Below are 115,343 nucleotides of genomic sequence, written 5' to 3'. Positions count from 1 at the left end.
TGTCTGTAATGGTCGAAAGCTCCTCGATGCCAATCGTCTCGAAGCCCCAGTAGTTCGATTGGCGGGTCCAGGCGTTGCGTATGCCGATGCGCTCCAGCGCGTTGTGGAACAGGCCGGGAGCGGAGTAGATGCGGGCGTGCCGGGCATCCATAAACGACGCCAGTGCAACCGGTGGAAGGGTTCTCCCCGCCAAACGTGCGCGGCAGGTCTCGAAGAATGCATCCGACCGCGTCAGGAATTGCTCCGCCTCCTTCTCGCGGCCGAGCCCTGAGGCCAGCGTGCGCGTCGCCGAAATCGCCGCCGGCAAGACGGGACCGCCGTTGGGCGTGAAGATCTCGAGCCGCAGGATTTTCGCGATCGGCTGGAGCCTTGGCAGAAGTTGGTCAAGATAGGGCGTCGTTAAGATGATGTCCGGCTTCAGCTGGATGAGGATTTCGAGATCGACCTCGTGCGAGCTTCCGATATCCACGACCGAGCTCGGCATTTCGGGCTCGACGACCCATTTGTTCCAGTCGGCGAGATCGGAAATGCCGACTGGCTGCACCCCGAGCGACAGCAATGTGGACGCCAGCCCATAGTCGAGGCTTATGATCCTCTGGCCGCCGGCATCCGCCAGCAGCTGTGCCGGCATGGAGACCGCTGCGGCCGCCGCCGCTGCACCATTCAGCAATGAGCGCCTTGAGATCTGCATCCCGTTGCGAACCTCAGCAGGCATAGGCAAGCGGATGCGACAGGTGAGGAGCGGAAATTACCTCCATCTTAATCCCGTAAATGGTATAGAGCAGTTCGGGTACCAGGATTTGGGCGGGGGTTCCGCTTGCGACCAACCGTCCACCTTTCAGGGCATGGATGCGGTCGCAAAAGCGTGTGGCCATGTTGATGTCGTGCAAAACGATGACGACGCTGCGACCGTTCTCACGCGCGAGACGTCGCACCAGCGACAACACCTCGATCTGATGCGCGATATCGAGTGCCGCGGTCGGCTCGTCGAGTAGCAGGCAGCGTGCGTCCTGAGCGATCAGCATGGCGATCCAGGCCCGCTGCCGTTCTCCGCCGGAAAGCGTTCCCACCATGCGATCGGCAAATTTGTCGATATGCGTGGCAGCGATCGCTCCCTCCACCTTCTCGCGGTCGACGGCAGAAAAGCGACCGAGCGCGCCGTGCCACGGGTACCGTCCGCATGCGACCAGTTCACGGATAGTCATATCCGACCCGGTGCCCAGATCCTGCGGCAGGTAAGCGACGCAACGCGGAAATTCATGACCGTGATAGCGCCAAACGTCGCGGCCGGCATAGGCGACAGATCCGGTAGTTGGCGTCAGCTGCCGCGCAAGTATTTTGAGGAGACTGGATTTGCCTGAACCATTGTGGCCGACAAGGGCCACCACTTCGCCTTCCGGGAAATCGAGGCTTACATCCGAGAGGATGGCATTGCCGTCGATTACAAGAGTGACCCCGTCGACTGCGAAGGCTTTCTGCGTATCAGGCGCGTCCTGCGCGCTTTCTATCATGACCATCTCGCCTGTTCCTCTTGTCACGAATTCGGACGCCGGAAGGCGATGCCAATGGCGCGGTTGACCGCGGGTCCGACCACGGACATATGGGTCTCGCCGGCGAAAAGCTCGAATTGCGTCCGGATGCCGTCCGCCGCTCCATCCAGCCGATCGGCCATTTCCTGCGCCAGCGCGACCGTTCTTTCGGCTTTCTTCCGAACCAGGCGGACGGCGGCATCCTCGTTCAAATACTGGAACGGCGCGAGTTCCTCCCCCTCATATTCTCCCGCGGAAAGATGCAGCATCACCTCGTTGCCAGCGACCGTTTGGCGGAGCGCCTCGTTTTTGAGGATCTCGCTGCCTTCCCAGTAAATGGTCGGGCTCGCTGCAATCCAGTTGGCAAACAGGTCCGGCTTTTCAAACAGGGCGTAGAGCGTGAAGAGGCCGCCGAAGGAATGCCCGAAGAGCGACCGCCGTGTCGCATCGAGCAGAACCAGTTCGGCGAGCCGCGGCAGCAATTGCTTGTCGATGAAAGCAAGCAACTCACCTGATCCGCCGATGCGCACAGGAGGTCCCCCCTCGACATAGGGCGGATAGGATTTGACCGGCGGGGGCCCAAGATCCCACGCCCGTCGCATGGTATCATAGGGGTCGTCGGTCGGATAACCGATCGCCGCGATGACGCCCCAGTCGACCCCGGTGCCCGATGGATAAGGCGCCTGCGTCACCAGGCTTGCAAAAGCGAAGGGAAAGTTTGCGTTGCCGTCGGTCATGACCAGAAGCGGCCAGCCCCCGACGGGCGCCTCGACAGCCGGCCTGAACAGGAAAATGCGATAAGGATCGCCGCCGGTCTCTGGCGCCAGGTCGAAATAAGTCGTGCCGGGCAGGCAATAGGCCTGTTCAGTCATGCTAATCTCGCAAATTGTATGACGCTTGCAGGCCGGGGAACGCATTGCCCGGCTCTGACGGATAGTCCGCGGACCGACCCGCGCAGGCTGCCCTGACCTCTCGAGAGCAACGAGGAGACCCTGAGCGGTTTGGTCGGGTCGTATCTGACGCCGATCACCATTTGTACTTCAACGAACCCACCACCGTTCGCCCCTGACCGAAGTAGCAATAACCGCCATTGCACACCTGCTCCTCGCGGTTGGCAAGGTTCGTTGCGCTGACCATGAGCGAGAGCCCCTTCAGGTCCGGCGACTTGGCACCGAAGTCGTAAGAAAGTGAAGCATCCAGGTAGCCAACGCCCCCATTCTTAGCCGTGTTGTAGTCGTCGGTGTAAGACGTACTGACGGCACGAACACCCCCGCCGATGCTGAGGCCGCCGATGACGGAATCTTCCGGCACATCATAATTCACCCAAAGCGAGGCCGTATGCCGCGGTGTTGTCGTCGGCGTGTTGCCGATGAGCGAACCATCGAGATTGTCGGTGATTTCCCCGTGGGTATACGTGTAGGCGGCAATCACGCTGATACCATTGTCGAACGCCCTCCGGCCCTCGACCTCGAACCCGGTATAGGTATTTTCGCCCGAGTTCTCGTAGACATAGAGCGGGCCGGAGACGCCGGCATACTGGGGTTGGCCGGTTTCAACGAGGTGATAGACAGCGCTGCTGAGCGAGAAATTCCCGCCGTCCGGCTGGTATTTTATACCGGCTTCGACCTGGCGGCCTTCCGTCGGATCAAGCACACCACCCCCGGCGGAGCGCTGGGTCGAGGGCACAAAGGAAGTTCCGTAGCTCACGTAAGGGGCAAGACCATTGTCGAAGAGATAAAGGAGCCCGACCTGGCCGGACAGTGCACCTTCACTTTTCTCGGCACCCGTACCCGCCACTTTGTCCGTGGTCTCCTGATGCAGCCAGTCGTAACGCAGACCTCCCACGAAGCGCCAGTTTCCGATCTCGGCTTGCTCCTGCGCGTAGATCCCTGTCTGGCGAAGGTCGTTGCCGGTAAAGCCGGTCAGAGCCGGAGACGGTGCGCTGGTTATATCCTCCGGTAGCGTGGATCCATATCCATCGGCAAAGTCGGAAGTGACGCCCGTGTAATCCAGTCCCCCAAGAACAGTATGGGACACAGCACCAGTGTCGAACTTGGCCTGTAGTTGGTTGTCGATTTGGTAGGCCCGCACATCTTCAGTCACCGCGGCGGTGCCCCAAGGCGCGGCCGACGCGCTGAACATCGTCGTACGGTCAACATAGCGCGCTTCGAGGTCGAGGTCGCTCACGCGTGCGTTCTGCCGAAACGTCAGACCGTTTTCGAACTCATGTTCAAACTGGTAGCCAAGCTGGTACTGGCGAACCTTTTGATAATCGTAATCCGGATCGCTTACGCGGAAGATCTTGCCGTCGTTTTTGAAGGTCCAGGCACTGGCCTCTCCCTCGCTTTTCTGCGCCAGTCCGTAAACCGTCAGCTTCGTGCTGTCGGTTGGCGCCCAGGAAAAGGACGGCTGGAGCAGGTAGCGGTCGTCCGCGATTTCATTATTGGTTTCTCCCTCACGGGCCAGCCCAACGACGCGGTAGAACAGATCGTCACTTTCGCCAACCGGACCGCCAAAATCGAAGGCGGCTTGCTTGCGACCAACCGTGCCGTATTGCACCTCGACCTCGTGATGGGCTTCCTCAAGCGGCAATTTGGAAATCTTGTTGACGATGCCCGCCGCGCTTGCGGCTCCATACATGACGGATACCGGACCTTTGAGCACTTCTACTCGATCGAGCGTATAGATTTCGGTTGTGAACGTGCCGTAGGTCATCACCGGCTGGCGCAGGCCGTCACGGAAATCGCCGCTCGTGGTCGTCTCGATACCACGAATATAGACCTGATCGAACCGCGGATCGAAACCGAATCCACCCGTGTTTACGCCGGAACTGTAGCGCGTTGCCTGGATCAAATCGGTTGCGCCACGTTGTTCGATTTCCTCGCGGGTCACCACCGAAATCGAGCGGGGTGTTTCGACGAGCGGCGTATCTGTCTTCAAGGCAGACATCGCACGCGTCGGTACGATCGTATCATTGTCTTCGCTGATGGTTTGCCCAGCGCCTGTAATGACAATTGGGGCGAGGGTCGTATTAACAGGAGTATCTTGCGCAAGAGCCGCACTCGGTGCCCATACAGCCACCAAACCGAAAAAGGCAGTAGAGTGTTGGAGCATGCGGCAAAAAGGATGCCGAGTGAACAAGAACGCCATTGCCTGACCCTTTGTCTGAAAACTGAAAACTTTCGCAGCGACCCAAGAGGTTGCGGATTTGAAGGCGTCGCGAAGACAGCACTACGCTGCCAGGGGTGACACCTATAAAAGCCAGATTTCGCGCAATCAATAAATGTGGAGAACAATTGTCATGTATTGTGGGATCGTTGTCAAAATTGCAACAGGCCTCCGCAGATCGTATTGCGTCTGAGATCCGCTCACTGACAACGGACTTTCAGCCAGTGTCGTCGTAATCGAAAATAGCTGGTCAGCTCGCAGATCTCGAAAAGATTTGAACTACCAAACCAATATCTCTGGCACTAGGAGATGACGGCGAACAATGCCACTTAGCTTTCGAGCAAGCGGTATGAGCCGAAGCGCCTCAAGCTGGCTGAAGATCTCTAAGTTAACTCTGCCGTATATCGCTCCGCAGTATCGCTCATTCATTCCGAGCCTACTGGACGTGGCATGGCCTATTCACCAACGCTCAGTCCCAGGCGGACCTTTGAACGGGCCAGCAACGCCTGAGGTGATCCATCCGCCGTAGAACGTCCCGGCCTGGGGCACTACGGCCTCGCCGTCTACGAGGCACAAGTCCATGGCCTGCGGATAGAAGGCAATGAAATCATTAATCAGGGCAAAGGATGGCCTGGGATGCGAATAGGCCCAGGCCGCGCTTCGGCTCCTTGTAACCTGATTGAATATCGAAATAGCGCGCCTGTCCTTTCCACTCGCAGATCGACCTGCTGCTGCCCTCACGGAGCATAGAGAGATCTACGTCGGCGGGCGGAAAATAATAGGTCGGCGGGTGGCTTGTTTCGATCGTGCGCACTGCGGCCGTGGTCTCCGCGAGAAATTGGCCGTTGTAGATGATCTTCAAATAATTGCGCACCGGCTGGGCGATGCTCGGCCTCGGGAAGGACCAACACTCTCCTGTCCGGGCAGGTTGGGTCTGGAACCGGATGAGTAAGCCTTACCATGATGTCCTCCAGTCCGAGCCAGCATGCGGTAGCAGCGGTTAACTGCAAGGCTGGAACAGCTTCGCAGAATGGCTATATTTCTCGTTCTCATGCCTCGCCGTCGCAACAAGACGCCTTGAACCAATTCGAACCGCGGACCCGTTGCTCTTTGCCGTGACGACAAATTTTAGCTCGTTGGCAAAGTGTCTGGCCATTCCTGCGCTCCATGGAGGACGCGAAGAATACGGACCGCTGTTTCGGAAATTGCATATGCCGCGACGTACGGCGTGCCGCTAATGACCAGTTCGCGGGTGCCGGCAATTCTGCCAACACGACCGCTCGCGGGAAAATCCCTCAACCGGCGGACGGCGGCAACGATCCGCTCATCGACCAGAATGGCCGCTGACGGACTCTCTAATTCGATATACGTAAAGATGGCGTCGCGATCGGATAGCGCGAACGCAGACCAGGTAAGCTTCACGCTTTGCGCTCACCTGCGTTGAGACGGGCTGCCGCTCGGCGTTTAGCGAAATGCAACTCGACTTCATCGTCCGAAACGTCCGGTCGAGTATCGTTTAGCGCTTCAAGTACCTTGGTGCGAAACCAAGCGTCATGCGCCTCACTGCCAGAAAGAAGTTCCAGCGGCAGCGCACCCTCGTTGGCCGTCCGGGTGAGTAATATACGGACCGCGTCCGAGACGGTCAGTCCCATATTTCCAAGCACCGCTGAGGCACGATCCCGGACCTCGGCGTCAATACGAGTTTGTACCAGTGCATTTGCCGCCATAACCAATCTCCACTTTGGCCAAGATCATAATTCATATGAATGACAAACGCCATAGCTAGTAGGGCTGCCGTCGCCAGTTCTCGTTTCACTCACTGCTCTTGAGCACCTGGCCCCAAATGCTTGCAGCTGTGGCAAAACCATTTGTTAAATATCCGCTCCTATTCCGGCCCGCCCTCGGCACTGGTGTCGAGAAAATGGAATAAGAGCATGGCAAAAAACAATCTTTCAACTCATCACTTTCAACGAAAAATCTCTGATTTCTGCGAAGTGCGCCTTGCGCCAATCGCCTCAAAGCGGATGCTGGAATGCATTCGGCCCTACCTCATAAGTCTCGTCGTCCACCGCCAGCCGCCCCCGATCGCGAACGGCCGCATTGACTGGACGATCATTGGCCAGGCATGCGGGATTGAAGGCGAATTGACGGCTGAGTTGAAGAAGGCGCTCCGTCCGGGCCTGGACGCTATTATCCGCTGGCTCGGAGCGCCACCTGCCGCTGAGGACATACGGTCCACAAGACAACGTGCGAAATCGAACAATGCTGTTCGCCGCAAGCTGGAAACTGCGACGTTCTCCAAACCACGAAAGATCCTCTCCGATACGCCCCCTGTTCAATCTTCGTCGGTGCCCAGAGGGCCAGAACCGAAGCCGATCAGTCCCTTCCCTGAGCCATTGTTCGAGGCGACCAATGATCCGGCCAGCTTTCACGATGCGCTCATTTATCAGATGCGCCGGTTCGGGGAGAGTTATTGGCAGCTCTATCGCGCCGTGGTTCGATTGGGCGAGACCTTCGATGAAAAGACGCTACTGTCCTGGATACAGGGCAAGCGCGTGCCGCGATCTCTGACAAGCTTCGAGATTCTGTCCCGCATCGAACGGCGTTATAGGCTGGCGCAAGGCTATTTCAAAGCGAAGTTGCCGCACCAATCCCGCTCCCTGTATGGCCATGATATGGGTGACATCAGCGCTGCGGAACGTCGACGGCTTGCATGGCATCTTCCGGACGATTTCAGCAGCCTGACGTTCTCCAAGCGGGAGGAGATCATCGAGTGGGTGCGCAGGGTCATCATCTCGGGCTCAACAGACTATCGCCGCTATCAGGCGGCGGCGAGTAAGCAGCGTTATGCAATTCGGTTCCCAGGCGTGACCTATGGCGGAGGAGCTCTGTCCCCACGATCGCAAATCAATCCAAACAGCACGGGCCACAATTCGGAAACCTTTGAAGATCCAGATCTCCTGTCAGGCGTCGTCGATGCGCCACCACGGCTGGCTATGGAGATGGCCGATCTGATCCGCTTCAAGACATCGACGCTGACAGCTATCGGCTTTCAACGAAATGGAGTTTGGGGAGAGGAAACCGCGTCTCAGAAGGTCGAGCATCTCGGCCTCATGTTCGGCGCGCTCGCCGCCTCGCCTGCCGGCGTCGTCAAAGGGCGCGGCGTGCCCCTCAGCCAACTGACCTTTGGACTGCTGATCTTCCCAGGCGTCTGGGATTGGTACCTGCAATGGCGCGAGCAGCGGCGTGGCTTTTATACAAAATGGGAAGAAGACATGTTGATGGTGGCAATGGCACTGACCCGTGCCGAAGTCGGCTGGATACGACAGCATCCGGAACTTTTGAAGAAAGTTCAGCCAATCGAAGGGCTGATCGCGTCCGAGGAGATAGAGTTTGCGGCGCGCGACTGGCACGGCGCATGCGATGCATTCCATCGGCACGCCGCCAATCGCTCGAAGGAAATTCAGCGGGTCATGCGTGTGCATCGCGACCCGTTCGAGCCGATCATGGTGATCCTAGAGGCGGACAGCCCGCTGGCAGAATATCGCAGGATCACAGACGAGATCCTGAAGCGAATGCCGGACGAAAACCGCTATCCTCGGCCGGCCGCAGAGGCCGTACGATCGTTCCTGTTGCTCCGTCTCGGCCTGCATCTGGGACTTCGGCAAAAGAACCTTCGACAGCTTCGCTTGTGCCCGCGCGGGCATTTTCCTACATCAGAGCGACGGCTGGAAGACATGAAATGCGGTGAGCTACGCTGGAGCGATCGAGAGAACGGATGGGAGGTACTCATTCCATCGGTCGCCTTCAAGAACTCAGGCTCATCCTTCTTCGGACAAAAGCCGTTTCGGCTGATCCTGCCGGATCTGCTCGACCTCTACAAATACCTTGAGGCCTATATCGATCGACATCGCGGTGTTCTGCTCGGTCCGGCAAAGGATCCCGGCACCTTGTTCGTCAAGACGGTGAAGACAACCAGTCTGGACGCAGCATACGATTCCACTAAATTCTACGAAGCCTGGCGAACAGTGATCCAACGTTATGGGATTTACAACCCCTACACCGACCGCGGCGCCATAAAGGGCCTGCTGCCGCACGGACCGCATAACCTTAGAGATATTCTAGCAACGCATATCCTCAAACAGACCGGATCCTACGAGCAGGCCAGTTATGCCATACAGGACACACCGGATGTCGTTCAGCAGCACTACGGTCGCTTCCTACCCCAAGACAAGGCGGCACTTGCGGCGAAAATTCTCAATCAGGTTTGGGAAGCTGCATAACTAGTAAGTTGAATAGCTGATCCACATCGCCCAGGCAGATGCGGAAACGATCTCCGCGTCTGCCTGGGCGTCAGTCGTCTTCGCCTTGATGAGGTTCGAAGTTTTGGGAGCCGCGTTATGATGTTCGAACCGTTCCGACGCGTTGAACGGCTCTGACCCCATGACCGGTCGATTGGACTGCTCATCTAGATCAACAAACCAGTATCTACTGTAACTTCAGCTTCCTCCCAGATCTGCGTGCTGCTAGGACAGTCGGAGCGACTTTTGACTGCTGTGCAATCTTGACGTCGACTTCTGTCTGCATGATCAAGCGCTGGTGAAGAGCTCGCCGGTGTAGAACTTCTCCGGCGCCAGCGGGTCCTTGACCGTGCCGAAATCCTGGAACATCTTGTTGAAATCAGCCAGCCATCTGTTGACCGTGCCGTCCTTGGTAAAGCCTTCAAGTTCCTTGGATGTCAGCATCTTGCGGCTGCGGGCAACCTTGTCGGTTGCTTCCTTCGGTGCGTTGAGAAACGCCGTGGTGATCTCGATCGAGTGATCGAGATTGGCGACGCGGTAATCCATCGCCTTCTTCATCACCCGCAGGAATTTCTTCACCAAGTCCGGGTTCTGTTCGACGATTTCGTTGCGTGCCACAAACGTGTTGATGAAGGACGTCTGCGGATAGAAGTCCTGGTTAGAGGCTAGTTCCTTCATGTCGGGCACGCGCGGCTTGATCGTGTCGATCAGCGGGTACCAGATGCCTGCGCCATCGATTTGTTTCGACGTGAATGCCGCGACAACCGTCGACGGGTCCATCGGCACCATCTGGATGTCGGCGATCGTCATGCCGGCTTTTGTCAGCGCCATGCGCAAGATCATATCGCCAGACGTTCCCTGAGGAACGCCGACCTTCTTACCCTTGAGATCGGCCATCGACGCGATACCGGCCTGGGCGATAACGCGGTCAGAAAAGCCGATATCGTTGACGCCAACCACCTTTGCGCGGCCACTCGCTGGCAACCAGAGGGCGCCGGGGCCGATCGTCCCGAAATTCAGGCTGCCCGCACCCATCGCCTGGATCTGTATCGGACCATTGGTAAACACCTTGACCGTCGGCTCAAGACCTTCCGCCTCCCACAGTTTCTGGTCCTTGGCAATTGCCAGCACACTGGCATTCGGGAAATCGGCGATATAACCGATCGTCATCTCGGCGGACTGGGCACGGGCCCGGCCGCCTATGGAAAATACGCTGGCGCCGGCAAGTGCGGCGCCCGTTACCATAAGATTTCGTCTCGTCAGCATGGTCATTCCTCCTTTGACGGGCTGCAACGCTTCATAGGCAAGGATCAGGCGGCTGCGGCAGGGTGATACACCGCCCGCCAGACCTCGTTGCGCAATTCGGAAAATTCAGACGACAGACGCATGTCCTCGGTGCGAGGATAGGGCAGGTCGACATTGACGATCTTGTGAAGCCGACCCGGCCGAGCTGCCATGACAACGACACGGCTCGCGAGATAGACGGCCTCGTCGACATCATGGGTAATGAACATCACCGTGCGCCGTTCCTTGCTCCACATCGTCAGCAACTGATCCTGAAGCTGCACGCGGGTCAAAGCATCGAGCGCTCCAAACGGCTCGTCCATGAGCAAGATCTTCGGATTGACCGCATAGGCACGGGCAATCGCGCAGCGTTGCTTCATGCCGCCAGACAGAGTCTTCGGCAGTGAATTGGCAAAGTCGGTCAGCCCGACAAGGGCGATGAAATGATCGGCGATCCGCCGCCGCTCATCCCGTTTGTGGCCGGCAATCTTCAGGCCGAACTCAACATTCTGCCGCACAGTCAGCCACGGAAAAAGCGCATATTGCTGAAAGATCACGCCGCGTTCCGGTCCCGGCCCACTGACTGGCGTGTCGTCGACCAGAACCTGTCCGGAAGACGGCGCGGTCAGGCCGGCAGCAATATTCATCGCCGTCGACTTGCCACACCCGGAGGGTCCGACGACGGTGATGAACTCGCCATCCTTGATATCAAGGTTCAGACCTTCGAGTGCCGTAAACGCTGGCCGACCGGCGATATCAAACGTCTTGTTGACGTTTTTGAATGAGATTTTCGGGGTCATAGCTTCTCCTGCCAGGCGGTCAGCACACTGTCGATCGCCATGACGATGCGATCCATGATCAGTCCAAGAAGACCGATCGAGATAAGGCTGACGAAAATGGTCGCCAGGTCGTAGTAGAGTTGTGCCTGCTGCATCCGGAAACCGAGGCCCGACTGTGCTGCGATCAGCTCGGCAGCCACCACGGTCGACCACGAAGAACCAAGACCGATACGCACCCCCACCATGATATAAGGCAGCGAAGCCGGCACAATGACGCGTCGGAAGATGGTAAAATCGTTGGCGCCCAGCACCCGCGCCGCGTTGATCATCGTCCTGTCGACGCTGATGACGCCCTGATAGGTGGCGACGACGGAAGACAGGAAAGACGCGAGGAAGATGACGAAGATCTTCGGCGTCTCGTCGATGCCCATCGTCACGATTGCCAGCGGAATGATGGCAAGTGGGGGAATGGTGCGGAAGAACTGGACGTAGGGCTCGATGATGGCGCGGGCGACTTTGTACCAGCCCATCAGGAAGCCGACCGGAATTGCAACGAGAATGCCGAGCGCGAAACCGGTAAAGACGCGGCCGAGGCTTGCCAGCGCGTCGGACCATAGAAGGCCGCTTTGCGCTTGGATCACAGCTTGTCTGGCGACCGCCAGCGGTGTCGGTAGCCCGACAACGCCATAGGCTGTTACCAGGGCCCACATCGAGATACCGAAAACGACGGCAACGATGTTGATCATCAGCATTGTGAGTGGACCCGAACGCCGAGGCACAACACCTGCTCTATCCGATGTGTTTTCGTTCTCTATAACTGCCAAGACCACTCCTCCCGAGCATTCGGCCAGTCCGTCATCCGGTCAGCGCGCCGCCGCCATAACATCCCGAGTCTTGAAATTTGATTCGATTAGCCAGTCGCGCATCACGTCCAAAAGCTCGCGCTTGCGATCCTGATAGTCTGAATCGCTCCAGAGGTTTCTAACCTCCTTCGGATCATTCTCGAGGTCGAACAACTGTCCGTCGGTCGAGCCCTTGAAATGAACCAGTTTCCATCTGTCGCTGCGCACACCGGTCATGAATTCGACGCCGCCGGCCATTGCCACGTCGCCGATCTGCTCGCAGAAGACGTGCGTGCGGGGCGTCCAGTCCCTGCCTTCCAATGCAGGCCGCAGGCTTTTCGCTTCAAAAGTCTCCGGCGGCGTGATGCCGGCATAGTCGAGAATGGTCGGCCCCAGGTCGAAAAGCTGGCAGAGCCCGTCCACGGTTCGGCCGCCCTCGAACCGGCCGGCAGTCGACCAGATGACCGTCGGAACGCGGGTCACGATATCGTACATCGACCATTTCTGGATTAGCCCATGTTCGCCAAGGCACTCCCCATGATCCGAGGTGAAGATGACGATCGCGTCCTCGAGATATCCACGCTCTTTCAATGAGGCGAGCAGTTCGCCGACCTTTTCGTCGATCAGCGTCACATTGCCGAGATAGTGAGCCCACAGCCGCTGCATCTGGTCTTCGCTCGGATCCAGGCTCCAGACGACGGAATCATGGTCAACCTCGACATCGTGCTGACGCTTGTCCTTCAGCTCCTGATGCAGGCCTTCGAGTTCCTCTTTCGTCGGCTTCGGCAGCGGCAGGTCGTTGCGCTTCAAATAACGCTCGGTATAGCGCGCCGGCGGATCGAACGGCGGATGGGGGCCGGGGAAGCCGACCTGCAAGAACAATGGCTCTGTCGGCGGATAGGTCTCGACCCACCACTTCGCCATGTCGCCGACGAAGGCATCGGAATGCATGTTTTCTGGAAGCTCCCAGTCAAAACATCCAAGCCGCTCTCGATAGTCCGCACGCTCGCGGTAGAATTCGCGCTGCTGCTTGACGAGCCCTTGAGCGGCGAGCGCCTTGTCCCACTCGTCAAAGTACCAACGTCCTTCCATGTAGCGGTCCTTGTTTTCCACGACGTAACGCTCGTGGAAACCGCTGTCCGAATTATAGGGGATGGTGTGCATCTTGCCGACATTGACGCAGCGATAACCGGCGTCGCGCAGGCTCTCGACCCAGGTCCGCTGCCATTTCTGACCGTTGGCGAGAACGCCGGTCGTATGCGGGTAATAGCCGGTAAACAGGCTTGCGCGTGACGGCACGCAACTCGGCGCGGTGATGTGGCAGTCGGTCAGCGCCACACCTTTCTCGATCATCGCATCGATATTCGGCGTGTGTGCGTAAGGGTAACCGAGCGCCGAAATGGAATCGTAGCGCTGCTGGTCGGTCATGATCAAAATGATGTTCGGCCTGTCAGCCATCAAACAGCTCCTCCCCGCTGCAGCGACACCGCGCGGCGGACATTTCCGGCAAGCGAAGGATCCTTCTCCCTCTTTCGCTTGCCTCCAAAACCAATAGATGACACAAAGTTATCGATAACGCAACGATCACTATCGTTGCTCGAATGACGTAAGTTGGGAGGTTTTGGACCCATGACGATCAACAGCAATGCCGAAGACGGTGACGACGACCGGGGTGCGAACGGGAGGACGGATCGCGGCTCCCCAACGCTCGCCTCGATCGCGGAACGCGTGGGCGTTTCCGTCAACACGGTATCGCGCGCACTGCGGGCGCCTAACACGGTACGGGTCGAACTGCGCAAACGCATCAAGACTGCAATGGAAGAGCTGAATTACGTTCCGAACCGTCTGGCCGGTGGCCTGTCCGGCGCGCGCACCGATATCGTCGGCGTCGTGGTGACCTCGCTGTATTATTCAGAATTTGCCAGCATCATCGATACGCTGCAGTCATCCCTGCTCGAACACGACCTTCAGGTCATGCTTGCCAATACCCGCTACAATCCCGACCAGGAGTTGAAACTGGTCCGCTCGATCCTGAGCTGGCGGCCGGCGGCCGTGGCAATCATCGGCATCGACCATCCGCCAAAAGTGGTCGAGCTCCTGAAGTCCTCCGGCATTCCGATCATAGAGATGTGGGATACCAGCGGCCCGGTAATCGACACGGCGATCGGTTTCGACCACCAGGCGGTGGGGGCAGCCCAGGCCCTCCATCTGATCGATCGCGGCTACCGAAAACTCGCCTTCGTCGGCAGCCTGCGTGAAAACGACCGGCGCGCGCGAAAACGTCTTTTCGGCCTCGAAACCGAAGCGGTCAAAGCCGGGATTGCACCGGTCGTCACCTGCACAGAACCGATAGGTGGCAGCCCCGATCTCGGCGAAAAGCTGGCGCTTGACCTGCTCCAGACCCATCCCGGCATCGATGCCATCGTCTGCAACAGCGACGTCGTTGCTTTCGGCGTGATGCGCAGCCTGAGAAAGCTTGGCAAACGCGTGCCCGAGGACATCGGCGTGATCGCCTTCGGCGACAACGAAGCCGCCGCCTGCATCACTCCGCCGCTGACCACCATCCGTCCCGATCGCGAACGGATCGGTCGCCTGACCGCCGATGCCATCGTCGCCCGCATCAACGGCGGCGAACCGCAGACGACGATCGTCGACTGGAAACTCGTTGCCCGCCAGAGCACACAACGCGATACGGTTCGGGCAGAGGAGAAAGACGGCTAGGCGCCGTCCTGCCGCGATCTGTTTTCTCGCGTGCGACTGGAATTGGCGCCAAGGCGCACACTCGCAAGCGTCCACCCTTGCGTCTTCAGCGAGCTTTCGATGCGCCAAGCCAAGATCGCGTTGATCAGTTCCTGCTTCACGGCCTGGTGCGCTGGGTTGGACCAGAGATTGTTGACCTCCGTCGGATCGTCGTCCATGTCGAACAACTGGCCTTCGTCGCTGTCGACGAAATGCACGAGCTTGTGGCGCCGGCTGCGGATCATCGTCATGAACGTCGTTCCGCTGAATATGCGGTCGCCGGCATGTTCGGAAAAGACGTATCGTCGGGGCTCGCACTCCTCACCGCGCAGATAAGGCATCAGCGACTGTGCCTCCATCCAGTCCGGCACCGGCACGCCAGCCATGTCCAGAACAGTCGGAGCAAAGTCAAAGAGCGAGACGAGATCGTCGACCACCCTGCCCTCGGCCACCCGCCCCGGCGCCCAGACAATTGCCGGCACGCGGACACTGTGCTCGTACATCGACCATTTCTGGCTGTGTCCGTGATCGTTTAGGCTGTCGCCGTGGTCCGACGTGAAGATGATGATCGTGTCGTCCAGTACGCCGCGCCGCTCGACGGCCTCAAACAGTTTGCCCATCTGCGCGTCGATCATAGAAACATTGGCGAAATAGTGCTGCCGCTGGCGGCGCGTCTGTTCCCTTGTCGGCTCGGCTAGATGCACGACGGCATCGTGGTCGACCGCCAGATGCTGATCGCGCAGCACTTTCAGCGCCGCCGGCTGGGCCGCGATGTCATCCTTGCTGAGAATAGGTTCCGGCAGCTCGGCATCCGCATAGATGTCGAGAAATTCCTGGGTCGGATCATAGGGCGGGTGCGGCCCGGGGATACCGATCTGCAGAAAGAAAGGTTCATTGCCGGTGTAGGTATCGAGCCACATCTGGGCGAGCGCCGAGACGAAGTTGTCGGAATGCAGGTCCTCGGGCAGGTTCCAGACGAAGGCGCCGAGCGACGAGCGGTAATCCTCCCGCCGACGATAGGTGACACGGCTCGGCTTTTCAAAGCCGCGCGTCCAGATCGCCTTGTCCCACTGGTCGAGGAAAAACGGGAGCCGCGGCGTGGCACGGTCTTTGTTTTCCACTACGTGCCGCTCGTGAAACCCGAACGAATCCTCGAAGGGAGACGTGTGCATCTTGCCGACGTTGACGCAGCGGTATCCCGCCTCGGCCATCAGTTGCACCCAGCTGAACGCCCACGGCTCGTCATTGCGGAACACGCCGTTGGTATGCGGATACACACCTGTAAACAGGCTTGCGCGCGACGGCGCGCAGGAGGGCGAGGTGACGTAGGTCTGGCGGAAATAGGTGCCTTCCCTGACCATCCGGTCGAGATTGGGCGTCTTCATATAGGGAAAGCCGCCGGCAGCAATTGTGTCGAACCGCTGCTGGTCGGTGATGACAAAGATGATGTTCGGCTTTTTCTTCTCGTTTGACATGATGTTTCTCCCAGTCCGACACCCGCTTACAGCCCGAGCGACCGCAAGCCTTTCACTCTCAACAAGCAGCTGTTCTCATCTGCCGAAAACTCTAGTACCAAATATGATGCTGCGCCCGATGCGGACGCAAGCAATGCCGGCGAGCAGGAGGAGGACCAATGGCGACCGTTCTGATCACCGGGTGCGATCGCGGGCTTGGCGAAGAATTCGCGCTTCAATACGCGGCCAAAGGCGATCGTGTCATCGCCACTTGCCTTGATCCCGACGCTTTCGGCGAACGGCACAAACATCTCCGCACTTTGGAAACCGTCAAGCTGGACGTGACCGACGAAGCATCGGTCCTCCGCCTTGCTGCGGAGCTGGACGGCGTTGCGATCGACGTGCTGGTCAACAATGCCGGCATTCCGGGCCCGCATCCGGACTTGCACGAAACGGACCTCGTGCTCTGGCGAAACATGCTGGAAGTCAATCTGATCGCGCCTTTCGTCGTCACAAGGGCCTTCACCGAGCACGTTGCCCGCAGCGAGCGCAAGGTGATCGCTTTTATAACAAGCCGCATGGGGTCGATCGGGCTCAACAATACAGCTAGCGCCTACGCCTATCGATCCAGCAAGGCAGGCCTCAACATGGTCATGAAGAGCCTTGCCATCGATCTCGCGCCCCGCCAAATCTGCGTGCTTGGCCTTCACCCCGGCAAAGTCGCCCGTCAAGGGGACGGCGGACTGAGCAAATCCGAGAGCATCGTGCGGATGCGCGAGGTCATCGATCATTCCGGCCCGCACCAGACAGGCAGCTTCTACAATTACAATGGCCAGATCCTCCCTTGGTAAAAGTCACGGTTACGGCAGCACGTCATAGGCGACACGGAAACCCGTATTGCTCGAAGCACTGTCGGCCGATAGGCCCATGCGGGCAGCTATTCGATAGCGATAGCAGTAGCTCTTGTGGCACAAGAAAGAGCCACCTTTCAGAACCTTGTCAGCGGACTTTTTCGCCTGGTCGTTGCGAAGCTTCGCAGCCTTGGAGAGCGACCGCACTTTGAAGGCATCCGCGGTCCATTCCCAGACGTTACCGGAAAGGTTGTAGAAACCTGCTTCTGATGGTTCGAAGCTGCGTGCCGGCGCCGTGCCGAAGTAGCCGTCAACCATCGTATTGTGGTTCGGAAACCGGCCCTGCCAGATATTGCAGAAACTCAGATCGTCGCTCGGCTCAATGTCGCCCCAGGGATACCGGCGCCTCCGGTTGCCGCCGCGTGCGGCATGTTCCCATTCGGCTTCGGTAGGCAGTCGGCCACCTACCCATGCGGCAAATGCCATCGCATCATGCCAGGAGACGTGCGTTACTGGATGATCCAGACGGTCCTCGATCGAGCTGCCTGGCCCTTCTGGTTGATTCCAGGTCGCGCCGTCGACGCGTGTCCACCAGGGGGTGTTGACGACATCTCCAGTAGCGAGGGACTGGTTTTTGAGGAGTGGGGAGAACACCGCCGACATGCCGAACCGCTCCGATTCCGTCACATGGCCCGTCGCCTCGATGAAGTCGGAAAACCGGGCGAGCGTGACGGTTTCGACCTCAAGATGGAAATCCTGCAGCAAGACCCTCCGCTCCGGACCTTCACCATCAGCGGCGATGACGGGATCATGGGTACCGACGAAGCTCTCTGCTCCCTTCACCGCAATCGTCTGGCCAGGGCAACCTCGAACCGTGAAACTTTTGGCTCCTGCCGCCGCCTGGCCGTCCCCGGCTCGCGCCGCTACCGAACAACATCCACTCATGTGTCCCTCCTAGAAAGCGGTTCGACCCGCCTTAAACTGCGAAACCTGTATCAGCCCTTGAGGCCGACAGCGCAATACTCATCCAGAGCTGGCTCGGGCAGTTTGCATAGCCGGGAAAAGTGGAATGTCTGCCTGTCCTCGCCCTAAATGCCGGGAACAGGACATATCGATACGAGACGACCGCGCGGGGACCATAGCCCGGCTTTCAAGGCAAAGATGGCGCTCGCTGCGATCCGTGGCGAGCAGACGCTGGTGGAATTGTCCCAGCAGTTTGACGTGCATGCGAACCTAATCAAGCAATGGAAAGACCAGACTGCGCGAAGAGATCACCAGCACCATCGTCACAGCAGGAAAGCAAAAGATCAGCTTTACCACCAGCGTTGGGTGCAAATTGGGGACCACTTCAGCACGCGCTTTGGAGGATGTCATCCATCGTGCAGATACTGCTCTATACGAGGCAAAGACAAGCGAGCGCAACTGTGTGACAATGGACGGCGTTGCTGCCGAAAGCCAACGAACGGCCGCTTGAGATCATTGCACCTCATTATCGGTGTGAAAATAGTGACTTAATTTCGGGTGGACCGCCACCCTTCCAGCGTAGTGAACATTCACGATTGCAGTGCGAGGGCGTGGCGTCACCCAAAAGGCAGGCCTCTTGCCGCGCCCGCTGACCTGCTCATCTTGAATTGCGAGCCTGTTTTGGTTTGTCAGATGGCGATGCCTGTAAAGTTGCTTCGAATAGCGGCGAAAGTGCCGCCCAGAACGAAGCGTCGTTGGTTATTGCCGTTCGGACAGCCTGCGTCATCCTGTGTGTGCCAGTTCCCTGACGCATCACCCCCCCGACTGAGAGACACCATGCAATTGACTCACCAACGTCCGGTGAAAAAATTGTTTCTAGTGGAACGTGACAGACCTTCTCGCCTTGAGGGGGTTCGACACACGACCCTCTTATTTGAATATAGCTGACGCGCTGAACTTCCACAGCGGGACCGTCGTTTGTCTTAAAAGGGTCGGCGGATATGGGGCCGCAAGCGTACTGTCCGATGATGGGTGCCGAACGGCGAAAACCGGACATCTACGTAAGCGGTGATGTGTTCCGCGTTTGGCCCAAAGCGGACATTGCGCATGATAAATACGCTATATCATTGATAAAATCTCGGAGACACATTCAACCGGCGAGGAACGGTACACCGGCGATGGTGTTTGTTTCTCGAAGCCTGGAACTTCCCACCGTCCAAAAAGACGGTGATCTTCCAGCGTTGTTAAGGTGGTGCGGATCGGCACCATTGCTCAAATGCAGCGCTACGATTTCAAAAGATGGTTCCGCGGCGATCGCCAGGCTTGCCTATCTGCTCGCAGTCCATAATGGACCGTTTCCACGTCGGTCCACGGCATTGACCTCCGCATGTGCCGCGATAAACCTTCCCACAATCTCAAGGTGCCCGTTTTGAGCGGCAACGTGCAGAGTGGTAAACCCATCTTGGTCTGAGGCGGAAGGGCTGTCAGCACAACGCAACTCGGCGTGTAACGCTTCATAGTTCCCCTCGGTAGCGTGATGCCAGAGGGCATTTCTACCATACTCATCGACGTTAGCCCGTGTTTTTCTCCACGGCCAGATCGCCATTTTTACCTCTAAAATACATTCATGTGGAGTGTGCACATTGCGTCGCGACTGTGGCCCATAAAGTATCAGCAATCCTCCACTAAGCAGGCGGCTGCATTAGCTCTATGGTGATACCATCCGGGCCGGAGATGTACGCGACCATTGTTCCGCATCGGGGGCCGGCTGGTATCGGCTGCGGCGAACCGATCACTGCCCACCCCGCCGTCTCAACCCGCGCGATCGCCGTGCGGATATCCTTAACCGTGAAGGCGATATGAGCGGCGCCGATCGCACCCGCGCTACGAGGTGTCTGGCCCAGCGTACGGCCTGTCGAATACTCGAGAAGCTCGATAGGGTAGCCATTTGGAGCCGTCACCAGCGCCATTCGGCAACGGGGGTCGTCAACCCCCGTAGCCTCCCGTAGAAACTCCCCACCCATCTCTCCTCGGCGAGCAAGGTCGAAACCCATCGCCTCAGTCCAGAACTGGATCGCCTCCTCCAACGAGGCGACCGAGAATCCCGTGTGGTCCACAGCTATTACGCCGGCATCTTCGGCCATCTTTAATCCTCACATATCTACCAGTTACGTCTGCCCGATCTAGCGACGGCTCGATAGCCTTGCGAACTTTCTTTCGTCTCTCGACACCGTTCGGAGCATCACTTCACGTCAAATAATTCAGCCAACTGAAGATAATAAGTCGCATGTTCCGCCTACCATCGAATTGAGAATTAACCCAGCCAGCAAAAGCAGGGACGGAGTATCCACCGGAGGGCTTTGGCGGGAATTCGTTATGCCAGGCCCAAAAACTACTCCTTTTGTCCTTCAGCAGGTCCAAATTTCTTTCTTCGGTGAAAGGCGGAAGATATCGTTCTTTTTGACGAGCGAAACTCTGATGTTCCCGCTCAGCCTTGTGCAGGCACCATCGTATCAGTGGTGGCTTTCTCTTTCCTCTGCTGCGTATCCAAACACCAGAACACACGACTATCTGTGCGACGACCTTGCAAATTAATGAATATCGAACGGTCCCGTTGGATAGCCGCGAGTTTCGTAGACACCCTCCGGTTACGTTTTCTGCTGCTTTTCGAACTCGACGGGCGACAGCATCCCGTTTCTGACATGTTTGCGCTTCGGGTTGTAGAACATCTCGATATAGTCGAACACGTCCTGCCTGGCTTCGTCTCTTGAGCGATAGACCTTCCGGCGTATCCGCTCCCGCTTCAACAGATTGAAGAAGCTCTCAGCGACGGCATTGTCATGGCAGTTGCCCCGTCGGCTCATCGAATGAACCAGATTGTGGTGCTTCAGGAACGCTGCCCAGTCCATACTGGTGAATTGCGATCCCTGATCCGAATGCACTAGAACCTTTTCCTTTGGCTTTCGCCTCCAGACAGCCATCAGCAACGCCTGCAGCACGACATCCGTTGTCTGACGGCTCTGCATCGACCAGCCGATAACACGGCGGGAATAGAGATCGATCACCACCGCGAGATAGGCGAAGCCTTCGTTGGTCCGGATGTAGGTGATGTCCGTGACCCACGCCTTGTCCGGAGCAGCAACGTCGAATTGACGGTCCAGAGTGTTGTCGACGACAATGGAAGGCCATTGTCGCCGAACGTTTCGGTGATGGCGTGACCCGACCCGTGGCCCGCCGGACGGCAGGCCTAGAGACCTTAGTTTGGTGAGGACGACTTAAGACCTGGAGGCCCCGACAGCTGTAAGGCTTTAGCAGTTAACTAACGCTGCCGCGCCTTGCGATTTGCGTATCGGCGATCGCGCTCGGCTTTCCGTTCAGCTTCATCTTTAACAACGCGCGCAACGAGTTCGTCCTCAGTCGCTTTACGTGTCTCTATTTGTGCTTCCGCGGTAGCTTTTGCGTCGGAAGCCACTGCCTCTAGCCGGAGCCGCTCTTCGAATCTGATGCGATCTCGTTCAACGCGGCGAGCTTCACGAGCTTCAACAATGGAGACACGCTCAGCCTGTCTGGCAACTCGCGAAAGTTCGATGGAGCTCTGCGCTTCACGGTAGGCATTGAGGAGGGATGCCTTCGCGTCAGCCGCTGCTGAGCGACGGTCGGCAAGCTCGTTGTTTCTTGAGTGTTTCAAATCGTTTCCTTATTGGGTATTAAGCGTCTGTCAGCTTACTGCCATGCATTCGTAAACAGGAATGGACTCTAGTGGCCAAAGCTCGATCTAATACAGGCTATGTATAGTAACGGTTTGCCATCGCTTCCTGCATTACCTGCTGAGAAGAGCGTTGAGCGAATCGACGCGGCACCGGCAAACGCCGAAGGCGATCACGTGCTTCTGGCACATTTGCTAGATCTTTTTTCAGTGGTGATGGAGTCTGACAGATGAGGCAAGCCGCAACGCCTGGCTTTAAGCTAATAACGTAGTTACAACAAAATCCGAACAGTCCGTGAACGACGAAAAAGGATTACGTGGACTGCAAGTTGCAAGCCGACATCTTACCGGATTTAGCATCGCGCTCGAGCTCAAAAGAGACCTTTTGACCTTCCACGAGTTCGCGCATACCTGCACGTTCTACAGCCGAGATGTGAACGAAGGCGTCAGCGCCGCCGTTGTCGGGCTCGATAAAGCCGAAACCTTTGGTGGAATTAAACCATTTTACTGTGCCAGTGGTCATAGCGAAGCCTTTCAAAGCAAAGAGTGAGCCGCGCAGCAGGTGCTGTGCAGATGAGGACCGAATATTTTTGAAAGAGAAGTTCGCTCAAAGCGCGGTGCCAGTCGCGCGGTAGACAAAGCTCGGCAAGCAAAAGATCGATCAGTCATTCCTAAGGGCTAGAAGCTTTTGCGTCAACATTTAGTTTCCGGCAGCGGACCGGTACAGTGCGGAAGGCGGACAAGGATTCCCCTGCTGGACACGTTCGGCGCTTCCATGTGAGCAGCGGCTTCGTTCTGACCCTTATAAGGTGGCGGACGCCATCCTTGCATGCGCGACCGAAGGATACCCTCCGCTGCGGATAACGCGCGACTCTACCGCCTACATCGGTTTGTGATCCGTCCTACAAACTTGACTTGCCTAACTAGAGGTCCTGAAGGATGTCACAACGGCTAGCGACAGCCTGACCGGATGCGAGGCTAGACAGGGGCAGTATGCCTACTGGCACAGATCAGTGCGTGGCAGTTCTCCTTCACAAGATGCCTCTCTCCAGTGCTGCAAACGGACTGGCGGCAGCAACAGTTGGATAGGGTTTTCCAATGGCGGTTATCTCTGCAGCTGCCGCTTACACAGCCAACGGTAGGCTCTACGTCACTGTATCCATGGAGAACGTCGCGGCTCAGCTCAGTGTGGGTCACGACGATCTAACCTTTTAAGAAGTACTGTCCGCGCATTCGGCTCTCGCGCATGACTATTACTAAAGCAGTTATCTGAGGTCATTTGGTCATTTTTAGCTTATGAGCTCGGCATATTCTTGATCCTCTGCCACCGTTTTGGCGAAGCAATCGTTGCTAATACCAACGGCTGCACAATCCTCCCAAGCCGCTGAGACGACAGCGTACTTTAGAATTTCGTATTTTAGAGTGTCTTAATGTTTCTTAAACCTCGGCGTATCAATGTCTAAACGCTTCGAGTCGTGAGAGGTAAGAGGCAGTTGGTGGGCTGGCTTCAATCAGCACGGGCGAGCCTACCTTCTTAATCAATATCTACGTCCTTAAAGAACTTGTCCCTGCCAGGCTCATTGGCTCTTCCCGGCGTTTTCAGGCGAGGATCACTGTGGCCGCAACATGGGCCGCCGAGGCCCGCTGGTCTTGAATGACTCGTCCCCCTGCGGAGACCGATATGGTCGTCGAGATAGCGAAAGGAAAGTGCCACGGCTCGAGGAGGCATGTAAGGCCTCAATCTCATTGCCACCGAAGCATTTGTTTTGATTTGGTGGCAGGGGTAGCATGACGCGCAGTCAAATAGGTGAGGCGCCATTGGGTGATTATCAAGGAGCATGTCCGCGAGGGGTATAGCACGTTCTTGGTGCCGGGTCGGGTTTGCGTTGAACGACAGAATTGCCTGTGAGGCTAAGACTACTATCCACAATGCATGGTTAAGGATCTGAGCTGGCAGCCTTCCAGCCTCCGAGAAAGCAATTGCGATGATACTAAAACTGCAGAACACCATTTTGGAAATGATCGCCCGCGGCGAAGCTTTGCAGGCAACGATCGAGCGGCTGTGTGTCGAAACTGAAGCCTTGCTCATCGGGACGGTGTGTTCAGTGTTGTTAGTTCGCGATGAACGTCTTCAAGCTCTCGCTGGCCCATCACTCCCGCAATCTTTTCAAGAAGCCTTGGATGGTTTGCCGATCGGGGGTTTTATTGGGTCCTGCGACACTACAGCTTTTCAAGGGGAAGCGGTGACCGTCACAGAGATCGAACATGATCCTCTTTGGGCAGGCTTTAACGCCATAGCACTCCCGCTCGGCTTCAAAGCACGCTGGTCGACGCCGATTTGCAGTGGCGGCCGCGTCGTCGCGACGTTTACTTTTTACTTTCAGGACTGCCGAGGCCCAAACGAGCTAGAACAGCGCATAGTCAACGCGTGCACTCATCTTTGTTCTATCGCCATAGAGCGAGATGATAGGGTTCGGGAGCGCCAGCGCCTGACTTATACTGACGTACTGACCGGGCTTCCTAACCGGGCAGCGTTCAATCAGGTTCTTTCAGCGCTAGCCGGGCGCGCAGGGGGCGGTTGGGCCGTAATCCTAGCGGACCTGGATAATCTCAAAGTCATCAACGATACATTCGGACACGGCGCCGGTGACGAACTCATACAGATCGTTGCAAAAAGGATAGACGCTGTAGCCGGCACGGGTCGTGCGTTCAGGATCGGTGGCGACGAATTCGCAGTCGTTGTTGAGAGCGACACTACGTCTCCGCTTTCGACTTTAGCAGGGAGGCTCCTTGAGGCCATCAAGGGGCAAGCGCATTGCGGCGACCACGTTGTCCTCCCCAGCGCCACGCTAGGCGGGTGTGTCGCGAGCCGAGATGAGCCTGCCGATCAAGTGCGCCAAGGCGCTGATGTCGCGTTGTACCATGCTAAAGAGCGCAGTCGCGGCCAATTCGTCGAACACCGACCTGGGCTTGGAACGGCACTAACGCGGCGCTTTCGGGCGATCCGAGACGTTAGTCTCGCACTCGTTGAAAAGCGAATACATCCTTACTACCAACCAATCGTACGGCTCGATTCGGGTGAAGTGGTAGGGTTCGAAGCGTTGTGTCGGATGTCGAAAGCCTCAGGTGACATCATCGCGGCTGCCAATTTCCACGAAGCAACCAAAGATGCCCATGTCGCTGCCGAACTAACCCAGTGCATGCTCCAACGTGTCGCGCGTGATATGCGCAGCTGGCTCAACAGGGGCCTTCCTCTCCAGCACGTTGGCATCAATCTTTCTGCTGCTGATTTTCATGCGGGTCGGCTACAGGAGAGGATCTGTACAGTCTTCGCGGACGCCGGCGTCCCGCTTGATCATGTCATCCTTGAGGTGACCGAGTCCGTCTATCTCGGCCACCGCGATCATGTGGTTGCCGACGAAATCAAACTGCTTCGCAGCTGCGGAATGCGCGTCGCGCTCGACGACTTTGTCACAGGGTTCGCATCACTCACTCATCTCCTGACGGTCCCGGTCGACATCATCAAGATCGACAAATCTTTCGTCGACAGGTTGACGCCTGATGACGGGGCTGTCGTTATAGTCGAAGGGCTGGTCAGCATAGCAAACAAGTTGGGTCTGAGGGTTGTCGCTGAAGGGATCGAAACGGATCTCCAGCTCGAGCAACTCGTGTCGTTCGGCTGCAAACTTGGACAAGGATACTTATTCTCCAGGGCCGTTGATGCAGATGCTGCTGCAAGCCTAATGGCCCTCTACGGTCAGCATGGAGGAAATGATCACGAACCGCTTAGAGCCTGATTGGCCGTTTGCCGTCAGTTTGCAGAGTGAGTAGTGTCCATATTTCTTCGAAATAGCCGGTTCCAGTATGCCTGACCGAGACGGACCAAAGCACAAAGTGCAACTGTGTTGCAGACAAAAAGATCATCGGCAACATCAACGAGCGCGACGCCGGCACGCCATTCTTGTTGACTGGCCACAAACAGACTTACCGACCAGGATGTCGCAACGTTGCGCCATCTAGTAAATGAGGGAATGAGGAGAAGACCCTTTTGTGCCCTAACGTCTGATCTTGCCTATCTGCAAGCATGGTAGCTGGCGGCGATTGGTAGACTTCTGCCTCGGCCGGCCCGAAGCTTTGCTCCTAAAATTTGTCGCACATCATTTGTGGGACCCGGAGAAGCGCGAAACCGATCCGGATCACGGGATGCCAGCAGAGGTCGAGCAGAATCTCCGTAGCCAAGGTTTCTAAAGTCGGCAGGCCCGCATCCCCCGATACCGAGCGCCGGCCCCTCGCAACGTGGGCGACGCCCACGAAGTGGCGCGGACTAACCCACGTCTTCGCCTCCCCTGCCCTTTAGCTCGCGATACGGCCCACCCCGAGACAACGTCGCCGAAAGAGCAACAAGGATGTCACCGGCGATGTCGTCGGCAAGATTTTGGCAACCCGCATCGCCGACTGGCGACTAGCCGAAGAGGGCAGGCCACCGAAATTTCGTCGCGCATTGAGACGATCCGCTTGAAAGCCACCAGGATGTCGCTGAGCCCCTTCGCGACAGTGCTTGAGACCCTCGCTCAGAATGGCCATTGCGGCGTTCCTATGAATCCATCATAAGAGCTTAAATGCCGGGCGGGGCTAAGTGTCCTTACCGTACCGTTGAGACAGCGAAACCAAGCCGATGACACTCAGCATGATGGGCAGATGACCGAAAAGATCGTGATCACCAGTGACCGCACTGCTCAGGTGACGGATCTTGAAACCGGCAGCGAATTTATCCTCAACAAGGGGGTGACGCTAAGCACAGCCGCGACGGCGATAGTGGCGACCGGCGTGGCGACGCAGCGCGACTTCTACATCAACGGCACGGTGCTTTCCGCTTCCAGCTATGCCTTCCAGTTCGGCACAACCGCGGTGACCGACAGCCAAAGCCAGTTCGTGGTCGGCGCGTCCGGTGTGGTCAACGGCCAGGACTACGGCCTGAAGATCGACAGCGGCGGACTGGAGCTCATCAATGACGGCACGGTGGCGGCACGCCTGACCGCGATCGCAGTTGCTGCAACGGCGACGACAATCGTCAATACCGGCCTGATCGAATCCTCTGCCGGTATCGGCATCGCCGTGTCCGGCAGCGACGCGGAAATCATCAATCACGGCACCACGCATGCGGCGCTGGATGTGGTGCAACTGCGCGGCGCCTCGGCCATTCTCACCAACAATGGCGAGTTACGCTCCGACAAGGGCTCGGCGATCGTGTCCAGCGGCAAATCGGCGGTTTTGACCAATCACGGAACCGCGACTGGCACCGGGACCACCATCGCATCATCCGGAGCCAACGCTGTCATCACCAATGACGGCACGGTCATCTCGACGAAGGGCGGCGCGATCACGGCGACCGGCGCTGCGGCGATCATCACCAATAGCGGCGAGATCACCGCTCTGAAGAACGCCATCACGCTCACCGGAGATCACGGCAAGATCACCAATAACGGTCTGATCAAGGCCTCCGGCTATGCGATTGCCGTTTCGGCCGACGATACGATCGTTACCAACAACAAGACCATGACGGCGGCGGGCGGCATCCAGGTCGGTGGCGCCGGTGAAACCGTTACCAATTACGGTACGATCACAGGCACCCAGGCATCTCTGGCGACGATCGATTTTTCGGGTGCGAGCAACGCGGCGCTGCAGAACAGCGGCCTGATCAAATCGGCGGGCACCGCATTTCTGGGCGGCAACAGCGCTGACACGCTCTTCAACAAGGGCACCATCACCGGCGACATCAAGCTGGGCAATGGCAACGACTATTTCGACGGCACCGGCGGCAAGGTCAACGGCACGATCTATGGCGGCAACGGCAACGACGTCTATGTGATCAGCGACGTGAAGATCAAGCTTTCCGAGAATGCCGGCGGCGGCACCGACCTCGTCAAATCGGCGGTGTCGTTAACGCTGGGCAACAATTTCGAGAACCTGACGCTGAACGGCGCTTCGGCCATCAACGCCACCGGCAATGCGCTGGCAAACCAACTCCACGGCAATAGCGGCAAGAACGTCATAGACGGCAAGGCAGGCAACGATATCATCTGGGGCCATGGCGGCGCCGATACCCTGACCGGCGGCGCGGGCGCCGACCAGTTCGTGTTTGCCACCAAGGACGGCAGGGACACGATCATCGATTTTGTCGCGACCGGCTCGAAGCACGACATCCTCGACCTCACTGGTCTTGGCAGCATCATCGACTACAAGGACCTGGTCCAGCACCATATGAAACAGGTCGGGCACGATGTTTACATCGATGGCCTGAACGGCGACAGCATCCTGTTGCAGAACGTAAAGCTCGCGGCCCTCGATGTGGGCGATTTCCTGTTCTAAGTTGTGACGGTCCGCGGCAGCGGCGCAGCCAAATTCTGTGAGTAGCCACCGGTATGCACCGATGGCTCAATAAGGGCCTCTCATTCCAGCATCTCGGAATTAACTTGTCGGGCGCGACTTCCATGCCGGCGCCAGTTTGATCCATATTTGTCGATGCAAATGTTCCACTGCGGCAGGTCGCTTTGTAAGTTACAGAGATCGAACCATTGTAGGCCTAGTTTGGGCCGTGGCTTGGAGCGGCTGATTTGATGTCGTCGGTCCGGCATATCCTGTAGTTACTTGGTGACGTGCCCAGCCTCGCCATGAAGACTTGGCGCATGTTCGCTTGGCTCCCGAGACCGCTCAGCTGCGCGACTTCCTTGATCTTCCGGTCGGTGGTGGTCAGAAGGTTGCATGCACGATTGAGGCGTATGCTGAGAATGTAGTTTCCGATCGTCTGCCCCGTCTTTTCCTTGAAGGTGCGTGAGAGTGTTCTTTCCGTCATTGACACCATCTTCGCCAGAGTGCCGACGCTGAGGTTTTCATTCGGGTTTTCTTGAACCCAATCCTGAACTCTATCAATTGGCGTCTTACGGCGCGTTGCCGGCGTCGGAGCGATGAGTTTTTCCATCCGCTCGATCACGCCCAGCCGGCGGGCCAGTTCATGTGCGAATGCCGGCCCAAAATCCTCCTCGACAAGTGTAAGAACGATGTTGCGTGCTTGGATTGACGAGGCCCAAGTCGACAGCGAGCCGGAGTGACAGCTATCCGCAAAGGGCTCGATGGCTATGCTGTTTCCGAGCATCATGACCTTTGGAACGTCTGCGGCTTCGCAAGCGACTTTCCCTCCCGCAGCAAGGCCACAGGCCGCCGCCAGCACTACACCATTGCCCCATGCCAGGACCCGCTGAAGATGGGGGCGGGCCTTAAACAATCCAGCATATCCAGCATCAGTTGTTGGACGGGAGTTGCGGTCTGCGGGTGGCATTAGGATAGCGCCGACCTCTTGGGGGAGATCCTCAATACCGTGTGCCGGGGTGCAGCTCAACCAAGTGGCGAAGGTGAAAATATCGTTCGCCGAGAGTGAAAAGCTTACCAGCTTATAGATTTCACCCTCCGCCAACAGGTTTGCCATATCGAAACACCTCGCGAGGTCCGCTATCTCCTGAAGTAAGATTCTGTCTCGTAATAGTACACCCACATACCGAGTCATTTAAAACCCCAACATCCTCACTCGGCATAGAACACGTTTTGCCTAAATACTGTTCACCTCGTGTCTAAAAATGTAACCATCATGAACTTTGGCTCCATTCAAAACAAAATGCGATATTGATTCAAAATTCTATCGACTTATTAAAGGAACTTGCTCGGGATGACTTGTGCGTTTGACATATTTAGTAATTGACAATCAGTCAATAACTTTCGTCGCGACGCACGAATCAAGACAAACTGCGCCGCGATCCGGCCATCTGCGCAATTATCTTGCTGCGCCACTTCCAAGTCGCGTTAATAGTTTCCTAACCATGCCAAGTATGGCCGCGGGTTGGGTCATGTTGTGCTTACTCAGTGCAGGCGCCCGCGACTGAAGAGATAGCGAAGGAGTGCACGGTCATGGTCAGGCTACTTACATACGGATTTTGGTTAAGCTTAGCCGTCCTGATGTTGCTGCTTGTTGCACAACCTGTAGGTCACGGAACCCGGCTCGGCGTTTCGCTGATCGTCATCGGAATACTAGCGGTGATCATGGTTTTCAGACTCGACGGGGTATGGCGCCACGTCTTCTTGGCATTGTCGAGTATCGTCATTCTACAATATGCCTACTGGCGCACGACGAGTACAATTCCGCCCATTGATGACCTCTATTCGTTTATCCCAGGTGCGATCGTCTACGCCGTAGAAATGTACTGCATCGTGATGCTCGCAATCGGCCTGTTCGTTATTGCCGATCCCATTGAGCAGCCGGAAGCTGCGGAATTCGATCCGGAATCCTGTCCAACCATTGACGTCTTCGTACCCAGCTACAACGAGGACAGTGAAATCCTAGCCCTCACCTTGTCTGCTGCAAAGGCGATGGACTATCCGGCCGACAAGTTCACGGTTTATCTGCTCGACGACGGCGGTACCGACCAGAAGCGATTCAGCGACGACGTGGTCGTTTCATCCCGGGCCAAGGCGCGGGCTGAGGAACTGATGAGCCTCTGCAGCGATCTTGGGGTCGTATACCTGACCCGCACGGAGAACTCCCATGCCAAGGCGGGCAATCTGAATGCGGCCCTCTGGCGCACCAAGGGCGAACTGATCGTCGTGTTTGACGCCGACCACGCACCCGAACGCAGTTTCCTGCGCCACACGGTTGGTCATTTTTCCACCGATCCCAAGTTGTTTCTCGTGCAGACCCCGCATTTCTTCTCCAATCCGGATCCGATCGAGCGCAATCTGGCAACTTTCGGACGCATGCCGTCCGAAAACGAGATGTTCTACTGCAAGATCCAGAAGGGCCTGGACCGCTGGAATGCCTCGTATTTCTGCGGCTCTGCTGCCGTGCTTCGTCGCGAGGCACTGGAAGAGGTTAACGGCTTCTCGGGCATTACCATTACCGAGGATTGCGAAACTGCTCTCGAACTCCATTCGCGCGGCTGGAACAGCATCTACGTCGACAAGCCTTTGATCACGGGCCTTCAGCCCGAGACATTCGCCGGTTTTATCGGTCAGCGCTCGCGCTGGTGCCAGGGGATGATCCAGATCCTGATCTTGAAGAACCCGATGTTCAAGCGTGGTCTCAGCCTGCCGCAGCGGCTCAGCTACTTGTCAAGCTCGATGTACTGGTTCTTCCCGTTCATCCGCGCGACGTTCCTGATCGCTCCAATGCTCTTCATTCTGTTCAATATGAAGATTTTCGTCGCATCGCTGGACGATTTCATCGGCTATACGGTGATGTACATCATCGTCTGCGAACTGGTGCGCGGCTATCTCTACGGAAATGTGCGCTGGCCCTGGGTCTCCGACCTCTACGAATATGTGCAGAGCGTCTTTCTGATCCGGGCTATTGTCGCCGTTATTCTGAGCCCGCGTAGCCCGACATTCAACGTCACCGCTAAGGGCGCATCACAGAAGCATGATCGCATTTCGGAACTCGCGCTTCCCTTCGTCGGCATCTTCGTCTTGCTTCTGGTTACGCTCTTCGTGGCAGCCTATCGCTACAATACCGAACCTGAAATCGCGAACCTTCTCCTCGTTGCCGGCATCTGGAACGTGCTCAACCTTGCCATCGCAGGCGCTGCTCTGGGTGTCGTGACCGAACGCGGCAATAATGACGTCGGTGTCGAACTGCCGGTTCGGGCCAATGTCGAGCTGGAGTTTGGCGAAACCATTCTCAAGGGCGCGATCGTCACCGCATCGGCCCGTCAGGCCAGGCTGATACCGGCCGAAAGGACGACCCGCCAACTCCGCAAGGGCGAGTATGGCCGGCTGCATCTTCTCAATCCTTCCTCGAACATCTTGATCACGAGCATGCCCATTCATATCGCGGCCTCGTCAACGTCCGACGATCATGCGCTTGAGTTGCGGTTCGAGCCCGAAGCCCATCACTTTCCGATCATCGCGGAACTGATGCTGAAGGACATGAAGGTCGTTCGTGCAGAGCGGGAAGTACGGCGCAAGAGGAAGGGGCTGATCTCGGGGAGCATACGTCTCGTCCGCTGGGCGATCACCTGCCCGATTTCCGCCCTGTCCGTCGCCCTCAGCCCTGCGCCGAAAGAGCGGTCGGAAGAGCGAAAGCAGATCGCCAAGCAGCCGCTCGCCATTGCCGCCGCACCTGCACATCACAAGGAGTTCGCAGAATGACCCTCCACAAAGCAGGTTTCCTAACCACATCCGCTTTGCTGTTCCTCGGCTTGGCAGCCACGACCTCGGCCGCCGCCAGCGACACGGGCTTCATCCTTGCACCAAAAGCAAAGCCCGAGGCTCCCGCCAAACGGACGCCCGAAGACACCCGGCAGATGCGTCGGCTGATGGCGGATCGGAACGACCTGTTCATGGGAGGCGAAACCGTCAATCGCGAGTTTGCCTTTCTGGTCCTCCCGTCGGAAATGACCGGCAGCGCGAAGATCGTTCTTGATATCCAATCGGCGATTTCGGTCGCGCCCGAGCGTTCGACGTTGCGGCTGTTCATCAACGATCAGGATCTTGGCACCATTCCACTCGTCTCCGGCGCGCCGCGGCAGGTGGAAATTGAAATTCCCAAGGGGCGGCTGCAACCTGGGTATAATTCGCTGGTGATGCTTGCGGACCAGTTCCATCGGGTCGACTGCTCACTGGATGCAACCTATGAGCTCTGGACGCAAATCAATCCCACCAATAGCGGTGTGTCATTCTCGCGGCGCACGGGTGACGGCAGCAGCGACCTCTCGTCGCTGCTGACCTTTGGCAATGTCAACGGTCGAACAGCCATTCGCATGATCTTGCCGAGGACCGGCACGACCAATGATATCGATCGCACCATGGCCATGGTGCAGGCTCTGGCAATTGCGGGTCAGCTCGACCGACCGGCAATTTCCATGGTTGAGCAACCCGAATCGACCCCTGGCATCGAGATGCTGGTCGGCACCTTCGGCCTGGTCCGTCAGGCTCTCGGAAGCAATGCCGGCGAGCTTAGCGAAGGCGTTCACGTAAAAACCGATCCGGACACCGGCAAATCCCAGTTGATTGCGACAGCAAGAACGGAAGAAGATCTCGACCAGATCATCGCCCGTTTCGAAGTGGATGGTCGCGACCATTATCAGGATGGCACGAGCCAGGGACGGCGGGCCATCGAGAACCGGCGCGGCCGTCTCCTCGAGCCGGCCAGCCGCACGGCGCTATCAGCGCTGGGATTTATCTCACGGCCCTTTCTCGGCCGACACTATGATCAGTCCGTGTCCTTCAACCTGCCGGCCGATTTTTATCCCGGCGACTATGGCGCTGCGACGCTCAATCTCAGTGCCGACTACGCTGCCGGGCTTTCCCCGAATGCCAAGCTGATCGTACGCGCAAATGACGAGACGGTCGCGAGCGTCCATCTTGGGGACGGACGGACGGGTCGCATCACCAATCAACATCTCCCGATTCCGCTGAACAAATTGCGCCCCGGCAGAAATACAATCCGTCTCGAAGCGGACTTGACCGCTTCTGCCGATGCAGCCTGTGACGCCCAGACGTTGACCTCCTCGACGCCGCGCCTTCACGTCAAGGCGGATAGTTCGCTCGACATGCCAGTGTTTGCACAGGTCGGACATTCTCCGGATCTGGCAGTCGCCATGGCCGGCGACTTCAAGGCTGGTGCAAGTGATAAAGAGCCTCTACCGCTTTTCGTCGAGAATCTGCGTCCGGCTTCGCTCGGAGCGGCGGCAACGCTTCTCGCCCGCACGGCTTATCTTTCAAGCCATGTCACGCCGGTTGCCACGACCAACCAATGGCCTTCGCAGCGTGACAGTGCGTTGCTGGCGCTCGGCACGTTTGCCGGCATCGGCCGTCACTCTCAATCCGATATGATGGTTGATCTCAGTCCATCGCTGGACATGGCATCCTCGGCCGCATCCAAGCTGCCGGCAGCGCAGTCGACAGCAAGCCTGGCCTTCGGCACCGACCAGCCAGATTCAACCAAGTCTGCAGATCCGCAGACCAAGGTCGCAGCTTACATAAAGTGGACGGAGGGTCTGGGCATTGCTGCCTTTGAGCGCCTTCGCACGCAGGCCGAAATTCTGAACCTCGTTCCCAACCCGCAGGTCCTTGCTGCTGACCAGAGCTACCAAATCCCGGGCAATACCGATCTGCTTGTCACCCAGCGGATGGCGGGTGACCGCTCGCCCTGGACGGTCATTGTTGGACGTGACGAATTGGTGCTGCAGGAAAGCGTCAACGCCATCAGCCAGCCGCATGTCTGGAGCGGCATCGGCGGCACGGTTCAGGCCTTCGAGCGGACTGGCAAACAGATCGAGCGCAAGGAAGCTCTCCATCAAGAGCTTTATGAGACCAAGCCGCTGTCGCTCAAGAACGGTCGCCTTATCGTCGCGGGCTGGTTTGCCAACAATTCATTGCAGTTCACGATTTCCCAGATCGCCGCCGCAGTGTTGCTTGGCATGTCAACCTTCGTCGTCCTTCGCAAAGGACGCCGGAAGCCATGACATTTCCAAAGACGAAAGGTGCCCTCCTTGCGGTGCTTGCCCTCTTGTCCGGGGAAGCGGAGACCGCAAAAGCACAGGTAGGCGCCGATATCGAGAGCCCTGCAGCGGATCTCGCTGCGGGTGCATGGTTGCTCTATCAGCACAAGTTCATGACGCCGGACGGCCGCATCATCGACAACAAGGCCGGTGACATCAGCCATAGCGAAGGCCAGGGCTATGGCATGCTGATGGCGGTGCTCGCGAATGACAAACGTGCCTTCGACCTCATGTGGAAATGGACCCGCGCCAATCTCATGATACGTGAGGACGGACTCATGGCATGGCGATGGGATGCCAGGGAGAACCCGCATGTCAAAGACACGAACAACGCGTCCGACGGAGACCTCTTAGTCGCCTGGGCTCTACTGAGGGCTTCGCAGAAATGGAAGCAGTCAGATTACAGCAAGGTCGCGCTGCAAATGGCTCAGACCATTTCCAAGCTGGCGACGGCCGAGACAGCGTTCGGCAAGGTGCTGATGCCGGCAATTTACGGCTTCAAAGCTGGCGAGCAACCAGACGGTCCGGTCGTCAATCTGTCCTACTGGGTCTTTCCGGCCTTGGAGGAGCTTGCTCAGGCTTCAAGAGCCTTTCCAGGTCGGGCGCTCGTCAAGACCGGCTTGTCGCTGGTGCGTGACGCACGTTTCGGGCCAGCACAACTGCCCGCTGACTGGATCGGGCTTTCGGCAAGCAGTCCGAAGCCGGCTCAGGGATTTATGCCGCAGTTCGGCTATGAATCCATCCGCATTCCGCTCTATCTCGCTTGGTATTCGACGGATCATCCGGACCTGCTGGAAACGTTTTCCAGACAGTGGAAGCGTTCAGCTGGCACGAAGGGGCTGGCCGTCATCGAACTGACAACAGCGACCGCAACCGCCGCCATGCCCGATCCCGGCTACCGGGCGGTCGCCAATCTTGTCGAATGCAGTCTTGGCCGGCCTGTGAAAATCGAGGAGGTCTCGAACTTCAGTCCGACCGATTATTATCCTTCCACCCTCCACGTTCTCAGCCTCATGGCTATCGCTGAAAGGTACCCGACATGTTTGACCGGCTCTCTCTGAAGTCCGTTCTCCTCGCTGGCTGCTGCCTTGTCGTGCCCATCAGCTACGCGACTGGCGACAACGCCGTCACCAGCCCGCTCGGCACCATTCTTCCAGCCACCGCTCCTGCTCAAACCGTCGCTGTCATGCCGCCGAACATGGCAAGCGTGGGGACAGCAGCGGGGCTCCAGCAGGGCGCCGCGCCAGTCACGCCGGCATCGTTAGGCCAGGCTCAGATCCCGACAGCAGCCGTCGTTCCGGCTGTAGCGTCGCCGCAGGGGCCGGTCACGGCTGTGGTTCCTGCCAGCTTTGCCGTCGCGGCGGCGACGGTCGCGCAACCTGTTGCCGCCAAAGCTGGCGAGAACCCTTTCGCGGCCTCGACAGCGCCACTGCAGGCACCCGCCGCCATAACGCATCCGACGTCCTTCGGCTCAACCTCGTCTGGCGCGTCACAATCGGCGCCAGCGGCTTCGGCTCTGGAGGACACGCTGACCATCGACGAGACGGCACTCCGTTATTACGCGACGCAACGCGACCTGAAGAGGCTTGGCGCCGAGATCCGGCGTTTGAAGGCGCTTTATCCGAACTGGGATGCGCCCGAAAACCTTTTCGACCCGCCGACAAACGTTTCCGAACAGCAACTATGGGAGATGTTCGGTCGCGGTGACTATGCCGGCGTCCACAACGAAGTGGCGCGGCTCCAGGGCGACAATCCGAACTGGAAGCCGTCTGCAGACCTGCAGATGAAACTGGGACTGGTCGAAATCCGCACGCTGATGCAGCGCTCATTTGCACAGCGCAACTGGTCTCAGGTGGTAGAACTCGCTGAATCGACGCCGGCCCTGATGGTTTGCCAGGATATGAATTCGATCTGGCTGACCGCGGAATCGCTGGCGCGCACGCAGGATCTTGCACGGGCTTTCGAACTCTACAAATATGTGCTGACGACCTGCACCAACGGCGACGAAAGGCTGGCGACGGTCCAGAAGGCAAGCCTTATCCTGCCAGAAGCAGGGTTCGCAAACCTTGTGGCCATGGGTCGTTCGCTTCCCGATGGAAGCCTCGAATTCGAAAACGTCTCGCTCGATCCCCTGCGTAGCCGCATGGGTAGCCTAGCGCAGGGCAATCCGGCTGCTGGTGTGGTCACAACGGATCAGCTGCAACGTCTTGCCATTCTCGCCCAGAAAACAAACTCGGCATCGGATGCCGCATTGTTCGGCTGGTATTACTACAGCCAGAAAAGCTGGGAAGCGGCTTACCAGTGGTTTTCTTTCGCGCATCAGGTCGCCGCTGACCCAAAGAGCTTGGAAGGCATGATTCTTTGCATGCGCAATCTCGACCATGAGGTCGAGGCGACGGTGCTGGCTAAGAAAAATGTCGAGCTAACCCCAGAGATCACCAAGATCTATATCGAGCTGGTCGCCGACCAGATGACGGACGAAAAGCCGGCGGTGATGGGGAGCGAGGACCTGAAGCAGTTCGAGCAGCTTGTTCTTGAACATGAGTCCGCGTTGGGCACTCAAGCGCTAGGATGGTACCTATTGTCACAGAAGAATACTGCCGATGCGAGCCGCTTGTTTGACAAATCAGTTTCCTTCGAGCCAACCGAAGGGGGGGTCGTCGGCCAGGCAGTACTAGCCGCGCGCGCAAAGCGCTGGTCAACAGTGTCGGCCATCAAGAAGAAATATGGCGATCGTTATAGTGGACTAGCGGACGTCAACGTATATCAGGCAAAGTACGTGCCGAAAAAGGTACGACCTGTCAGAAAAAAAACACAGCCCGATATGCTTACCAAGCTCTTCGGAAACTACGAGAAAGACGGAAGGGGCAGCAATCGACATGTTGAAAACTGACGCCTGGATCTCGGGCTCGGTACCTAAACGCCCAACGTTGCATTCAATTTGAACTTATTGGATTAATCAGAACATTTTGAGCAAATCTTGTTCCGAGAGCACACGTAGGTCATATTTTCTAGCCAGCCGCTTTTATTTACTCGAGTATCGTATATGGGTGGGTTCGATTCCGAATACTTAGAGTGTCGCCATGGCTCCTCACATCGATAAACGGCAGGAAATAGACCGGAACCTACTTTCTCTATTGCAAACCATCGATCAGGAAAATGGAGCTCTACTCCTGACTGACGAAGAGCTTCTGGAGCTCGAAACTACGGATCATTTCAACAACGCGCGTGAACTCGGACTTATTCGCGTTGATGCCGGCAGCGAATGGAGTTGTGGTGCCGTTGTGTTCCTCACACCCGAAGCTCATTCAACGCTGGGCAAGCCGCACCCTGCGCAGGGCTGGACGGACGTCGTTAGGGCTCTTCTTGGTAGACGGGGCGGAAAGCTTAGGCAGCGATAAGAACCGCCGCCCTGCTCTGAGTCCCAACCGGCCTAATCGGGCTCGGCTATCTGGAGATCTAGACCTATGGGAGCGAAAAATCCAGGTGGGTCGCTGCCGTCCACATAGCACTAGCAGTTCTGCTAATCGATCATGCTGCTCTTAGCCGCTAGGTTCGACTGCGAGAAGGAGGTCACGATGCATAAAATGAAACCTGAAGAAATTCCTGCGTTCGTTGAGGAGGTCGCCGCTACCGGCTGCAACATCACGGGGATCGCCGGCGTAGGCTATGTAATCGGCGATGCCGACCTTCCCAATGATCAGCTCGAGGAGGTCATGCCGAAGCTATCTGCGATCACAGAATACTACGGAAAACGAGACCACCTTCTTAATGACATCATGGAGTATCTCGTATTGATCGGGCGGAGCTATCCGCTTCCAGAATTGCAGTAGCGTATGATCCAACGTCATAGCATGAGGTTAGGGAGGATATGCATGTCGGTATTTACATGGTCACGATCGACGAATCGGGCGCCAAAGCCATGATTATAACTTCATTGCTGCTCTGATCTCCGTTGCGCTGATCGCTAGCGCGACCACATTCGGCGGCGCCGTTGAATACCCAGTTCACTAATATGTCAAAGATGCTGGACTGCAGTCTCGGCAGGGTGGATTTACCATATACCCACCGGCCGAATTGATATGGCTGGCTCGCTAGGGAACGAACAACAACCGCGAGCGGACATCAGATCACCACAGACACCCGCCTCGCCATCAGCGGCATAGGCCGAATTACATTGAATAGCCCCGAGATTTGTAGACGCCTTCTTTCCTAATTTTGAGGCAAGAAGATCACCATGAGCAAATCGAATTTCAGCGAAGAGTTTAAGCGCGACGCGGTGCGTCAGATCACGGAACGGGGCTATCCGGTTGCGGAGGTTTCGCAGCGGCTCGGTGTAAGCCCGCACTCGCTTTATGAGTGGAAGAAGAAGTTCTCCTTAGCGTCTGGGAACCAGGGTAACGACCAGTCCGAAGAGATCAGGCAGCTTAAAAAGGAACTGGCGCGGGTCACGGAGGAGCGCGACATATTAAAAAAAGCGACCGCGTATTTCGCCAGGGATGCACCCCTCTCGACGATGTAAACATCGTCTGCCGGGCAATGAGTGAAGTACGCGTTCGTTGCCCAGCATCAACAGCGGTTCTCGGTGCGAATGATGTGTCGCCTGTTCCGCATCCATCCCAGCGGGTTTTATGCCTGGCTTCGGATGCCCTTGAGCAAGCGTGCCTGTGAGGACAAGCGGCAGATTGATCTGCTCCAGACGGCTTGGGAAGAGAGCGGCAAGGTCTACAGGTATCGCAAGCTTCATGACGACCTGCTCGATCACGGCGAGACATGCTGCCCCAACCGGGTTGCGCGTCTGACGCGGATTGCCGGGATAAAGGCTCAGATCGGCTACTAGCGCCGTCCCGGAGTTTATGGCGGCAGGCCTTCCATTGTCATCGACAACACTCTGGACCGTCAATTCGACGTTGTTGCTCCGGACAAGGCGTGGGTCACGGACATCACCTACATCCGGACCAACGAAGGCTTCGCCTATCTCGCGGTGGTGATCGATCTCTATTCCCGCCGTGTTATCGGCTGGTCGATGCAGAGCCGTCAGACAACGGATGTCGTGCTGCAGGCGTTGCTGATGGCTGTCTGGAGGCGAAAGCCAAAGGAAAAGGTTCTGGTGCATTCGGATCAGGGATCGCAATTCACCAGTATGGACTGGGCAGCGTTCCTGAAGCACCACAATCTGGTTCATTCGATGAGCCGACGGGGCAACTGCCATGACAATGCCGTGGCTGAAAGCTTCTTCAATCTGTTGAAGCGGGAGCGGATACGTCGAAAGGTCTATCGATCAAGAGACGAAGCCAGGCAAGACGTGTTCGACTACATCGAGATGTTCTACAACCCGAAGCGCAAACATGTCAGAAACGGGATGCTGTCGCCCGTAGAGTTCGAAAAGCGGCAGAAAACTTGACCCGAGGGTGTCTAGGAAACTCGGGGCTATTCTGACACTACCGAAGCTCAATAAGGATTAGTGCTCCGTTAGCTAACGAAGTTTACGCTCCCGAAATCGATTGGTTGTAACTTCCTTTCATAATATACGGAGATTACCCTTGATCGAGTTTCGTTCGTGGCTCCAGCGGATCCGCGACACGTTGACGATACGTGTCCAGACAGCGCTGCTAGTAGCTTTTGTCTGTGCTGGCGCCGTTGCACTTGCCGCGGCCGGCGCAGCTTACATTGCTCGAAGCGGAGTGATCGCTGCGGCTGACCGCGAGCTTCAGGCCTTGGCAAGAAACATGGCCGATCGCCTAGATCAACACATGTTCGAACGCTACCGCGAAATTCAGAACATCGCGCACTCCCCGACCCTAAGAGGCGTCTGGCAAGACAATCCTGCAGTTATCCGGGAAACGCTGGAACGCGTTCAATCGAGCTTGCCGGAATATGCATGGCTCGGCTTCGCTACCATGGACGGCAATGTCAGAGCCGCAACCAAGGGAATGCTGGAAAGCGTCTCAGTTAGCAGCAGGCCTTGGTTCGTAAACGGAAGCAAGGCGGCAACTGTCGAGGACGTCCATGACGCAAAGCTCTTGGACAAGCTGCTTCGCACGTCGCCTGACGAAGCCCCGTTTCGATTCGTCGATGTCGCAGTACCCGTGGTCTCAACCGACGGAATTGCCGGTGTGTTGGGCGCCCATATGAGCTGGGCATGGGCTGAAGACGTCAAGCGCACCGTGCTAAGTGGCAGACAGGCCGATGATGCTGAACTCTGGGTGATCGGGCGTGACGGTACGATGCTGATAGGCCCCCGCGACCGTACCCTGACACAAGATCCGGCGCAGGAGGATGTCCAGACCTTTACAGAGGCTGCTTCGGGCGGCGACATGCGCACCTCCATTGTTGCAACGAAGGGGTATCAAACCTATCCGGGCCTTGGCTGGAGAGTCGCAGCGCGCAAACCTGCGCAGGTGATCTACGGTCCAGCCAACGCGCTGGTTTTCAAAATTCTTATCGTTGGCGGACTAGCAGCATTGCTGGCAAGCGCAGTCGCCTGGTTGCTGGCTGGCACGGTTACCAAACCGCTGCACAAGTTGTCGCACGACGTCGATCAGATCGGTCGTCAGCCGGGCGTAACGACAGTCGAAAGACAGCATGGGTCGCGCGAAGTGCTTCATCTATCTGCGGCTATTCGGTCCTTGGTCCGCCGGGTTGGGGTGGCAGAAGCGGATCAACATGCGTCCAGTAGTGCCATGGCGGCGCTGCAGCTTGAATTGGAAAACCGCACGAAAGAGTCTGAAGAAAAAGCGATGCGCTTCGGCGCCGACCTTCATGCGCTGCGGGCATTGGCAGATACAGATGGATTGACGGGCTTACTCAACCGCCGGGCGTTTCTACCTTTTGCGGAGGATGCGCTAAGCTATTTCGAGCGCTACGATCGTCCATTCAGCATTCTAATGTTCGACATCGATCATTTTAAGCGCGTCAACGATACTTATGGGCATGCAGTCGGCGACGAGGTCATCAGAGCGGTCGGCGCTTGCATAAAGGACGAAATTAGAACCACTGACAAAGTCGCACGTTTTGGTGGCGAGGAATTTGTCGTGCTCCTGAGGGAAACTGACGAACTTGTCGCGGAAAAAATGGCGGATCGCTTAAAAAGGAAGATCGCCGCGCTCGAGGTTGTCTCGGGCGACCAGACGGTGAAGTTTACGACAAGCGTCGGATGCGCCGTGAGTGATGAACGCAGCCGTGATGTTGAGGATATCATTCAAAGGGCGGACAAGGCGCTCTACACCGCAAAATCGGCGGGGCGTAATCGGGTGCGAGTAAATCGAGAGATCTCTACCAACAGCGCTGCGGCTTAAGGTCTACCCAGCATTCGTCAAGAACTACCATGCAGACCGGTGGTGCTCGTCCGATTCCATGCCGCAAGGTTCAAATCTGCGTAGTGCTTACGGTGGTAGCGCCGCCCACAAGCAAGCCCACCGCGTATGAATCCGAGACCGAAACATGTTCGAAAATAGAACGGGAGTAGCCCGATCTAAGCATACAGCTCACAAGTTCCGTGACGCGATCGAACGCTTCTTGGTCAACCAGCCTCACACCATCATTCAAAACCTTACGCCTGCCACTCGAAACGACAGCGAGGGTATAACCTTGAAGTAGTCTGCGTCCGTCACGACCCACGTGAGGGATTTATATGAATAGTGATAAAGCCGTAAATCATCTATGGCACGGTTCCAGAACCGCCAAGACATGGCCTTGTCACTCGACTGACTTCCAATACGCTGACAATCGCCTTGGTGTCAGGGGTCTGCCAACTATAGCCGGTGCCTGCAACGGATGTTTCTCGCGCCGCTGGTCGCAAAGCTGCACCTCGTCGTCCGGCGCCCGCTTGAGCAGACGATGTCGCAATATCTGATCGACCGCATCAGATCTCTGCCCAATATCGAACTTCACATGGACTGCGAGGTAAATGCGATCGCTGGCGATCCTGCGACCGGCCTGACCTCTGCAACTATTCACAATCGGGTCGATGGCAGCGAACAAAAACTGCCATTCCACCATCTTTTCCTGTTCATCGGCGCCGATCCCAATGCAAGCTGGATCAGCAATCGCGTCCACACCGACGACAAAGGCTTCATCATCACCGGCCAAGCTTTTGACAAACTCTGCAGCTTGCCCCGCAGTCCCCTGCCCCTCGAAACCAGCCTGCCGAATGTCTTTGCCATCGGCGATGTCCGGGCCGGCTCAACCAAACGTGTTGCAGCAGCGGTTGGTGAGGGTGCAGCCGTCGTCTCGCAGATCCACGCTGCGCTCAGCGTTACGAACGCTTCTGGGTAACGCGTCCTATCTTCCCGAACGCAAACCATCCGCCGGATGCCGGCGGATTGTTCTTTTACCCGGATGCCTGTCCGGCGCTAACGAGATCCCGTCAAAACGATGGTTCTGTAAGTGTTTTTGCATGATGATCGAGCGACATGCGAGCCTAAGATGGTGCCGATACATAGGAACGAACGACCGGCTCGGCGCGCCGCGTCGGCAAGACCTCCAAATTGCTGACCCGTGAAAATTACAACGCCTTGAACCAATTCGAACCAACGACCCGGTGAGAGTTGGTCGTCATCCCCCAAGTTAAGGGGTCTAGCTGGATTCGCATCGCAATCGTAGAGCGGTCCGAGCCATCGATCCGCTCAAGTAGCTCTGCGATCATGTTGACAGCGAAAGGCAGCTCTAGTCCAATATCCTCTTGGAGATATCGGTGGCTCATCCAGGAGTGCGATCGACTAGAGCCATTATGACCATCCCCGCTGCTACGCCGGCTGCGAACAGGCTCAGTCCAAGAGTAACACTCCTGGCTGACAGTCGTCTCGGCTTGGAGACACCGGTATGGGCCTGATTGACAGCTGAGGCCTGAAGCATGTTGTCTTCCTGCATCTGCTCCGAGGATGGTAGGGACTCTCGGGCAGCCGGTTGCGCCACTTCCGAGGCCGGGACGTTGGCGACCGTCACGTGCTGGATATTTTCTTCATCGTATTTCATGGTGAATCCTACGGCGCCATCTGACTTTAACTTCGTGAGGACTTTCCGAGCTGCCTCGACTTCATCCGCGCCTTCCATGAGCGATGTCTGGGTGACGAGGTAATATGGCATGCGGGACTGCTTTCTATTCGCGCGATTGCGGTGTGATCAACCAGAATGACTTGCGCCGTCAAGCGCACCGCAGTCAGTTACCCTGCTCCTCTTCCCAAATCGGCATGGCAGGCAAAGAGCGGGCAGTCGCCGACCGAGCTGCGACCCGTCGTGCGCGCTGATGAGCAAGGGAAACGAGGTTCTGAGAGAAAGAACCCGATCCTTGCTGTGAGTTTTTGAGCGGGTAAGAACATGGCCTCGTCGTCCAGAAGATGGCGTCACCGTTTTTAGTAGTGTTTGGTAGCAAGCCGCGCTCAATGTAACGAGTATGGGGCCGGGAGCAGACTATCCGATGTTAGGGTGTAGCAGGCGACGAGCCGACTTCGGGCATCATGCGCTACTGTCCGAGTTCGACCCCATTGAAGTCAATCCTACTTGATGTCCTGCCATTCGCCGCAATGAAATCGCGTAAGCCGGTCCTATCGAACGGAACGGCGTCGCGGAGAGCTAACGAAGCGCAAGCAACGTCTAGCTCCCGCCTTTTTGATACACCGATACTGGTCGGAAGCGTATCCAATTACGTGGTCTCAATTATCCGCTTACTTCTCGATGACGGTTCCAAGGCTGCTCGCTGGACCCTTCAACGCTGTACATGCTGAGGACCAGGCATTGGCGTCATCGCTAAGGGCAGTTCTCAACCAGGCCAGCGTCATGCGCTTCGTCGCCTCGAGCGCATCCGGCGCCTCGACCTCCGTCTCCTTGGCGTCGAGCCCGGCGATGCCGCCAAGGCCGTGGCCTACTCCGTGAAGGGTCAGAAGCGCATGCGCACCAACCGCGTCATGGTAGGCATCGGCGTGCCACTCCGGGCCACGGGGCGTAAAATGCGGATTGTCGTCTGCCCCGCAAACGACCAGGCTCGGTGTCGTCAGGTGTGAGAAGTCGAGGTCAAAGAATGGAAAGCGCGCGGCGTTCTCTTCTGTCAGATCCTTTCCACCACGTCCGGGAGTGGTGAGAAGTATCCCAGCCTTGATGCGTGGATCGCTAAAAGTCTCTCCGTGGAGTTGCGCGCCCAGGAGCAGGCTCACGGTGTGGCCACCGAAAGAATGTCCTGCCGCAGCGATGCGGTCTTGGTCAAGCCGGCCGGAGACGGCCGGCGCACGCTCTTCTATCTCTGACAGCCGATCGATGACTGTGCGTATCTCCGCGACGCGCTCGCGCCAGAAGAACGGCGCTCCTTCGGCGTCTTCATGAAAGCCGCCGACGCGGGAGCTCGCGTGGGTGGGCTGGATGACAGCAAAGCCGCGCTCCGCCCAGAAGTGTGCCAAATGCGCGTAGCCGTCCTTCGACGGAACGTAGAATGACGGTCCGAATCCATGCGAAAGAATAACGATGGGGAGGCGATCGCCTTCTTCCGGTGCAGTCAAACGCAGTTCCAGAGGCTGCCGCCCAACCATGTCGAGGCGGATCGGCGAGTAGGCTATCGTGAGAGCGGCATCCGGCGTTGAAATACGGCGCGCGGTATCAATCAAATTGTTCGTTGTCATGTGTGGTCTCCTTGTTCGCTGCCAGGATGGACGACGAGAGCAGGATTATCTATATCTGAACGTCCGCACCTGTTTAGTGAAAGTCCGGAAATGTCCGATCCACTCGCCGAGATCGTCTCGCTGCTCAAGCCCATGCCATCGATCGCCAAGCTGGTTACAGCGGGCGGAGCCTGGTTGGTCGAGCGTCGCGAGCTTGGAAGTCCGTTCTATTGTGCGATTGTGGAAGGACGCTGCCTGCTGACGATCGCCGGCAGATCGCCGATCATCCTCGAATCCGGGGATTTCGTTCTCGTGCCGCAAATCCACGCATTCACCATGAGCAGCTTTCAACAGCCTCCGCCAGGCACGTTACCGCGACGGCTGGAGACCGGTCCCGGCGTGTTTTGCCTCGGCGATCCGAGCGCACCGGCCGACGTCACGGCCATGGTGGGTCACTGTTCCTTCTTGGCGAACGACAAGCAGTTGCTGAGCTCGCTGCTGCCGGACATCGTTCATGCCCAAGGTGAACGCCGGCTCATGGATCTCGTCAGGATGATTCACACAGAGATGGTCGGCGGACTTGCAGCGCGGGACATGATCCTCAGTCGGTTGCTGGAAGTTCTCTTCATCGATGCTCTGCGGAGTACAGGAGGGGCTGAGACATCTCCCGGATTGTTGCGTGGGCTTTCCGACATCCGCCTGGCTCCAGCGTTGCGACGCATTCATCAGGACCCCAGCACGGGCTTGTCCGTCGAGGAACTGGCAGAGACCGCCGCAATGTCGAGGTCGGCATTCTTCGACCGCTTCCGAAGGCAGGTGGGCGTCCCTCCGATGGAATACGTGACGGGCTGGCGCATGGCGCTTGCAAAAGACCTTTTGGTTCGGCAGGAGGCGCCGCTGGTCGAGATCGCAACACGGATCGGTTACGCTTCCGCCAGCGCGTTCAGCGTCGCATTCACACGGCATGTCGGCGTGACACCGGGCGTTTTCGCCCGAACAGACTGACCTCGACAGCCCGCCTCGCCGTCCATTTTGCGCTGCTCCTGCGCTGCGATGTCCGCTTCGAAGGCGCACAGGCGACATGAGGCCGCTGTGGAGGCATCCCCGCTTTTGGGGACCCTGACTTGTTGACCGCAACGTCCGCAATGAAGGCGGGATCCTTCGTTGAGCGTGGACCGTAGTTGGCCCTGAGCACGATGTCGACACAGAGTAGTTGTACTACCCTGGGTTCGCCGGAGTTTGCTTGCTTCAATTTATCGGCTACGCCCTGCGAAGCCGCTGGAGCGAACGTCGATGCGCAGGTTCGGACTTGTAGCTGACCACAGATCCTACCCCTATCTGGCTGCATGCTAGAATTGTCGTGGCTGCCCGCGCATCATTTGGTCAACCGAACGAATTCACCATCCGGCGCGCAAACGGATGCGGCAGTGTAGAAGAAGTCTTGACGCTCAAACCCGCCGCCGTCCTCCCACGCGTGGTTGACCTTCTGATCGCACTCCAAGATCTTATCCAGCGGGCTAGACGCGTTCTTGGGCATCTGCACTTTATCCACAAACAGGTAGTGGCTAGTATTGGGATCGTCAGTGCGCAATACGGTGTCGTACTTCAGTGAGGCGGTGTACCCAGCTTGACCCTTGCCTAACTTTTCGCAGAAAACGTCCTTGTTCGGGTGCACTTTCGCCTTGTACTCAAGCGGACATCCGTCTTGCTTAACTTCCATCTGCAGCACGAGCTTGGAGTACTTTCCTAGCTCGAACTCCTCTCCGGGAGATATCGTCATATCCCCTTGACCGGAATTTTGCTGTGTCTTTGGTTGATAGATAACAGTTCCGATGGCTTGCTCTGCGGAGCTGCCAGCCCGTGTAACAAGGATCGATACTTTCTTGTACCAAAAGCCTTGGGCTTGCGTGGGTGTGAAAGTGACTGACTTTGGTTTCATCGGCGCTATGGCCGAGGCAGCGACACCAATAGGAATGGTCTTCAGGCCGACCATCCCCAAGAAAGCATTTTGCGAACTACCGCTAACGGTCACCAGCACTGTCTGCCCGGTCATGGAAACGTTATATGTCATACCGGCCGGCAAGCTCTTTGCGTAACCCGCTAGAAAACGTTCAGCTGCAACCTTGGCGGCACCTGCATTCGTTCCGTTAAAGACGCGTGCGCCAGCGAGCGCCGCGCTATCGGCAACACCCTGTGCGCTAACTTTCTCGCGGGTTGCCAAGGTGTAGTCGATCGCTCCACCGGCAGCTATGATCAGCGGCGTCGCCACAAGAGCCGTAATCATACCAAAGTTGCCACCGCGATCCTGTAAGATATTTCGTATAGTCAAAGTCGTCCCCCCAGCGTGTTCGTTGTTTTTAGAAGTGGGAGGTAAAAACGAACGTAAGGAACACGGTATATTAGACGTCAACACTTGGCGTTGCTTATTGCGGAATTGCTTTATTAGCATTTACTAACTAATAGACCGCCCTCGTAGTCTCGGCCGATCCGCAACTTAGCGAAGATCGCCCTCCCCGACGTCTCACCTGATCCATAACTGCTAGGGAGAGGTCTTCTCCGGCTCCGCGCAACGGCAGTCGTCTTGACGACGGAATGGCCGCAAGTTAGCATCCTGCCGTCTAAAACAGGTTAGGCTCGGGAAGGTTGGCCCAGCCCCCATCAATATGGGTCCTTCCGCTGTTCTCTTGCGGCCCAAGACTACAATGCGCGTGCATGGTGCGCGCGACAATGTGGGAGTTTGGGCATGGAAGCTAGAGTAACAGTGTTGACGCTTGGCGTTAAGGACCTTGAGAAATCTGTTTCCTTCTACCGCGACGGCCTTGGCCTGCCAACGGAAGGCATCATTGGACGTGAGTTCGAACATGGCGCAGTAGCTTTTTTCGATCTTGCTGGTGGCTTGAAGCTCGCGCTTTGGTCGCAGGTAGACGTCGCTCATGACACAGGCTTGCCGCTAGATCCTCCTAGCTCGACGTCTTTCACCATCGGGCACAATGTCTCGACCAAAGAAGAGGTCGATGCGGTTACAGACGCCGCAGGGCGAGCGGGAGCCGAGATCGTAAAAGCCCGGCGACAACTTTTTACGGCGGCTACGCTGGCTATTTCCGTGATTTGGACGGACATCTATGGGATGTCGTTTGGAACCCTCACCTGCTTGCTCCCGCTGACTAGAACTTCGAATATTTATCCACTGTCTGAGACAGCGGTACCGATCAACCGGATGTTCGTAATCTTAATCAACGGGACCGCATCATCAGCTTTGGCAATGCGGCACTAAGGTTCCACGGCAGAGCCATAAGCTACATTCGGGCTAGAACCTTCAACACGCGGAGGATAGCAATCTGATGGTAGATATCGAGATGGTTGGTGGGGTTGTCGAGCAGCAGGATTTAATGCTCGTGAGCTAGGGCCCGGACGATGTGGCCTGTCTGCCTCTTCCCGGCCCGCCCTCGGATACCCATGCGCTGCATAATCCAGACATCCGATCAGTCATGACCGGATGTCTGGAAAGGCTCGATCGATTAGTGAGCTTTCATTTCACTGACGATCTCGTCTGCCTTCAATGAAGACGGGTAATAAGTCGGCCAGTTGGTGACTTCCTTCAGTAGCGCGGCGCGGTCGTTGCCCCAATACAGGTGGTAGTGGTCAGCCTTGTTCGGAGCAATTCCGTGATCGCTGAACTCGATGAACTGAGGAGCGCTGGCATCGCCTTTTGTCTTCTTGTAGATAAACCGGACGCCGCGATTGCCCTTCTTGTAGGTCAGGATTTCCTTGCCGTCATAGGCATAGGTGCCCTTGGACCCCTGGCCCCCCTTGAAGAAGGTGACAACGTCGCCGTCGATAGTAATGCGGTCCACATCCGTCTTGTAACCGACTTCGTACTCGGCGCGGATCTCTTCTACACTTGAAGTGCCCTTTTCAGCCTTATGCTTCCATACTGGATCAAGGGTGCCGTCCTTAAGGTAAGGATAGACCGACTGCCAATCGCCAGCGTAATCACCCAGCGGGCGATCCTTGACCTGACTGTCCTCAAAATAACCGGCGTAGATCTTGGGATCGCCGTGGCTGTGAGCGTGCTCGTGCCCGCTATGGTCATGAGCATCACCGTCAGCGTGCTCGTGGACCTTGCCGCTGCCACCGGCAACCGCAATGTTATAAGGTTTGCCTTCAACTTTGATCGTGCCGACTTCCTTAAGTTCAGTCTTGGAGATGCGACGCACCAATCCGGCATTGGGATCGGTCATGACAATGTCATCGCCCGCCATGGCGATACGCGGACGCGGATCGTTCCAATGCCCATCCATCGAGTAGGGATCTGTCACCTTAGCGCTTTTAGCAAGCTTCCCATCAAGGACGTCGATCTGATGGAGAGTGCCATCTTCCGTCAATGCGTAACCAAAGCGGGCATTGGCAGGATCAAGCGCAAAGTCGATACGGCGGAAAGGAAGCTCGATGTAGCGAAAGTTCGGCTCGTCCGCGGGGTCAACAACGACAAGTCCCTTGGCGCCATAGTTACCGAGAAACACCTGCATGCTCTTGGCACCCAGCAACGTGCCGGTCGTCTCGCCGCTCGGCATGTCGGCAGGATAGTTCAGCATCTTGGTCACTGGGCCATCGGCGCTCACCATCACCGTCAGAATGCCTTCCTTGCATCCCGCTGCGAGGTAAGCGCCGGAAAAGGCTTCGCCGTGAATACCTGTGCAGGATGCGACATCACCTGTGGGCGTGCCGTCTTCCTTCACCGCACGCAAACCGACGCGCGTCGGAGCAGAATCGCCTTCGACCGGAGCATCGGAAGCGACCGTCGTTACCCAGCCGTTTCCGACAGGCGCCGCAAAACCATGATGAGCTCGGGCCTGCTTCAGGCGTATCGATCCAATCTGGCCATCGGTCAGCTCATGAGCGTCGACGATCTCGTTGTAGCCACCCTTGTCGAAGTTGATGACGATCTTGCCGTCATGGTCGATGACGTGAAATGGGCGCGGGCCGGTCAAGGCTTTTTCCACGGCCGACGGATCGGTAATCGTGATGTCGGAATGGTCACCATGCGAGTGAAGGGAAATGCCGCTATTGATAAAATTGACGGCATCATTGTCAGACTGAACCGCGACAACGCTGGCGCCTTCATTGACGCTGTAAAGCTTATTTTGGCCGACTGTGTCGAACGTCCAGCGCTTCTCGGGCTTGCTCAGGTCAAACGCCGTGACCTTCGGATCCTTATGGTCGCCGACGAACACGCGGTAAAGTGTTACACTGTCCTCATCATCCTGAGCGAGCGCCGCCGATCCCAGCAAGGCCGTTGATAGCGCCAACGCAGATGCGCCTCGGATTAAATGTCTCATTCATCTCTCCTATTTATGATATTACATAACATTCAAAAGGCGGCTTTTCCGTCAGTTGGACGGTGACTCAGCCGCGGTTGATCGCAGATGTGAGGGTTTGGACGTTGTGCCGCATCGTGTCGATGTAGGTCGACGCGGGTCCGCCGGCTGGCGACAGGGCGTCCGAATACAAGGTGCCGCCGAGCGTTAGTCCGGCTTCTGAAGCGATCTGCTCGACGAGGCGTGCATCCGAAATGTTTTCTGCAAATACGGCAGCACCACGCTTCTCGCGGATCTCACGAATAAGCGAGGCGACGTCTGCGGCAGATGCCTCAGATTCGGTAGAAACGCCCTGGGGCGCTAAGAAGGTCACGCCGTAATCCCGCTCGAAGTAGCGAAAGGCGTTGTGCGCGACAACCGCTACACGCCGCTCTTGCGGGATCGCGCTCACAGCTGCCTCGATCTCCTTGGCAAGAGCCGCCAACTGTTCTGTGTACGCGGCAGCATTTGCGTCATATGTCGAGCAGCCCTGTGCATCTGCTGCACAAAACGCTTTGGCAATGTTCTGGATGTAGATCTTGGCATTGCCTACAGACTGCCACGCATGGGGATCGTTCGGCGTTGCATGAAAGACCGCCTTTCCATCGACATAGTGATAATGGCCACCCGCCGGATCATTCAAGATGTCCGCGCCCTCGGTCAAAACGGTCACTTTTGCTGTAGCTTCGCTTGCTTGTATCAGGCGGTCCATGAAGCCTTCAAAGAGCAACCCGTTGACTAAAATGACGTCCGCTTTGGCCAACGCCAAGGCATCCGCTGGCTTTGGTTCGTAAACATGGGCATCACTGTTCGGACCAACCAGTGTTCGCAGAGCGATACGCTCGCCGCCGACAGCTTTCGCAAAATCGCCGATGATCGAGAAACTGGCGACGACAGATAGCTTTTCCGCACGCGCGAGCGCTGGAACAGCCAATGACGCAAGTGACATGACGGCCAACGTGGTGATGAACTTATTGAGGTTCTTCATAATGTTTCCAGTGCAGTTCAAGCGCTACGGTGAGCGGTGCGCCGCAGGCGCGACAGAAGCAGGCCGCGAGGGCTCGCAATGACCGAGATAAAGTAGACAAAACCTGCCGATAACATGATCGCTGGTCCGGATGGCAAAGATGCGTGGTAGGACAACAGGAGGCCCACGGCCGAGGAAACCAGCCCGATAGCAACCGACAACAGACACATTGTTGCAACGCTTTGCGTCCAGAAGCGTGCGCCAGCCGCAGGCAGTATCATCAAGCCGACCGCAAGCAAGGTGCCAAGCGCCTGGAAGCCGGCGACCAGATTGGTGACGACCAGGCCAAGAAACAGAAAATGTACCCGCGAACCGAGGCGTGACACGGAGCGAAAAAACAGTGGGTCCATACATTCAGCCACCAGCGCACGTCCAAAAATTCCGAGGGCGCAAAGCGTGGTCACCGACACCATGGCGATCAGGATCAATGCATCATTGTTCAGCGCCAGCACCGTTCCGAACAGGACGTGCATAAGATCGACACTTGAGCCCCGCAAAGAAACCATGAGCACGCCAAGCGAGAGTGAAATCAGATAAAAGGCGGCCATAGAGGCGTCTTCTTTCTGAATCGTGAACCGGGCGACGGCGCCGGCCCCCAGTGCTACGACCACGCCGGCAATCAAACCACCAATGGTCATAGGAATGATCTCGAGGCCGTAAAGCAGAAAGCCAGCAGCCGCACCAGGCAGGATCGCATGCGCCATTGCATCGCCAGTCAGGCTCATGCGGCGCAACATGAGGAAGACGCCGACCGGGCAAGCGCTGAGCGACAACATGAACGCACCAAACAGCGCCCTCTGCATGAACCCGAACTCTACGAAAGGCTGGATAAAAGTTTCATACAGCATACTGATCACACCCCGCCACGCGCCGATGGCGCTGCTACGCCGTCATGACCATCCGGCGTCCCATGATGAAGATTGCGAGCTGATTGCCCACACCACGGGGCATTCTCGTCCCATGCCTCGCCGAATTGGCGTGCGCGAAGCAGATTTTCGGCAGACAATGTCTGGCGCGCCTCGCCCCATGCGACCGGGCGCCGCGCCAGAAGAAGCGCCTCGGGAAAATGCTCGCGCACCAGATCAAGGTCATGCACCACGACCATGACTGTGCGATCTTGACCCTGCCAGTGCTTGATGAGACCGATCAGGTCAGAAAGCGTCCTGGCATCGACAGCATTGAAGGGTTCGTCGAGCAGGATCAGGTCAGCATCTTGCACCAGAACACGAGCAAACAACGCGCGCTGCATCTGGCCTCCGGAAAGGGTATCGATGGAGCGTTTCTCAAACCCTTCCAGGCCGACGGCCATCAACGCCTGCAATACCGATTGCCTATCTTCTGCGCTATGGCGACCCAGAAGGCCCCTTTTGGGCCAGAGACCGAGCGACACCAGGTCATGCACACGAGCGGGAAATGACCGATCCAGCTCGGAGAGCTGTGGCAAATAAGCGAAGCGGGTGCGGGGTGCTATCGAGCACGTCCCGCTCATGGGCCTCAACAAGCCAACGATACCCTTCATAAGGGTCGATTTACCTGAGCCGTTCCCGCCAACAACGGCCACGAGGCTTCCTTTGCGTACGACACCGGTCATGTGATGCACAGCAGGATGGCGATTGTAGCCCAAGGTCAGATTGTCAAAGGCAAGGCATGCTTCAGTCACGACTACTGTCTATCTCCCGCGGCCCGTGGGGCGCAACGCGCCGTTCACCATGTAATGTTATTACGTTTACCGACTTGGAAGAAAGGACGCAACCCTGACGAAACGAAGTTCGCCGATTTTAAACAGAGGGGCAAACGGCCGGGAATCGCGTTGTCGATGGTTCACGAACTGCTTCGATGCACGCATGCACCGGGCGCGGACAAGCAGTCTGGGATCCTGGCGCAGCACAGCGATCCCAACGGCATGGCGACGCTTGGTCAAGAACTCGGCGAGCGGCAGCCGAGTGTCGCGCATAGTGCTTCTTTACGTCGCCTGCGATGTTTCGATCCTCGTCGTCTTACGGGTGGCGTGGATGAAGGCGGCGACAAAGATTATCGAGAGCAGAAGCACTATGGTTGGCGCCGGTGCACTGTCGATGAAGAAGGACAGATAGACGCCGACGAAGGAACCGATCACCCCAATCGTGAGGGACAGGAGCAGCATGGAGCTGAGTGTGCGGGTCAGCACAAATGCGATGGCACCCGGCGCGATCAACATAGCGATGGCTAAGACTATGCCAACGGCCGGCAGGGCGCCAACGATTGTCAACGAGATGAGGCAAAGCAACCCGTAGTGCAAAAGGTTGACCCGCAAGCCAACGGCTCTGGCTTGCGCAGGATCGAAAGCGTGGAGAAGAAAGTCTTTCCACTTAATGCCGATCATGCCGGCGATGAAGGTGGATATGATGGCCGCTTCTGCGATGTCGCGCCAGGAGACACCCAGCATGTCGCCAAACAGGATATGGTCGAGATGCACGTCCGACTGGATCTTGACGTAGAGCACCAGGCCAAAGCCGAACATGCCGGAGAAGACCACACCCATTACCGTATCGCGCTTGATGCGACTGTTATCACTGAGGAAGCCCGTCGCGATGGCGCAGAACATTCCGGCGATGAAGGCGCCAATGGCGAAGGGAATGCCAATGATGTAGGCAACGACAACGCCCGGAAAGACGGCGTGCGAGATCGCGTCGCCTATCAGCGACCACCCCTTGAGGACCAGGAAGCATGACAGCAGCGCCATGGGGATTGTGGCGACAACTGCGATTACCAGCGCATTGACCATGAAGTCGAACTGGAAGGGCGAGAGAAGCGTGTCTAGATTACTCATAGTCCCGTCTCCATTGCTCGTTCGGCGCGGCTGCGGGCAGCGAGCATTCCGTGTTTTGGTGCAAGTAAGAACGCAGTCAGGAAGACTGCCGTCTGCAACACGACGATGATGCCACCTGTCGCTCCGTCGAGAAAATAGCTCGCATAAGCTCCAACAAAGCTAGTGACCGAACCAATGAAGAAGGCGATGGTGAGCAGCCTGGGAAAGCGGTCGGTCAGCAGGTAAGCTGTTGCGCCCGGTGTGACGACCATGCAGATGACGAGGAAAGCGCCGACCGTCTGAAGGGCTGCAACTGTCGAAGCCGAAAGCAATGTGAAGAACATGATCTTGAGAGCAATCGGGTTAATGCCGATTGACCGGGCGTGGCTCTCGTCGAAAAAAGCGACCATCAGGTCTTTCCATTTCACCAGCAGGATCGCCAGCGAGACAAAGCCAATGGTAGCGAGCTGGAGCGTATCCCCGGGCGTGATTGCAAGGATGTTCCCAAGCACAATGGTCTGGACGTTCACGGAGGTGGGTGAGATCGACGCCATAAACAGTCCAAGCCCGAAGAAGGCAGAGAGGATTAGCCCGACGATCGCGTCTTCCTTGAGCTGGGTGCGGTGGTTGAAGAAAAGGATGGCCGCGGCGGCGAGTCCGCCGGAAAAGAAAGCGCCGATCGAGAATGGTAGGCCCAGCATGTAGGCTCCGGCCACGCCGGGGACGACGGAATGGGAGAGCGCGTCGCCGATCAGTGACCAGCCTTTCAACATGAGATAGCACGAAAGGAAAGCGCAGACGCCGCCCACCAAGGCGGAGACCCACATCGCGTTCAGCATGTAGTTGTAGGTAAAAGGTTCAAGGAGGATCGACGTCATTTCCTGCCTCCATTGGCGTCGTCCGTCTCTCCGACCGTTGGCTTGCCACCTTGCAGGATCAATGGCCGCTCGTCGTCCCGGAAGACACCGAACGGCGCCGGCTTGCCGCTCAGAACAAAGTGACGAAGAACGCCACCGAAGGCCTTTTCCAGGTTTTCCTGCGTGAAGGTCTCGCCCGTCGGGCCATAGGCGAGCACCGTGCCCTTGATCAGGATAGTTCGGTCGCAGAACTCCGGCACGGAGCCGAGGTTGTGTGTCGAGACCAACATGACGCGGCCCTCGTCGCGCAGTTCGCGCAACAACGTGATGATCTCGTCCTCGGACTTGACGTCAACGCCGGTGAACGGCTCGTCGAGCAGAATAATTTGGCCGTCTTGCGCAAGAGCACGGGCGAGGAAGACGCGCTTCTTCTGTCCCCCCGACAGTTCGCCGATCTGACGCTTGCGAAACTCGCTCATGTTGACGCGGGCAAGCGCCCTAGAAACGGCCTCATGGTCGACGGCTTTCGGAATGCGCATCATCCCCATACGACCGTAGCGCCCCATCATGACGGCATCCTCGACCAGAACGGGAAAATTCCAATCGACTTCTTCCGCCTGCGGCACATAGGCAATGAGATTCTTCCGCAGCGCTTCTGGGACCGGCATACCGAGCACACGGATTTCGCCCTTGGCGAGACGGATGAAGCCCATCATCGCTTTGAATAGCGTGGACTTACCCGAGCCGTTGATGCCAACCAGCGCAGCAATCGATCCGGTCGGAATCTGGAAACTTGCGTCTCTGAGTGCCGTATGACCGTTTCGATAGGTAACGGTAGCGCCGGTCACGGATATCCCGACCCCTCCGGAGCAGTCGATAGGCTGTTTCTGCAAGCTGGGTTGCGCGTTCATTGGATGTTCCTTTAGTCAGCTTAATCGACATGCCCGCCATTTGAGGCAAGCTCGGCGGCCTCGGGGATTTGCGGGTCAGAACGAGGAAGCCAGGCCCTTGGCGATCGTGTCTGACGTGACACGAAGCAGATCGATATAGGTCGGGACTTTGCCATCGGCCTCGGTCAAAGAGTCTACGTAAAGAACGCCGCCATATCTGGCGCCGGTTTCACGAGCCACTTGCTCGGCAGGCGCTGAAGAGATCGTGCTTTCAGAAAACACGACACCGATGTTGTGTTCGCGCACCGCGTCGATCACCTTGCGAACCTGCTGCGGCGTTCCCTGCTGGTCGGCGTTGATCGGCCAAAGGTAGAGTTCCTTCAGATCAAAATCGCGGGCAAGATAGGAGAAGGCACCTTCGCTCGATACCAGCCATCGCTTGTCCGCGGGAACGGTTTTAAGCTGAGCCCTGATAGGCTCGATCGCTGCCGTGATTTTCGCCTTGTAGGCCTCGGCATTGGCTTTGTAAGTCTCGGCATTGGCCAGATCGTACTGCACGAAGGCGTCGCGGACGTTGTCGACATAGATCAGCGCGGCGGCCGGCGACATCCAGGCATGGGGATTCGGCTTACCGGTATAGGGGCCTTTAGAGATACCCATCGGCTCGACACCGTCTGAAACGACAACGCTTGGGACCTCCTTCAGGTTCTGGAAGAACTTCTCGAACCAGAGTTCGAGATTGAGTCCGTTCCAGAAGATAAGCTGTGCACCCTGCGCCCGCTTAATATCGCCCGGTGTAGGCTGGTAGTTGTGAATCTCGGCGCCCGGCTTAGTAATCGACTCGACGATCGCCGCGTCGCCCGCAACGTTTTTCGCAATATCTGCGATAACCGTAAAGGTTGTCACCGCCTTGAACTTACCTTGCGCGGTAGCAGGCCCGACCATCGTAACAATGGCGAATGCAACCCCTATCATAACGACCAACAGCGAATGCCTTACCTTATCAAACATACGTTCACCTTTTTGCTATTGCGACTGAATTGCAATTCTCTGTTGGACTAAGCCTCATTCGATCAGACCATGTGCGGGAGAACGGGGGGTCGCCGCGTCTCAATAGTCTGCAAATGCAACTGAATTGCAACAAGGAATCGCTCGAGGCATTTGACAAATGCTTGATCGGCTAGATACGTGAGCGGTTCCCCACCAGGCGGCTCGGCACCAAAACGCATCGGAAGCGGGCTCGCCTAGGCCTCCTCGACGCGATGACCTTGACCATTGTATCCATCGCTTGGCTCCTGGATTATATGTCATGCAAAACCGGATGGGCATAGATTACGACGCCGTTGCGAAACGATGGCTGGCAACATGGGGATCCTAGGAGTACCTGAATTACCCCTGTCAGGATACGCCGGACGTCATGGAGCGACAGCGGCTTCGCTTTCTTCTGCAGGACAGAGCGGCACTTGTGGCGAAAATTATCAATCACGTATGGGAAGCTGCGTTGCCAGATGGATGATTAGCAGATCCACATGCTTGCGCAGATGCAGACACGATCTCCGCGTTTGCATCGACCCTGCTTTTGAACAGATACGAACCGGCGACAAACCAGAGCGCTTTCTCGCTAGACTAATTGGCCGCAGACATCCTTTCGGCATTGCACACGGGCAGGAAAAACGAAAAAGCCTGCCGCGGGAGGAGCGGCAGGCTTTCGAATAATCGAACAGCGGCTGGGAGGAGGAGCGCCGTTGTTCTGCCAGGTGCCCCATGGGAGGAGCGTGGGCGCCTGGAACACGAAGCTCTGCGGGAGGAGGTGCATCGCTTCGTCGACGCCAATCTACTCTAGCCAGCGATATCAGTAAGGAGGTCAGGCGCAACGCAGCTATGCGTTTTACGCATCGCCCGCTCAGCAAACGCCTAAAAGTTGTCCTGTCAGGCCTTAAAACGATCAAATGCCGTTAGGATCTTGATTAGGGGATCTGCTTCGGGATACTGGTAGATCTCGGTTCGCAGATAGCGAAGCTCGTCCTCTAGGTCGGGCTCATCAACCTCTATCCACCAGCTTTTAGGCCCACCCTCTGCCCCGTCCGACCAACGATAGCCACGAGCCTTCAGATGATCTTTGAAATCGTAAGGGCTGTTTTCCGCGAAGATACGGACACGTGACCGCTGGCTCGCGTTGTAAAGCTCTGCGAATGGTGAGATGCCGTCGGCTTCACCCTTCCGATCGAGGATCTCCAGTAGCGCAAAGCAGTCGTCAACCGCTCGATGGCCATTGTGGAAAAAGCCAGCCTGTCCGATCAGGTAACCGAGCTTCGTGCCCTCGAAGCCCCGCGACGACCAGTCGATTTCGGCGTTCGAGCAGGCCCATGCCTTGCCGGAAAACATCGGCGAAAATGCCTCGCAGAAGGGGCGGTCGAAGCTGGCATTGTGGGCGATAACTAGATCGGCAGGTTCGATGAGCGACCGTAGCTCCGGTATATCAATGAACTGACCGGCGACCATCTCGTCCGTGATACCAGTAATCTTGGTGATTTCGGCTGGGATCGCGGTTCCGGGCTGCTGCAGGCCGCCATACACTCCGGTGATATCGCCGATAGTCCCATGTTCGCCGAAGGTAAAGGCAATGACGCCAATCTCGATAATCTCGGCTTTGCGATGATCGAGACCGGTGGTTTCCGTGTCGATGATGATGCCATGCAGAGGGTATTGGGGTCGAACGCTGCCTGTGACCTGACGAGGTTCAAGCTTGTGCAGGATCCGGAAGCGGCCCGTCGCGGCGAGATGCGCCAGCATCTCAGCCTCTTCCATGGGTTGGCTCTTGACGCGTCTGTCCCGTGAGGGGGAGTAGACCAGATCCTCTTGGCCGTTCGCCGGGTCGATGAACATATCGAATTGGGCTGGCTCGCCCGTTTGATGCTGTTGCGTCATCTTCTCAAAATTATCATGCACTGACATCGCTGTGTAGCTCAAAACCCGAGTGACGCGAAACGGCCCAATCCCATTTTTCGATTGGGCGGCCTCATGCGCTACCGCTCGAACCGCTCAAGCATCTTTCTTAGTTGCGCGTTCTGCAGTCGAAGCTTTTCCGCCAGTTGGCCTGTGAGCAGCCTGATCTCGTCGTCGAGGCTCAGCGTATCGTCTGACGGGCTGCTTTGGTCAGGCGGGAAAGGCGCTGTTTCAACTGGCTTCGGTCTCTTGGCTCGACCCATCTGCTTGCGCGGTTTGTTCTCTCCTCGCACCTGCAAATCCACTGCGTCCGGAGATGGGATGACGGCGATGTCCGGGAGATCGGAGGGCGTCAGATCACCAGCGACAACGTCAGCTACGACATTGGCTGGCATGTCATCAGCTCCGCTTGCAGCGCTTGCAATCGCCGGAGGCTCTACCGAAACAGGATCCGTTCTATCAGTCGGTGGCAGCTCAGCAGCTGCGCGTGCGCTTGAGACCGATGGGCTCTCCTCAGCAGCGGTCTCCACTGGGCCGGAAAGAGCCAGGACATTCGGCTTCGCATCGGCAACCACCGCGTCCTGCTTCGACTCACGGCGGCGTGGCACAAGTCGGCTTAGAAACTTCCAGGGAGATGCCATGAGACAGGCCTCGCATCTGTTATCGGTCTATGCGGGTTCAGTCCGGCGACGGTCTGATCGCCGCTAAGCTGACTATCTAGATTAGAGATATGAGAAGCTCCCGACCGCAGCGGGCAGATCAATCGAGATTAAGCTTTTTCCGCAAATCAGCATTTTCAGCACGAAGCTTTTCGGCCAGCATCTTGCGCAGCTTTTGGTTCTCCGCCTCTAGCTGCAGCAGATCAGCCATTTCGTCGCCAGCTGAAGTCGCAGCGTCATCAGCGATCCGGTCAGGCGTCGGAGCAGGCTTCGGCGCGGCGGGCTCGACCGGCGTTGGGTCTACGCTCACACGTGGCTTGCGGCCCCGCTTTTTGCGGCCATCGGTATCGGCTGGTGCACTCTCCGCGGTCGTTGCGACAACGGAGTTCTTCTTCGCCCGAGGCTTACGCTGCTTCTTTGCGGCCACAGGCGCGTCTTCCTGTGCGGGCGCTTCAACGTCGTTGATTGTATCGGTATCGTTGGCCATGATCATCCCCTTCGAATCTTCAGCAGTTGTCGCCGTCGCATCCGGTGGTGTCAATAATGGCTGAGGGGATACTACCGAAGGCAATTGTACGTTTAGGCCGGCTTCATCCATCTTCAGACCTTCCGGCAGCGACGGCATCGCCTCCTCCTCTACGTCACGGGCAACGGACTTAAGGTCCATGTTTCCCCAGATGGAGGTGGGGTTGGCGTCAAGCTTTCGGCGTCCGGATTTGTACGCGACGGCAAAACTACGTTGTGTTTTCTTCACTTGAAACGCTTTCGGATCCTCGGAGAATATTGCCGCGACGGTCCAGCGCGGCTCGGTGCTCACCGATAGCAACTACTCCGGTGTCGGTCCATCCCGACAGCGATTCTCTTGTTACTGGACACTTGCACTGAGCGCAAACGCGATCGCTGAGCAAAGGCACCCGGTTCGGAATCGAAACTTCCCTAGCCCGTCGCTACTTCCCTGAAGAAGAAGCTATCGCACAATTGATGCGGACAACAGCACCGCAGATATTTCGGCATCATCCGGATCGGTGACAAGCAGGATGTCCAATCTATCACCGTTCTCGTGGGCGCTGATACCCTCCACTTTGTGAGGGCGGTCAAGTTGCTCCATACCGAGTAGCTGGCCATCGTGACTGACGATGCCGATCGCAGCACCGATGCAAGGCCCATCGCGATAAGCATTCTCCGTATCTTCCGACACTGCGCAGAACACCATGTCACCGTTAGCCAGAGCCGTTGCGTCCGTAAAGCAAAAGGGCACACCGGCGATGTAACCAAGGCTGATCCTGTTGATAGCGGACGGCCGGATCGGATCGGTCTTGGCACTTTGCAACGCAGCGAGGACCTGCCAGACAGAGTAGCTGATGATCGCGTCGTTGGCCTGACCCTTGTTGCCGCGCTGGAACAGGCGCAATTCATCGCCAATGATGACCGCGCCCTCAATGTTGAGCTCATCAAATGCTTCGTGAAGTGGACGGAGAATAGGGGACATGTCCAATTCCCGAGGCGGACCCAAGACAGTCCCATCGCGGTCAAGAGCAACGAGGGCGACGCGTCCTCGGTTCGGCCTTGATCCCGATCCGAGAGCCAGCAGTGCGCCATGCGGAAAATTCTCGAAAGCTGGAACCAGAGTGAGCGCTTCAAGGTCTGGCTTCATCCGTTTTCGCGCAGCTTTTTTGTCGGGCAACACGCCCTCGAACAAACGCACGAGCCGTCCCGGATCTGGCGAATTTTTGAAAACACACCCAGATGAAGCTCGTCATCGGCAACAACGTAAATTGTCGAGCCCACGCATACGAGGCCGCTTGCGGCGCTCAAATGCAAAGGTCGCTTTGTTGAGGTCGCCGCAGCGATGTTGAGAGCACGTATCTCGGTAACGTTGATCATCGCTGTGTCTTATCAGGCCCGAGAGAATGGCTCCAGCCCACACTCTGGTGAGGAAGCTGCTGCGTGCACGAGAATTTAGATGGCCCTGGCCTTATACCCGAGATGTACCAGAGTAGTTGGCGAAGAATGCTCTTCTATTCGAGGTGGCATAGGCCGGAGCTGCACATTGTGCATGGATACTCCGTCGTTTTGGCGGTTCGGTTTAGTCTGTGCGGGCGGCTGTTGCACTGAGTTCGAAAGACGCGTGGTCTTTTCCGGTCACGCGCGCGCCGCATAGAGCGGTGCACTTTGGGGTACGATTTATCCGAAAGCCGCCAGCCACTATCTCTGAATTTTCTGGCTCCGGGCACGAACAAGCTTCCAGACAGGGGCAACGACATTCCCCATTGCAACCAAGGCAATAGCGCCAACAAGGATGGCAATGGCTGCTTGCATGGCGGATGTGGCGAACCATCCGACGATCGCCGGAACGAAGCCGAGGGCTGTCACGACGGTGGCGGACGCATCGTGGATAACATGTTCAGGACCGGCGTAACCAAGTTCTGCCATACCATGAACGAGAATGCTTCCTCCGACCCAAAGCATAGCCGCCGTGCCAACGGCAGCCAGCAGCTTGAGGAAGATCGGCATGCCGTAGACCAGCCCCCTACCCGCGACCCTGGCTATTGATGATGAGGTATTGGCCATGGCGATGCCGACATCATCTGCTTTCACGATCAGCGCGACGAACCCGTAGACTGCAAGCGTGATCAGGATGCCGACGGCGGCTAGCACGAAGCCCTGCATGTAAATACTTGTCTGAGAAATGTCAGCCAAAGTCAGCGCCATGATTTCAGCAGACAGGATGAAGTCGGTGCGGACCGCACCGCTGACTTTCTGGTTCTCTAGGGCAACGGGATCTGTCTTCACGCCGAGCACTTCCTTTTCATGGCCATGCGCTGCATGCGGGAAGAACACTGCATAGAGCTTCTCAGCGCCTTCGTAGCAAAGATAAATGCCACCGACCATGAGCAGCGGTGTGATAACCCATGGCGCGAAATACCCCAGCAGCAGGGCGGCCGGAAGGAGAAACACGAGCTTGTTTTTCAGCGACCCGAGCGCAATGCGGCCGATGATGGGCAGTTCACGCGCGGGGCTGAGACCCACCACGTATCGCGGCGTGACTGCAGCATCATCGATGACGATGCCGGCCGCCTTAGTCGTGGCTTTGGCGGTCTGCGCTGCGACATCATCGAGCGATGCGGCGGCGAGTTTTGCAATTGCCGCGACGTCATCAAGAAGCGCGATGAGACCAGTTGCCATGAGTTTGATTACGTCCTTGAGATGGGCGCCGCTCGAGCGAGCCGTTAAATGGATTAGTGTTTTAAACTGATCAGGGAACGAAAACCGAGATCGCCTTCTCCCTGATGCTGAACGTCACCGGCGTCTTCGTCTTCAACTCACCGTCAAGGTTGACGGCACGCGGCCTGCTGGTCCGGATCGTCAGAGCCTTGGTGGAGAAGGCGCGGACATCCGTCCATTCACCGTGAGTGCCCTTTCTTAAACTCGGAAGCAATGCCAGCAGCTTCCACCAGTGGTCAACTTCGAGACTATAGAAGTCGAGCAAGCCGTCGCTTGCCGTCGCGTCCTCATGAACCGTCATCCCGCCACCGTAGAAGCGACCATTTCCAACCGAGACCTGTAGCGTGCGAAGTTCTTCGGTGCGACCATCATGTTCGAGAGTTGCGGTGAAAAGCCCGGATCGGGCAAGCAGACGGGCTGCAACCATGCCATAGCCGAGCTTGCCCCAGCGCTTCTTAGCCTTTTCGGTTAAGGACATCGCCAGGTCAGCACTGAAGCCGACGCTCGCAACATTGAAAAACAGATAGCCGTTCGCATCACCGAGATCGATATCCGTGGTGTTGCTCTTGGCAATGACATCGATGGCGGCAGTCAGGTCGACAGGGAGTCCGATGGTGCGTGCAAAGTCATTCGCCGTACCGAGAGGAAGGACGCCTAAAGGCAGCCCCGTATTCAGCAGGCCCTTTGCTGCCGCGTTCAAGCTTCCATCGCCGCCACCAACAATGACGTATTGGACGGAGTTGCCATGCTCTTCGATAGCGTGTGACGTCGTGCCAGTATAACCCACGGGTAGTTCAACAAACTGAATCGAGGCTTGGGCAAGTAACTTTCGAACTTCGGGCAGTCGGACCTTGCCGCTTCGGGAATTCGGATTGACCAGCAACAGTGCCGTTTTACCTATCATGCGGCGGTATCCCTGCGCGTACATCAAGTGTGCGAAAGCGGCTAACACGTAGCAGGTTTTAACGTGCTGTTTAAAATCAACCTATGCTCATATGTGCACTGCAGCATAAACCGTCAATGGTGCTCTCGCGCTTCTCTGTGACGATCGCCATCCTGGAGGGAAATGAAACTCTGGTTCCAGAGTTCATCACCACTTGTTCATCCTTCACTTCTTAAACCTTCAGGGTCCGACCTTTAAGAAAGAGTGCGAGGCATGCCAACCGCCGATATCGTGCAGCCTCCTCATCGTTGGAAGGACCGCGTATGCTCCGGTAAGCCCCGAAAGACTGTAGCTGCATCTGATGATACTGGCGTCAGCTTAGGGATCGCTTATCTGGTCAGCTTTCTGACGTCTACCGACGAAAACTGCGGCATCACTATGCCTTTGAAAGAGAACCGGCCCCACGCTAAAGGCTAGGCTGTTCTCCGACGCCTTGATCGGACACGAACCTCCGAGACGGCACAGCGCTGTCCAGCCGAACTAATCGCCCGAAGACGTCCTTTCGGCATTGTTCGCGTACCTGAAGAACGAAAATGCCGGCCGCGGGAGGAACGGCAGACTTTTCGGGTAATCGAACGACGCCTGGGAGGAGGATTGCCGCTGTTCTGCCAAGTGCCTCATGGGATGAGTGGGCCTTAGACACGAAGCCATCCGGGGAGGAGTCTTCTTCGTTGATGAACATCTCCAAAAAATGGTATTTGTCATGTTGTGGTAAACCCGCGCTCGCGTTGCTGCGCAAAGCGAGCCGTTAGGAGCTATGTGCCCTTTGAATTTCTGGCATTCCATGGTTTGGCGCACGGATGGCATTCGGGTTATCTCCCCGGTCAAATGGAGACGCTTCGACGGTATGGTCGGCGCACTCTGGGAGGCGGAAAGCCAGGCAGGTGCCAACGGCTATTACCTCGCCGCCGATCCGCGCATCATGATCTTCTTCGACGACGTTTCATCGAGAGTCCGCATTTCGAACCAGAATGGCGACTTCGAGCGAAATTACCGGCCCTTGACCCGGGCAATCTACATTCCGGCGGGCGTGCCGATGTGGACGACGAGCACGTCACTTCATCGCTTCTCGCATCTAAACCTGCATCTTCATAAAGACCGTCTGCTGCGCTTCCTGTCGCCATCGGTCGGGCAGGCTGCCGCATTGTCAGCGCTGAAACAGCCTGCGGAATTACAGGATGCGCCGTGGCTGCAGGTGCTTGCCGGTCTGCTTGCCAAAGAACTGGACAATCCTTCTCGCCATGAGGTCTATGCGGAAAGCCTGGTCGGCAGCATCGTTACCGGACTGCTCGAGATCTCCGAACAGGGTGCTGGCAAAGCCGACGGCCGTCTGACCCAGGCGCAGATGAACAAGCTTGCCGCCCGCATCGACGCGCTTGGCGACTGCCGGATGACCGTCGCTGAAATGGCGGCCACCGTCGGCCTGTCCGAAAGCTGGTTTGCCAACGTCTTCAAGCAGACGACAGGCAAGACCCCGCTCCAATGGCAGCTTGCCAGGCGGATCGATCTTGCCAAGAAACTGCTGCTCGACAACGACCTGAGAGTTGCAGGCATTGCTGCACAGCTCGGTTTCTCCGACCAGGCGCATTTCACCAAGGCATTCCGGCAGGTTGCTGGCGAGACCCCCGCGGCGTGGCGGCGGATGCTGCAGGTTCGCTAGCCACGCGATCATCCCAAAGGAAAAGCCCACCCACTTTCAGGCGCGTGGGCTTTGTCGTTTCGAGTTCCGCGTTACCAGGTCTGGCGCAGCGTCGCCATAACGGTACGGCCGGGATTGTAATAGACGCCGCCGCTGTCCTGGCTGGCAATATGCTTCTCGTCGAACACGTTGCTCATGTTGAGCTGGAACGTCGTATTCTTCTGGATCTTGTAGGTGAAGGAGGCATCGAACAGGAAGGCGCTTTCCGACGATCCGCTATTGGCAAGGTCGAGGAAGTAGGAGTCCATGTATCGACCGCCGACGCCGAACGTCATGTCGCCGCGAGCGCCCTCGCCGTCCAGCGTGTAGGTCGTCCACACAGATGCCAGGTGCTTGGGTACGCGCATCAGGCGATTGCCGTCATTGACGCCACCGGGCTCGTCGATCTTGGAGTCGATATAGCTATAGGCTGCGATGACGTCGATGCTCTCGGTCACTTCCGCCTTGGCTTCAAGTTCGAAACCGCGGTGGCGGACCTTTTCAACTGTCGACGGCAGATAGGTGACGCTGTCGTAAACGGTAATATTGCTCTTCGTCAGGTCATAGACCGACGCCGTGAACAGCGCGGGGAAGGCTTCCGGACGGTACTTGATTCCAACCTCATACTGGCGTCCAGTCGTGGGCTCGGTACCGATGCCGGGAGGTGCAGCCGACTCGGCATAGCTTGCGAATGCTGCGACTTCCTCGGTGATCTTGTAGCTGACGCCGAACCGCTTGGTGAACTTGCTCTGCGTGTCGGAATCTGAAGCGGACGAGAAGAGATCGTCCTGGCTCAGATCGAACCAATCGTTGCGCACGCCGACACTGGTAGTTAGCTTATCCCAGAAGGTGAGATCCTGCTGCAGGTACAGACCCGTCGTCTTCTGGTCGTTTGCGGTACCGTAGGTGGGGTCGGTTGAAACCGGTCCGCCGGTATAAACCGGATCGGTGGTGCTGATCGGCGGTGCACTTGTATCGTACAGACCGTAATTGTCCGACTTGAAGTTGTTGTAGTCGATGCCGACGAGCGTCCGGCTCTCGACATTGTCGAAGTCCTTTTCGTACATCAGGTGCGCATCGACAACGAATTGCTCGGTTGAGGTATCGCTTCCAAAGAAGTAGCGATCCGCAAGGTTCGAGCCGTCGGTACGCGTATTGGACAAATAGGCGCTTCCGAACGCGGTGTCGGAATTGCTGTAGCGCGCTTTCGAACCGAAGCTCAGGCCGTTGTCGAAGTCGTGGTCGAACATCAGGCTGTAGGAATTGCGGTTGGTGGTCAGGAAGTAATAATCAGGCTCACCGAAGAACTTGTCGCGATCGAAGTCCGACCCGATCGGCTGACCGCCGCTGCCCGGAATGCCGTCCTTGTCGAGATGATCGAAAACGAAGGACAGGCTGGTAAGATCGGTCGGGCGCCATGTGAGGCCGCCCATCAGGAACTTCTCGTTGTCCTTGGAGTAATCGTATTCCGCATCGGCATTCTGGAACTTGCCGGTGAGACGGTAGGACAGCGTATCGTCTTCGGTCAGATTATCGCCGAAGTCGAAGCCACCTTCCTTGTGGCTGAACGAGCCGCCGGTCGCATAAACCTCTCCGAAGCGTTCGGTCTTCGGCAGCTTCGTCACGTAATTGATCGCGCCGCCCGGTTCGGCCGCGCCGAAACCCGAAGAACTGGTGCCCTTCAGAACCTCGATGCGCTCATAGGCATAGGGTTCTTCCTTGACGCCGCCGAATGTGCGGCCGATCGCCAGCCCGTCGCGGTAGGTGTAGGGCGTGAAACCACGAATATCGATATAGTCGTAACGATCGTCACCACCGTAATAGTCGGTGACAACACCAGCCGTGTACTGCACCACCTTCTCGACGCTGTCGGCACCGCGCTCCTCGATCTCCTTCGAGGTGATGACGGAGATGGATGCCGGCGCAACGAGGATATCGGTCGGCATTCTACCGACTGCGGTAGTCTCCGTCGCGACGATCGATTGGGAATCGTTGCTCGTATCGAGCGTCGTGCCACTTCCGCTGATGACGATCGGAGCCAATGTCGTATTGGAACCCGAATTGGCTTCCTGCGCGGCCAACATGGTCGGTGACAGTGAGACAAGCGCCATACAAGCGAGAAGGACAGCTTTTGAGGAGCGAGTGGTAAACCGGTACGCGCGGCGGCCTGCTATATCCATATTGCAAATTCCAAGGGTTGGCGTGATCTTTTCAGGGGAAAGGCCGCAAAGTCGTTACCCGCCCAAGCACTTGAAATGCTTTGGCCGCAGCAAATTGTCTTACCAGAAATGTGCCCTGCAACGCTGATAACTTGAGAATCGTTGTCCGGTATTGTATTTTTTCCGTAAATTGTAAAAAACCACGGAAATTGCAGGCCAAGATCTGCGCATCTGTCGGCTTCTCGTTGACGCCGTCTCGTGAACCTGAAAATGGAAGTCTACTTAAAACGAGGCAGAGGTCACCCTATGATGCGGTCTTTTCTCCTGGCCGTGCGATTTGCGGCCGTATGTCTTTTGTCTTCTCTTCCGGGCGTAGCGGCTGCTGCCGACGGTCAGACCTACCCCATCGTCCTCAAAAACGCGTTGGGAACGGCTGTTATCACGAAGAAACCCGTGCGTGTCGCAACCGTCGCCTGGGCCAACCACGAAGTGCCGCTGGCGCTTGGTATTGTGCCGGTCGGCTTTGCTCGCGCGAATTTCGGCGATGATGACGGTGACGGCGTGCTGCCCTGGGTGGCCGCAAGGCTGAAGGAACTCGATGCCAGTACGCCGGTCCTGTTCGACGAAGGCGATGGTATCGATTTCGAGGCCGTGTCGGCAACAAGGCCAGATGTGATCCTCGCCGCCTATTCCGGCCTCAGCCAGGCAGACTACGACACGCTGAGCCAGATCGCCCCAGTCGTTGCCTTTCCTGACGGGCCCTGGTCGACAGACTGGCGGGCGATGATCCGTCTCAACAGCGCCGGCATGGGCATATCGGACGAAGGCGAGGCCCTGATCACCAGGATCGAGGGACAGATCGCCGAGACGGTCGCCGGTCACCCGGAAATCAAGGGGAAGTCAGCGATGTTCATCACCCATCTCGACCCGACCGACCTCAGCACGGTCAATTTTTACACATCCCACGATACCCGCGTGAAGTTCTTTGCCGATCTCGGCCTGACCTCGCCCAAAAGCGTGGTGGAAGCATCGCGCTCAGGCAAGTTTTCCGGATCCGTCAGTGCCGAGCGGATCGATGCCTTCGACGACGTCGATATCGTCGTCACCTATGGTGGCGAAAAGCTTTTTGATGCGCTGAAAACCAATCCGCTGACCTCGCGCATGCCGGCAGTGGCGAAGGGCGGCCTCGTCATGCTCAGCCGCAATCCGCTCGGCACAGCCGCAAACCCGACGCCGCTTTCGATCTCCTGGCTGCTGACGGACTACGTGGCGCTATTGTCCAAGGCCGTGGGCACGACCGCTCCAAACTGATGATGACGGATCGCCGCCCCGATGCGAAACACCGCATATCGGCCATCGCGCTAACGAACCGCAACCGCGCCCTGTGGCTTGCCGGTGTCGTGGCGCTGCTCGCCGCGCTCTGCGCGTTGTCGGTGACGGTCGGCACACGTGATGTGAGCTGGAGCGATATCACTGCTGCTCTCGCTGGCCGGACGGACAACCTCGGCCAGGCTGCCGTCGCATTGCGTATCCCGCGAACGCTTCTTGGCGTCTTGGCCGGTGCGGCACTCGGTCTTGCCGGCACCGTGATGCAGGGCGTCACCCGCAATCCGCTTGCCGATCCCGGTATCCTTGGGGTCAACATGGGTGCGTCGCTCGCCGTGGTGATCGGCATTGTCTGGTTTCAGATCGAGACTGCGGGAGCGTATATCTGGTGGGCGATCGCAGGAGCGGCGCTCGCTGCCGTGTTCGTCTATACGATCGGCTCGCTCGGGCGTGGCGGCGCGACGCCGTTGAAGCTGGCGCTGGCGGGGGCCGCGACTTCAGTCGCCTTTGCGTCTCTCGTCATTGCCGTGGTTCTGCCGCGCGCCGATATAGCCGGCGGCATCCGCTCTTGGCAGATCGGCGGCATTGGCGGGGCGACATCAGAGAGGATCTGGCCGGTCCTGCCGTTTCTCGCCGTCGGCTTCGCGATCAGCCTTCTGTCGGCCCGCAAGCTGAATTTGCTGGCACTGGGTGACGAGCTTGCCGTCGGTCTGGGCGAACGGGTTGCCTTCGCTCGCGCCTCCGCCTCGATCGGCGCTATTCTTCTCTGTGGCGCAACGACTGCCGTTTGCGGCCCGATCGGCTTCCTCGGACTTGTGGTGCCGCATGTCTGCCGGCTGCTGGTCGGGATAGACCACCGCTGGCTTCTGCCGTTTTCGGCGCTCGGCGGCGCCTGTCTACTGATCGCCGCGGACGTTGCGGGCCGCATAGCCGCCCGGCCGGCGGAGATCGATGTTGGTATCCTGACTGCGCTGATCGGAGCGCCGGTCTTCATCTGGATCGTACGCCGCCAGCGCGTGCGAGAACTCTGACGATGGTTTCCACCTCGCTGCAGACACTGATTGCCAATCGCCGACGCCGACAGCGCCGCTACCGAAGCGTGGTTTCCATTCTGGCGCTGCTGGTCGTGGCGCTGTTTGCGCTCAGCCTCGCCATCGGTCAGACCGTGACGCCACCACTCGAGGTGATCCGTGTCCTGCTCGGCGAACAGATCGGAGGCGCATCCTTTACCGTCGGACAGCTGAGGCTGCCGCGTGCTGTGATGTCGGTTCTTGCCGGATTGAGCTTCGGTCTTGGCGGCGTCACCTTCCAGCTGATGTTGCGCAATCCGTTGGCAAGCCCGGACATCATCGGGATAACCTCAGGCGCAAGTGCTGCGGCGGTGTTTGCCATCATCGTCCTGTCGCTGAACGGTCCGATCGTTTCAGTCATCGCAGTCGTCGCGGGGCTCGGCGTTTCCATGCTCGTCTACGGCCTCTCCTTCCGCAACGGAGTGGCCGGAACACGGCTTATCCTGGTCGGCATCGGCATCTCGGCCTTGCTGGAAAGCATCATCGCCTATATCCTCTCCAGCGCACCGGCCTGGAACCTGCAGGAGGCGATGCGCTGGCTGACCGGCAGCGTTAACGGTGCCCAACTCGGCCAGGCATTCCCGCTTCTCGCTTCGCTTGCCGTGTTCGGCGGCCTTCTGCTCAACCGCAGCCGCGATCTGGAAGCGCTGCGCCTCGGAGACGATATGGCATCCGCCCTCGGCGTAGGAGTGGCGCGGACCCGCATGCTGATCATGGTTGCTGCCGTCGGCATGATCGCCTCGGCGACCGCCGTATCGGGGCCGATCGCGTTCGTCGCCTTCCTGTCTGGGCCAATCGCCGTTCGTATCGTCGGCAGTAGCAGTTCGCCGCTAGTTCCGGCAGCTCTGATCGGGGCGGTGCTGGTGCTGGCTGGCGATTTCGCCGGTCAGTTCCTGCTGCCGAGCCGTTATCCGGTTGGTGTCGTGACCGGAGCGCTGGGCGCACCCTACCTCATCTACCTGATCGTACGCGTCAACCGTACCGGAAGCGCCCTATGAACAGTGCAATGTCAGAACACACGCTCGAAGCCCACGGGCTGTCGACCGGTTACGGCACCGACAACATCCTGCATGACCTCGACCTGACGGTCCCGCCGGGCAGGATCACGGCCATCGTCGGCGCCAATGCCTGCGGCAAGTCCACGCTGCTGAGAGCCATGTCGCGGCTTCTGGCCCCGCGGGAAGGTCAGGTTCTGCTCGACGGCAAGTCGATCCACCGCATGTCGGCCAGGCTGCTTGCCCGGACCATGGGCCTCCTCCCCCAGTCGCCGATCGCACCTGAGGGCATCGCGGTTGCCGATCTGGTCAGCCGCGGCCGACATCCGCACCAGAACCTGTTTTCCCGTTGGACGCGTAAGGATGACGAAGCCGTCGATGCGGCATTGACCGCCACACGCACGACCGAACTTGCCGAAAGACCCGTGGACGAGCTTTCCGGCGGTCAACGCCAACGCGTCTGGATCGCCATGGCGCTGGCACAGGAGACCGACATCCTGTTGCTGGACGAGCCCACGACCTTTCTCGACATCAGCCACCAGATCGACGTTCTCGACCTTCTGACCGATCTCAACCGCGAGCGTGGCACGACTGTTGTCATGGTCCTGCACGACTTAAACCTTGCCGCTCGCTACGCCGACCATCTGGTCGCCATCGCAAAGGGTCGGGTCCATGTCTCCGGCTCCCCCGAAGAGGTCCTGACGCAACAGAACATCCGCGCCGTATTCGGGCTCGAAAGCCAGATCATCACCGACCCGGTCTCCGGCCGTCCCATGATGCTGCCGATCGGCCGGTATCGCGTTTTGGGGTGTTGAACGGCAAGGTCATATAGCTCCTTGATGGGACCAGAACCTACGACCCGGTCATTAGAGATCAAATCACTAAGATTCCTTAGGCAGTTTATCAGCTCATTAGTGGAGGAACGCTGTGTCAGCCTGCCGAGGGATTACAAGTTGGCGGGTCGATGAGCCCACGCCCTCCGCAATGACGACCAGATCGTACTGTTCGATCTTTCCGCTTACGAAGATAACCGAGACGGCATCTGCTACCTCCTCGCTCTCGATCGGGTCAAAGGGCGCAAGGTCGGCTTACAGGAACCACGCTTCGGCCGCTGTCAGCAGTTTCTTCTCGTCTCTCATTCCTTCCTGGAACAAGCGGAAAAGCAGCATCGCGAGCTCGTCGGGATGCGTGTCGTGTATCGGCACTGCCTGCGCAAATACTCTTTCGAGCAGAGCCAGATCTTCAGGCCGGAGAAGAACATCAGATGGAATTCTACCGCGCATAACGTAAGCTAGTGTGAGGTTGGTTGATTGGCAAGTGTTCGTGGAAGTATGATAGCGCTACCACTTTGTCGTCGGCTCGTTCTGACCAGCCTGCCACTGATCACAGAAACACGACCCAGACTTTGTTGCGGCGCAACAGGGTGGATCTTGCCACACTGGCGCTGAGCGGCAGCGAACGCGCCGCCCAGCGAGATCATGCTTCGCTCGGCTCCCTTGGTGCAGGCGGTTGGGAATGACGAGGCGACATTCCGGTTATATGCCGGGCAGCTTCAATGGCGCTCTCGGTTGAATGCAAACCGATGATGTTTTCTGTACTGAAAACCATATCACCTTCCACTAGGTGCGGGTCTGGCGGCGGCTAAAGATGCGACCGTCACATTCGATCCGCTGGCAAGTTGTATGACAGCGGGAAGCAACCCTATGCTTTAGTGCAGGCATGTAACGCCACGCTTAACGTTACGCCAACCATGTCGGCGGCATAGGAGGCTACGTAAAGAATCCTTCAAACATCTCCCTGTAAGCTTTGAGTCAAGGCAGGCAGAGCAATGCAGATCGATTTACAAACTCTCTGGTACTTAACAATCGGAACGCTGCTGGTGTCAGCGTCGCTTCTCCTTTGGGAAAGGCAGGCTCATCCAGGTCGCGCACGCGTGCTCGGTGTTATGGCCGCGGCTCTCTTCGCGTTCGTTCTCGGCTGCGCACTTGCAATGAACCGCAGCCAAATCCAGGTCGCGCTCGGCATGGGGGCGACGAACATCCTGATGATGTTGGGCTACCTTTTGGTCCTCAACGCCATCGCCGGCCTCGACGGTCACCGATATGTCTGGTCGTCTGCTGGAGCGCTAAGCCTCCTGGCTCTCGCCTGGGCGATCGCTGGCACGCACTTCCCGGCCGCCTTCTGGAACCATGTCTCGTCTGTCCCCATCACGCTGACCTGCGGCCTGACATCTTGGATACTTCTGCGCAGCCGCACGGTCCAGCGATTGCGCTCGCGTCCGATCGCAGTATCGATCTCGGCTTTCCACGCCGTGTTCTACCTCTGCCGCGCGTTCATTGCCCCTATCCTCCTTCAGCTGTACGGGCCAGATATTCTCTCCACCATCGGAAAGGCGACGATGTACGAGGCCGTCTTGTATTCTGTAGCGATGCCGATGTCTTTTCTGATGATCGTTCGAGAGGAGGAGAAGCAGCACCTGCTCCGCCTGTCGCAAACCGATCAGTTGACCGGGCTTGCGAACCGCCACGCCTTTTTTGAGCAGGCAGCTCGGATCATAAGGGAGCGGCAAGGCCACCCCGTCTCCCTGCTTGCCTTCGACCTCGACCACTTCAAGGCGATCAACGACCGTCACGGCCATCCAGTCGGAGATCAGATTCTCAAGCTGTTCGCAGAGACCGCCCGCGAAGAAGCGGGACCCGACGCGCTTCTTGTCCGGCTGGGTGGTGAGGAATTCGCCGCACTCCTGCCACGGTGCAACCATCATCAAGCTCTCAGTCGTGGCTCAGTGATCGCACGCCGGTTCGCCATCGCAGCCGCGCAAGCAGAGGGCCTGAAGACCCAAGCGACCGTCAGTATTGGTCTTGCGGCACCGGACTGCCATGACCTCGCCGAAATGCTCGCGAGCGCCGATGGTGCTCTGTACCGAGCAAAAGCCCTTGGACGAAACCGGGTTGAGACAGCCTGCCCACACCAATTGCCCGCGACGCCCTTGAGCCGTTCGCTTGCATCATAGGTCAGGGGCAACTGTGGCAGGGAGTACAAGCGCGAGTTTGGCATCTCCCCGCGCCATGATGTCCAAAACTCTTCAGTGGAAGCGGTTTGGTATGATCACGAGCACAACACGGCAGCGGTTGCAGCCTATCAAAAAGCAGAAGCCAGCTCTGGCTTAAAGCAATCTGTCAAAGATAGGTGCGGAACGTCAACAATCTGACCGTGCGCTTACGAACGCCACCCGCTCCACGGGGATTCCGACCTAAACCTCAAGGTCCAGTTCGATGAGGTCGTTGGTGCAAAGGCAACTTCTCATATCGCGAAAGATCAGGTCCATCCGGTTCACTTGCGAACAATTTGGTGGCAAGACCGCGAATAGCCGGCTTGCTCGCTATGCGGAGGGTGTTATGCAGCAGGTTGATGCCGAGCCGGCTGTGCGGGTTCATCATGCGGGGAGCAATCTTTGGTACGCCCTGCCCTTTCTCGACCATTGGCCGCATCGCCTCTTCATAGGCGGAGAAGGCTTGCCTAATATCGCCGTTCCGCCGCAGCTCGCTGGCAATCACATAGCCGCCTGTCACAGCGAGTGTAGCGCCTATCCCCGCAAGCGGTGTTGCGCACCAGGCCGCGTCGCCGGTAAGCACGACGCGCCTCTTCGACCACCGATCCATGCGCACCTGCCGCAGCACGTCGAAGTAGAAATCTTCGGTCTCTTCCAAGCCGGCCAGCACCCGATGCGCCTGCCAGCCGGAATCGTCAAATCGCTCGCGGAGATAGGCCTTCTGCTGCTCGACGGTCCATTCCTGCTCGCCGTTCTGTGGCTGCTGGAGCGACAGCATGGCCCGCGTCGTTCCATGCGTGTCGGGCCGCAGCGATATGCTTCTGCCATCCGTCGCATTGTACCAGCGCCACATCTGGTCGTCGTCGGCATGTCGCGGTATGGTGAAATAGGCGATGGTGAGATCCATCCATCGCGGTTTGTTCTCCTGAGGGAAAACCAGCTCGCGTGTCGATGAGCCTACGCCCTCCGCGATGACGACCGCATCATATTGTTCGGTCTGCCCGCTCGAGAAGGCAACCGAGACCGCCTCTGCGCCTTCTTCGATGCGATCGATGCGATCGCCGAAACGAAACGTCGCGTAGTTGCGGGCTGACTCGTACAGGAGGCGAGCAAGATCCCCACGTAGGATTTCCATCTCCGCCGTTGGGCCAGCGCTACCGAAATCGGCAGTGAGGAATTTGGCGACCTCTCCGCCATGCTCATCGATCCAGACAGTCCCCTCTTCCCCTGTTCCGCGATCGAGGGCTGCCTGTTCCAAATCCATCCGGCGCAGCACTTCACGGCCCACACCCCGGATGTCAATATTCTGCCCACCGTCTCGAAACTCTGGGGTGCTTTCGACGACTGTTACGTCGAAGCCGTAATGGCCTAGCCACCAAGCGGCTGTATTGCCGGCGACGCTTGCGCCGGTGATGAGGATGCGACGGGACATGCGATGATCTCCTTTCCGTAAAGAACATCACTCGTGATATATTTGTTCCGTCGTCAGCGCTCGAAATTATCGATCAGTCGCTGGAAAAGGCGAACCATTGACATTGCCTCCTCGGATGAAAAGCCTTCCAGCCCCCTAGCATTTGCAGCTAGTAGCGCGTCGCGTCCCCGCCGGGCTGCCTCTTGCCCCTGGCTCGTCAATTCGACCATTGCCGCCCTGCGATCGATTGACGAGGGCGACCGGCGGATCAGCGTCAGCGCTTCCAGCTTGTCGAGGAGCGCGACCATCGCCGGCTGCTTGACTGCGGAGGAACGCACAAGGTCGCGCTGGAGCATCGGTCCCTTCCAGGAAAGGAGCATGATCGGGCCAATCAGAGAAAGCGAAAGCCCGTATGGTCGCAAGGCCGTATCTACCAGCCTGTTGAACACACGGGCAGCGTGATTGGCCAGGTAGCCGGGAGCGACTGACGCCTCCGGATGAATATGGTCGTCCTGTTCTTGCATAAGTCTTTCCTAGGCGAACTACGACCCGGTTGCCAGCACAAGATTTGCTGCACGATCCGTGGATCTCAAATTGACAAAGCAACTGCTCCAAAAGCTGAGCGTTACCGCAGCAACTTCGTTATGCTTCCTTTAACTTGGCGGCACGCAATGCAGCCGTTTTGGGGGTCTTGAAGGGATCCGAACCTACCCAGTAATGTTTGTCTGCCTTGACTTGATGTCCGACCGGTGGCCCTATCCCGCAACTCAAACAATAGAGGCCAACTGTGACATCGGTATTCGAGAATATTTCCGGGGCAGAGCTGGAGGCTATGGACGATGACCAGCTCGACTCGGTTGAGTTTGGCGTCATTGGTCTTGATGCAAGCGGAATGGTTTGTCGCTACAACGCACGGGAATCTGCCCTTGCCGGGCTCCGGCGAGAAAGCGTCCTGGACTGCGATTACTTCAACGAAATCGCCCAGTGCATGAACAATTTTTTAGTGGCGCAGCGCTTTGAGGATGAGTCTGAAATAGATGACGTTATTCCCTATGTACTGACATTGCGAATGCGTCCGACACCTGTCCGCTTGCGATTGCTCAAGAGCAGCGAGATGACGTTGAGATACATCCTAATCCAGCGATAACCGGGCATCCTCCAGTGCAGCAACCACAAGACGACGAATACGAACAACTCCTGCAGTTTGTATATGCTTGTCCAGTCGGCCTTGTCGACATCGAGAAGGACGGCACGATACGGCTGATGAACCCGCTCGCTATGAACCTGATGATGTCGCTATCGACGGACGGGATGGCGACGAACCTCCTGAAGGCCCTTCAAAACTACGCACCTGAGCTGCGTTCGTTGGTGCAAGACTTCAGCGCGAAGCGCGGAACGATCTGTTCCAACCACCGGATATATCTTGGCCCAGAGGATACCGGTAGCTCAGACGCACCGAAGGTCCTCAGCTGCACGATCGTTAAGCTCAAGGATGAGCGCTACGTGGTCACCCTTGCGGATGTCTCTTTGCAGGTGCGCCAGGAACGCCGGCTACGAGAAGCAGAGACCTGGTTCGGGTCACTTCTGGAAGGCGTCAAAGATTTTGGTGTTGCGTCTCTAGGCCCAGATGGTCGTATAAACGCTGTAAATTCCACTCTCAGCCTGCAAACTGGATACGACGAAAGCGAACTCAATGGGCTCTCGGTTGAGGATTTGATGGAAGATCGACCAGAAGGAACTCTGCTATCCACGGCGCATCGCCTGGAACAGGCGCGAAAAGACGGCTGGCATCTGGATGAAGGCTGGGGGTCTCGTCAAAATGGAGAGCGATACTGGTGCCAAAGCCTGATCGCAGTCTGTGTCGACGAACTGTCAAACGACCAGAGGTCAATCAGAGGGTACACCGTCATTATGCGCGAGGTGGAGCGCCGTGACACGGATATGCGGGAACTCAAGAAGCTTTTGCAGACCGACCATCTAACCAGTGCTTATAATCGTGGCGCTTTTTTCGATGCGGCCAACAGGGAACATATCAGTAGCCAAAGGCTCGGACGACCGTTCGCGCTCGTTACCTTTGATATCGATCATTTCAAGCTGATCAACGATAGCTATGGCCATGGTGCCGGTGATGATGCGCTACGGACCATATCGAAGGTCTGTATCAATGCAGTTCGCCCTGGACACGTTTTTGCGCGGATAGGCGGAGAAGAGTTTGCTATCATTCTTCCAGGTGCAGCTTTGGAGGAAGCAGTTGAGCTCGCGGAGTCCCTTCGCAAAATTATCGCATCAACTGCGATCGTAACGCAAAAGTCGACAATCTATGTGACTGCCAGTTTTGGTTGCGCCGAGGGACTGGGCGCGCAGCAAAGCGTTGCTTCCATACTCGCTGATGCTGACGCAGCTCTTTATCAAGCCAAGCGCGCGGGCCGCAACAGGACTGCCCCACCACTGACTGCAAACGAGACGCAATGAGCAAATGCTGAGCCCGAGGTCGGCTGCGCGTGTATTGCAAAGCCTCATCGAAGCCGAGTTGAAAACCCAGCGGGGACCATCTTCCCGCCCGGGTAACTCGGCTGCTGCCGCTAATGAGGTCTGGCACGCAGACCTTTCATTGAGAGATGGAACGGGCAGCGGGCTAGGGCTCGACTCCCTGGAGACTATGGCGATTGGTGCCGCCGTCAACGAGATGTTTCATCTCTACGAAAGCACATCAACCCCTAACCTCATGGAAATTGAGACCTTTGGAGGCTGGTTGAAAGCGATCGAAGAGGCGTGGGATCAGGGCATATCGAAAATTACCTTCCTGACGTCTGGATCGACCGGACTGCCTAGGCGATACACGCATGATGCGACTTTCCTGATCGAAGAAGCTCAGTTTCTGGCTGGTTATTTCCAGTCCTGCCGCCGGATTATCGCACTGACTCCGGCGCATCACATTTACGGCTGCATTCTCACTGCATTTCTGGCTGACGAGTTGGGCGTGGAGGTGATCGCCGAGACAACGTGCACGCATAGTTTTTTGAATTACGAGCTGGTGCCTGGGGACCTTGTCGTTACGTTTCCTGATCGATGGGCGGCTATAAACAGGACAGTGTCAGCCTGGCCGCCCGGTGTTAACGGCGTCGTATCGACCGCTCCCTGCCCAGCTCAGTTAGTAATGTCGCTCCTTGAGCGCGGTCTTTCCGGCATGACCGAACTCTACGGATCAACTGAGACCGCTGGTATTGGGTGGCGTCGACATCCGGACGATGGCTTCACTTTGATGCCACATTGGCGCTTCCCAAATAGTGACGGAGACCCTGCCGGCAGTTTGACGCGGCTTGAAAGAGGTGAGCAATCGTATGATGTACCGGATGAATTTATCAGAACGGGCAACCGTTCATTCACCGTCGGCGCCAGGCGGGATGGCGGTGTGCAGGTGGGAGGGGTTAATGTCTGGCCTCAGCGGGTTGCAGCCGAACTCGAGCGTCATCCGGAGGTGGAGCGGGCGTCCGTTCGCCTAAAATCGACTCCCTCAGGCGCGCGGTTAAAAGCGTTCATCGTTCCAGTTTCTGCCAACGCGGAAATCGGTCTCCATTCAAGACTCGACCAGTGGTGCATGCAACGCCTGTCCGCCGTTGAATGTCCAAAGAGCTGGACCTTCGGCACAAATCTACCCACCAATGAATTTGGGAAAGCGTCAGATTGGGTGGAATAAACAGCAGCCTCCAACGGTTCAGTATCGTGGTGATCTCACGACACGCTCGTTCGATAGCGAGTAAAGTCAGTGAATTGCCGGTCTTATCGGTTATAAAAACTAAGAGTCTGCCGGGGTGAACTGCAGGACACCTACTTGACAGCGACCAAATAACTACTTCTTGACCCGACCGTGGTATAAGAGACTGGCAGGCCAGGGATGTTACCGCGTTGTGGCTTAAGCGAGATGACAATCGGTTGGTATCGGTAGTTGTCTTGCTCGCTACCTGCCGAACCATACCCGTCTCTCCACTCAGCAAGTTACTGTGTCTTTTTCGCCCTTTATCACCAGTAAATATGATTTGTGTCGTACATGGGTTGGCGGAACGAAGCTTCGTTCCCTTCAAGTGTCACAGCTCGAGGTTCTATCGCGCTATGCGATTTCACCCAACGCGCGCCCGGTACTCGGAGGCACTAGATCCCATACTTACACTTTGAACTGAACTGAACGTACCAGTCACGCAAATGGTTATTAGACAAAGCTGCCGAGCTGGTTGCGCACAATGTGGATCGATGTCGCGTCAAACGAAGTCGCTCACGATTTGAGCATCCATGACAGCTATCGCCGTCGAAGACCCCACTCCTTCTCGAATTCTTTCTCGAAAGTTGAACTTCCATTATCCGGTTCAGGCTCGCGTTGAGGTGCCTTCGGCTTGGAAATGACCGAGAGGCCTTCTGCAAAGACTTTCCCGTTCCGCGAGCCAATGGAATACCGAAGAGCAATGCCGTTCTCCAAGGTCGGAAGATTGGCTTCCTCAACCTTTGAGATATGCAAGAATACGTCGCAGTGCCATCGTCAGGTGTGATGAATCCGAACCCCTTGGCTACGCTGAACCACTTAACCGTTCCTGTTGGCATACATTGTTTCCCTATCTCAGCCGAGTTACTGGGTTTCATGGCTGCCATATATGAATGCGACACCATCGACGATCGGGAACGTCTGAGTTAGTGCGTCGCGCTGATTGCGATTATTGCATTCCGCAGCTTTAGCGGGTCAACAATTTCTGACGGCAGCAATCATGCGCTGTCCCATGCGCATATTTCTACCAGGCTATCGCGTATTCACAAGGAAACCAGAACTCAAGGGAAACCTGAGTAATCTTTTCTTATGAGAACTCTCTTACCTTCCCGCCAGGACACCGAGATCGATCAGATCCTTTTACGCGCATGATGCGCGCCGTCTACGACGGCTCCTGTCTCCTTTCTCCCCGCTGCGCTCATTCCTTTCCCTGCGAAGGTCATCCATGCTTAAAAATCTGAAGATCAAGACCAAGTTCCTGATGGCGATCGCTGTCCTCGGCGTCATCTCCCTCGCTGGCCTGTTGTTCGTCACACAGCGCTTCAGCGCGGCGAACCAGTCCTATTCCAGCTTTCTCCATAAAGAGAGCACCGCTGCAGCGTTTCTTCCACGCGGCGCAGCAGCCACGTGGACAGCCACAACGTGGCTCAGCCGTGCGCTGGCTCAGGCCCCGCAGTCGGCGGCTTTTGCAAATCTTTCTGAACGTTTTGGCAAGGAGCTTGCAGGAGCCCGCAGTCGTCTAGAGCAGGTCCCAGGGCTCGTTCCTAGCCGTCATGCTGCGGTGCAAGAGCTTCTCCTCGATATCGACAAGCTGGCAGCCATCGGCGACCTTCTGTTGAAGGCTCATGCCGCCGGCGACACTGCTAAGGTTACTGCATTGTCAGGCGATCTCGACAAAATCGTCATCGAATTGTCTCCCAAGTTTGGTGCAAACAACGGAGCAATGACGGATATGATCATGAACGGCGGTGACCAGCTGTCGGCGGAAGTTTCCTCCACTATCCAGCTAGCCCTCATCGGAATGCTTATTGGTATCGCGGTTGCTGTTGCGATTGCCATGGCGATCGCCCACACAGGCGTCACCGCTCCGATGGCGCGCCTTCGTGAACGCATGTCTTCGCTTGCTGCCGGCAACACAGACGCAGAGATCGATGGCCTGGGCCGCAAAGACGAAGTTGGTATGATGGCCGAGGCTGTCGCCATTTTCCGCGACAACGCTCTGGAGCGTCTTCGCCTTGAGCAGGAGGCAGCCGACAATCTCAGTCTTTCTGAACGTGAACGCGTCGAGCGCGAAGCATTGAGAAGCCAAGAAGCTGCCGACGTGAAGTTCGCCGTAGAGAACCTTGCCAGAGCGCTCAGCCAGCTTTCCGAAGGCAACGTGTCATACCGCGTTGATACGCCGTTTACTTCAGCGCTCGACGGCGTCCGCAACGACTTCAACGCATCTGCGTCAAAGCTGCAGTCGGCACTTGAACATGTTGCCGAGAATGCGCGCAGCATCGAAGCTGGTTCCGCTGAAATCAAGTCGTCCGCCGATGATCTTGCCAAGCGAACCGAACAGCAGGCCGCGTCTGTCGAAGAGACCGCAGCAGCGCTCGAAGAAATCACCACCACCGTCAAGGACGCCGCCAAGCGCGCTCAGGAAGCCGGCTCTCTCGTTGCCCGCACCCGCCAGGGCGCCGAGAAGTCCGGTGAAGTCGTCCAGAACGCTGTCAGGGCTATGCAGCAGATCGAGAAGTCTTCGGGCGAAATCGGCAACATCATCGGGGTGATTGATGAGATTGCCTTCCAGACCAACCTTCTCGCTCTGAACGCCGGTGTCGAAGCCGCCCGCGCAGGGGAGGCCGGCAAGGGTTTTGCGGTCGTCGCACAGGAAGTGCGTGAACTTGCTCAGCGTTCTGCCAATGCTGCGAAAGAGATCAAGACATTGATCAATGCGTCCAACCAACAGGTCCAGAACGGCGTACTTCTGGTTGGCGAAACCGGCCGCGCACTGGAAACGATCGTTGCGGAAGTCCAGGAAATCAACCGCAATGTCAGCGCAATCGTCGAGAGCGCTCAGGAACAATCGTCCGGCCTTCAGCAAATAAACACCGCCGTCAACGCGATGGACCAGGACACCCAGAAGAACGCCGCAATGGTCGAGGAGCAGACTGCCGCAAGCCATGGAATGGCGCGCGATGCAGCTTCGCTGAACGAACTCCTGTCACAGTTCAAGCTGTCGGGTGGAAGCGGTCGACGTGGATATACACTCGCTCAGGCAATGCGCCCTTCAGAACGCCGCGAAACATCCGGAGCTTCGCCGGCCCGTGCCTTGAGCCGTAAGCTGGCAACGGCCTTCTACGGCAATGCCGCTGTAGCTGCCAACGAGTGGGAGGAATTCTGAGGCTCAGCTCCAAGCGATCAGCAAGGCAAGGCCGCGGATATCAGTCGATACCGCGGCTATTGGCGGGCTGGAGCGACTTGCGTGGATCAAGCGCCCGTTGTGTCTGACAACGGAGGTCGAGCCATTGAACCAATTTAGTGGCGCACCTGCGGGATCGGCCGGTCTGAGTAAGCAAGAGTTGTCAGGATGCCGCGCAAATCACGGCTTTAAGTACATACCCGCAACAGCCTGCTTACGCTTAAAAATCAGTCCGCGAATTGCCTAACCCTCCACGATAATAGACAATGTGGCGTAACCTCAGGAGCCGCTCTTCGGCATTTCTCCAGTAAGCTTGTTGCGCCAACCCCGGCGTCTCCATCTACCTAAGCTAGATCTAATATTCGTTCAGCAGTCACTAACTTTGTCGCCAGGAACCCTCATATTTTCGGAAATGAAGCTATTGTTGAGTAATATCTTCCACTTACTTTCGGACAACTCGCACTGGTAGGCCGTCATGTCACTTGCTACACTTTCACCAAACAGGTCTGCACAGTATTCCCCTGGAACGCCGAGTGGCGAGCAGGTTCTTGAAAACTTGCCGCATCCCGTCCTCGTCGCCGACGCCGATGCTATCGTCATTTACTCAAATTTGGCAGGCCAAATTGTATTCGGAGCAGTTGTTGGATGTGACGTACACTCGCTGTTTCCGGGCTCTACGTTTTGGCTTACAGGCACCCCATCCGCTATCCTGACCTCATTGAACGGCGAGAAGTTCGAAGCAGCGTTTGCTCCCCTCGGCGAAGGGCGCTTCCTTATCGATCTGCGAACTCCGAGCGACTCGCCGGTCGCCGAGATGCCAGAAACCCTGGACGAGCTGACTGGTCTTAAGAAGCGCAACGCACTTCTGTCCCACCTCTCTCTTGCTCTAAGCGACGGTCCGGCTGCCTCGTCGGTCGCCATTCACTGCCTTGATCTCGATCGCTTTAAAATGGTCAACGACACGCTTGGACATGCGGTGGGCGACCTCCTGTTGAAGAAGGTAGCCGACCGCCTGACGGCTGCTTGTCGCAAGGGTGACATCGTCGCTCGGTTAGGCGGAGACGAATTTGTTGTCCTGCAGCATAACGTCGTTGAGGAGGTGGAGGCCGTGACGCTCGCATCTCGCCTCGTGGACCTCGTCGGCCGCACATATGTCATCAACGGCCACACCATAAATATCGGCGCGAGCGTCGGCGTCGCACTTGGGACCAATGCGATCCAGCCGCGTGACCTACTGCGCAATGGTGACCTTGCTCTGTACGAGGCCAAGAAGGCCGGGCGTGGCCGTTACCGCATGTTTGAGAGCGGCATGGATGCTCTGCTCCTCGGTCGCCGCGAAATGGAGATCGATCTGCGTCGTGCGTTGGCGCTTAAGCAGTTTAAGCTAAACTACCAACCGTTTCTCAACGTTGCCACCAATAGCGTGGACGGCTTTGAGGCGCTTTTGCGCTGGGAGCATCCGATCAAGGGTAATATCCCGCCTCTTTCGTTCGTTTCGGTTGCTGAAGAGAATGGCTTGATCGTGAAGATCGGCGAGTGGGTGCTGCGTACTGCCTGTATCGAAGCTATGTCCTGGCCCGGTGAGATGATCGTTGCTGTCAACGTCTCACCGCTTCAGTTCAAGGCCGACACGCTGCTCGAGACAGTCGCATCGGCGCTTAAGAACTCGGGATTGCCACCTCAAAGACTTGAAATCGAAATCACCGAGGGTGCGCTGCTCGATGATACTAACAACGTTATTCAGACGCTGAGGGCCCTGCGCGATCTAGGTGTTAAGATTTCGATGGACGATTTCGGGACCGGCTATTCGTCGTTGAGTTATCTACAGAAGTTCCCATTCAACAAGATCAAGATTGATCGCTCCTTTGTTGCCGGCGACGACGCTGATAGCGAGGCAATCCTCCGATCGATCGCAAGTCTCGGCACGAGCCTCGGCATGGCCATCACAGCCGAGGGCGTCGAGACCGCTGAACAGCTGGCGCGGATCCGCGGCGAGCGATGCACGCACGTCCAGGGATATCTCACCGGTCGGCCAATGGGCACTGATCAAGTCCCTGCCTTTCTGGCGCAAAACGATTTAGAGAAAAAGGAATTCATTCATGGCTAGCAGCATGTACCGGCTCGTCTATTATAGCCGCAATCATATCGCCCACGACGAAGCAGTATTTGCTTCGAATGTCGACGAGATCCTGGCCAAAAGCCGGGTGAACAACGAGCGCAACGAGATTACCGGCGCGCTCCTGTTTAATGCGGGGTGCTTTGCCCAGGTCCTCGAAGGACCTCTGGACAGAGTAGAAGCCGCATTCGAGCGTATCCAACAGGACGAGCGACACGGTGATGTCTCGCTGCTCGCACTAGACCCAATAGGCCATCGGTCTTTCCCGAACTGGGCGATGGGCTTTATCGGCCGATCGGATATGCACGCTGAGCGCTTCGCCGGTATCGGTTCCTCCAGCGGGTTCGATCCTTCCCGACTGAGTGGCGATGAAATCCATTCGCTCTTGAAAGAGCTCGCGATTGAGGAAGAGGCCGCTTAGCTTTCTGATGGGAAGAGAGCGACTGTCATGACGATCTGAATATAAGCTATTCCGAGCATACGCACAGAGTTCGAAAGCTTAGTTTATTCATATCTCAATTCTTTTACCGCACTAGGTAATCCTGGGAGTGCAAGCCTTGGATGAACGTCAGATGATCAAAATAGAAGAGGCTAATCGTCTCGATGCTTTGTACAACCTCGATTTGCTGGACACACCAGTAAGCGAGAGCTTTGATCGCATCACAAGGATGGCGAGCCTAATATTCAATCTCCCAATCGCAGCTGTCTCCTTAACCGACGTTGATCGGCAGTGGTTTAAGTCTCGTGTCGGCGTTGACCATCAAACCATACCCAGAGATCGAGCCCCCTGTGCCCAGGTTGCTGAAAGCACCGACGTCCTGGTGATCCCAGACATGGCGAAGGATGATTGTTACAAGTACAGCCCGCTTGGTAAAAGTGGCATCCGCTTCTACGCCGGGGCCCCCTTGGTTACACGCGACGGGTTTGGGCTCGGGGCGCTGTGTGTTCTCGGGACATTGCCCCGAGAAACAACCACCGAAGAAATTGCATCACTGACGGACCTTGCAGCCATGGTCATGGCACAGATCGAGTTGCAACATGCCTTTGGACGTATTGATCCGATAAGCGGCTTACCGAACAGAACACAATTTTTGGACGACATCAGTGACATTGGGCAGGATGATACCGGCGACATCCAGCGGTTTGCTGGTTCTCATAGACCTGGCCGAAACCAAACAGATCGACCACCTGTCTCGTGTGCTTGGTCCTGCGGAGATTGATAGAGGCGTCAGAGAGGCCGCACGTTTTCTGAGGACGAAATTGGATGGACGCACTGCCTATCATATTTCGGCAACTCAGTTCGCGGTCGTAACGACTGAACGCGTCCGGGAAAAGTGCATCGATGATGTCACTGCCCTGCTTCTGGGACTGCAAGCGGCCCTAAGCTTCCAGTTCATGATGACACCCGTTGCAGGCATGGCGCCATTTGGTGCTGGTATTGATCCGGATGACCTCTTGAGGGCTATGGGTAGCGCTGCTCAAGATGCGCGCCTGAACGGCATGCAGGTTGATGTTTTCTCAGCCGAAAGCGATGACAGACACCGTCGCAGTTTCAGGCTGCTGCAAGATTTTGATTCTGCATTACTGGCTGACGGGCAATTGTCGTTGGTATTCCAGCCGCGCCTCTCACTTGCGACCGGGCAGTGCGTCGCAACTGAAGTGCTTTTGCACTGGTACCACCCTGAACTGGGGAGCATATCTCCAGGGGAGTTCGTCCCTATTATTGAGAGCTCGACGCACGTCAGAGATATGACCAGCTGGGTTCTTGATACGGCGCTTCGTCAGGTACGCTCGTGGATAAAACAAGGACTGACGGTCCCTATATCTGTCAACGTCTCGTCGGCAAATCTGGAAGAGGAGGACTTTGTAGAACGGGTGATCGTAGCGCTGCTTCGCTACGGCATCCATCCATCGCTCCTTGAATTAGAAGTCACCGAAAGCGCGGTAATGAAGGATGCGGGCGCTGCATTGCAGAAATTGCAGGCTTTGGCCGACGCCGGCATTACCCTTTCGATCGATGACTTCGGAACCGGCTACAGCAGTTTATCATACCTCCAAAGGTTGCCCACGACGGTCGTGAAGATTGACCAGTCGTTTGTCAGAAATCTTGACGTTGGAGAGCGTGACGAAAGTCTCGTCCGCTCAATGATCGCGCTATCTCATGACCTCGGCTATCGGGTTGTGGCAGAAGGCGTTGAAACGGCTCAGACAGCGGATGCATTGACGGACATGGGCTGTGATGAAGTACAGGGATATCTCTACTCAAAACCGCTAACCGCGCGATCCTTCCAACACTGGTTCTTGTCCAGGACAGAACCTGCCAAGGTTGCGTAAGATGATTGCGGAAATTCTCACGAGCACAATTCACAAGCAAACGCACTACAGGCAGGCAACGCCCCACCAGACGACCGCGGCCCCGATACCTAGATCGCTGCACCACACGTGCAAGATGCGCAAACATAAAAGATGACCGTTGGTATGATACAGACTTTTTACCGGCCATGCTCGTAGCGAAGATGCAAAGCCCTTTTGGGCCCTACGCGTCAGGACTATTCACAAAACATCTACGCACGGAGTATCAACTGCGCGCGTATGCATTTGTAATGGCGCCCTCAGTCGGGTAAGCAATGCTTATTCATATCGAGGCACAGCTAGAGCTCGTGTCGGGCTGGGCAGAGCGTAGTCGTTGCTCGCTATCTTGACCCTGTTTCGGCCTGAATGCTTCGCTTTGTAGAGTGCCTCGTCAGCTCGACGATAGGCTTCACTCAGTCCGTCAAAAGATGTGAGTGTCGAGATACCGAAACTGGCAGTGACCTGAAGGTCATCTGGAAGGCCAGGCAAGGCCATGGTTGCTGTGCGCAGCGTCTGAGCCACACGTACCGCGACTTCGATTTCCGTGTTAGGCAAGAACACCGCGAACTCCTCACCTCCTATGCGTCCGGAGGCGGCATTTTCAGGAACCGATCTACTTAACATTCGTCCGAAACCCTGGATCACCAAGTCACCGACATGGTGGCCGTAAGCATCATTGATCCTTTTGAACCGATCGAGGTCGCAAAGGACAACGGCGTGCTTGCCTTCGGGGTATTTCGCTAAGATTGAAGCGACACGCCGGTCAAGGCCCCGCCTGTTAGCCAGAGAGGAGAGCATGTCGCCCTCTGAATTGCTCCTCTCGTCTGCCATGATATCCAACACAAGTGTGGTAAGAAGTGTTAGTCCGACAGCGACGACCAGCACAGCAGTCACGCCTTGTGAGATTATAGCGTAGTTTGTGTGAATGTAGTCCTTGGCGGTAGCACCAGACCCAACAAGCACGGCTAACCCCGCTTTCATCAAAAAATGAAAGCTGGTGAATAAAAGCAAGCCAGTAAGGAAGCGGTCAATTGCCTGACGCCTCTGCGATGTAAGGAGTGACCAGACGCTGAGGAGAAATACGATCGCGAACGGGCTTTGGTACAAGACAGCTTGCGTCATGCTTCCACGAGGTAAGTCGTATATGGCGCAAGACAACACAAGGCACGCAAGTACAAACCCTAGAACTGCCAACGTGTTTGGCCGATGCCCGTGAAGACGACAGATGCCAACCGCAAGCAGTACCATCCCAACTAGCAAGGTCGAAAAAGCGCCAAGCGCCCAGAACTTCGTCATCGACGCGTAAGCCACCAAAAGCTCACAGATCGCTGAGAGAGAAGCGACACCGAATCCTGCTGCCAGCCACAGCGTAGCTATTCGAGAGCGGCTGCGGGTTGCAACGGCAACAAATACCGTACTGAACGATACGGCTATAATAAAATTCACTGCTAGAAAGAAAGCTGCGCCGTTCATGTTTGTCACTATCAAAGTTCCGCGCGCACAACTCGCACTGGGCATGCTAAATAACGAAGAAAGGTAAAAGCATGGTAAGTCGCTTCGCCATTGGAGGACGATGTAGTGGGGGACCGACCAGCGTAGTCTTGCCCATCGATGGCGGATATCCGATCAGCCGAAGGAAGTCGGCATGTTTGGACGGCAAAGAGGCGGAAGTTGAGATCGAAGCCATGAACTCGCACGAGGCCATTGAGACAGGCGTAACCGCGCTCGCCCAGTTTGTCTGTAAAAACTTCCCTCCGCCTGAGGATCTGCAGGTGGACATCAGCGATGAACAAGGACGATCAGTCGCCACAGTCAGTTTTGCCTTCAATATAAAAATCGCTACAGGTGTGGCAAACTGACCTTGTGCTCACAGCCGGGTCCTTTCGCGACATAGGAGACCAGTTAGGTCGCTTTCATCACCGTCTCTGTCGAATGTAATCGATGATTGCCTGTGCTATTGGCAGCTTGGCTCTCGTTGAGTCGCGATTGAAACACGAGGGACCGATGAGCAGAGGCAAAATGAACGCTGAGGGCCCGCACCCTGTCGATATTCACGTGGGCCGCCGCGTCCGGATGCGGCGAAACGAGGTAGGAATGTCTCAGACAAACCTCGCGGACGGGTTGGGGATTACATTCCAGCAAGTGCAGAAATATGAGCGAGGGACGAACCGTATAAGCACGTCGAAGCTCTACGAGATAGCGATCGCTCTTGAGACGCCAATAACGTACTTCTTCGAGGATCTGGCTCTCAGCGACAAGATGGCTGGAGAATCCATGGCAAGCCTCGAACGTCAACAGTCTTATAGATCGAGCAAGGAAGGATACGACGTCATCGATGCAATGAGTAAGCTTCCGCGTTCGATGCGTTCGAAGATCGTTTCGCTCCTACTCGTACTTCAGCCCGGACAGGACGGTGACGACAGCGGTGGTACCGATGCGTAGCGCTTGTGTCTTGCCAACGGATACCGCCGTTTCCCCCATTAGACATTCGCCTTAAAGTCGGGGCATCATGTCCCGACCAGGCCGAAGCCGGCGGGGTGATCATAGCATTGCCAACCTCACTATACCCCATCTGACTTAACATGACCGTGAGCTCGTCGTCAGCGAATCGGTCGCGCCGGATTTCCGACAACCGTAACCCCGGTCGCCACACTCCGGGTTACTACCGAGCCCGCGCCCACGGTCGCTCCATCGCCGACAGTCACCCCGCCAAGTATTATGGCACCTCCTCCGATCCAGACATCCTTGCCAATGGTGATAGGCCGCCCAATTTCGAGCCCCGCCTTGCGTAGGGCCGCATCTTGGTGGTGTTCTGGACAATATATCTGGACTGCAGGTCCAAACATCGTGCCGTCGCCTACCGAGACCAATGCGGTATCAAGTATGACGCAGTCTGCGTTGATATAAACGCGGTCTCCAAGTTTGATATTCATTCCGTAGGCGCAGTGGAATGGTGACTCGATGAACGCATTACCCGGCTCGGCAAACAAGACGCGAAGTTCTGGGGCCATTGCTCCCCGCTCGTTTGGCGGCATACTATTGTGAGCGTGCACGGCAAGTCTCGCCAAATTTCGCAGCGCATTGAGTTCAGGATCGATGCAGCAATACCACTCTCCCGCTTCCATCTTCATGCGTTCGCTTTTCAAAGGCATTCCTCCGCTCGTGCCAACGGACGCGGTCTTAAACTCTTACGCTGCAGCAGGGCAATGCTATTGCGGGAAACACATTTCCTAGGAAACTCTCGACCGAGAGCATTCCGTTACAGCGTGAGAGTTCTTTGCTGGAGCCAAGGCGAACGCCCGCTTTTGTTCTGCGTCTAATCGGCGTTTCGTTCACTTCATTTGTGTCTGAAACGGTACGATAGTATTCGATGACTTTCCTGCCGGTGAACTTCCGCGTCACGGGATGCTGGTCACGACCGGCAACGTCCTGTCGCCGCTGGCTCGCTGGATCGTCATTGATCTCGACCTCATGACGATCCGGCAGGCAACAACCCGTCTGTCCGATGCGGAAGGGCCGGTGAAGATCCAAAGCGAACGCACCGATGCCATTTCGGATGACGAGCGGCGCAACATGATTGCGTCCGGGAACGAGGTCTGGATCATGCCGGATCCCGATCCGCCAATGATCGGCGAGCCGACCGACCAACTGTGCAGCGTCGCCCTGTTCGATGGCGACGACGTCCTGCAGGAGGTTGGCTCCGATTGTCCGAGACCACGTTTCGTCGCAGTGCTGGAAGCGTTGGCGGCGTCCGCCAACCGGCGAGCCAATTTGCAGGAGCATGCGCCGGCTCCTCCTTCCGCGGAGGCGTCGATCGGCTCAGCGCATCGCGAGCCAGATGGCACGCTGGTCCTATGGCTGCGAGCCAAAAACGAAGACGGGTCCGTCGTCGGACATGGTGAGTTTCGCTACTCCCCGAGCGATCAGAACTATGACCGTGTGCTGCGCCATCTGGGACCGATCCCGCCGGGCGGTGAGGTTCTTGTTTTACCGTTTCCATCACGCTGGCCAGACGAAGTTGCGTCGCCTCAGCGACCAAGGTCGTATGTCGCCGTCGCAATCACCTGGGCGCGGTCACGTCGTGCACCCGGTGCGTCGGCACGGCTGAGGACCAGCGCCAGCTTTGGCTCCTTACGCAGTCGGAAGAAGGTCGAGACCATGCCCTCTTGGCGCTTCTCGCCGATGCGCTCCCAATGATCAGAGAAGTCCGGCGAGGCGGCCATGGCTTCGGCCGCCGGCTGGAAGTCGACCCCGCCGCCGCCCGTGATGTGGCACATCGGGATGTCACGCGAGACCACCAGCGCGTAACCCTCGTTGGGTCCGGCATTGATCCGCCAGTAGCGGTTGCCGCGACGGAGGGGCTCAGGGGGGAGGAGCGGCTCGGGCAGTTTCTCGGTCTCGTACACCGCGCTGCCAAGATCGATGGCCGCGAGGAAGCGCGTCGGACCGTTCACCCAGCTTGACGGGTCGAGGACCCAAGTCTCGCAGCCGCGCAGTGCGCCTTCCAGGCCGCTGCGCAACGGAACCGCGACAGGACCATCCTGCGCCGATGCGGATCCGGGGATGGCAAGTAGCATCGCGGAGGCGAGCAGCAGGCGGGACAAGCGTTCCATGTCGATGCAACACCTCATGCGCAGCATTATCGGTTCTCCAGACCACGTGAGGCGCGCTCAGCTCTGATCATGTCCGCTTCTCGGCCGATCTGGTCTCGAAGGGCCGTCAGCCCTGCCCGCATCCGCTCGTGTACGGCCGGATCCAGCGAAGGATCAGGATAACGTTCGTCCCAAAGAAGCACGGCGTCGATCGTCAGCTGGAGCTTGGGTATATCTCCGAAAGCCCAATTATTGACGGGCGGCCCGAGTGTCTCGAACAGCGACGAGAACAGAGCGGGTTCGCCGGTCGGGTCCTGAGCTGGGCCGCCGCTCAGGCGTGAGCGCCATCGAAGTTGTCCGGCATAGAACCAGAACGTCGCCTCGTCACCATTGCCCGCCTGCATCAAGGGTGCCGCGCGCAGCATGATTTCGCTGGGCAACGCATTACCCGCGGTCTCGGCACCTGGCGGCAAGGCCGGCTCCTCTGCGACGGCAAGCGGCGGACCAAGAAGGATCAGGGCTGCCGCTATGAGCTGCGGGAGGATGGTGCGATATGACATGTGGCGCGATGGCTCCCTGCGGCTTCTGCCTATACACGATGCTTAGGAATGAAGGAGAAAAGTGAACGGCAGCCTAGCAGGAGTAGACGCGCAATTGTGGAACGGCTTAGACGGGACGCAAATTCGTATGTGCCGCTCCATCGTCGACGATGAACACGTCCAGCAGCCTCGCGACTTCAGGTCGCACAGCATTTTCACCGACTTTGTCAGCGCCAAACTCACCGTTATTTCCACTAACCAGCAATAGACAAAGCCGTCGGCCTCATCAGCCAGCGCACCCCTACCCGCATTTGCAGCTTGGAGTTTCAGTGCTAAGCCATCCGTACTCTCTTGAGATCCGCTTACGCAGCGAGACCTGGCGGTGTTCCAGAAGCAGCTTTCTTCAAAAGCTCGCACAACACAGCGAACCGTCGGTCAGCTTTCGCTAACACGCTTGCGTCCGCAATCGGTAGTTCGATAACGCCGTGGAGCGAACGAGCGAGATTTCGAGCAGCCTTCCGAATCTCCGGAGAAGCCAAAGTTCCGGCCTCCCCGATCTCCATAGCGATTGCATACATCTGCCTATGGCTTTTTGCCTCGATAGCCGCTGCAAGCCATAATCTCGGGTGATCGTTGGTCATAAGCGACTCTACGCCCCACTCCGAAAAATAGTTTCAATCGTCGCAATTCGTAGTCAACCTCACGCTAACCAATATACTGAACGCTCATCCACGAGACGCGACTGCTACCATGGTAGTCACGGCAATCATAAGCGCGGTCACCCAGACCATCGCTGTTGATAGCCCCACCAACGCAAGCAATGCACTTGCGAATACAACGCCGATTGCCTGGGAAGTCCGCAGGAGCGCGAAGATTTCCGGTCGTCGTTCAGGCGGTGCAAGAGCGTCTAGAGCCAGCGAGTAGTAGGTGCCAAGAGGCGTGAGCACTGCACCTATGAGCAGCGTTCCAGCAATGGTTACCGCCATCGAATGATTGGCTGCTGCGAGCGCCGACCCACAAGCCATCACGGCAAGCTGAACCAGCACGACCTTTCGCGAAGCCATGCGATTTCGGACGCTTATCCAGATGCCTCCGGCGACGGACGCGATGCAGAGCGGCACTGTGAACAGGATGGCTAGAGGCGGTTCGTAACCAAAGTTCAGTGCCAGCGCGACGGCTCCGATTTCAATGACGGCGACCGTCGCGCCACCTCCTGCAGCACACGCGAACCACAAGAGCACTGCGGGGGTAATAACTCTCCCGCTGAATGTCGGAGGTTCATCTACACCATGTGCAGCGGTCCACGGAACAAAGATTGCAGGCAACGACCCAAGGATCATCAGCGCAACGAGCGAAACTATCGGTGGGAAAGTCGACAGCCCGGCCGTCGCTACCGGGGCCATGACAAACGTTACTTCGTTGAGCGTCGACGCGATCCCAAGCGATCTTGGCAGTCGCGTGGTTGAGACGATCTGGTTCAGCAATGATCGCAGATAGCCATATGCTGCGCCGTTGACCAAGCCTGCCACCCCGGCGAACAGCACCAGCCATGCAAACGGAAGCTGATATTCTGCACCGATGACAATCGCGGCTAAAGCTACGGCGCGAAAGCAGACCAGGAGCCTGAACATCGTCGCGGCCGATAGGTTCTTTCCGGCTCGCGCCAACGGTACAGCGCCGACCATCTGCGCGACCGTCATGGCTAAAATCATGGCTGCGCCGCCCCTGGTATCTCCAGTAAGGCTGAGCGCAACGAATGAAAAGGCGACAGGTCCCGCAGCCTGCGGCACTGTCAGTGTGGCCGATGAAGCGTACCAACGGACAAGCGCCCACTTTTTTGATCGTTCACTGCCGCCGGGGACGGCGCTGCCCTGTTCCGATGTATCGACTGGACTGACCACGCTATTGCACAGCCGATGAGTTGACCGCAGTACGCAGTGCATCGACTGCCTCTGCGACCCGGACGCGTGCTTCAGGTTGAAGCCCCAGAACTGGACGGGGCGGCTCGAAGCTTCCTACCCCAACTATCTCTGCGATTGCGTACATGACACGAAAGCTTCCGAACTCCTTGAACAGAGACCACAACGGTTCGAACGCCCTGTTGACGCGCTCCGCTCCCTCGATGTCGCCGGATTGAGCCGCTCTGGTGAGTGCCAAAGCCTCTGATGGCAGAAGCCCTGCGACAACGCTGTACCAGGCGTCGGCTCCTGCCAGCAGCGCGTCGGCAGAACCCCAGTCTCCACTATAGCCAGTCGCAAAAGTAGATGCCGTGTGACGTCGGATAGTGGCCATCTCGGAGGAGTAATCCCCATCGGCGGGCAGCGGCATCTTGATGGCCACGATGTTTGGAACCTTGGCGAGCCTCTCGATCAGTCTAACGCTGAACGTGAATTTCGTGGTGCTTGGGTTGTTGTAGACGCAAAGGGGAAGCTGTCCGACGTCAGCGACTGCCTCGTAGTGCTCGTAGACCTCCTGCTCTGTAAGAGGCGTGTAGGACACAGGAGCAAGGAGCAGACCGTTGGCCCCCGCTTCTCTAGCATCCCTTGCCAACGCCTGAGCCTCGTCTGTTCGCAGCGCACCGACACCGACGATGACGGGTATCTTCCCACCGACCGTCGTCATCGCTGTTTCCACGGTGCGACGTCGCTGATCACGAGACAAAAAAGCGTATCCCCCGGTGCTGCCGAGAAGTCCGACGGAATCCGCGCCCGCTTCCTTGATACGGTTCAGAATGATCGCCAATGCTGACGCATCGACAACGCCAGCGTGGTCAGTGGGAGTGATTGGGAATGCCGACAGGCCTCGAAACAGGGTCATCAGGTTTCCTTCGTTATCAGCGCGAAAGCAAAAGCTTCACGCTTACCGCTCCATACACGACTGCGAGGGTGCCCTCGATCCAGCGGCGGGCGCGACGGTAGATACGGATCATCGGCGCGGTTGAGAACAGCAAAGCGTAACCGCCGATGATGGTTCCTTTGCTTGAAATCAGACGCGACTTAGCAGCTTGAACGCGATCAGCCACATGACGCATCCGATGACGGCTTCGAGAATGCGCCAGGACAACGGTCGGGAAAAGAGGGGTCTCAACCATCTCGCGCCGTATCCAAGGGAAAAGAAGAACAGGAAAGACCCTGTCACCGCCCCAGCGGCGAACTCGAATCGGTGTTCGGGAAACCGTGTCGAGACTGTCCCGAGCAGCACGACCGTATCGAGGTAGACATGTGGATTCAGCCATGTGAGAGCCAGGCCCATTGCCATCGTTTTTGCAAAGCTGGTTGATAGGCTATCACTAACTTCCAACGCGCTGGAGCCTCTCAACGCCGACATGAAGCTTTTGGCGCCGTACCAGATCAGAAAAGCAGCGCCGCCATACCGCATGACAGGATCGAGCCACGGCAGAACTTCCACGATCTGCTGCAGACTGGTGACGCCGACGACGATGAGGATAGCATCGGAAAGGGCACAGGCCAGGCATACCGCGAAGACGAATTCGTTTCGAAGTCCCTGCCGCAATACAAATGCATTTTGCGCACCGATGGCGACGATCAGGCTCAGCCCTACAGTCATTCCGGTGAAATAGGTCATAAAATCCATATGAACTTGCTCAATTGTCGATGAGGTCCAAGCGGAGATAGACCCACGGTCAGGGTTAGGCTACTTAAACCGTCTAACGTAGGTTAAGTGAAACTAATGATCGATTACTCCGCGCTTCGTGTTCTGTTGGCTGTCGTTCAATCCGGCAGTTTCGAAAAGGCAGCCGCTGCGATGAACGTTACGCCCTCGGCTGTATCGCAACGCATCAAGCAGCTAGAGGAGCGGGTCGGTGCAGCGCTTGTGGTGCGCGGCTCGCCCTGCGTGGCGACAGCAAAAGGCGAACAGCTCTGTCGTCATATGGAAAACGTCGGCATGCTGGAGCACGACCTGTTCGAAGGACTGCCCTCGCTAGCTGACAAAGACAACCCTCTACAACGGGTCACCATAAGGATCGCCACCAATGCCGACAGTCTCGGGACATGGTTTTTAGAAGCGATGTCGGAGTTCTCGAAATCGTCGAGCTACCTTCTGAACATCTCAGTCGATGATGAAGATTACACTGGAGATTGGCTTCAGCAGGGGAAAGTTGTTGCAGCTGTATCAAGTTCGGAAAGGCCCATATCGGGCTGTCGGCGTTTCCCGCTTGGCGCACTCCGATACCACGCGACCGCTAGTCCGCAGTTCATTGCCGGCCACTTTGCCGACGGAGTTACACCGGAGGCGTTGGCCGATGCGCCTACGCTGACGTACAGCCAAAAAGATCGACTTCAATTGCAATGGGTTCGCCGCACGCTCGGTGCTGACGTGAATTTGCCGACACATTGGTTGCCATCGACCCAAAGCTTTCTCCACGCCACGCTGATGGGTATGGCGTGGGGGATGAACCCTGTCTTCCTCGCCAGAGACCACTTGTCAGCTGGTCGCCTCGTTGAGCTAATCCCAAATACCCCTATGGATATTCCCTTATATTGGCACATCAACCGGTTGGCAGCGGATCGTCTTGCTAAGTTGACATCGACAATCGTGGATGTTGCCAGGCGCTCTCTTGCTCAGGCGGAATGAGTGCTCAGGCCGATTACAGACATTGTTGAGCCCAACGCCTTGAACGGAATCGAACCGCTGATTCTCAGGTGATTGGCTAAGCCTATGATACATAAGCCGCCGCGTACTCGTGCGCCGAACCACTTCGAGCTGGTGGATTTGGCTCTCGCCGAGAAGCTCCTGGACGGGCGAAGAGGCCGTCTGGAGACGCCACCAGTACACCATTCTCATTAATACGCCTTAATTGGAATGCCGCTCTGGAAAGGACCTGGAATTAGGTATGTCCTTGCTCGTGAGTTTTTCGCGGCGCGCCTAGTTTCACGTCCAAACGAGGAACCACTTGATGTTAGTCAAAACTATTACCAATACCGTTTTCGCAACTGCCCTAGCCGTCGCAACGCTGGCTGCGACGGGTGCGTTGGCGGATTCGACGCTCGATCGCATCAAGGGTCGCGGCAAGCTGACTGTCGGCGTGATTCTTTCCGGTGCTCCGTTCGGTGCGATCGACCCGAAAACCCAGGAGCAGACGGGATTTAATATCGACATTGCCAAGGCACTGGCGGCAGACCTCGGCGTCGAACTGGAATCCGTGACCGTTACTCCGCCCAACCGCGTGCAGTTCCTACAGCAGGGCAAGGTCGATATCCTGATCGCTAACATGCAGTACACCGAAGAACGCGCCAAGGTGATGGACTATGTTCCAACGCCTTATGATCGTGCCGGCGGCGCGGCTGTGGTTCGCAAGGACAGCGGCCTCAAGGATTGGGCCGATCTCAAGGGTAAGCCGGTTTGCATTTCGCAAGGCTCGAACTACGCACAGCCGCTTGCCGAAGAGTATGGCGCAATCGTCAAGGGTCTGCCAAGCCAGCCGGAATCGCTTCTGGCCCTTCAGGGCGGCAATTGCGTGGCTGCCGTCCATGTCGGCGCGACCGTCGGTCTGCTTCTGCAGGACCGCGCGGACGAATGGAAGGATTACGCCATCCCCTTCCCGTCCGAGCTCATCCCGTCCGATAGCGTGATCTGGCTGCGCAAGGGCGAGACCGATACGCAGGCAGCCCTCGACGGAACCGTGAAGAAGCTTCATGCGTCCGGCAAGATGCTCGAGCTTGCGAAGGCCAACCGCCTGCTCAACACCGCTTATCTCGAAGAAGAAAAGAAGAAGCTGTCCGCGCAGTAAGCGTGAAGCGGCGGCAAATGACATGCAGGACGTGAATCCGACCAGCCTGTTCGTCGATCTGACGGGCAGGCTTGGCCTCAATTACGAGTTTCTGGCGACGGGTTACGAAGCGCAGATTTGGCGTGATGGTTTCATCACCACGCTTTATCTGATCGCCGTAACCATTCCCGTCAGCCTGATCATCGGCCTCATCTTTGCGGCCTGCCTCACCTCGGGCAGGCTCTTTCTGTCTGCGCCAGTCAGGGCCTTCGTCGAACTGACCCGTAATACCCCGACGCTGGTGCAGCTCATGTTCAGCTTCCTGGTTCTCAATACGGGCGTTTCCGACATGTTGGGCGGCGCGCAGAACAATCCGCTCTCTCCGTTCTTCTGGGTCGTGGCTGTGGTCGGCCTGCATGTCTCGGCACTCCATGCCGAGGCGATCCGCGGTGGTATCGAAGCCGTGCCTTCCTCAATGATCGAAGCGGCTCGTGGCATGGGGTTCAGCCAGTTCGAAATCCTGCGCTACGTGCAAATCCCGCTCGCATTCCGGTCGTCGCTGCCGGCCATCGTCAACGGGCTGATCAGCCTAGTCAAATCGACCACGGTCGGCAATGCCATTGCGGTCAGCGAAATCACCTATGCCTCGATCATGGTGTGGACGCAGCGCGACAATGTGGTGGAGATGATGATCGTACTTCTCGCCTTCTTCAGCATGATCAATTTCGTGATCGCCCGCATCGGTCAATGGGTCGAACGCAGGCTTGCCGTACCGGGGTTCGGGCTATGAGCATGACGGCAACTCAGCGACCCAAGGCACCGAAAGCAACAGCCGCGAGCAGCCATGTTCTGCGGTACGTCGGTTTTGTAGCCATGCCGCTACTGGTCGTGGTCTGGTCGCTGCTCGACCTGTCGCTCGGTCGCGAACTGGTGGCTTGGATCCCCTATCTCGCATCGGGCTTTTCGATGAACATCCTCATCACCGTCTGCGCGGTCACGCTCGGCACCACGGCCGGGGTGCTTCTGGGACTGATGCAGATGGCGCCCTATTGGTTCATCCGCTTGCCGGCGCAGGTCTATGTCCAGATCTTCCGCAATGCGCCCGCCCTTGTGCTGATTTTCGCCACGACCTACATCTTCCCGTTCGAGATCGTGCTGTTCGGCAACTATCTGCCGTTTCCGGACTGGGTGAAGGCGGTGATCGGCCTTGCCATCCTCTCCAGTGCCTATATCGCCGAAATCACCCGCGGTGCCGTGATGTCCATTCCAACCACCCAGTGGGAAGCCACGAAGGGCCTAGGTTTTTCGCGGCTGCAGGCGCTGCGCTTCGTCATTCTGCCGCAATGCGTGCGCCGGTCGCTGCCGCCATGGATGAACGTTGCATCCTCGATGGCCATGGGTACTTCGCTTGCCTCGCTGGTGGGGGTGCATGAACTGATGCATGCCGCGACTGATGCCAGCACCGCCGTGCGCCGGCTCGATTTCACCATCATCGCCTATGTCGTTGTCATGGCCGCCTTTTTCACGCTCTGCTACCCGATTGCCCGCCTGACCCGTCGCCTTGAACAGCGCTTCAACGCGGGCTGAAGGATTTTTGACATGACTGCATCATCAGACACCGCGATTGTAAAGCTGGAAGACGTTCACCTGTCTTTCGAGCAGACGGACGTGCTGAAGGGTATCCACCTCACCATCAACAAGGGTGATGCCGTTTCGATCATCGGCCCGTCCGGCTCGGGCAAATCGACCATCCTTCGCTGCATCAACGCGCTGGTGACGCCGCAGAGCGGAAGGATCACTGTCGCCGGCACACGCGTCGATCAGCTGACGAAAGAAAGCGAACGGATCGACCTGCGCAAGCGCGTCGGCATCGTGTTCCAGCAATACAATCTGTTTCCGCATCTGAGCGTACTCGACAATATCGTGCTGGCGCCAACCCGCATTCTCGGCGCCGACAGGACTGCCACGGTAAAGCTCGCCCGCGAGCTTCTTGAGAAGGTGCGGCTGTCGGAAAAGGCGGATGCCTATCCCGGACAGCTTTCCGGCGGCCAGCAGCAGCGTGTGGCGATCGCCCGTGCGCTTGCCATGAAGCCGGAACTCGTGTTGTTCGACGAGGTCACCTCGGCACTCGACCCGGAAACCGTGGGCGAGGTTTTGTGGGTGATCCGCGACCTGATCCGCGACGGCATGACCAGCATTCTCGTCACCCACGAAATGCGCTTTGCCGAAGAAATCAGCGACACGGTGGTGTTTACCGAAAACGGCCGTATCGTCGCCCAAGGCTCGCCGCAGGAGATCTTCCACGCATCTGATAACCCGCGCACCCGCCAGTTCGTCGGCGGCCTGTCGGGCGGACGCGGCTCTGTTCGCGACAGCGAGGGAATCTGATCATGGCCAAGTCACCCCTCACCACCGCATTCGCCAGCGCGATCGTCGGCTCCGATCCGCGCCGCGACACTGGCGCTATGGATGCGGCCCGCACCGCGATCATCGACTTTCTCGCCTGCACGATTGCAGGCGCGGCCGACCGCACGACCGGCGTTCTTGCCAATGCCGTCGGCGCAGGCCTGCCGGGTGACGCGATCCTTGTCGGAAGCGACAGGAAGACCGATCCGCTGGTGGCCGCCATCGTCAATGCTTATGCCGGCCACGTGCTTGACTACGACGACGTTCATGCCAGCGTGCGCGGGCATCCCACTACCGTGATCATTCCAGCGCTGCTGTCGCTTGCCGCCGAGCTTCGGTTTTCCGCCGAAGCGCTCGTTGCCTCCTACGTAGTGGGGCTGGAGGCCATGGCGCGGCTTGGCCTTTCGCTCGGCTCCAAGCACTACGAAAACGGCTTTCACGCAACGGCAACGCTTGGGCCGATCGGCATCGCTGCCGCCATCTGCCATTTGACCGAAGCCTCGGTGGAAGAAACAGCGGTCGCGCTTGGCATTGCCGCCACACAGTCATCAGGACTGCGATTGCAATTCGGCTACGACACGAAACCCTACCATGCCGGCATGGCAGCCCGATCCGGCCTGCTGGCGGCACGGCTTGCCGCAGCAGGGTTCAGCGGCGCGCCTGATCTTCTCGACAATTCCGTCGGCTTTTATTCGGCTTATGCATTCGGCGCCGAACGACCGGAACTTGTCACCGAGAACTGGGGCTCTCCGTGGCAGATCGTGACGCCGGGCCTCACGCTCAAGGCCTATCCCTGCTGCACCGCCAGCCACCCGGTCGCCTCGCTGGGGATCGACCTGCACAAAGAAGGCTTAATCGCCGAGCGGATCGAAAGCATCACCTTCACCTACCCGCCCGGAGCGGATGCCGCGCTGGTGGTGACGAAGCCTACCAACGGCATCGAAGCCCGGTTCAGCCCGGAATACGTGTTTTCCGCAGCCCTGATCGATGGCGCGCTGCGACTTGATCATTTCGACGATCGCCCCGTCGAAGACCGGATCATGGCGCTCGCCAGCCGCGCAAGCCGTAGGCACGATGACGCGGCACCCCGCATGTCGAGCGATCCGGCCACGCGCTTTGTCATTCTCGATGTTACGCTTGAAGACGGCAGTGCGATCCGCCGCCGTTTCGACGGCCTGCCCGGCGTGACCGATCCGAGCGAAAAGTTCCGTGACGCCACCGTGGACAATCCGGCCTTCGCCGACATTCCCGAGCTTGTCCGCAGCATGAGAAGCGAGGCCGACCTTACCCGGCTCCTTTCCCTGCTCAACCAGAACCCAGTCTAACGAAAGAATTTTCCAATGAGTGCCAAGAGACAAATCCATCTCGGCCTGTTTCTCCAGGGCGCCGGCCACCACGTTTCCGGATGGCGTCACCCGAAAGCCGAAGCCGGCAGTGAGAATTTCGATCTTCTGCGCCGCGTTACCCAGATGGCCGAACAGGCGAAATTCGACATGGTGTTTCTGGCCGATGGCCTGACGAGCGGCGTCGATGCGCATCCCTCCACAATCGCCCGGTTCGAACCTCTCACCCTGCTTGCAGCCCTTGCCCTGGTGACGGACAAGATCGGTCTCGCGGCCACCTCGTCCACCACCTACGGCGAGCCCTATCACACGGCGCGGGCGTTTTCCTCGATCGACCACCTGAGCCATGGCCGCGCCGCCTGGAACATCGTCACCACATCCTATGCCCGAACGGCCAACAACTTTTCCAAGTCGCATCCGGAACATGACGAGCGTTATGCCGTCGCCGAGGAATTCGTCGATGTGGTTCGCGGCCTGTGGGACAGCTGGGAAGACGATGCCTTTGTCAAAGACAAGGAGAACGGCGTCTATGCCGATCCCTCCAAGCTTCACATGCTCGATCACAAGGGCAAGTACTACTCCGTAAAAGGCCCGCTCAACATCCCGCGTTCGCCTCAGGGGCACCCGATCCTCATCCAGGCAGGCTCTTCCGGCCCCGGTCAGGATCTTGCAGCCCGCAGGGCAGATGTCGTCTTCACCGCCCAGCAGAGCCTTGCCGAGGCACAGGCTTTCTACAAGAGCCTGAAAGGCCGTGTCGAAAAGGCCGGCCGCGCAGGAGATGACGTGGCCGTCATGCCGGGTTTCCTGCCGGTGATCGGCCGCACATCGAAGGAAGCAGCCGAAAAGCTGGCCGAACTCGACCAGTGGACGGAGCTCAAAAGTGCCATGCCGCTGCTGGAAGAGCGCATCGGCCACAGCCTTGGAGACTACGATCCGGATGGTCCGCTGCCGGATCTGCCGATTTCCGACCAGCTGCGCAGCCGCGCCGAGCTGCTGACCGCGCTTGCCCGTCGCGAGAACCTGACGATCCGGCAGCTGGCGCTTCGCGTGGCCGCCGGCCGCGGCCACCACATCGTGCTCGGCACGCCCGAGGAGGTTGCCGACCGCATGCAGGAATGGTTCGACGGCCGCGCCGCCGACGGCTTCAACGTAATGCCGCCGTTCTTCCCGGAAGGACTGGAAGACTTCACAGAGCTCGTCGTGCCGATCCTGCAGGAACGCGGCCTGTTCCGCACAGAATACACCGGCTCGACACTCCGCGATCATCTCGGCCTGACACGTCCGCCGGTTTCTCGTCGATCGATGTAGTGACATCGCCGCCAAAAAAGGTCGCCACTTTGATTGTCCTTTGACCCACGGCGGCTCCACCCATATCCCATACATCCGAGAACGTTTTGGAGGGATGACGATTATGGTCAACTGACAAGGAGGAATTTATGTTGACCAGTGAAATAAACCAATTCGTGAAGGTCGCCAGAAGCGAGATGGTACGTCGTGCTACGCAAGCACTTCAGCACATTCGCGCGCCGGAAACAGACGAGCGTTTTCAAAGCTTGTTGAACCGGCTTCTCAGGGCAGAAAAGAGCCGCTGATGATCGACATTGGACTCATCGTCGGCGCTAGATTTCTCGGAATCGAAACCTGATCCACGATCACTCGAACAGCCGTTGCGTGAATCTTCCTGGCTGTTAGTCCATCCTATTGACGACATCTGGTCCTACCTGCAGCTCGCATCGCCGGCCGGTAACACAGAGCGCCAATCTCGCAACGCCTGTCCATTGATCCCAGGATCGGATGACCGCTACGCAGCAGGAAGGCGAAGCCCTCCTTGAACAGCGGCGCACGGTGAAAGCTTGTCGCAGCATGTCGCCCTGCGGCCCCTGCAGCACGCGAAACAGGATTTCCCGCTCGATCATCGGCGCCAGCATCGCCACCTCTTTCGGACGGTCGATCAGGCGCATCATGCGAAGGCAGGCATCGATCAGATCCGGCGTGGCGGTCGAGACAGAGAAGCGCGGCGGATGCGGTGCGGCATTGTCATCTTCTTGCTCGGCAAGCATGCCGGCGATCACGACAGGATCGAGCGTCAGGCTGAGCGCGAGGTAACAAGCATCCGGCTTGTCGTAGCCGATCTGGCCGATGGCGGGCACATCGACAGGCACGACGAAATAAGTCGCCGGTTCGAACTGCAGGATCTGGTCGCCGATCGAAAGTATCTTCGTGCCCTGGAGCACGAGGTGGATCATCGGTTCATAGACCTGATCCGAGCAGGCCTCTCCCCGCACCATCCGGAGCCGGGGAATTGCTGTGGACGTCCAGGTGTTTTCGGCGCGCATCACGATGGCGCGCAGTTCGTCCATGGGCTGATTCATTATGCAGCATGACACCGAGCGGGATCCCGGCGCAAGCCATTGACAAGAATAGGCAAGGAAACGCCAGCAATCGGCACGCGGTCGGAGCGCCGACACCTTAAGTTTGGATGAGCGTTGAGGCCAATCGGTCTTAAGCATCCAAACGAGGTTATTGTTATGAAGCTCAACGGAAAAATCGCCGTCGTGACCGGCGCATCAAGCGGCATCGGTGCAGGCATCGCCAAGGCCATGGCTGCCGAGGGTGCCACCGTCATCGTCAACTACAATTCCAGCAAGTCGGGCGCGGACACAGTCGTCGCTTCGATCAAGGCCGCAGGCGGCAAGGCCGTGGCGATCCAGGCGGACATGAGCAAGGGAGCTGACGTCATCCGCATGTTCGACCAGGTGAAGGCCGACTACGGCAAGGTCGATGTGCTCGTCAACAATGCCGGGGTCGCCGTGTTCGAGATGGCGACCGACGTCACCGAGGACGCGTTCCACAAACAGTTCAACTTGAACGTTCTCGGCTACTTCCTGGCGATCCGCGAGGCATCGAAGCATTTCGGCGAAACGGCGAGTATCATCAACATCAGCTCGATCCTCAGCACCGACCCCTACCTCGCCTCGAGCGTCTATGCGGCCACCAAGGGCGCCGTCGACACGATGACATTCGCGCTTGCCCGTGAACTCGGCCCCCGCGGCATCCGGGTCAACTCGATCCTGCCCGGCCACACCAATACGCCTGCCACCGATGGCAATTTTGCGGGAGAGCTCGGCGAGAAGCTGATTGCCGGCACGCCGCTTGGCCGCTTCGGCGAGCCCGAGGATATCGCGCCGGTCGCGGTTTTCCTCGCTTCGGATGACGCGCACTGGGTCACCGGCGAATCCCTGCGTGCCGCCGGCGGCGTTCGCGGCGTCGGGTACTAAGCCCGCACCAGGCACCGGTACGATCACTGCGCCCGGCAAAGACCGGGCGTAGTTTTTCCCCCTCTACCACTTCCCAATCATCAATCGGAGATGCCAGATGGCAAGCTCGATCTGTGAGAGCATCGCTCCCACAACGGGGCGGCGCGCGCTTGCCCTGTTCACCGTCCTAACCGCGCAGTTCATGCTCTCCATGGATCTGCTGATCGTCGTGGTCGCGCTGCCCCGCATCCAGGAGGATCTTGGTTTCAACCCGGCGAGCCTCACCTGGGTACTGAACGCCTTCGGCCTGGCATTCGGCGGCCTGCTCCTTTTGGGCGGCAGGCTGGGCGACATGATCGGGCAGGTTCGCGCCTTCCGCCTCGGTCTCGCTGTGTTTGTGCTGGCATCCTTTCTCGGTGGCCTTGCGCCGAGCCCTGCCATTCTTCTCGTCGCGCGCGTGTTGCAGGGGGTGGGTGCCGCTCTAGCCGGTCCGAGCGTTCTTGCTCTGGTCATGCTGACGGCACGCAACGAGACGGAGCAGGCGCGTGGCATGTCGCTGTTCATCGCTGTCTCGACCATTGGCGCGTCTGCGGGGATGATCCTCGGCGGAGCGCTGACCGAATTCCTGTCGTGGCGCTGGTCGCTGCTGATCAACGTGCCGGTCGGCATCCTGGCGATATCGGCCATCGGGCGGCTTGTCGCCGAGACTCATCCGAAGCAGGCGCGCCTCGACGTCCTCGGTGCCGTAACCGCAACCCTTGGCTCCGTCGCCCTGGTCTATGGGTTCATCAGTGCGGCCGAAAACGGCTGGGCATCCCTCAGCACCATCCCCTCGTTTGCGGCAGCACTGTTTCTGTTCATTGCCTTCGTCCGGACGGAACAGCGACACAGGGAACCTCTCCTCGACCTCAACCTCTTAGGTGACCGTTCGCGGCTAGGAGGGCTTGCGGTCATGGCCCTTGTTGTCGGCGTGCACTTTGCGGTGCTGTTCATGCTGGTTCAGTACTTTCAACGGGTCCTTGGCTATTCGCCGCTGGTCGCGGGCCTTGCCTACATGCCGCTGACAGCCACGGTGTTCGGGATCAGCCAGTTCGTCCCGCCGCTCATCGCCCGGTTCGGATCGCGCGTGCTGCTTACCACCGGAAGCATTCTGGTCGCGATCAGCCTGATCGGGCTTGCCCTGCTCACCGAAGGCGACGGCTACTTCCCGGCAATTCTTATCCCACTCTTGATCCATGCGGTCGGTATCGCACTGGTCTTTGCGCCGGGAACGGTGGCCATAGCCTGTGGAAGGGACGCGACTACCGACGCCGAGCCTCTACCGTGGATGGATTGAGGGGAACGCCACGGTGAGAGAACGTTACCGGGCGCCGGCTTACTATGCCATAGGCTAGATCTAGCCCCGGCACAAAGGTCTAGCGCGCACCCGAGAGTGCAGTCCGCTACGCTAGACCTCCGGCCGCCAGCCCGAATGAAATCCGATGGCGAGCGTAGGATAGCCGAAGCGCCGGCAAAGCCAATCGGCTTTTTCCTCACCAGTAACTCATGAAGACCGCAGCGACATAAAGCACTGCAGCGACGGCTGCGGCGATCGCGAAAAGCGTGGACAGGTTCCGCATCCGATTCTCCTGTCCATCGATCAAAGCACTGCACGGTGTCTCGTTCCAATTACGAGCGCTGCAAGCCTTAACGCTTCGTAAACATCCACAGCCGCTGGTTCAAAACGCGGCATTTTTAAAGAAACTCGACCTGAACCCGACAATGCACGCTCCAAATGCCGTCAGACCTTACGAACGCCATAGACGCGAAAGTTCTGTTAGAAGACACGACGTATCTCGATCTTCAAGCCGATAGCGCTGCGGGCGAGGTTCGACAGGCGATCCACATCCAGGCGTTTGGCGACAATCTCGTAATAGGTTGAAGGGGCGATCGACGGAAGTCTGCAGATCGCTTCTATCCCGAACACACCACGGTGTTCGTCGATAATTGAGATCATCAATTGAAGGGGCGGTCGAGCTCCTCACCCGACAGGGGATTGTTTGCATTCTTCGAAAGGGGCCATGGCGAAATAGGCCGGAGCTTTGCGCCTCGTTGGCTTGACGAAGCTCGCGGGTCGCCCGCTCAAGAGGCTTTATCATCTTAGCGACATCGCTCGGCAGGCCTGCTCGTTTACCACTATCGACCTCGATCTTCTTGACCCAATCGTGCAGGGTGACTGACAACAGCTAATCTTGGCAGCGATTGCTGAACCGGCAGCCCGGCGTGATGGAGCTCGGCCTCGTGGTCCAGCACCATAAGTATGGCACGGCTGTGTAGGCTCCCAGCGGCGAGGGACGTCCGCTCACGTCTGAGAGGCATTAAGATACGCCCGGCTTTTCCACGTTCGCGCAACTCATCCTTTACGCCTTTACCGCTAATCGTAGAGTATCGGCCGCATGAATGGGATCGCAACATATTGCAGCTTTTGAGAAATAGCGCACTGCTGGCAGTCCTGGCTGGTTGCCTGATCTTCCTACCGCCGTTTAATGGGTACCTGAGCCAAGGCGTCCAATCAGTCTTTGACTATTTTGACACGAGGCCCAAGCAGACTGTGCTGTTTATCGGGAACAGCCGTACATTCTATAATGATATGCCTCACATGGTCCGGAAAATTGCTGATTCCGCAGGCTATTCAAAGAAACTGCACATTGAGATGGATGCCGAACCCGGCGTCAGCCTTGGCTTCCACATAAAAAGCGAGCAAACCCAGCGGCTACTGTCGCAGCACTGGGATCATGTGGTTCTTCAGGTGCTGAGCAGCGATCAATACAGTTCGAAACGATCCGCCTCAGCCTGGGTTGACGCACAGAACCTGATCAGGGAGGTCCAGGCGAAGGGATTTCTGCCCGTGATGTTCGTGACATGGCGCTACACTGACCAGTGCACCGATAATGCCGGCATGCCAACATCAGCCAGCGATCTTTCGCCCTTGGGCTTTGTTGACATGCATTTCAATATCCAGCAGCAACATGCACGTCTCGCAAAGCTGACAGGAGTGGACCTAGTCAACGTTGGCAGGCTCTGGGAAGAGCTGCAAAGCCAGCCGGAGCATGTCAATCTCTACCACGACTGCAACCATCCTTCGATCTACGGCAGCTACCTCGCGGCACTGATGTTCTACGGCTATTTTTCCGGAGCCGAGATAGCAAACGTGACGTTCAGGCCCGAGGGAATTTCTTCTGAGGAGGCCGAAGCGTTGAGAAAGACGGTGTCCAGGTATCTGGCAAAGGGTACGGAGGACTGACCGGTCCTTGCAGTTGGATAGGTTGCGTCAACGAATATTTAACGTTCCATAAGTTGTATATTGTGCTGGGGGAGCGAATATATGACAACTGTTCAAACGGACGAAAGACGCCACGACCTTGATGCCCTGCGCGTCTTTTGCTTCGGGACGCTCATCATCTACCATTCGAGCCTCGTTTACGGAGCGAAGAGCTGGTGGATACACTCCTCGGATACCAGCACTCTGATCGATCTGATTGCGCTAGGGTCTCATCCGTGGCGAATGAGCCTGTTATTTTTCATCTCCGGTCTTGTGACGGCATCTCTTCTTAAAAAGAGATCTGTTGCCGAGATCCGTCGCGCCCGCACGACACAGCTGCTTTTACCATTTGTGCTAGGCGTTCTCCTGGTTGTCCCGCCACAAATCTATGTGTCGCCTTACAATCCCAGGCCTGGTCTCTCCTATTGGGAATTTTGGACATCCTACTTTATATCAAACCTCCGGCTGGAGCATATGTGGTTCCTAGCCTATCTCTGGGTCTATATTTTCGTCTGGTCTATCGCCCATCCCGTGATTATGCGGCGCTGGCCCGGCCTGTCGGCGACGCTGGCCGCGCACCTTCGAGGAAAGGGACTGTTCCTAGCCCCTATCGCATTTCTTTCAGTCCTGAGAGTGAGCCTCTATCCGACCTTCCAGGAGACGCTTGTCATCACCACTGATTTCTATTCGCATGCGGTGTATTGCTCTATGTTTATGGCAGGCTCATTGCTCGTCAACGAGCGCAGCTTTTGGCGTGAGGTTGACGGTCAACGATGGATCAGCCTTTGCACCGCTGCAATGTCGCTTTCCGCGCTGGCGGCTCTCTTCGTGTTGATACCTCGTGAGGAGATGTCAGAAGCTCTCATCGGTCTAGCTCGAATTATCCGGTCAACCTTCCAGTGGAGCGCTATCCTCACGCTCCTCGCCTTTGCAGGCCGACTTGCCAGCTGCCCGAACAGGATCATCAAGCATTTGAACGGGTCGATCATGACCTATTATATCGTACATCAGACGGTGATCGTCCTCGCTGCCTATCACTTCGCACAGGCAGGCCTACTCGACATTTATTCATTTATTCCAATCATCCTCATCACAGCATTTATCTGCGTGCTTGTTGCAGAGATGATGTCATTGGTTGCTGCCTATCTTACGCCGATCGTTCGCGGTATCGCTCGGGGTGAAAGAGAGCTGCAGAAGCCGCCATCAGAGGCAGTCTAACGACCTCCTGCGATTTTAGCATGATGAATAATTGAGACTTGAAACGCGGAACGCAGCCTATAGCTGCGGCTTCAGGTGTCGGCCTGCCTTTTAGATAACATCTTCGTTGCGGTGAGAGTGAGATGGAGAGAGCCTATGGCCACAAAAAGCGTCGATGAATCGAAAAAAAGTCTCCACAAGACTTCGACGTTTTGTTGTCCGAGGAGCGCCCTGCTCTATGGAACCCCTGGATGTGATCTCATCACCGGGGCCAAAATCTAGTTCTCCATCCGCAATAACACGCGAAGCCTGATGAGGCACTGGCGACTCCAGTCTGTTGCACCGTGATAATACCAGCGACCTTACACGAGGACATAAGCCGCAAGTAGCACTGTCCCTACGCACCGCATGAGTTTCGCGATAAATACGAGGACAAGAAAAGGCACCAGTGGTTCTTTCATCACACCGGCAAGGACTGTCAGTCCGTCACCTGCGATTGGAACCCACGCTAGAAGAAGAGACCATTTGCCATATTTTCCGTACCAACCAGAGGCACGGTTAAGCTGCCTTTCGTGGAGAGGAAACCATCTCCTATTCCGGAACGTCTCTATACCCCGTCCAATGAGCCAGTTCAGCACACCGCCGGCTGTATTGCCGAGCGACGCGGTCAGGATGAGCCCAACCGTAGAAAACCTCTCAGTGAAAATGAGTCCGACGAGAGCGACCTCTGAATGAAGAGGGACAAGAGAGGCTGAGACCATCGACGTGACAAACAATCCGACATAGGTGACGATCTCTAGCATCAGGTCTCTGTATCACGGCAACGTATCTTCGTATCTGCATATCACTACGCGAGCGCATGTGGGTGACTGATCGAAATGATCCACAAGAGCCCTCGGATTTTCCACCTTAACGCGCTGCCAACATTGAGCATGACGTCGGCAGCTGCTTACTGCCAGGAGCACAAATCGTGGGCGCATCTCAAGCGGCATCTTGGTGGTTGTACGAAACCCAAAAAACCGTGTCATCTTTGCGCCTAGCGTTGCTGTTCCGAACGAGTAGTCGCACCTAACGTTGACAACTCGCTCGATCTCCTTTCAATCAAGAATTGGTCACATGTGACAACCTTAGGCAGGTTTTCACTTGTGAAGGAGGGGCAGCACAGATGAAATTAGTTATACAGATTCCGTGTCTTAATGAAGAACACTCGCTTCCGACAGCGCTTGCTAATTTACCGCGCGTCGTTCCGGGGTTCGATAAGGTCGAATGGTTGGTGATCAATGATGGCAGCACTGATGCTACTGTCGAAGTCGCGCGAACGAGCGGCGTTGATCACATTGTTGATTTTAAGACGAATAGGGGTTTGGCGCGCGCGTTTCGAGCTGGCATCGAGCGCGCGCTCATCGAAGGTGCCGACGTTATCGTCAACACGGACGCCGACAATCAATATAACGCCGCCGATATTCCTGAACTGGTTCGACCGATCATTGAAGGACGCGCTGACTTTGTTGTAGGCAGCCGCCCTATCGCCAGCATCGAGCACTTTTCGCCTGTCAAGAAGCTGTTGCAGCATCTCGGCAGTTGGGTGGTGCGCTTTACGTCGGGTGCTGACGTAGCGGACGCGCCGAGCGGCTTCAGAGCTTTCTCACGCGAAGCTTCGATGCGGCTTAATGTGTTCGATTCCTACACATATACCCTCGAATCCATCATCCAAGCCGGTCGGTCCGGGGCGCGAATAACCTCTGTCCCGATCCGCGTGAACGGCGAAACACGGCCATCGCGGCTCGTCCGCAGCATTCCACGCTACGTTTTGAGATCGAGCCTGTCTATTGCCCGCTCGATGTTGGTCTACCGACCGGGCCTGTCCTTCTTCCTCCTGGGTCTTCTACCTTTTATCGCCGGGACCTTTTTGAGCGTCAGGTGGCTCGCCTTCTATCTTGACGGGTCCACACGCTCCCACGTACCAAGCCTCGTATTTGCAGCAGTTGCTTTGATTGCCGCTTTCCTCTGCTGGCTTTGCGCGATCATTGGCGAGCTGAATGGGATCAATCGCAAGCTCAGCGAAGACGTTCAGTTCCAGTTGCGCTGTATTCGCTTCGGAGTAGGCTTCAGTGAACAGAGTGACAAGCATGCATCCTAAGGGTTTCGCGGAGTCGATCGGTGCGTTGGTCCTACCGGAAATTCCCAAAATCTTAACGCTGCTCGACCGAACTGCCGTTAGCCCGACCTACGGCTGTTTCGATCGGACGTACTGGCACTACCGAATGATCGATTTCCCATGCGGAATGTCGCAGGAGTTTGTACTGCCGCTTGCGCTCGTTTGGTCAATGCAGCAGCTACCGGAAAATCCCTATTACGCTAGCGCCGAAATCAGGGAATTAATCGTCGCCGGCATGCGTTTTGCGGCGCGGTCATCGCACCCGGATGGCTCTTGCGACGACTACTACCCTTTTGAGCGTGCCGCCGGTGCAGCGGCATTTTCTCTGTTCGCCATTCTTCGCAGTGCCGAGATCCTTGAGCTCCCACCTGAGCCTGAGCTCGACAATTTCATGATGCGTCGGGCCCGCTGGCTGGCCGAGCATGTCGAAAGCGGTAGGCTGTCCAATCATGAAGCCCTGATCGTCGCCTGCCTGGAGAGTGCCGAACGGCGGTTTCCCGGACAAGGCTTTGACGCGTTCATGCACCAGCGCCTGAAGCGTCTTCTTTCTTGGCAAGATACCGAGGGCTGGTTCGACGAGTATGGCGGCGCCGACCTCGGCTACCTTTCGCTAACGATCGGCCTGCTTGCTGACCTTGATCGCCGACGCCCGGATCTGGCGTTGCGTCAGCCGCTCGCCGCAGCAATCAACTTCCTGGCTCACTTTGTCCACCCGGACGGCACGGTAGGCGGCGAGTACTCCAGCCGCTCGACCCTGAATTTCTTTCCGTTCGGATTTGAAATTGCTGCACCCTGGAGCCCAATGGCGCAGGCTATCAGCCAGCAAGTGAAACGCCCATTGATAGAACAAAGGACGCCCTGTTACTCTGACGACAGGATCATCGGACATCATTTGTGGGCTTGGCTTCTTACACTTCAAAACGACTGTTTGGACCGATGCGAAGCTGCACCATTGCCATCCGGGGAAAAGTGGTTTCCGGCTTGTCAGTTGTTCGTCGATCGTCAGGGCGAGAACATGATGGTTGCAGCCCTCGGGCGTGGCGGGGTCTACAAGTATTTCTCAGGCGGTCAGCTTGCCGTCAGCGATACCGGTGTTACCCTTCGCCGCAAGTCCGATGGCAAAACGGCGGTGACACATCTTGGCGGAGCTGCGGCTATTGTTGCTGAAGGGCCGGTCGTTACAAGCGGACCGATGACCTTTGCCAAGAGCGCGCTACTCACCCCCTTCAAAAACGTCATCCTTCGTCTTCTCATGTTAAGTCTTGGACGTTTCTTCCCTGATCTTGTTCGTCGGTCGCTGCAGAAGCTCTTGGTCACGGGCAAGAATGAAGCGCCCTTTCGCTTCGAGAGGCGCTTCGAAAGATCAAAGAGCGGTTGGACAGTCCATGACACGATCGCAAGCGACGCGGGATGGAGCGACGTGGAACTCGTCGGAATCTCCGGTCACCAGACGTCGATCACTACCATCATGGCGCGAGTCTATCAAAAGGATCAGCTAGCGCCATTCATTTCACTGAACGACGCGCTCGCAGGTCTTGGACCCAATAATCCACTAACATTCGAGCGCCGTATGGATGCGAAATGAAAAAGTTGGTGGGACTGATCGTCAGCGCTGGCATTCTTGCGCTGCTTTACACATTTATCGATATCCGCAGTATATGGGCGGCCGCACAGCAAACCCGCCCTGCTTGGCTAATCGCTGGTCTGGCTTTTACTGGACTGCTGACACTTCTCACTTCTTGGCGCTTTACGATCATCGTCAGCGGAACACACCTGGGCTTTTTGGAAGCGAACAGGCTAATTTTGGCGGCCAGCACTCTCAATATGATTTTGCCCTCGAAGCTCGGCGATCTTGCAAAAGCGCACGTCTTGTCACGCCGTCATGGCATGAAAGCGAGCCTTTCGCTTGCGATAGTCGTTCTCGAGAAGGCCGTCGACATGATGTCTCTGCTGTTTTGGGGCATCTTCGGCATCATCTTCGTAGGAGCAACGCAGCCGGCGATGCTCTGGCTGTTGTTGCCAGTTTCGAGCGCCGCACTAGCGATCGCTGTGTTGATCGCACCTTGGCCCGTTTTGCCGTTTGTGTTGCGCTCACTCGGTGGCGTTCTACCTACAAGGTTCACACTTGCCTTGGAGGCTTTTGCGGCAAGTTGGCAAGAAATGTTGCACTGGTTCTGGCTCGGTAAGATCAGAGCGTCTCGTGTGTTGTTGCTTTCTCTTGTCATCTGGGGCGCCCATCTTTTTCAATTCTGGCTATTTTGCCAAGCAGTGGATGCACACGTTCCCCTACTCGCAAATGCCGCATTCGCCACACTGTCTATCTTGGTTGGGCTGCTACCATTAACCTTCGCTGGCGTGGGCACGCGAGATACAGCAATCGTATTCTTCTATGCGCCTTACCTCGTACCGCAGCAGGCCGCCCTCCTCGGTGTTCTTGCAACGCTGCGCTATGTCATCCCAGCGATCGCTGGTGCCCCGTTCATTGCTGATTTTGCAGGATTGACGGATCGCAATATGAAAGCCGCCCTTGTCAGGGAAGATCGGTGATGGATGACGAAGCGCGCCAAACGACTGGGACTGGCGTTTGGTCAGCGATCGTTGTCTTTGTTCGCGACCGGGTATCGGGGGCAAGCAATGAGCGCTTGTGGCGTACACTTGCAATCAGTCTCGGACTTATCTCCGCTTGTTCGTTCGCAATCAAGGTCTACGCCTTTCCGACCGATGCGATCAGTGATGACGCAAGGATGTTTCTCTCGTGGATGGGACAGTGGGAGAACGACGGACGACTGCGAGGCGATTTCGTTGCTGATTACTGGAGGGCTGTCAGCCCGTGGGCTTATTCTGCGATGTTTCGAGCCGCATGGGCTTTGGGGATCTCGCCAGTCGCCTTCGCCAAGTTATTTCCCACGCTGATTTTCGTCCCTGTTGCCTTCTACACATTCCGCTTTATCCGGGCTGTTGGTGGTCAACCCATTGTTGGGTTTCTGGTGACGGCGGCCGTCCTCCACTATCTGGCGCGAGCCAACCTTATCGTCACCAGCACGCCGCGCGCCCTGTGGCCTGTGTTACTTCTGATGATGCTTGATGGTCTGGCTCGCAAGCGGATCTGGCAAACGGCGATCGCGCAGCTTCTCCTGACTGGAGCATACCCGCAGATGGCGATCACCACTGCGACACTGGTCGGCCTAACGCTTCTTTCATTTGCGCCTCTTCCTCGCCTGAAGCTCGATCGGCTCACGTTACTGCTTGTCGCATCGAGCGCGCTGGCAACAATCTGCGGAATAGCTCCATTCCTGCTGAGCAGCGGTTCCTACTCGCCTAGCTTTACGCTGGCGGAAGCGATGCAGATCCCGACTTTTGGCCCTAGTGGCAGGGGTGCGATCTTTCCTGCAGAAATGGACTATAACCTTCTCTGCGGATCAAGGCTAAGCTTCATTGTCGACTGCGAGGGCGGTGCAATCCTGCGACCGAGCCTCGAAATACTAGCAGCGTTCGGCGGATCGATGATCCTGTTTTATAGAACATTGCGGCCATCGGGGGAGCGACTGCTTTCGTCGCAACTTCCTCTTCTACTGGCACTGGCTTCGCTCGTTTGGTTTTTCATAGCAGGCATCGTGCTGTTTCGCCTTCACCTACCCAACCGCTACACCGCCGCAATGGAACTGCTGATTTACATAACCGCTCTACCACTCTTGCTTGAATGGCTGTTCCGCATGCCGTTCTTCCAAATCGAAAAGCAAAGCAAGAGTAGGCAGACTATTCTATCCGGATCCGCGATGGCGTTGCTCGTCGTATGCGCAGTAGGCGCGGCCGATGTAAGAGTGGGGCTGAAGAAACCTAATCAGGAGTTTATCGCCGCTCTTCGCGCTCTGCCGGACGAGGCTGTAATCGGTGGGTTCGTGGAGGAGCTTGATTTTTCGCCCGTACTGACGAACCGCTCCACGCTTTTCAGCCGAGAGCTATCGATAGCTTACCAAAAAGGGTACTTCCTACCGATACTAGCAAGGATGGAAGCGGTTAAAGACATTGTCCTCGCGACGGAACATGCCGTGTTAGTCGATCGGATTATCCAGCTTCAGATGACACACATGGTTGTTCGTCAGGCGGACATGGCCGCGGTTCGTATCCCAGAAGGATTCCGCGGCTTCTTTGCAGAAGATCAACTTATAAAGCAAGAGGAGACAGCGGAGGCTGCTGGTGCGATCCTACCTAGACTGGTGGCAAACTGTAGGGCTGGTATCTATGGCGGAATTGCCCTCGTTCCTACCGCATGCCTGCTC

95 protein-coding genes, 9 pseudogenes and 1 other annotated feature (1 of these 105 running past the window's edge) are annotated in these 115,343 nt (G+C 57.3%); of the genes and pseudogenes, 51 read left to right on the top strand and 53 right to left on the bottom strand.

From position 1 onward, the window contains the following. From AC0JZ8_RS00520 to AC0JZ8_RS00490, 7 genes are all read right to left on the bottom strand, one after another. Window positions 1-691 carry the 5' portion of an ABC transporter substrate-binding protein gene (locus tag AC0JZ8_RS00520; RefSeq protein WP_192087205.1) on the bottom strand. The gene continues 200 nt to the left of window position 1, outside the view, so the window shows 691 of its 891 coding nt (coding positions 1-691); it begins with the start codon at window positions 689-691; its stop codon lies beyond the left edge, outside the window. Between the two features lie 13 nt (window positions 692-704). Continuing rightward, on the bottom strand, window positions 705-1,511 hold the full coding sequence (locus tag AC0JZ8_RS00515) for an ABC transporter ATP-binding protein (protein ID WP_471891490.1): 807 nt from the start codon (window positions 1,509-1,511) through the stop codon (window positions 705-707). Window positions 1,512-1,534: 23 nt separating this feature from the next. Further along, window positions 1,535-2,401, bottom strand: coding sequence for an alpha/beta hydrolase (locus AC0JZ8_RS00510; RefSeq protein ID WP_471891318.1), 867 nt, complete (start codon window positions 2,399-2,401; stop codon window positions 1,535-1,537). A gap of 154 nt (window positions 2,402-2,555) precedes the next feature. After that, entirely contained in the window at window positions 2,556-4,679 is a 2,124-nt protein-coding gene (locus tag AC0JZ8_RS00505) for a TonB-dependent siderophore receptor (RefSeq protein ID WP_471891317.1), read from the bottom strand. A 628-nt stretch (window positions 4,680-5,307) separates the two neighbouring features. Next, a complete protein-coding gene (locus tag AC0JZ8_RS00500; protein WP_471891316.1) occupies window positions 5,308-5,559 on the bottom strand; it encodes a DUF427 domain-containing protein in 252 nt (83 codons plus the stop codon). Between the two features lie 266 nt (window positions 5,560-5,825). Then, entirely contained in the window at window positions 5,826-6,119 is a 294-nt protein-coding gene (locus tag AC0JZ8_RS00495; protein ID WP_184656067.1) for a type II toxin-antitoxin system mRNA interferase toxin, RelE/StbE family, read from the bottom strand. Further along, window positions 6,116-6,424, bottom strand: coding sequence for a type II toxin-antitoxin system RelB/DinJ family antitoxin (locus AC0JZ8_RS00490; RefSeq protein WP_092665447.1), 309 nt, complete (start codon window positions 6,422-6,424; stop codon window positions 6,116-6,118). The genes AC0JZ8_RS00495 and AC0JZ8_RS00490 overlap by 4 nt, the downstream gene beginning before the upstream one ends. A gap of 207 nt (window positions 6,425-6,631) precedes the next feature. On the opposite strand from AC0JZ8_RS00490, the gene AC0JZ8_RS00485 reads away from it, so the two are divergent. Next, a complete protein-coding gene (locus AC0JZ8_RS00485) occupies window positions 6,632-8,980 on the top strand; it encodes a hypothetical protein (protein ID WP_471891315.1) in 2,349 nt (782 codons plus the stop codon). A 306-nt stretch (window positions 8,981-9,286) separates the two neighbouring features. Here the strand turns inward: AC0JZ8_RS00485 and AC0JZ8_RS00480 are convergent, their stop codons facing one another. The 4 genes from AC0JZ8_RS00480 to AC0JZ8_RS00465 all read right to left on the bottom strand — a co-directional run bounded on the left by AC0JZ8_RS00480 (window position 9,287) and on the right by AC0JZ8_RS00465 (window position 13,361). Continuing rightward, entirely contained in the window at window positions 9,287-10,261 is a 975-nt protein-coding gene (locus AC0JZ8_RS00480; protein WP_471891489.1) for an aliphatic sulfonate ABC transporter substrate-binding protein, read from the bottom strand. Between the two features lie 47 nt (window positions 10,262-10,308). Further along, window positions 10,309-11,082 (bottom strand): ABC transporter ATP-binding protein, encoded by a 774-nt coding sequence (locus AC0JZ8_RS00475; RefSeq protein WP_471891314.1) that lies wholly within the window; start codon window positions 11,080-11,082, stop codon window positions 10,309-10,311. Next, window positions 11,079-11,813, bottom strand: coding sequence for an ABC transporter permease (locus tag AC0JZ8_RS00470; RefSeq protein WP_192079016.1), 735 nt, complete (start codon window positions 11,811-11,813; stop codon window positions 11,079-11,081). Before AC0JZ8_RS00470 ends, AC0JZ8_RS00475 begins: the two co-directional genes overlap by 4 nt. A 111-nt stretch (window positions 11,814-11,924) precedes the next feature. Continuing rightward, the gene (locus AC0JZ8_RS00465; protein ID WP_471891313.1) at window positions 11,925-13,361 is read right to left on the bottom strand and encodes a sulfatase family protein; all 1,437 of its coding nucleotides are present in this window, start codon (window positions 13,359-13,361) and stop codon (window positions 11,925-11,927) included. A gap of 171 nt (window positions 13,362-13,532) precedes the next feature. Between AC0JZ8_RS00465 and AC0JZ8_RS00460 the strand changes: the two genes are divergently transcribed. Beyond that, window positions 13,533-14,624 carry a LacI family DNA-binding transcriptional regulator gene (locus tag AC0JZ8_RS00460; protein WP_471891312.1) on the top strand — a complete coding sequence of 364 codons (1,092 nt, stop codon included), beginning with the start codon at window positions 13,533-13,535 and terminating at the stop codon, window positions 14,622-14,624. Here the strand turns inward: AC0JZ8_RS00460 and AC0JZ8_RS00455 are convergent. Further along, window positions 14,621-16,117, bottom strand: coding sequence for a sulfatase family protein (locus AC0JZ8_RS00455; RefSeq protein ID WP_471891311.1), 1,497 nt, complete (start codon window positions 16,115-16,117; stop codon window positions 14,621-14,623). The two genes, AC0JZ8_RS00460 and AC0JZ8_RS00455, sit on opposite strands and share 4 nt — an antisense overlap. Before the next feature lie 158 nt (window positions 16,118-16,275). Between AC0JZ8_RS00455 and AC0JZ8_RS00450 the strand changes: the two genes are divergently transcribed. Next, complete coding sequence (locus AC0JZ8_RS00450; RefSeq protein WP_092665464.1) at window positions 16,276-16,947, top strand: SDR family oxidoreductase; 672 nt, start codon at window positions 16,276-16,278, stop codon at window positions 16,945-16,947. A 9-nt stretch (window positions 16,948-16,956) separates the two neighbouring features. Here AC0JZ8_RS00450 and AC0JZ8_RS00445 read toward each other — a convergent pair whose 3' ends face one another. Continuing rightward, window positions 16,957-17,790 carry a formylglycine-generating enzyme family protein gene (locus tag AC0JZ8_RS00445; protein ID WP_471891310.1) on the bottom strand — a complete coding sequence of 278 codons (834 nt, stop codon included), beginning with the start codon at window positions 17,788-17,790 and terminating at the stop codon, window positions 16,957-16,959. Window positions 17,791-18,039: 249 nt separating this feature from the next. On the opposite strand from AC0JZ8_RS00445, the pseudogene AC0JZ8_RS00440 reads away from it, so the two are divergent. Both AC0JZ8_RS00440 and AC0JZ8_RS00435 read left to right on the top strand, forming a co-directional pair. Further along, a pseudogene (locus AC0JZ8_RS00440) lies at window positions 18,040-18,204 on the top strand (transposase); the annotation flags it as partial. A 1-nt stretch (window position 18,205) separates the two neighbouring features. Then, complete coding sequence (locus AC0JZ8_RS00435; RefSeq protein WP_092665494.1) at window positions 18,206-18,421, top strand: diguanylate cyclase domain-containing protein; 216 nt, start codon at window positions 18,206-18,208, stop codon at window positions 18,419-18,421. A gap of 816 nt (window positions 18,422-19,237) precedes the next feature. On the opposite strand, the gene AC0JZ8_RS00430 is transcribed toward AC0JZ8_RS00435, so the two are convergent. From AC0JZ8_RS00430 to AC0JZ8_RS00410, 5 genes and pseudogenes are all read right to left on the bottom strand, one after another. Beyond that, a complete protein-coding gene (locus AC0JZ8_RS00430; RefSeq protein ID WP_471891309.1) occupies window positions 19,238-19,516 on the bottom strand; it encodes an ankyrin repeat domain-containing protein in 279 nt (92 codons plus the stop codon). Between the two features lie 79 nt (window positions 19,517-19,595). Continuing rightward, entirely contained in the window at window positions 19,596-20,027 is a 432-nt protein-coding gene (locus tag AC0JZ8_RS00425) for a VOC family protein (protein WP_471891308.1), read from the bottom strand. Between the two features lie 531 nt (window positions 20,028-20,558). Further along, a pseudogene (locus tag AC0JZ8_RS00420) lies at window positions 20,559-21,137 on the bottom strand (IS3 family transposase); the annotation flags it as partial. Window positions 21,138-21,229: 92 nt separating this feature from the next. Next, window positions 21,230-21,598, bottom strand: a complete 369-nt coding sequence (locus AC0JZ8_RS00415; RefSeq protein WP_092665472.1) for a DUF6481 family protein — start codon at window positions 21,596-21,598, stop codon at window positions 21,230-21,232. 331 nt (window positions 21,599-21,929) lie between these two features. Continuing rightward, on the bottom strand, window positions 21,930-22,139 hold the full coding sequence (locus tag AC0JZ8_RS00410) for a cold-shock protein (RefSeq protein WP_092665474.1): 210 nt from the start codon (window positions 22,137-22,139) through the stop codon (window positions 21,930-21,932). Window positions 22,140-23,601: 1,462 nt separating this feature from the next. Here AC0JZ8_RS00410 and AC0JZ8_RS00405 point away from each other — a divergent pair. The 3 genes and pseudogenes from AC0JZ8_RS00405 to AC0JZ8_RS00395 all read left to right on the top strand — a co-directional run bounded on the left by AC0JZ8_RS00405 (window position 23,602) and on the right by AC0JZ8_RS00395 (window position 27,985). Further along, window positions 23,602-25,413, top strand: coding sequence for a putative bifunctional diguanylate cyclase/phosphodiesterase (locus tag AC0JZ8_RS00405; RefSeq protein WP_471891307.1), 1,812 nt, complete (start codon window positions 23,602-23,604; stop codon window positions 25,411-25,413). A gap of 234 nt (window positions 25,414-25,647) precedes the next feature. After that, a pseudogene (locus tag AC0JZ8_RS00400) lies at window positions 25,648-26,072 on the top strand (integrase); the annotation flags it as partial. A 242-nt stretch (window positions 26,073-26,314) separates the two neighbouring features. Next, window positions 26,315-27,985 carry a calcium-binding protein gene (locus tag AC0JZ8_RS00395; protein WP_471891306.1) on the top strand — a complete coding sequence of 557 codons (1,671 nt, stop codon included), beginning with the start codon at window positions 26,315-26,317 and terminating at the stop codon, window positions 27,983-27,985. Window positions 27,986-28,199: 214 nt separating this feature from the next. Here AC0JZ8_RS00395 and AC0JZ8_RS00390 read toward each other — a convergent pair whose 3' ends face one another. Further along, on the bottom strand, window positions 28,200-29,099 hold the full coding sequence (locus tag AC0JZ8_RS00390) for a helix-turn-helix domain-containing protein (RefSeq protein WP_175487309.1): 900 nt from the start codon (window positions 29,097-29,099) through the stop codon (window positions 28,200-28,202). Window positions 29,100-29,575: 476 nt separating this feature from the next. Between AC0JZ8_RS00390 and bcsA the strand changes: the two genes are divergently transcribed. The 9 genes and pseudogenes from bcsA to AC0JZ8_RS00345 form a co-directional block, all read left to right on the top strand. Beyond that, window positions 29,576-31,807, top strand: coding sequence for a UDP-forming cellulose synthase catalytic subunit (gene bcsA, locus AC0JZ8_RS00385; protein ID WP_092665482.1), 2,232 nt, complete (start codon window positions 29,576-29,578; stop codon window positions 31,805-31,807). Then, window positions 31,804-34,125, top strand: a complete 2,322-nt coding sequence (locus AC0JZ8_RS00380; RefSeq protein ID WP_471891305.1) for a cellulose biosynthesis cyclic di-GMP-binding regulatory protein BcsB — start codon at window positions 31,804-31,806, stop codon at window positions 34,123-34,125. Before bcsA ends, AC0JZ8_RS00380 begins: the two co-directional genes overlap by 4 nt. After that, window positions 34,122-35,222 (top strand): glycosyl hydrolase family 8, encoded by a 1,101-nt coding sequence (locus tag AC0JZ8_RS00375; protein WP_471891304.1) that lies wholly within the window; start codon window positions 34,122-34,124, stop codon window positions 35,220-35,222. Before AC0JZ8_RS00380 ends, AC0JZ8_RS00375 begins: the two co-directional genes overlap by 4 nt. Next, window positions 35,201-37,054, top strand: a complete 1,854-nt coding sequence (locus tag AC0JZ8_RS00370; protein WP_471891303.1) for a hypothetical protein — start codon at window positions 35,201-35,203, stop codon at window positions 37,052-37,054. Before AC0JZ8_RS00375 ends, AC0JZ8_RS00370 begins: the two co-directional genes overlap by 22 nt. A gap of 190 nt (window positions 37,055-37,244) precedes the next feature. Continuing rightward, window positions 37,245-37,562, top strand: a complete 318-nt coding sequence (locus AC0JZ8_RS00365) for a hypothetical protein (RefSeq protein WP_092665490.1) — start codon at window positions 37,245-37,247, stop codon at window positions 37,560-37,562. 177 nt (window positions 37,563-37,739) lie between these two features. Then, a complete protein-coding gene (locus AC0JZ8_RS00360; RefSeq protein ID WP_471891302.1) occupies window positions 37,740-37,994 on the top strand; it encodes a hypothetical protein in 255 nt (84 codons plus the stop codon). Between the two features lie 404 nt (window positions 37,995-38,398). After that, window positions 38,399-39,565: pseudogene (locus AC0JZ8_RS00355) on the top strand (IS3 family transposase). Window positions 39,566-39,704: 139 nt separating this feature from the next. Next, on the top strand, window positions 39,705-41,459 hold the full coding sequence (locus AC0JZ8_RS00350) for a sensor domain-containing diguanylate cyclase (RefSeq protein ID WP_471891301.1): 1,755 nt from the start codon (window positions 39,705-39,707) through the stop codon (window positions 41,457-41,459). A 478-nt stretch (window positions 41,460-41,937) separates the two neighbouring features. Continuing rightward, a pseudogene (locus AC0JZ8_RS00345) lies at window positions 41,938-42,438 on the top strand (NAD(P)/FAD-dependent oxidoreductase); the annotation flags it as partial. Between the two features lie 423 nt (window positions 42,439-42,861). On the opposite strand, the gene AC0JZ8_RS00340 reads toward AC0JZ8_RS00345, so the two are convergent. Next, entirely contained in the window at window positions 42,862-43,248 is a 387-nt protein-coding gene (locus tag AC0JZ8_RS00340; protein WP_471891300.1) for a hypothetical protein, read from the bottom strand. Window positions 43,249-43,826: 578 nt separating this feature from the next. Beyond that, window positions 43,827-44,771 (bottom strand): alpha/beta hydrolase family protein, encoded by a 945-nt coding sequence (locus tag AC0JZ8_RS00335; RefSeq protein WP_471891299.1) that lies wholly within the window; start codon window positions 44,769-44,771, stop codon window positions 43,827-43,829. 90 nt (window positions 44,772-44,861) lie between these two features. Here AC0JZ8_RS00335 and AC0JZ8_RS00330 point away from each other — a divergent pair, with 90 nt between their 5' ends. Then, window positions 44,862-45,755: an AraC family transcriptional regulator gene (locus tag AC0JZ8_RS00330; protein ID WP_471891298.1), complete on the top strand. Its 894-nt coding sequence runs from the start codon at window positions 44,862-44,864 to the stop codon at window positions 45,753-45,755. A 370-nt stretch (window positions 45,756-46,125) separates the two neighbouring features. Here the strand turns inward: AC0JZ8_RS00330 and AC0JZ8_RS00325 are convergent, their stop codons facing one another. Continuing rightward, a complete protein-coding gene (locus AC0JZ8_RS00325; RefSeq protein ID WP_471891297.1) occupies window positions 46,126-47,079 on the bottom strand; it encodes a TadE/TadG family type IV pilus assembly protein in 954 nt (317 codons plus the stop codon). Between the two features lie 414 nt (window positions 47,080-47,493). On the opposite strand from AC0JZ8_RS00325, the pseudogene AC0JZ8_RS00320 reads away from it, so the two are divergent. Further along, window positions 47,494-47,918: pseudogene (locus tag AC0JZ8_RS00320) on the top strand (VOC family protein). Between the two features lie 350 nt (window positions 47,919-48,268). Here the strand turns inward: AC0JZ8_RS00320 and AC0JZ8_RS00315 are convergent. The 15 genes from AC0JZ8_RS00315 to AC0JZ8_RS00245 form a co-directional block, all read right to left on the bottom strand. After that, complete coding sequence (locus AC0JZ8_RS00315) at window positions 48,269-48,958, bottom strand: ZinT family metal-binding protein (protein ID WP_471891488.1); 690 nt, start codon at window positions 48,956-48,958, stop codon at window positions 48,269-48,271. A gap of 1,198 nt (window positions 48,959-50,156) precedes the next feature. Next, a complete protein-coding gene (gene aztC / locus AC0JZ8_RS00310; RefSeq protein WP_471891296.1) occupies window positions 50,157-51,095 on the bottom strand; it encodes a zinc ABC transporter substrate-binding protein AztC in 939 nt (312 codons plus the stop codon). Window positions 51,096-51,112: 17 nt separating this feature from the next. Further along, a complete protein-coding gene (aztB, locus tag AC0JZ8_RS00305) occupies window positions 51,113-51,988 on the bottom strand; it encodes a zinc ABC transporter permease AztB (protein ID WP_471891487.1) in 876 nt (291 codons plus the stop codon). Beyond that, the gene (gene aztA, locus AC0JZ8_RS00300) at window positions 51,988-52,794 is read right to left on the bottom strand and encodes a zinc ABC transporter ATP-binding protein AztA (RefSeq protein WP_471891295.1); all 807 of its coding nucleotides are present in this window, start codon (window positions 52,792-52,794) and stop codon (window positions 51,988-51,990) included. The genes aztB and aztA overlap by 1 nt, the downstream gene beginning before the upstream one ends. A gap of 303 nt (window positions 52,795-53,097) precedes the next feature. Beyond that, window positions 53,098-53,943, bottom strand: a complete 846-nt coding sequence (locus AC0JZ8_RS00295; RefSeq protein ID WP_471891294.1) for a metal ABC transporter permease — start codon at window positions 53,941-53,943, stop codon at window positions 53,098-53,100. Next, complete coding sequence (locus AC0JZ8_RS00290) at window positions 53,940-54,800, bottom strand: metal ABC transporter permease (RefSeq protein ID WP_471891293.1); 861 nt, start codon at window positions 54,798-54,800, stop codon at window positions 53,940-53,942. Before AC0JZ8_RS00290 ends, AC0JZ8_RS00295 begins: the two co-directional genes overlap by 4 nt. Continuing rightward, complete coding sequence (locus AC0JZ8_RS00285) at window positions 54,797-55,690, bottom strand: manganese/iron ABC transporter ATP-binding protein (protein ID WP_471891292.1); 894 nt, start codon at window positions 55,688-55,690, stop codon at window positions 54,797-54,799. Before AC0JZ8_RS00285 ends, AC0JZ8_RS00290 begins: the two co-directional genes overlap by 4 nt. A 75-nt stretch (window positions 55,691-55,765) precedes the next feature. After that, the gene (locus AC0JZ8_RS00280; RefSeq protein ID WP_156461743.1) at window positions 55,766-56,644 is read right to left on the bottom strand and encodes a metal ABC transporter substrate-binding protein; all 879 of its coding nucleotides are present in this window, start codon (window positions 56,642-56,644) and stop codon (window positions 55,766-55,768) included. A gap of 954 nt (window positions 56,645-57,598) precedes the next feature. Continuing rightward, complete coding sequence (locus tag AC0JZ8_RS00275; RefSeq protein WP_471891486.1) at window positions 57,599-58,597, bottom strand: 3'-5' exonuclease; 999 nt, start codon at window positions 58,595-58,597, stop codon at window positions 57,599-57,601. A gap of 98 nt (window positions 58,598-58,695) precedes the next feature. Further along, entirely contained in the window at window positions 58,696-59,010 is a 315-nt protein-coding gene (locus AC0JZ8_RS00270; RefSeq protein WP_471891291.1) for a hypothetical protein, read from the bottom strand. Between the two features lie 364 nt (window positions 59,011-59,374). Next, window positions 59,375-60,028, bottom strand: coding sequence for a transcriptional regulator (locus AC0JZ8_RS00265; RefSeq protein ID WP_471891485.1), 654 nt, complete (start codon window positions 60,026-60,028; stop codon window positions 59,375-59,377). A gap of 213 nt (window positions 60,029-60,241) precedes the next feature. Next, window positions 60,242-60,961, bottom strand: a complete 720-nt coding sequence (locus AC0JZ8_RS00260; RefSeq protein ID WP_471891484.1) for a DUF6910 family protein — start codon at window positions 60,959-60,961, stop codon at window positions 60,242-60,244. Then, window positions 60,925-61,158 carry a DUF6929 family protein gene (locus tag AC0JZ8_RS00255; protein ID WP_471891290.1) on the bottom strand — a complete coding sequence of 78 codons (234 nt, stop codon included), beginning with the start codon at window positions 61,156-61,158 and terminating at the stop codon, window positions 60,925-60,927. Before AC0JZ8_RS00255 ends, AC0JZ8_RS00260 begins: the two co-directional genes overlap by 37 nt. A gap of 321 nt (window positions 61,159-61,479) precedes the next feature. Then, a complete protein-coding gene (locus tag AC0JZ8_RS00250; RefSeq protein WP_471891289.1) occupies window positions 61,480-62,460 on the bottom strand; it encodes a DUF808 domain-containing protein in 981 nt (326 codons plus the stop codon). Between the two features lie 70 nt (window positions 62,461-62,530). Beyond that, entirely contained in the window at window positions 62,531-63,403 is an 873-nt protein-coding gene (locus AC0JZ8_RS00245) for a lipid kinase (protein WP_471891288.1), read from the bottom strand. A gap of 805 nt (window positions 63,404-64,208) precedes the next feature. Between AC0JZ8_RS00245 and AC0JZ8_RS00240 the strand changes: the two genes are divergently transcribed. After that, entirely contained in the window at window positions 64,209-65,102 is an 894-nt protein-coding gene (locus tag AC0JZ8_RS00240) for a helix-turn-helix domain-containing protein (RefSeq protein ID WP_471891287.1), read from the top strand. Window positions 65,103-65,173: 71 nt separating this feature from the next. Here AC0JZ8_RS00240 and AC0JZ8_RS00235 read toward each other — a convergent pair whose 3' ends face one another. Further along, window positions 65,174-67,300, bottom strand: coding sequence for a TonB-dependent siderophore receptor (locus tag AC0JZ8_RS00235; RefSeq protein ID WP_471891286.1), 2,127 nt, complete (start codon window positions 67,298-67,300; stop codon window positions 65,174-65,176). 285 nt (window positions 67,301-67,585) lie between these two features. Here AC0JZ8_RS00235 and AC0JZ8_RS00230 point away from each other — a divergent pair, with 285 nt between their 5' ends. The 5 genes from AC0JZ8_RS00230 to AC0JZ8_RS00210 all read left to right on the top strand — a co-directional run bounded on the left by AC0JZ8_RS00230 (window position 67,586) and on the right by AC0JZ8_RS00210 (window position 73,683). After that, window positions 67,586-68,590 carry an iron-siderophore ABC transporter substrate-binding protein gene (locus tag AC0JZ8_RS00230; RefSeq protein WP_471891285.1) on the top strand — a complete coding sequence of 335 codons (1,005 nt, stop codon included), beginning with the start codon at window positions 67,586-67,588 and terminating at the stop codon, window positions 68,588-68,590. A 2-nt stretch (window positions 68,591-68,592) separates the two neighbouring features. Next, the gene (locus AC0JZ8_RS00225) at window positions 68,593-69,636 is read left to right on the top strand and encodes a FecCD family ABC transporter permease (RefSeq protein WP_113165864.1); all 1,044 of its coding nucleotides are present in this window, start codon (window positions 68,593-68,595) and stop codon (window positions 69,634-69,636) included. Window positions 69,637-69,638: 2 nt separating this feature from the next. Further along, window positions 69,639-70,673 carry a FecCD family ABC transporter permease gene (locus tag AC0JZ8_RS00220; protein WP_471891284.1) on the top strand — a complete coding sequence of 345 codons (1,035 nt, stop codon included), beginning with the start codon at window positions 69,639-69,641 and terminating at the stop codon, window positions 70,671-70,673. Between the two features lie 8 nt (window positions 70,674-70,681). After that, on the top strand, window positions 70,682-71,485 hold the full coding sequence (locus AC0JZ8_RS00215) for an ABC transporter ATP-binding protein (RefSeq protein ID WP_471891483.1): 804 nt from the start codon (window positions 70,682-70,684) through the stop codon (window positions 71,483-71,485). A 1,013-nt stretch (window positions 71,486-72,498) separates the two neighbouring features. Then, window positions 72,499-73,683, top strand: a complete 1,185-nt coding sequence (locus AC0JZ8_RS00210) for a GGDEF domain-containing protein (protein ID WP_471891283.1) — start codon at window positions 72,499-72,501, stop codon at window positions 73,681-73,683. Window positions 73,684-73,930: 247 nt separating this feature from the next. Here AC0JZ8_RS00210 and AC0JZ8_RS00205 read toward each other — a convergent pair whose 3' ends face one another. Then, window positions 73,931-75,154, bottom strand: coding sequence for an FAD-dependent monooxygenase (locus tag AC0JZ8_RS00205; protein ID WP_471891282.1), 1,224 nt, complete (start codon window positions 75,152-75,154; stop codon window positions 73,931-73,933). Window positions 75,155-75,207: 53 nt separating this feature from the next. Then, window positions 75,208-75,657 carry a MarR family winged helix-turn-helix transcriptional regulator gene (locus tag AC0JZ8_RS00200; protein WP_471891281.1) on the bottom strand — a complete coding sequence of 150 codons (450 nt, stop codon included), beginning with the start codon at window positions 75,655-75,657 and terminating at the stop codon, window positions 75,208-75,210. Window positions 75,658-75,920: 263 nt separating this feature from the next. Here AC0JZ8_RS00200 and AC0JZ8_RS00195 point away from each other — a divergent pair, with 263 nt between their 5' ends. The 3 genes from AC0JZ8_RS00195 to AC0JZ8_RS00185 all read left to right on the top strand — a co-directional run bounded on the left by AC0JZ8_RS00195 (window position 75,921) and on the right by AC0JZ8_RS00185 (window position 78,830). Next, entirely contained in the window at window positions 75,921-76,280 is a 360-nt protein-coding gene (locus tag AC0JZ8_RS00195) for a hypothetical protein (protein ID WP_197978195.1), read from the top strand. 14 nt (window positions 76,281-76,294) lie between these two features. Beyond that, window positions 76,295-77,605 (top strand): GGDEF domain-containing protein, encoded by a 1,311-nt coding sequence (locus tag AC0JZ8_RS00190; RefSeq protein WP_471891280.1) that lies wholly within the window; start codon window positions 76,295-76,297, stop codon window positions 77,603-77,605. Between the two features lie 187 nt (window positions 77,606-77,792). Then, a complete protein-coding gene (locus tag AC0JZ8_RS00185) occupies window positions 77,793-78,830 on the top strand; it encodes an AMP-binding enzyme (protein ID WP_471891279.1) in 1,038 nt (345 codons plus the stop codon). Window positions 78,831-79,615: 785 nt separating this feature from the next. Here AC0JZ8_RS00185 and AC0JZ8_RS00180 read toward each other — a convergent pair. Then, a pseudogene (locus AC0JZ8_RS00180) lies at window positions 79,616-79,726 on the bottom strand (cold-shock protein); the annotation flags it as partial. Window positions 79,727-80,112: 386 nt separating this feature from the next. Here AC0JZ8_RS00180 and AC0JZ8_RS00175 point away from each other — a divergent pair. The 5 genes from AC0JZ8_RS00175 to AC0JZ8_RS00155 all read left to right on the top strand — a co-directional run bounded on the left by AC0JZ8_RS00175 (window position 80,113) and on the right by AC0JZ8_RS00155 (window position 86,521). Beyond that, entirely contained in the window at window positions 80,113-82,053 is a 1,941-nt protein-coding gene (locus AC0JZ8_RS00175) for a methyl-accepting chemotaxis protein (RefSeq protein ID WP_471891278.1), read from the top strand. A 493-nt stretch (window positions 82,054-82,546) separates the two neighbouring features. Further along, window positions 82,547-84,178, top strand: a complete 1,632-nt coding sequence (locus AC0JZ8_RS00170) for a putative bifunctional diguanylate cyclase/phosphodiesterase (protein WP_471891277.1) — start codon at window positions 82,547-82,549, stop codon at window positions 84,176-84,178. A gap of 4 nt (window positions 84,179-84,182) precedes the next feature. Beyond that, window positions 84,183-84,608 (top strand): BLUF domain-containing protein, encoded by a 426-nt coding sequence (locus tag AC0JZ8_RS00165; RefSeq protein WP_471891276.1) that lies wholly within the window; start codon window positions 84,183-84,185, stop codon window positions 84,606-84,608. 136 nt (window positions 84,609-84,744) lie between these two features. After that, entirely contained in the window at window positions 84,745-85,407 is a 663-nt protein-coding gene (locus tag AC0JZ8_RS00160; RefSeq protein ID WP_471891275.1) for a GAF domain-containing protein, read from the top strand. Next, window positions 85,331-86,521 (top strand): putative bifunctional diguanylate cyclase/phosphodiesterase, encoded by a 1,191-nt coding sequence (locus AC0JZ8_RS00155; RefSeq protein ID WP_471891274.1) that lies wholly within the window; start codon window positions 85,331-85,333, stop codon window positions 86,519-86,521. Before AC0JZ8_RS00160 ends, AC0JZ8_RS00155 begins: the two co-directional genes overlap by 77 nt. 297 nt (window positions 86,522-86,818) lie before the next feature. Here the strand turns inward: AC0JZ8_RS00155 and AC0JZ8_RS00150 are convergent, their stop codons facing one another. Then, window positions 86,819-88,012: a GGDEF domain-containing protein gene (locus AC0JZ8_RS00150; RefSeq protein WP_471891482.1), complete on the bottom strand. Its 1,194-nt coding sequence runs from the start codon at window positions 88,010-88,012 to the stop codon at window positions 86,819-86,821. Between the two features lie 176 nt (window positions 88,013-88,188). Here AC0JZ8_RS00150 and AC0JZ8_RS00145 point away from each other — a divergent pair, with 176 nt between their 5' ends. Both AC0JZ8_RS00145 and AC0JZ8_RS00140 read left to right on the top strand, forming a co-directional pair. Further along, a complete protein-coding gene (locus tag AC0JZ8_RS00145) occupies window positions 88,189-88,398 on the top strand; it encodes a hypothetical protein (protein ID WP_471891273.1) in 210 nt (69 codons plus the stop codon). A gap of 82 nt (window positions 88,399-88,480) precedes the next feature. Further along, the gene (locus tag AC0JZ8_RS00140) at window positions 88,481-88,981 is read left to right on the top strand and encodes a helix-turn-helix domain-containing protein (RefSeq protein WP_342366134.1); all 501 of its coding nucleotides are present in this window, start codon (window positions 88,481-88,483) and stop codon (window positions 88,979-88,981) included. A 158-nt stretch (window positions 88,982-89,139) separates the two neighbouring features. Here the strand turns inward: AC0JZ8_RS00140 and AC0JZ8_RS00135 are convergent, their stop codons facing one another. From AC0JZ8_RS00135 to AC0JZ8_RS00100, 8 genes and pseudogenes are all read right to left on the bottom strand, one after another. Continuing rightward, the gene (locus AC0JZ8_RS00135; RefSeq protein ID WP_471891481.1) at window positions 89,140-89,670 is read right to left on the bottom strand and encodes a sugar O-acetyltransferase; all 531 of its coding nucleotides are present in this window, start codon (window positions 89,668-89,670) and stop codon (window positions 89,140-89,142) included. A gap of 49 nt (window positions 89,671-89,719) precedes the next feature. Next, window positions 89,720-90,322, bottom strand: a complete 603-nt coding sequence (locus AC0JZ8_RS00130; protein ID WP_471891272.1) for a hypothetical protein — start codon at window positions 90,320-90,322, stop codon at window positions 89,720-89,722. Between the two features lie 245 nt (window positions 90,323-90,567). Next, a complete protein-coding gene (locus AC0JZ8_RS00125) occupies window positions 90,568-91,170 on the bottom strand; it encodes a hypothetical protein (RefSeq protein ID WP_471891271.1) in 603 nt (200 codons plus the stop codon). 8 nt (window positions 91,171-91,178) lie between these two features. Continuing rightward, window positions 91,179-91,691, bottom strand: a complete 513-nt coding sequence (locus AC0JZ8_RS00120; protein ID WP_471891270.1) for a hypothetical protein — start codon at window positions 91,689-91,691, stop codon at window positions 91,179-91,181. A gap of 704 nt (window positions 91,692-92,395) precedes the next feature. Next, window positions 92,396-93,382 carry an MFS transporter gene (locus AC0JZ8_RS00115; protein WP_471891269.1) on the bottom strand — a complete coding sequence of 329 codons (987 nt, stop codon included), beginning with the start codon at window positions 93,380-93,382 and terminating at the stop codon, window positions 92,396-92,398. Between the two features lie 190 nt (window positions 93,383-93,572). Further along, window positions 93,573-94,487 (bottom strand): dihydrodipicolinate synthase family protein, encoded by a 915-nt coding sequence (locus AC0JZ8_RS00110; protein WP_471891268.1) that lies wholly within the window; start codon window positions 94,485-94,487, stop codon window positions 93,573-93,575. Window positions 94,488-94,503: 16 nt separating this feature from the next. Continuing rightward, window positions 94,504-94,641: pseudogene (locus tag AC0JZ8_RS00105) on the bottom strand (LysE family translocator); the annotation flags it as partial. Between the two features lie 14 nt (window positions 94,642-94,655). After that, entirely contained in the window at window positions 94,656-95,264 is a 609-nt protein-coding gene (locus AC0JZ8_RS00100; RefSeq protein ID WP_471891267.1) for a LysE/ArgO family amino acid transporter, read from the bottom strand. A 96-nt stretch (window positions 95,265-95,360) separates the two neighbouring features. Between AC0JZ8_RS00100 and AC0JZ8_RS00095 the strand changes: the two genes are divergently transcribed. The 8 genes from AC0JZ8_RS00095 (at window position 95,361) to AC0JZ8_RS00060 (ending at window position 102,742) form a co-directional block, all read left to right on the top strand. Beyond that, on the top strand, window positions 95,361-96,266 hold the full coding sequence (locus AC0JZ8_RS00095; protein WP_471891266.1) for a LysR family transcriptional regulator ArgP: 906 nt from the start codon (window positions 95,361-95,363) through the stop codon (window positions 96,264-96,266). A gap of 322 nt (window positions 96,267-96,588) precedes the next feature. Then, window positions 96,589-97,422 carry a transporter substrate-binding domain-containing protein gene (locus AC0JZ8_RS00090; protein WP_471891265.1) on the top strand — a complete coding sequence of 278 codons (834 nt, stop codon included), beginning with the start codon at window positions 96,589-96,591 and terminating at the stop codon, window positions 97,420-97,422. 22 nt (window positions 97,423-97,444) lie between these two features. Beyond that, window positions 97,445-98,191, top strand: a complete 747-nt coding sequence (locus tag AC0JZ8_RS00085; protein WP_471891264.1) for an amino acid ABC transporter permease — start codon at window positions 97,445-97,447, stop codon at window positions 98,189-98,191. Between the two features lie 83 nt (window positions 98,192-98,274). Continuing rightward, complete coding sequence (locus AC0JZ8_RS00080; RefSeq protein ID WP_471891480.1) at window positions 98,275-98,988, top strand: amino acid ABC transporter permease; 714 nt, start codon at window positions 98,275-98,277, stop codon at window positions 98,986-98,988. Between the two features lie 12 nt (window positions 98,989-99,000). Next, complete coding sequence (locus tag AC0JZ8_RS00075) at window positions 99,001-99,789, top strand: amino acid ABC transporter ATP-binding protein (RefSeq protein WP_471891263.1); 789 nt, start codon at window positions 99,001-99,003, stop codon at window positions 99,787-99,789. Window positions 99,790-99,791: 2 nt separating this feature from the next. Beyond that, entirely contained in the window at window positions 99,792-101,132 is a 1,341-nt protein-coding gene (locus tag AC0JZ8_RS00070) for an MmgE/PrpD family protein (RefSeq protein ID WP_471891262.1), read from the top strand. 15 nt (window positions 101,133-101,147) lie between these two features. Continuing rightward, window positions 101,148-102,458, top strand: coding sequence for an LLM class flavin-dependent oxidoreductase (locus tag AC0JZ8_RS00065; protein WP_471891261.1), 1,311 nt, complete (start codon window positions 101,148-101,150; stop codon window positions 102,456-102,458). A 128-nt stretch (window positions 102,459-102,586) separates the two neighbouring features. Next, window positions 102,587-102,742: a hypothetical protein gene (locus AC0JZ8_RS00060; RefSeq protein ID WP_471891260.1), complete on the top strand. Its 156-nt coding sequence runs from the start codon at window positions 102,587-102,589 to the stop codon at window positions 102,740-102,742. Between the two features lie 96 nt (window positions 102,743-102,838). Here the strand turns inward: AC0JZ8_RS00060 and AC0JZ8_RS00055 are convergent, their stop codons facing one another. Then, a complete protein-coding gene (locus tag AC0JZ8_RS00055) occupies window positions 102,839-103,510 on the bottom strand; it encodes an AraC family transcriptional regulator (protein WP_471891259.1) in 672 nt (223 codons plus the stop codon). A gap of 168 nt (window positions 103,511-103,678) precedes the next feature. Between AC0JZ8_RS00055 and AC0JZ8_RS00050 the strand changes: the two genes are divergently transcribed. Together AC0JZ8_RS00050 and AC0JZ8_RS00045 are read left to right on the top strand one after the other, a co-directional pair. Further along, complete coding sequence (locus AC0JZ8_RS00050; protein WP_471891258.1) at window positions 103,679-104,428, top strand: SDR family NAD(P)-dependent oxidoreductase; 750 nt, start codon at window positions 103,679-103,681, stop codon at window positions 104,426-104,428. Window positions 104,429-104,525: 97 nt separating this feature from the next. Next, the gene (locus tag AC0JZ8_RS00045; RefSeq protein ID WP_471891257.1) at window positions 104,526-105,743 is read left to right on the top strand and encodes an MFS transporter; all 1,218 of its coding nucleotides are present in this window, start codon (window positions 104,526-104,528) and stop codon (window positions 105,741-105,743) included. Window positions 105,744-106,226: 483 nt separating this feature from the next. On the opposite strand, the pseudogene AC0JZ8_RS00040 reads toward AC0JZ8_RS00045, so the two are convergent. Continuing rightward, window positions 106,227-106,765 (bottom strand): annotated as a pseudogene (locus AC0JZ8_RS00040) (transposase family protein); the annotation flags it as partial. After that, window positions 106,329-106,482 (bottom strand) — a sequence feature (AL1L pseudoknot). Its footprint overlaps the pseudogene before it by 154 nt. 97 nt (window positions 106,766-106,862) lie before the next feature. Between AC0JZ8_RS00040 and AC0JZ8_RS00035 the strand changes: the two are divergent. Beyond that, window positions 106,863-107,690 carry a hypothetical protein gene (locus tag AC0JZ8_RS00035; RefSeq protein WP_471891256.1) on the top strand — a complete coding sequence of 276 codons (828 nt, stop codon included), beginning with the start codon at window positions 106,863-106,865 and terminating at the stop codon, window positions 107,688-107,690. 81 nt (window positions 107,691-107,771) lie between these two features. Continuing rightward, entirely contained in the window at window positions 107,772-108,926 is a 1,155-nt protein-coding gene (locus AC0JZ8_RS00030) for an acyltransferase family protein (protein ID WP_471891255.1), read from the top strand. 341 nt (window positions 108,927-109,267) lie between these two features. Here AC0JZ8_RS00030 and AC0JZ8_RS00025 read toward each other — a convergent pair whose 3' ends face one another. After that, window positions 109,268-109,708, bottom strand: coding sequence for a YqaA family protein (locus AC0JZ8_RS00025; RefSeq protein WP_471891254.1), 441 nt, complete (start codon window positions 109,706-109,708; stop codon window positions 109,268-109,270). Window positions 109,709-110,070: 362 nt separating this feature from the next. On the opposite strand from AC0JZ8_RS00025, the gene AC0JZ8_RS00020 reads away from it, so the two are divergent. The 4 genes from AC0JZ8_RS00020 to AC0JZ8_RS00005 form a co-directional block, all read left to right on the top strand. After that, the gene (locus tag AC0JZ8_RS00020) at window positions 110,071-111,045 is read left to right on the top strand and encodes a glycosyltransferase family 2 protein (RefSeq protein ID WP_471891253.1); all 975 of its coding nucleotides are present in this window, start codon (window positions 110,071-110,073) and stop codon (window positions 111,043-111,045) included. Between the two features lie 124 nt (window positions 111,046-111,169). Continuing rightward, window positions 111,170-112,648 (top strand): hypothetical protein, encoded by a 1,479-nt coding sequence (locus tag AC0JZ8_RS00015; protein ID WP_471891252.1) that lies wholly within the window; start codon window positions 111,170-111,172, stop codon window positions 112,646-112,648. Then, a complete protein-coding gene (locus AC0JZ8_RS00010; protein ID WP_471891251.1) occupies window positions 112,645-113,610 on the top strand; it encodes a lysylphosphatidylglycerol synthase transmembrane domain-containing protein in 966 nt (321 codons plus the stop codon). Before AC0JZ8_RS00015 ends, AC0JZ8_RS00010 begins: the two co-directional genes overlap by 4 nt. Beyond that, a partial coding sequence (locus AC0JZ8_RS00005) for a hypothetical protein (RefSeq protein ID WP_471891250.1) occupies window positions 113,610-115,343 on the top strand: 1,734 nt, incomplete at its 3' end. The genes AC0JZ8_RS00010 and AC0JZ8_RS00005, both read left to right, overlap by 1 nt.

This window comes from Velazquezella soli (assembly GCF_977018685.1).
This window is presented reverse-complemented; position numbering and strand designations above follow the sequence as displayed.

Bases quoted from the DNA above. Each gene is read 5' to 3' on its own strand.
- AC0JZ8_RS00510 (WP_471891318.1), bottom strand. From the start codon at position 2,401: ATGACTGAACAGGCCTATTGCCTGCCCGGCACGACTTATTTCGACCTG.
- bcsA (WP_092665482.1), top strand. From the start codon at position 29,576: ATGGTCAGGCTACTTACATACGGATTTTGGTTAAGCTTAGCCGTCCTG.
- AC0JZ8_RS00360 (WP_471891302.1), top strand. From the start codon at position 37,740: ATGCATAAAATGAAACCTGAAGAAATTCCTGCGTTCGTTGAGGAGGTC.
- AC0JZ8_RS00070 (WP_471891262.1), top strand. From the start codon at position 99,792: ATGGCCAAGTCACCCCTCACCACCGCATTCGCCAGCGCGATCGTCGGC.
- AC0JZ8_RS00150 (WP_471891482.1), bottom strand. From the start codon at position 88,012: ATGAACGGCGCAGCTTTCTTTCTAGCAGTGAATTTTATTATAGCCGTA.
- AC0JZ8_RS00290 (WP_471891293.1), bottom strand. From the start codon at position 54,800: ATGACGTCGATCCTCCTTGAACCTTTTACCTACAACTACATGCTGAAC.
- AC0JZ8_RS00110 (WP_471891268.1), bottom strand. From the start codon at position 94,487: ATGACCCTGTTTCGAGGCCTGTCGGCATTCCCAATCACTCCCACTGAC.
- AC0JZ8_RS00270 (WP_471891291.1), bottom strand. From the start codon at position 59,010: ATGCCAGCCAATGTCGTAGCTGACGTTGTCGCTGGTGATCTGACGCCC.
- AC0JZ8_RS00210 (WP_471891283.1), top strand. From the start codon at position 72,499: ATGCAGATCGATTTACAAACTCTCTGGTACTTAACAATCGGAACGCTG.
- AC0JZ8_RS00485 (WP_471891315.1), top strand. From the start codon at position 6,632: ATGGCAAAAAACAATCTTTCAACTCATCACTTTCAACGAAAAATCTCT.
- AC0JZ8_RS00365 (WP_092665490.1), top strand. From the start codon at position 37,245: ATGGCTCCTCACATCGATAAACGGCAGGAAATAGACCGGAACCTACTT.
- AC0JZ8_RS00175 (WP_471891278.1), top strand. From the start codon at position 80,113: ATGCTTAAAAATCTGAAGATCAAGACCAAGTTCCTGATGGCGATCGCT.
- AC0JZ8_RS00085 (WP_471891264.1), top strand. From the start codon at position 97,445: ATGCAGGACGTGAATCCGACCAGCCTGTTCGTCGATCTGACGGGCAGG.
- AC0JZ8_RS00380 (WP_471891305.1), top strand. From the start codon at position 31,804: ATGACCCTCCACAAAGCAGGTTTCCTAACCACATCCGCTTTGCTGTTC.
- AC0JZ8_RS00470 (WP_192079016.1), bottom strand. From the start codon at position 11,813: ATGCTGATGATCAACATCGTTGCCGTCGTTTTCGGTATCTCGATGTGG.
- AC0JZ8_RS00020 (WP_471891253.1), top strand. From the start codon at position 110,071: ATGAAATTAGTTATACAGATTCCGTGTCTTAATGAAGAACACTCGCTT.
- AC0JZ8_RS00100 (WP_471891267.1), bottom strand. From the start codon at position 95,264: ATGGATTTTATGACCTATTTCACCGGAATGACTGTAGGGCTGAGCCTG.
- AC0JZ8_RS00120 (WP_471891270.1), bottom strand. From the start codon at position 91,691: ATGTCATATCGCACCATCCTCCCGCAGCTCATAGCGGCAGCCCTGATC.
- AC0JZ8_RS00275 (WP_471891486.1), bottom strand. From the start codon at position 58,597: ATGACGCAACAGCATCAAACGGGCGAGCCAGCCCAATTCGATATGTTC.
- AC0JZ8_RS00055 (WP_471891259.1), bottom strand. From the start codon at position 103,510: ATGGACGAACTGCGCGCCATCGTGATGCGCGCCGAAAACACCTGGACG.
- AC0JZ8_RS00045 (WP_471891257.1), top strand. From the start codon at position 104,526: ATGGCAAGCTCGATCTGTGAGAGCATCGCTCCCACAACGGGGCGGCGC.
- AC0JZ8_RS00370 (WP_471891303.1), top strand. From the start codon at position 35,201: ATGTTTGACCGGCTCTCTCTGAAGTCCGTTCTCCTCGCTGGCTGCTGC.
- AC0JZ8_RS00090 (WP_471891265.1), top strand. From the start codon at position 96,589: ATGTTAGTCAAAACTATTACCAATACCGTTTTCGCAACTGCCCTAGCC.
- AC0JZ8_RS00255 (WP_471891290.1), bottom strand. From the start codon at position 61,158: ATGATCAACGTTACCGAGATACGTGCTCTCAACATCGCTGCGGCGACC.
- AC0JZ8_RS00080 (WP_471891480.1), top strand. From the start codon at position 98,275: ATGCCGCTACTGGTCGTGGTCTGGTCGCTGCTCGACCTGTCGCTCGGT.
- AC0JZ8_RS00215 (WP_471891483.1), top strand. From the start codon at position 70,682: ATGTCAGAACACACGCTCGAAGCCCACGGGCTGTCGACCGGTTACGGC.
- AC0JZ8_RS00390 (WP_175487309.1), bottom strand. From the start codon at position 29,099: ATGGCAAACCTGTTGGCGGAGGGTGAAATCTATAAGCTGGTAAGCTTT.
- AC0JZ8_RS00230 (WP_471891285.1), top strand. From the start codon at position 67,586: ATGATGCGGTCTTTTCTCCTGGCCGTGCGATTTGCGGCCGTATGTCTT.
- AC0JZ8_RS00115 (WP_471891269.1), bottom strand. From the start codon at position 93,382: ATGATTTTAGCCATGACGGTCGCGCAGATGGTCGGCGCTGTACCGTTG.
- AC0JZ8_RS00065 (WP_471891261.1), top strand. From the start codon at position 101,148: ATGAGTGCCAAGAGACAAATCCATCTCGGCCTGTTTCTCCAGGGCGCC.
- AC0JZ8_RS00140 (WP_342366134.1), top strand. From the start codon at position 88,481: ATGATTGCCTGTGCTATTGGCAGCTTGGCTCTCGTTGAGTCGCGATTG.
- AC0JZ8_RS00335 (WP_471891299.1), bottom strand. From the start codon at position 44,771: ATGACAACGAACAATTTGATTGATACCGCGCGCCGTATTTCAACGCCG.
- AC0JZ8_RS00460 (WP_471891312.1), top strand. From the start codon at position 13,533: ATGACGATCAACAGCAATGCCGAAGACGGTGACGACGACCGGGGTGCG.
- AC0JZ8_RS00130 (WP_471891272.1), bottom strand. From the start codon at position 90,322: ATGCTCCTGCAAATTGGCTCGCCGGTTGGCGGACGCCGCCAACGCTTC.
- AC0JZ8_RS00515 (WP_471891490.1), bottom strand. From the start codon at position 1,511: ATGATAGAAAGCGCGCAGGACGCGCCTGATACGCAGAAAGCCTTCGCA.
- AC0JZ8_RS00030 (WP_471891255.1), top strand. From the start codon at position 107,772: ATGACAACTGTTCAAACGGACGAAAGACGCCACGACCTTGATGCCCTG.
- AC0JZ8_RS00235 (WP_471891286.1), bottom strand. From the start codon at position 67,300: ATGGATATAGCAGGCCGCCGCGCGTACCGGTTTACCACTCGCTCCTCA.
- AC0JZ8_RS00410 (WP_092665474.1), bottom strand. From the start codon at position 22,139: ATGACCACTGGCACAGTAAAATGGTTTAATTCCACCAAAGGTTTCGGC.
- AC0JZ8_RS00125 (WP_471891271.1), bottom strand. From the start codon at position 91,170: ATGAGGTGTTGCATCGACATGGAACGCTTGTCCCGCCTGCTGCTCGCC.
- AC0JZ8_RS00465 (WP_471891313.1), bottom strand. From the start codon at position 13,361: ATGGCTGACAGGCCGAACATCATTTTGATCATGACCGACCAGCAGCGC.
- AC0JZ8_RS00475 (WP_471891314.1), bottom strand. From the start codon at position 11,082: ATGACCCCGAAAATCTCATTCAAAAACGTCAACAAGACGTTTGATATC.
- AC0JZ8_RS00135 (WP_471891481.1), bottom strand. From the start codon at position 89,670: ATGAAGATGGAAGCGGGAGAGTGGTATTGCTGCATCGATCCTGAACTC.
- AC0JZ8_RS00200 (WP_471891281.1), bottom strand. From the start codon at position 75,657: ATGCAAGAACAGGACGACCATATTCATCCGGAGGCGTCAGTCGCTCCC.
- AC0JZ8_RS00015 (WP_471891252.1), top strand. From the start codon at position 111,170: ATGATCGATTTCCCATGCGGAATGTCGCAGGAGTTTGTACTGCCGCTT.
- AC0JZ8_RS00060 (WP_471891260.1), top strand. From the start codon at position 102,587: ATGTTGACCAGTGAAATAAACCAATTCGTGAAGGTCGCCAGAAGCGAG.
- AC0JZ8_RS00245 (WP_471891288.1), bottom strand. From the start codon at position 63,403: ATGATAGGTAAAACGGCACTGTTGCTGGTCAATCCGAATTCCCGAAGC.
- AC0JZ8_RS00075 (WP_471891263.1), top strand. From the start codon at position 99,001: ATGACTGCATCATCAGACACCGCGATTGTAAAGCTGGAAGACGTTCAC.
- AC0JZ8_RS00095 (WP_471891266.1), top strand. From the start codon at position 95,361: ATGATCGATTACTCCGCGCTTCGTGTTCTGTTGGCTGTCGTTCAATCC.
- aztC (WP_471891296.1), bottom strand. From the start codon at position 51,095: ATGAAGAACCTCAATAAGTTCATCACCACGTTGGCCGTCATGTCACTT.
- AC0JZ8_RS00280 (WP_156461743.1), bottom strand. From the start codon at position 56,644: ATGATAGGGGTTGCATTCGCCATTGTTACGATGGTCGGGCCTGCTACC.
- AC0JZ8_RS00505 (WP_471891317.1), bottom strand. From the start codon at position 4,679: ATGGCGTTCTTGTTCACTCGGCATCCTTTTTGCCGCATGCTCCAACAC.
- AC0JZ8_RS00025 (WP_471891254.1), bottom strand. From the start codon at position 109,708: ATGCTAGAGATCGTCACCTATGTCGGATTGTTTGTCACGTCGATGGTC.
- AC0JZ8_RS00225 (WP_113165864.1), top strand. From the start codon at position 68,593: ATGACGGATCGCCGCCCCGATGCGAAACACCGCATATCGGCCATCGCG.
- AC0JZ8_RS00205 (WP_471891282.1), bottom strand. From the start codon at position 75,154: ATGTCCCGTCGCATCCTCATCACCGGCGCAAGCGTCGCCGGCAATACA.
- AC0JZ8_RS00250 (WP_471891289.1), bottom strand. From the start codon at position 62,460: ATGGCAACTGGTCTCATCGCGCTTCTTGATGACGTCGCGGCAATTGCA.
- AC0JZ8_RS00405 (WP_471891307.1), top strand. From the start codon at position 23,602: ATGATACTAAAACTGCAGAACACCATTTTGGAAATGATCGCCCGCGGC.
- AC0JZ8_RS00395 (WP_471891306.1), top strand. From the start codon at position 26,315: ATGACCGAAAAGATCGTGATCACCAGTGACCGCACTGCTCAGGTGACG.
- AC0JZ8_RS00220 (WP_471891284.1), top strand. From the start codon at position 69,639: ATGGTTTCCACCTCGCTGCAGACACTGATTGCCAATCGCCGACGCCGA.
- AC0JZ8_RS00050 (WP_471891258.1), top strand. From the start codon at position 103,679: ATGAAGCTCAACGGAAAAATCGCCGTCGTGACCGGCGCATCAAGCGGC.
- AC0JZ8_RS00490 (WP_092665447.1), bottom strand. From the start codon at position 6,424: ATGGCGGCAAATGCACTGGTACAAACTCGTATTGACGCCGAGGTCCGG.
- AC0JZ8_RS00170 (WP_471891277.1), top strand. From the start codon at position 82,547: ATGTCACTTGCTACACTTTCACCAAACAGGTCTGCACAGTATTCCCCT.
- AC0JZ8_RS00285 (WP_471891292.1), bottom strand. From the start codon at position 55,690: ATGAACGCGCAACCCAGCTTGCAGAAACAGCCTATCGACTGCTCCGGA.
- AC0JZ8_RS00295 (WP_471891294.1), bottom strand. From the start codon at position 53,943: ATGAGTAATCTAGACACGCTTCTCTCGCCCTTCCAGTTCGACTTCATG.
- AC0JZ8_RS00010 (WP_471891251.1), top strand. From the start codon at position 112,645: ATGAAAAAGTTGGTGGGACTGATCGTCAGCGCTGGCATTCTTGCGCTG.
- AC0JZ8_RS00450 (WP_092665464.1), top strand. From the start codon at position 16,276: ATGGCGACCGTTCTGATCACCGGGTGCGATCGCGGGCTTGGCGAAGAA.
- AC0JZ8_RS00375 (WP_471891304.1), top strand. From the start codon at position 34,122: ATGACATTTCCAAAGACGAAAGGTGCCCTCCTTGCGGTGCTTGCCCTC.
- AC0JZ8_RS00165 (WP_471891276.1), top strand. From the start codon at position 84,183: ATGTACCGGCTCGTCTATTATAGCCGCAATCATATCGCCCACGACGAA.
- AC0JZ8_RS00340 (WP_471891300.1), bottom strand. From the start codon at position 43,248: ATGCCATATTACCTCGTCACCCAGACATCGCTCATGGAAGGCGCGGAT.
- AC0JZ8_RS00330 (WP_471891298.1), top strand. From the start codon at position 44,862: ATGTCCGATCCACTCGCCGAGATCGTCTCGCTGCTCAAGCCCATGCCA.
- AC0JZ8_RS00430 (WP_471891309.1), bottom strand. From the start codon at position 19,516: ATGGCGATCTGGCCGTGGAGAAAAACACGGGCTAACGTCGATGAGTAT.
- AC0JZ8_RS00185 (WP_471891279.1), top strand. From the start codon at position 77,793: ATGGCGATTGGTGCCGCCGTCAACGAGATGTTTCATCTCTACGAAAGC.
- AC0JZ8_RS00455 (WP_471891311.1), bottom strand. From the start codon at position 16,117: ATGTCAAACGAGAAGAAAAAGCCGAACATCATCTTTGTCATCACCGAC.